The sequence below is a fragment of the Candidatus Synchoanobacter obligatus genome (genome assembly GCF_024259865.1).
Classification (GTDB): domain Bacteria; phylum Pseudomonadota; class Gammaproteobacteria; order Comchoanobacterales; family Comchoanobacteraceae; genus Synchoanobacter; species Synchoanobacter obligatus.
Map to the genome: position 1 here is coordinate 198014 of NZ_JAKUDN010000002.1, position 115082 is coordinate 313095.

General features: G+C 43.4%; 121 protein-coding genes, 1 tRNA gene and 1 pseudogene (2 of these 123 running past the window's edge). 78 read left to right on the forward strand and 45 right to left on the reverse strand.

Annotated features, from left to right (window positions below):
- Positions 1–76 precede the first annotated feature (76 nt).
- The 9 genes from rpmH to mnmG all read left to right on the forward strand — a co-directional run bounded on the left by rpmH (position 77) and on the right by mnmG (position 8993).
- Positions 77–211, forward strand: coding sequence for a 50S ribosomal protein L34 (rpmH, locus tag MKS91_RS02740; RefSeq protein ID WP_258569311.1), 135 nt, complete (start codon positions 77–79; stop codon positions 209–211).
- Between the two features lie 23 nt (positions 212–234).
- Positions 235–531 (forward strand): ribonuclease P protein component, encoded by a 297-nt coding sequence (locus tag MKS91_RS02745; RefSeq protein WP_258569312.1) that lies wholly within the window; start codon positions 235–237, stop codon positions 529–531.
- Between the two features lie 2 nt (positions 532–533).
- Positions 534–2171: a membrane protein insertase YidC gene (gene yidC, locus MKS91_RS02750; protein WP_258569313.1), complete on the forward strand. Its 1638-nt coding sequence runs from the start codon at positions 534–536 to the stop codon at positions 2169–2171.
- On the forward strand, positions 2168–3451 hold the full coding sequence (gene mnmE / locus MKS91_RS02755) for a tRNA uridine-5-carboxymethylaminomethyl(34) synthesis GTPase MnmE (RefSeq protein WP_258569314.1): 1284 nt from the start codon (positions 2168–2170) through the stop codon (positions 3449–3451). The genes yidC and mnmE overlap by 4 nt, the downstream gene beginning before the upstream one ends.
- A gap of 12 nt (positions 3452–3463) precedes the next feature.
- Positions 3464–3826, forward strand: coding sequence for a hypothetical protein (locus MKS91_RS02760; RefSeq protein WP_258569315.1), 363 nt, complete (start codon positions 3464–3466; stop codon positions 3824–3826).
- A gap of 64 nt (positions 3827–3890) precedes the next feature.
- Positions 3891–4019 carry a hypothetical protein gene (locus tag MKS91_RS02765; protein ID WP_258569316.1) on the forward strand — a complete coding sequence of 43 codons (129 nt, stop codon included), beginning with the start codon at positions 3891–3893 and terminating at the stop codon, positions 4017–4019.
- Between the two features lie 269 nt (positions 4020–4288).
- Positions 4289–5683, forward strand: a complete 1395-nt coding sequence (locus MKS91_RS02770) for a hypothetical protein (RefSeq protein ID WP_258569317.1) — start codon at positions 4289–4291, stop codon at positions 5681–5683.
- Between the two features lie 79 nt (positions 5684–5762).
- On the forward strand, positions 5763–7064 hold the full coding sequence (locus MKS91_RS02775; protein WP_258569318.1) for a hypothetical protein: 1302 nt from the start codon (positions 5763–5765) through the stop codon (positions 7062–7064).
- Positions 7065–7136: 72 nt separating this feature from the next.
- The gene (mnmG, locus tag MKS91_RS02780) at positions 7137–8993 is read left to right on the forward strand and encodes a tRNA uridine-5-carboxymethylaminomethyl(34) synthesis enzyme MnmG (RefSeq protein WP_258569319.1); all 1857 of its coding nucleotides are present in this window, start codon (positions 7137–7139) and stop codon (positions 8991–8993) included.
- On the opposite strand, the gene MKS91_RS02785 is transcribed toward mnmG, so the two are convergent.
- Entirely contained in the window at positions 8988–9242 is a 255-nt protein-coding gene (locus tag MKS91_RS02785; RefSeq protein WP_258569320.1) for a bacteriophage holin, read from the reverse strand. The genes mnmG and MKS91_RS02785 overlap by 6 nt on opposite strands.
- A 156-nt stretch (positions 9243–9398) precedes the next feature.
- Positions 9399–9920 (reverse strand): DUF4407 domain-containing protein, encoded by a 522-nt coding sequence (locus MKS91_RS02790; protein ID WP_258569321.1) that lies wholly within the window; start codon positions 9918–9920, stop codon positions 9399–9401.
- Positions 9921–10165: 245 nt separating this feature from the next.
- Between MKS91_RS02790 and MKS91_RS02795 the strand changes: the two genes are divergently transcribed.
- The 10 genes from MKS91_RS02795 (at position 10166) to pth (ending at position 17542) form a co-directional block, all read left to right on the forward strand.
- Positions 10166–10504 carry a hypothetical protein gene (locus MKS91_RS02795; RefSeq protein ID WP_258569322.1) on the forward strand — a complete coding sequence of 113 codons (339 nt, stop codon included), beginning with the start codon at positions 10166–10168 and terminating at the stop codon, positions 10502–10504.
- Positions 10494–11585, forward strand: coding sequence for a type II and III secretion system protein (locus tag MKS91_RS02800; RefSeq protein ID WP_258569323.1), 1092 nt, complete (start codon positions 10494–10496; stop codon positions 11583–11585). The genes MKS91_RS02795 and MKS91_RS02800 overlap by 11 nt, the downstream gene beginning before the upstream one ends.
- Before the next feature lies 1 nt (position 11586).
- Complete coding sequence (locus MKS91_RS02805; protein WP_258569324.1) at positions 11587–12999, forward strand: ABC transporter ATP-binding protein; 1413 nt, start codon at positions 11587–11589, stop codon at positions 12997–12999.
- Positions 13000–13053: 54 nt separating this feature from the next.
- Complete coding sequence (locus tag MKS91_RS02810) at positions 13054–13374, forward strand: hypothetical protein (RefSeq protein WP_258569325.1); 321 nt, start codon at positions 13054–13056, stop codon at positions 13372–13374.
- An 86-nt stretch (positions 13375–13460) separates the two neighbouring features.
- The gene (locus MKS91_RS02815; protein ID WP_258569326.1) at positions 13461–14381 is read left to right on the forward strand and encodes a hypothetical protein; all 921 of its coding nucleotides are present in this window, start codon (positions 13461–13463) and stop codon (positions 14379–14381) included.
- 90 nt (positions 14382–14471) lie between these two features.
- A tRNA-Gln gene (locus MKS91_RS02820) sits at positions 14472–14545 on the forward strand.
- A gap of 19 nt (positions 14546–14564) precedes the next feature.
- Positions 14565–15455, forward strand: a complete 891-nt coding sequence (locus MKS91_RS02825) for a ribose-phosphate diphosphokinase (protein WP_258569327.1) — start codon at positions 14565–14567, stop codon at positions 15453–15455.
- On the forward strand, positions 15439–16080 hold the full coding sequence (locus MKS91_RS02830) for a hypothetical protein (RefSeq protein WP_258569328.1): 642 nt from the start codon (positions 15439–15441) through the stop codon (positions 16078–16080). Before MKS91_RS02825 ends, MKS91_RS02830 begins: the two co-directional genes overlap by 17 nt.
- 27 nt (positions 16081–16107) lie before the next feature.
- Positions 16108–16761, forward strand: a complete 654-nt coding sequence (locus MKS91_RS02835; protein WP_258569329.1) for a 50S ribosomal protein L25 — start codon at positions 16108–16110, stop codon at positions 16759–16761.
- Positions 16762–16972: 211 nt separating this feature from the next.
- The gene (pth, locus tag MKS91_RS02840) at positions 16973–17542 is read left to right on the forward strand and encodes an aminoacyl-tRNA hydrolase (RefSeq protein ID WP_258569330.1); all 570 of its coding nucleotides are present in this window, start codon (positions 16973–16975) and stop codon (positions 17540–17542) included.
- Positions 17543–17606: 64 nt separating this feature from the next.
- Here the strand turns inward: pth and MKS91_RS02845 are convergent, their stop codons facing one another.
- On the reverse strand, positions 17607–19544 hold the full coding sequence (locus tag MKS91_RS02845) for a hypothetical protein (RefSeq protein ID WP_258569331.1): 1938 nt from the start codon (positions 19542–19544) through the stop codon (positions 17607–17609).
- Positions 19545–19599: 55 nt separating this feature from the next.
- Between MKS91_RS02845 and ychF the strand changes: the two genes are divergently transcribed.
- Complete coding sequence (gene ychF / locus MKS91_RS02850) at positions 19600–20667, forward strand: redox-regulated ATPase YchF (protein ID WP_258569332.1); 1068 nt, start codon at positions 19600–19602, stop codon at positions 20665–20667.
- Between the two features lie 15 nt (positions 20668–20682).
- On the opposite strand, the gene MKS91_RS02855 is transcribed toward ychF, so the two are convergent.
- Positions 20683–21732 (reverse strand): tRNA nucleotidyltransferase/poly(A) polymerase-related protein, encoded by a 1050-nt coding sequence (locus MKS91_RS02855; protein WP_258569333.1) that lies wholly within the window; start codon positions 21730–21732, stop codon positions 20683–20685.
- 453 nt (positions 21733–22185) lie between these two features.
- Between MKS91_RS02855 and MKS91_RS05310 the strand changes: the two genes are divergently transcribed.
- From MKS91_RS05310 to MKS91_RS02880, 5 genes and pseudogenes are all read left to right on the forward strand, one after another.
- Complete coding sequence (locus tag MKS91_RS05310) at positions 22186–25224, forward strand: ankyrin repeat domain-containing protein (protein ID WP_258569334.1); 3039 nt, start codon at positions 22186–22188, stop codon at positions 25222–25224.
- A gap of 491 nt (positions 25225–25715) precedes the next feature.
- Positions 25716–26429, forward strand: a pseudogene (locus MKS91_RS02865) (ankyrin repeat domain-containing RING finger protein); the annotation flags it as partial.
- Positions 26430–26739: 310 nt separating this feature from the next.
- A complete protein-coding gene (locus MKS91_RS02870) occupies positions 26740–30759 on the forward strand; it encodes an ankyrin repeat domain-containing protein (protein WP_258569335.1) in 4020 nt (1339 codons plus the stop codon).
- Between the two features lie 28 nt (positions 30760–30787).
- Positions 30788–31555, forward strand: coding sequence for a hypothetical protein (locus MKS91_RS02875; RefSeq protein ID WP_258569336.1), 768 nt, complete (start codon positions 30788–30790; stop codon positions 31553–31555).
- A gap of 114 nt (positions 31556–31669) precedes the next feature.
- Positions 31670–32023 carry a hypothetical protein gene (locus MKS91_RS02880; RefSeq protein ID WP_258569337.1) on the forward strand — a complete coding sequence of 118 codons (354 nt, stop codon included), beginning with the start codon at positions 31670–31672 and terminating at the stop codon, positions 32021–32023.
- Between the two features lie 83 nt (positions 32024–32106).
- Here MKS91_RS02880 and MKS91_RS02885 read toward each other — a convergent pair whose 3' ends face one another.
- The 3 genes from MKS91_RS02885 to MKS91_RS02895 all read right to left on the reverse strand — a co-directional run bounded on the left by MKS91_RS02885 (position 32107) and on the right by MKS91_RS02895 (position 36513).
- Entirely contained in the window at positions 32107–33846 is a 1740-nt protein-coding gene (locus MKS91_RS02885) for an ankyrin repeat domain-containing protein (RefSeq protein ID WP_258569338.1), read from the reverse strand.
- 138 nt (positions 33847–33984) lie between these two features.
- Positions 33985–35247 (reverse strand): CPBP family glutamic-type intramembrane protease, encoded by a 1263-nt coding sequence (locus MKS91_RS05315; protein ID WP_258569339.1) that lies wholly within the window; start codon positions 35245–35247, stop codon positions 33985–33987.
- A 39-nt stretch (positions 35248–35286) separates the two neighbouring features.
- Positions 35287–36513: a CPBP family intramembrane glutamic endopeptidase gene (locus tag MKS91_RS02895; protein WP_258569340.1), complete on the reverse strand. Its 1227-nt coding sequence runs from the start codon at positions 36511–36513 to the stop codon at positions 35287–35289.
- 97 nt (positions 36514–36610) lie between these two features.
- On the opposite strand from MKS91_RS02895, the gene MKS91_RS02900 reads away from it, so the two are divergent.
- Entirely contained in the window at positions 36611–37417 is an 807-nt protein-coding gene (locus MKS91_RS02900; RefSeq protein WP_258569341.1) for a phosphatidylserine decarboxylase, read from the forward strand.
- Positions 37410–38318: an ABC transporter ATP-binding protein gene (locus MKS91_RS02905; protein ID WP_258569342.1), complete on the forward strand. Its 909-nt coding sequence runs from the start codon at positions 37410–37412 to the stop codon at positions 38316–38318. The genes MKS91_RS02900 and MKS91_RS02905 overlap by 8 nt, the downstream gene beginning before the upstream one ends.
- A gap of 437 nt (positions 38319–38755) precedes the next feature.
- Here MKS91_RS02905 and MKS91_RS02910 read toward each other — a convergent pair whose 3' ends face one another.
- Positions 38756–39304, reverse strand: a complete 549-nt coding sequence (locus MKS91_RS02910; RefSeq protein WP_258569343.1) for a hypothetical protein — start codon at positions 39302–39304, stop codon at positions 38756–38758.
- 122 nt (positions 39305–39426) lie between these two features.
- Here MKS91_RS02910 and MKS91_RS02915 point away from each other — a divergent pair, with 122 nt between their 5' ends.
- The 11 genes from MKS91_RS02915 to MKS91_RS02965 all read left to right on the forward strand — a co-directional run bounded on the left by MKS91_RS02915 (position 39427) and on the right by MKS91_RS02965 (position 50393).
- Entirely contained in the window at positions 39427–40194 is a 768-nt protein-coding gene (locus MKS91_RS02915) for an ABC transporter permease (protein ID WP_258569344.1), read from the forward strand.
- A complete protein-coding gene (locus MKS91_RS02920; protein ID WP_258569345.1) occupies positions 40181–41179 on the forward strand; it encodes an SAM-dependent methyltransferase in 999 nt (332 codons plus the stop codon). The genes MKS91_RS02915 and MKS91_RS02920 overlap by 14 nt, the downstream gene beginning before the upstream one ends.
- A gap of 32 nt (positions 41180–41211) precedes the next feature.
- On the forward strand, positions 41212–41736 hold the full coding sequence (locus tag MKS91_RS02925) for a YqgE/AlgH family protein (RefSeq protein ID WP_258569346.1): 525 nt from the start codon (positions 41212–41214) through the stop codon (positions 41734–41736).
- The gene (gene ruvX / locus MKS91_RS02930) at positions 41733–42149 is read left to right on the forward strand and encodes a Holliday junction resolvase RuvX (RefSeq protein WP_258569783.1); all 417 of its coding nucleotides are present in this window, start codon (positions 41733–41735) and stop codon (positions 42147–42149) included. The genes MKS91_RS02925 and ruvX overlap by 4 nt, the downstream gene beginning before the upstream one ends.
- Before the next feature lie 136 nt (positions 42150–42285).
- Positions 42286–43608 (forward strand): chromosomal replication initiator protein DnaA, encoded by a 1323-nt coding sequence (dnaA, locus tag MKS91_RS02935; RefSeq protein WP_258569347.1) that lies wholly within the window; start codon positions 42286–42288, stop codon positions 43606–43608.
- 10 nt (positions 43609–43618) lie between these two features.
- Positions 43619–44752: a DNA polymerase III subunit beta gene (gene dnaN, locus MKS91_RS02940; RefSeq protein WP_258569348.1), complete on the forward strand. Its 1134-nt coding sequence runs from the start codon at positions 43619–43621 to the stop codon at positions 44750–44752.
- A complete protein-coding gene (recF, locus tag MKS91_RS02945) occupies positions 44752–45783 on the forward strand; it encodes a DNA replication/repair protein RecF (protein ID WP_258569349.1) in 1032 nt (343 codons plus the stop codon). The genes dnaN and recF overlap by 1 nt, the downstream gene beginning before the upstream one ends.
- 180 nt (positions 45784–45963) lie before the next feature.
- Entirely contained in the window at positions 45964–46149 is a 186-nt protein-coding gene (locus MKS91_RS02950; RefSeq protein ID WP_258569350.1) for a hypothetical protein, read from the forward strand.
- 92 nt (positions 46150–46241) lie between these two features.
- A complete protein-coding gene (gyrB, locus tag MKS91_RS02955; protein WP_258569351.1) occupies positions 46242–48668 on the forward strand; it encodes a DNA topoisomerase (ATP-hydrolyzing) subunit B in 2427 nt (808 codons plus the stop codon).
- 2 nt (positions 48669–48670) lie between these two features.
- On the forward strand, positions 48671–49414 hold the full coding sequence (locus MKS91_RS02960) for a YaaA family protein (protein ID WP_258569352.1): 744 nt from the start codon (positions 48671–48673) through the stop codon (positions 49412–49414).
- On the forward strand, positions 49359–50393 hold the full coding sequence (locus MKS91_RS02965) for a hypothetical protein (RefSeq protein ID WP_258569353.1): 1035 nt from the start codon (positions 49359–49361) through the stop codon (positions 50391–50393). Before MKS91_RS02960 ends, MKS91_RS02965 begins: the two co-directional genes overlap by 56 nt.
- Here MKS91_RS02965 and MKS91_RS02970 read toward each other — a convergent pair.
- Together MKS91_RS02970 and priA are read right to left on the reverse strand one after the other, a co-directional pair.
- The gene (locus MKS91_RS02970) at positions 50384–51172 is read right to left on the reverse strand and encodes a hypothetical protein (RefSeq protein ID WP_258569354.1); all 789 of its coding nucleotides are present in this window, start codon (positions 51170–51172) and stop codon (positions 50384–50386) included. The two genes, MKS91_RS02965 and MKS91_RS02970, sit on opposite strands and share 10 nt — an antisense overlap.
- A gap of 45 nt (positions 51173–51217) precedes the next feature.
- Positions 51218–53296 (reverse strand): replication restart helicase PriA, encoded by a 2079-nt coding sequence (gene priA, locus MKS91_RS02975; RefSeq protein WP_258569355.1) that lies wholly within the window; start codon positions 53294–53296, stop codon positions 51218–51220.
- 276 nt (positions 53297–53572) lie between these two features.
- On the opposite strand from priA, the gene MKS91_RS02980 reads away from it, so the two are divergent.
- Entirely contained in the window at positions 53573–54241 is a 669-nt protein-coding gene (locus MKS91_RS02980; protein WP_258569356.1) for a hypothetical protein, read from the forward strand.
- A gap of 8 nt (positions 54242–54249) precedes the next feature.
- On the opposite strand, the gene MKS91_RS02985 is transcribed toward MKS91_RS02980, so the two are convergent.
- Together MKS91_RS02985 and MKS91_RS02990 are read right to left on the reverse strand one after the other, a co-directional pair.
- Positions 54250–55722: an ABC transporter substrate-binding protein gene (locus MKS91_RS02985; RefSeq protein WP_258569357.1), complete on the reverse strand. Its 1473-nt coding sequence runs from the start codon at positions 55720–55722 to the stop codon at positions 54250–54252.
- Positions 55712–56929 (reverse strand): ATP-binding cassette domain-containing protein, encoded by a 1218-nt coding sequence (locus MKS91_RS02990; RefSeq protein WP_258569358.1) that lies wholly within the window; start codon positions 56927–56929, stop codon positions 55712–55714. The genes MKS91_RS02985 and MKS91_RS02990 overlap by 11 nt, the downstream gene beginning before the upstream one ends.
- Positions 56930–57145: 216 nt before the next feature.
- Between MKS91_RS02990 and MKS91_RS02995 the strand changes: the two genes are divergently transcribed.
- Positions 57146–57445, forward strand: coding sequence for a hypothetical protein (locus MKS91_RS02995; RefSeq protein WP_258569359.1), 300 nt, complete (start codon positions 57146–57148; stop codon positions 57443–57445).
- Between the two features lie 10 nt (positions 57446–57455).
- Here MKS91_RS02995 and MKS91_RS03000 read toward each other — a convergent pair whose 3' ends face one another.
- The 12 genes from MKS91_RS03000 to MKS91_RS03055 form a co-directional block, all read right to left on the reverse strand.
- Complete coding sequence (locus MKS91_RS03000; RefSeq protein WP_258569360.1) at positions 57456–58277, reverse strand: ABC transporter permease subunit; 822 nt, start codon at positions 58275–58277, stop codon at positions 57456–57458.
- Between the two features lie 113 nt (positions 58278–58390).
- Positions 58391–59275, reverse strand: a complete 885-nt coding sequence (locus MKS91_RS03005; protein WP_258569361.1) for an ABC transporter permease — start codon at positions 59273–59275, stop codon at positions 58391–58393.
- Positions 59245–60561, reverse strand: a complete 1317-nt coding sequence (locus MKS91_RS03010) for an MFS transporter (protein ID WP_258569362.1) — start codon at positions 60559–60561, stop codon at positions 59245–59247. The genes MKS91_RS03005 and MKS91_RS03010 overlap by 31 nt, the downstream gene beginning before the upstream one ends.
- Before the next feature lie 143 nt (positions 60562–60704).
- On the reverse strand, positions 60705–61451 hold the full coding sequence (locus tag MKS91_RS03015) for a hypothetical protein (protein ID WP_258569363.1): 747 nt from the start codon (positions 61449–61451) through the stop codon (positions 60705–60707).
- Between the two features lie 29 nt (positions 61452–61480).
- Positions 61481–62233: a hypothetical protein gene (locus MKS91_RS03020; RefSeq protein ID WP_258569364.1), complete on the reverse strand. Its 753-nt coding sequence runs from the start codon at positions 62231–62233 to the stop codon at positions 61481–61483.
- 118 nt (positions 62234–62351) lie between these two features.
- On the reverse strand, positions 62352–63353 hold the full coding sequence (locus tag MKS91_RS03025; protein ID WP_258569365.1) for a hypothetical protein: 1002 nt from the start codon (positions 63351–63353) through the stop codon (positions 62352–62354).
- A gap of 128 nt (positions 63354–63481) precedes the next feature.
- Positions 63482–64216 (reverse strand): hypothetical protein, encoded by a 735-nt coding sequence (locus MKS91_RS03030; protein ID WP_258569366.1) that lies wholly within the window; start codon positions 64214–64216, stop codon positions 63482–63484.
- Positions 64217–64231: 15 nt separating this feature from the next.
- A complete protein-coding gene (locus MKS91_RS03035) occupies positions 64232–64990 on the reverse strand; it encodes a hypothetical protein (RefSeq protein ID WP_258569367.1) in 759 nt (252 codons plus the stop codon).
- Positions 64991–65069: 79 nt separating this feature from the next.
- Positions 65070–66341: a transcription termination factor Rho gene (rho, locus tag MKS91_RS03040; RefSeq protein ID WP_258569784.1), complete on the reverse strand. Its 1272-nt coding sequence runs from the start codon at positions 66339–66341 to the stop codon at positions 65070–65072.
- 135 nt (positions 66342–66476) lie between these two features.
- Positions 66477–66809 carry a thioredoxin gene (gene trxA / locus MKS91_RS03045; RefSeq protein WP_258569368.1) on the reverse strand — a complete coding sequence of 111 codons (333 nt, stop codon included), beginning with the start codon at positions 66807–66809 and terminating at the stop codon, positions 66477–66479.
- Positions 66810–66889: 80 nt separating this feature from the next.
- Positions 66890–67765 (reverse strand): ParB/RepB/Spo0J family partition protein, encoded by an 876-nt coding sequence (locus MKS91_RS03050; protein ID WP_258569369.1) that lies wholly within the window; start codon positions 67763–67765, stop codon positions 66890–66892.
- Positions 67762–68535, reverse strand: coding sequence for a ParA family protein (locus tag MKS91_RS03055; RefSeq protein WP_258569370.1), 774 nt, complete (start codon positions 68533–68535; stop codon positions 67762–67764). The genes MKS91_RS03050 and MKS91_RS03055 overlap by 4 nt, the downstream gene beginning before the upstream one ends.
- Before the next feature lie 144 nt (positions 68536–68679).
- Here MKS91_RS03055 and ftsY point away from each other — a divergent pair, with 144 nt between their 5' ends.
- Genes ftsY through MKS91_RS03080 form a run of 5 tightly spaced genes read left to right on the forward strand, consistent with a single transcriptional unit; the run spans position 68680 to position 74280 of the window.
- Entirely contained in the window at positions 68680–69576 is an 897-nt protein-coding gene (ftsY, locus tag MKS91_RS03060; RefSeq protein WP_258569371.1) for a signal recognition particle-docking protein FtsY, read from the forward strand.
- Positions 69577–69626: 50 nt separating this feature from the next.
- Positions 69627–70574, forward strand: a complete 948-nt coding sequence (locus MKS91_RS03065; RefSeq protein ID WP_258569372.1) for an RNA polymerase factor sigma-32 — start codon at positions 69627–69629, stop codon at positions 70572–70574.
- 49 nt (positions 70575–70623) lie between these two features.
- On the forward strand, positions 70624–71301 hold the full coding sequence (locus MKS91_RS03070) for a thioredoxin domain-containing protein (protein ID WP_258569373.1): 678 nt from the start codon (positions 70624–70626) through the stop codon (positions 71299–71301).
- Positions 71261–72988: an ABC transporter permease gene (locus tag MKS91_RS03075; protein ID WP_258569374.1), complete on the forward strand. Its 1728-nt coding sequence runs from the start codon at positions 71261–71263 to the stop codon at positions 72986–72988. The genes MKS91_RS03070 and MKS91_RS03075 overlap by 41 nt, the downstream gene beginning before the upstream one ends.
- The gene (locus MKS91_RS03080) at positions 72988–74280 is read left to right on the forward strand and encodes an ABC transporter ATP-binding protein (RefSeq protein WP_258569375.1); all 1293 of its coding nucleotides are present in this window, start codon (positions 72988–72990) and stop codon (positions 74278–74280) included. Before MKS91_RS03075 ends, MKS91_RS03080 begins: the two co-directional genes overlap by 1 nt.
- Here MKS91_RS03080 and MKS91_RS03085 read toward each other — a convergent pair.
- Positions 74246–74887 (reverse strand): beta/alpha barrel domain-containing protein, encoded by a 642-nt coding sequence (locus MKS91_RS03085; RefSeq protein WP_258569376.1) that lies wholly within the window; start codon positions 74885–74887, stop codon positions 74246–74248. The two genes, MKS91_RS03080 and MKS91_RS03085, sit on opposite strands and share 35 nt — an antisense overlap.
- A 1-nt stretch (position 74888) precedes the next feature.
- Positions 74889–75629: a DnaJ domain-containing protein gene (locus tag MKS91_RS03090; RefSeq protein WP_258569377.1), complete on the reverse strand. Its 741-nt coding sequence runs from the start codon at positions 75627–75629 to the stop codon at positions 74889–74891.
- 125 nt (positions 75630–75754) lie between these two features.
- On the opposite strand from MKS91_RS03090, the gene MKS91_RS03095 reads away from it, so the two are divergent.
- Complete coding sequence (locus tag MKS91_RS03095; RefSeq protein WP_258569378.1) at positions 75755–75916, forward strand: rubredoxin; 162 nt, start codon at positions 75755–75757, stop codon at positions 75914–75916.
- On the opposite strand, the gene MKS91_RS03100 is transcribed toward MKS91_RS03095, so the two are convergent.
- Positions 75913–76269, reverse strand: a complete 357-nt coding sequence (locus tag MKS91_RS03100) for a response regulator (protein ID WP_258569379.1) — start codon at positions 76267–76269, stop codon at positions 75913–75915. The two genes, MKS91_RS03095 and MKS91_RS03100, sit on opposite strands and share 4 nt — an antisense overlap.
- Before the next feature lie 140 nt (positions 76270–76409).
- On the opposite strand from MKS91_RS03100, the gene metK reads away from it, so the two are divergent.
- The 6 genes from metK (at position 76410) to MKS91_RS03130 (ending at position 80444) form a co-directional block, all read left to right on the forward strand.
- Positions 76410–77540: a methionine adenosyltransferase gene (gene metK / locus MKS91_RS03105; RefSeq protein WP_258569380.1), complete on the forward strand. Its 1131-nt coding sequence runs from the start codon at positions 76410–76412 to the stop codon at positions 77538–77540.
- Complete coding sequence (locus tag MKS91_RS03110; protein WP_272880551.1) at positions 77524–77718, forward strand: YfhL family 4Fe-4S dicluster ferredoxin; 195 nt, start codon at positions 77524–77526, stop codon at positions 77716–77718. Before metK ends, MKS91_RS03110 begins: the two co-directional genes overlap by 17 nt.
- 50 nt (positions 77719–77768) lie before the next feature.
- Positions 77769–78914, forward strand: a complete 1146-nt coding sequence (locus MKS91_RS03115; RefSeq protein WP_258569381.1) for a DesA family fatty acid desaturase — start codon at positions 77769–77771, stop codon at positions 78912–78914.
- An 8-nt stretch (positions 78915–78922) separates the two neighbouring features.
- Complete coding sequence (locus MKS91_RS03120) at positions 78923–79138, forward strand: hypothetical protein (protein WP_258569382.1); 216 nt, start codon at positions 78923–78925, stop codon at positions 79136–79138.
- Positions 79131–79625 (forward strand): hypothetical protein, encoded by a 495-nt coding sequence (locus MKS91_RS03125; protein WP_258569383.1) that lies wholly within the window; start codon positions 79131–79133, stop codon positions 79623–79625. The genes MKS91_RS03120 and MKS91_RS03125 overlap by 8 nt, the downstream gene beginning before the upstream one ends.
- Positions 79626–79775: 150 nt before the next feature.
- Positions 79776–80444: an RsmE family RNA methyltransferase gene (locus MKS91_RS03130; RefSeq protein ID WP_258569384.1), complete on the forward strand. Its 669-nt coding sequence runs from the start codon at positions 79776–79778 to the stop codon at positions 80442–80444.
- On the opposite strand, the gene rpmG is transcribed toward MKS91_RS03130, so the two are convergent.
- Together rpmG and rpmB are read right to left on the reverse strand one after the other, a co-directional pair.
- A complete protein-coding gene (rpmG, locus tag MKS91_RS03135; RefSeq protein WP_258569385.1) occupies positions 80441–80635 on the reverse strand; it encodes a 50S ribosomal protein L33 in 195 nt (64 codons plus the stop codon). The genes MKS91_RS03130 and rpmG overlap by 4 nt on opposite strands.
- A gap of 20 nt (positions 80636–80655) precedes the next feature.
- Positions 80656–80895: a 50S ribosomal protein L28 gene (gene rpmB / locus MKS91_RS03140; RefSeq protein WP_258569386.1), complete on the reverse strand. Its 240-nt coding sequence runs from the start codon at positions 80893–80895 to the stop codon at positions 80656–80658.
- A 171-nt stretch (positions 80896–81066) separates the two neighbouring features.
- On the opposite strand from rpmB, the gene trpS reads away from it, so the two are divergent.
- A complete protein-coding gene (trpS, locus tag MKS91_RS03145; RefSeq protein ID WP_258569387.1) occupies positions 81067–82059 on the forward strand; it encodes a tryptophan--tRNA ligase in 993 nt (330 codons plus the stop codon).
- The gene (locus MKS91_RS03150) at positions 82056–83441 is read left to right on the forward strand and encodes an exonuclease domain-containing protein (RefSeq protein WP_258569388.1); all 1386 of its coding nucleotides are present in this window, start codon (positions 82056–82058) and stop codon (positions 83439–83441) included. Before trpS ends, MKS91_RS03150 begins: the two co-directional genes overlap by 4 nt.
- Here MKS91_RS03150 and greA read toward each other — a convergent pair.
- Positions 83438–83911 (reverse strand): transcription elongation factor GreA, encoded by a 474-nt coding sequence (gene greA, locus MKS91_RS03155; RefSeq protein ID WP_258569389.1) that lies wholly within the window; start codon positions 83909–83911, stop codon positions 83438–83440. The two genes, MKS91_RS03150 and greA, sit on opposite strands and share 4 nt — an antisense overlap.
- A gap of 135 nt (positions 83912–84046) precedes the next feature.
- Here greA and MKS91_RS03160 point away from each other — a divergent pair, with 135 nt between their 5' ends.
- From MKS91_RS03160 to MKS91_RS03190, 7 genes are all read left to right on the forward strand, one after another.
- Positions 84047–84328 (forward strand): SCP2 sterol-binding domain-containing protein, encoded by a 282-nt coding sequence (locus MKS91_RS03160; protein WP_258569390.1) that lies wholly within the window; start codon positions 84047–84049, stop codon positions 84326–84328.
- A gap of 175 nt (positions 84329–84503) precedes the next feature.
- Positions 84504–85016, forward strand: coding sequence for a hypothetical protein (locus MKS91_RS03165; protein WP_258569391.1), 513 nt, complete (start codon positions 84504–84506; stop codon positions 85014–85016).
- A 93-nt stretch (positions 85017–85109) separates the two neighbouring features.
- Complete coding sequence (locus MKS91_RS03170) at positions 85110–85547, forward strand: hypothetical protein (protein WP_258569392.1); 438 nt, start codon at positions 85110–85112, stop codon at positions 85545–85547.
- The gene (locus MKS91_RS03175) at positions 85540–85686 is read left to right on the forward strand and encodes a hypothetical protein (protein WP_258569393.1); all 147 of its coding nucleotides are present in this window, start codon (positions 85540–85542) and stop codon (positions 85684–85686) included. The genes MKS91_RS03170 and MKS91_RS03175 overlap by 8 nt, the downstream gene beginning before the upstream one ends.
- On the forward strand, positions 85686–86519 hold the full coding sequence (locus tag MKS91_RS03180; RefSeq protein ID WP_258569394.1) for an ATP-grasp domain-containing protein: 834 nt from the start codon (positions 85686–85688) through the stop codon (positions 86517–86519). Before MKS91_RS03175 ends, MKS91_RS03180 begins: the two co-directional genes overlap by 1 nt.
- A complete protein-coding gene (locus MKS91_RS03185; RefSeq protein WP_258569395.1) occupies positions 86512–87300 on the forward strand; it encodes a hypothetical protein in 789 nt (262 codons plus the stop codon). Before MKS91_RS03180 ends, MKS91_RS03185 begins: the two co-directional genes overlap by 8 nt.
- 97 nt (positions 87301–87397) lie before the next feature.
- Complete coding sequence (locus MKS91_RS03190; RefSeq protein WP_258569396.1) at positions 87398–87952, forward strand: hypothetical protein; 555 nt, start codon at positions 87398–87400, stop codon at positions 87950–87952.
- 5 nt (positions 87953–87957) lie between these two features.
- Here MKS91_RS03190 and eirA read toward each other — a convergent pair whose 3' ends face one another.
- The 6 genes from eirA to MKS91_RS03220 are packed head-to-tail and all read right to left on the reverse strand — an operon-like array spanning position 87958 to position 91442.
- Positions 87958–88503, reverse strand: a complete 546-nt coding sequence (gene eirA, locus MKS91_RS03195; protein WP_258569397.1) for a T4SS-associated protein EirA — start codon at positions 88501–88503, stop codon at positions 87958–87960.
- Positions 88504–88553: 50 nt separating this feature from the next.
- Positions 88554–89072 (reverse strand): spore maturation protein, encoded by a 519-nt coding sequence (locus MKS91_RS03200; protein WP_258569398.1) that lies wholly within the window; start codon positions 89070–89072, stop codon positions 88554–88556.
- Positions 89069–89647 (reverse strand): nucleoside recognition domain-containing protein, encoded by a 579-nt coding sequence (locus MKS91_RS03205; RefSeq protein ID WP_258569399.1) that lies wholly within the window; start codon positions 89645–89647, stop codon positions 89069–89071. The genes MKS91_RS03200 and MKS91_RS03205 overlap by 4 nt, the downstream gene beginning before the upstream one ends.
- Before the next feature lie 32 nt (positions 89648–89679).
- Positions 89680–90702, reverse strand: a complete 1023-nt coding sequence (locus tag MKS91_RS03210) for a M23 family metallopeptidase (RefSeq protein WP_258569400.1) — start codon at positions 90700–90702, stop codon at positions 89680–89682.
- Positions 90677–90853: a CDGSH iron-sulfur domain-containing protein gene (locus tag MKS91_RS03215; protein WP_258569401.1), complete on the reverse strand. Its 177-nt coding sequence runs from the start codon at positions 90851–90853 to the stop codon at positions 90677–90679. The genes MKS91_RS03210 and MKS91_RS03215 overlap by 26 nt, the downstream gene beginning before the upstream one ends.
- Positions 90840–91442, reverse strand: coding sequence for a superoxide dismutase (locus MKS91_RS03220; RefSeq protein ID WP_258569402.1), 603 nt, complete (start codon positions 91440–91442; stop codon positions 90840–90842). Before MKS91_RS03220 ends, MKS91_RS03215 begins: the two co-directional genes overlap by 14 nt.
- A gap of 123 nt (positions 91443–91565) precedes the next feature.
- On the opposite strand from MKS91_RS03220, the gene MKS91_RS03225 reads away from it, so the two are divergent.
- The 4 genes from MKS91_RS03225 (at position 91566) to MKS91_RS03240 (ending at position 95914) form a co-directional block, all read left to right on the forward strand.
- Positions 91566–92156, forward strand: a complete 591-nt coding sequence (locus tag MKS91_RS03225; protein ID WP_258569403.1) for a peroxiredoxin — start codon at positions 91566–91568, stop codon at positions 92154–92156.
- A gap of 71 nt (positions 92157–92227) precedes the next feature.
- Positions 92228–92827 carry an RlmE family RNA methyltransferase gene (locus tag MKS91_RS03230; protein WP_258569404.1) on the forward strand — a complete coding sequence of 200 codons (600 nt, stop codon included), beginning with the start codon at positions 92228–92230 and terminating at the stop codon, positions 92825–92827.
- Between the two features lie 34 nt (positions 92828–92861).
- The gene (gene ftsH, locus MKS91_RS03235; RefSeq protein WP_258569405.1) at positions 92862–94721 is read left to right on the forward strand and encodes an ATP-dependent zinc metalloprotease FtsH; all 1860 of its coding nucleotides are present in this window, start codon (positions 92862–92864) and stop codon (positions 94719–94721) included.
- Positions 94718–95914, forward strand: coding sequence for a hypothetical protein (locus MKS91_RS03240; protein ID WP_258569406.1), 1197 nt, complete (start codon positions 94718–94720; stop codon positions 95912–95914). The genes ftsH and MKS91_RS03240 overlap by 4 nt, the downstream gene beginning before the upstream one ends.
- Before the next feature lie 39 nt (positions 95915–95953).
- On the opposite strand, the gene MKS91_RS03245 is transcribed toward MKS91_RS03240, so the two are convergent.
- From MKS91_RS03245 to map, 6 genes are all read right to left on the reverse strand, one after another.
- Entirely contained in the window at positions 95954–96340 is a 387-nt protein-coding gene (locus tag MKS91_RS03245) for a helix-turn-helix transcriptional regulator (protein WP_258569407.1), read from the reverse strand.
- Positions 96341–96432: 92 nt separating this feature from the next.
- The gene (locus tag MKS91_RS03250) at positions 96433–97461 is read right to left on the reverse strand and encodes a glycoside hydrolase family 3 N-terminal domain-containing protein (RefSeq protein WP_258569408.1); all 1029 of its coding nucleotides are present in this window, start codon (positions 97459–97461) and stop codon (positions 96433–96435) included.
- On the reverse strand, positions 97452–98081 hold the full coding sequence (locus MKS91_RS03255) for a dihydrodipicolinate reductase C-terminal domain-containing protein (protein WP_258569409.1): 630 nt from the start codon (positions 98079–98081) through the stop codon (positions 97452–97454). The genes MKS91_RS03250 and MKS91_RS03255 overlap by 10 nt, the downstream gene beginning before the upstream one ends.
- A 76-nt stretch (positions 98082–98157) precedes the next feature.
- On the reverse strand, positions 98158–99102 hold the full coding sequence (locus MKS91_RS03260) for a hypothetical protein (RefSeq protein ID WP_258569410.1): 945 nt from the start codon (positions 99100–99102) through the stop codon (positions 98158–98160).
- A gap of 191 nt (positions 99103–99293) precedes the next feature.
- Positions 99294–99749, reverse strand: a complete 456-nt coding sequence (locus MKS91_RS03265) for a hypothetical protein (protein WP_258569411.1) — start codon at positions 99747–99749, stop codon at positions 99294–99296.
- An 88-nt stretch (positions 99750–99837) separates the two neighbouring features.
- The gene (gene map, locus MKS91_RS03270; RefSeq protein ID WP_258569412.1) at positions 99838–100602 is read right to left on the reverse strand and encodes a type I methionyl aminopeptidase; all 765 of its coding nucleotides are present in this window, start codon (positions 100600–100602) and stop codon (positions 99838–99840) included.
- 138 nt (positions 100603–100740) lie between these two features.
- Here map and MKS91_RS03275 point away from each other — a divergent pair, with 138 nt between their 5' ends.
- Positions 100741–100989 (forward strand): hypothetical protein, encoded by a 249-nt coding sequence (locus tag MKS91_RS03275; protein ID WP_258569413.1) that lies wholly within the window; start codon positions 100741–100743, stop codon positions 100987–100989.
- Here the strand turns inward: MKS91_RS03275 and MKS91_RS03280 are convergent.
- Positions 100966–101856 carry an electron transfer flavoprotein subunit alpha/FixB family protein gene (locus MKS91_RS03280; protein ID WP_258569414.1) on the reverse strand — a complete coding sequence of 297 codons (891 nt, stop codon included), beginning with the start codon at positions 101854–101856 and terminating at the stop codon, positions 100966–100968. The two genes, MKS91_RS03275 and MKS91_RS03280, sit on opposite strands and share 24 nt — an antisense overlap.
- Positions 101853–102581, reverse strand: a complete 729-nt coding sequence (locus MKS91_RS03285; protein WP_258569415.1) for an electron transfer flavoprotein subunit beta/FixA family protein — start codon at positions 102579–102581, stop codon at positions 101853–101855. Before MKS91_RS03285 ends, MKS91_RS03280 begins: the two co-directional genes overlap by 4 nt.
- A gap of 57 nt (positions 102582–102638) precedes the next feature.
- Here MKS91_RS03285 and MKS91_RS03290 point away from each other — a divergent pair, with 57 nt between their 5' ends.
- From MKS91_RS03290 to MKS91_RS03345, 12 genes are all read left to right on the forward strand, one after another.
- On the forward strand, positions 102639–104189 hold the full coding sequence (locus tag MKS91_RS03290; protein WP_258569416.1) for an electron transfer flavoprotein-ubiquinone oxidoreductase: 1551 nt from the start codon (positions 102639–102641) through the stop codon (positions 104187–104189).
- A 60-nt stretch (positions 104190–104249) separates the two neighbouring features.
- Positions 104250–105152: a hypothetical protein gene (locus MKS91_RS03295; protein WP_258569417.1), complete on the forward strand. Its 903-nt coding sequence runs from the start codon at positions 104250–104252 to the stop codon at positions 105150–105152.
- Between the two features lie 62 nt (positions 105153–105214).
- The gene (locus MKS91_RS03300) at positions 105215–106579 is read left to right on the forward strand and encodes a hypothetical protein (protein ID WP_258569418.1); all 1365 of its coding nucleotides are present in this window, start codon (positions 105215–105217) and stop codon (positions 106577–106579) included.
- A gap of 61 nt (positions 106580–106640) precedes the next feature.
- On the forward strand, positions 106641–107435 hold the full coding sequence (locus MKS91_RS03305) for an ABC transporter ATP-binding protein (protein ID WP_258569419.1): 795 nt from the start codon (positions 106641–106643) through the stop codon (positions 107433–107435).
- On the forward strand, positions 107428–108189 hold the full coding sequence (locus MKS91_RS03310) for an MlaE family ABC transporter permease (protein ID WP_258569420.1): 762 nt from the start codon (positions 107428–107430) through the stop codon (positions 108187–108189). Before MKS91_RS03305 ends, MKS91_RS03310 begins: the two co-directional genes overlap by 8 nt.
- Entirely contained in the window at positions 108186–108656 is a 471-nt protein-coding gene (mlaD, locus tag MKS91_RS03315) for an outer membrane lipid asymmetry maintenance protein MlaD (protein WP_258569421.1), read from the forward strand. The genes MKS91_RS03310 and mlaD overlap by 4 nt, the downstream gene beginning before the upstream one ends.
- On the forward strand, positions 108649–109260 hold the full coding sequence (locus tag MKS91_RS03320) for an MlaC/ttg2D family ABC transporter substrate-binding protein (RefSeq protein ID WP_258569422.1): 612 nt from the start codon (positions 108649–108651) through the stop codon (positions 109258–109260). The genes mlaD and MKS91_RS03320 overlap by 8 nt, the downstream gene beginning before the upstream one ends.
- On the forward strand, positions 109257–109511 hold the full coding sequence (locus MKS91_RS03325) for an STAS domain-containing protein (RefSeq protein ID WP_258569423.1): 255 nt from the start codon (positions 109257–109259) through the stop codon (positions 109509–109511). Before MKS91_RS03320 ends, MKS91_RS03325 begins: the two co-directional genes overlap by 4 nt.
- Positions 109512–109523: 12 nt before the next feature.
- Positions 109524–110759 carry a UDP-N-acetylglucosamine 1-carboxyvinyltransferase gene (locus MKS91_RS03330; protein ID WP_258569424.1) on the forward strand — a complete coding sequence of 412 codons (1236 nt, stop codon included), beginning with the start codon at positions 109524–109526 and terminating at the stop codon, positions 110757–110759.
- A gap of 125 nt (positions 110760–110884) precedes the next feature.
- Positions 110885–111874 carry a sigma-70 family RNA polymerase sigma factor gene (locus tag MKS91_RS03335; RefSeq protein WP_258569425.1) on the forward strand — a complete coding sequence of 330 codons (990 nt, stop codon included), beginning with the start codon at positions 110885–110887 and terminating at the stop codon, positions 111872–111874.
- A gap of 95 nt (positions 111875–111969) precedes the next feature.
- The gene (htpG, locus tag MKS91_RS03340; protein WP_258569426.1) at positions 111970–113823 is read left to right on the forward strand and encodes a molecular chaperone HtpG; all 1854 of its coding nucleotides are present in this window, start codon (positions 111970–111972) and stop codon (positions 113821–113823) included.
- Positions 113824–113927: 104 nt separating this feature from the next.
- Positions 113928–115082, forward strand: the 5' portion of a protein-coding gene (locus MKS91_RS03345) for an F-box protein (RefSeq protein ID WP_258569427.1). 18 nt of this gene lie beyond the right edge of the window; 1155 of the gene's 1173 nt are visible here — the first part of the coding sequence; its start codon is at positions 113928–113930; its stop codon lies beyond the right edge, outside the window.
- On the reverse strand, positions 115037–115082 hold the end of the coding sequence (locus MKS91_RS03350) for a hypothetical protein (RefSeq protein ID WP_258569428.1). 227 nt of this gene lie beyond the right edge of the window; the window shows 46 of its 273 coding nt (coding positions 228–273); its start codon lies off the right edge, out of view; the stop codon is at positions 115037–115039. The two genes, MKS91_RS03345 and MKS91_RS03350, sit on opposite strands and share 64 nt — an antisense overlap.

A 115082-nucleotide genomic window follows, 5' to 3' on the forward strand; every position in this document is an offset into this window, starting at 1 on the left:
AATGATTATTAGGGAATTAGTTGACAAGGAGAGGTTTTAGCAGTAATATTCGAATATTCTTAGTTAAGAGAGTGAGATGAAAAGAACATACCAACCTAGTAAGTTAAAGAGAAAGCGAACGCATGGCTTCAGAAAGCGTATGAAGACAGCTTCTGGAAGAGCGGTCATTAATGCTCGTAGAAGCAAAGGTAGAAAATCGCTTGCTGCATAATGCCGCTTCGAAAGGATCAGAGAATGTATGCGAAAGGTCAACCTAGTTGCACCCAGGTCCTAAAGAAAATTAAGCAGCATCCTTTAGAGATTGTCCACTACAACGCACCGCATAACTGTGGTGTATGTATTATCCCTAAAAGGACTGTCCCCTCGGCAGTCGTGCGAAATAGGCTTCGTAGGCAAATTACCAGTGCCCTTCATGTTGAGTTTAAGAAAGAACAATATGGTGGTGTGCGAGTCCGAATTGTTAGTGCGCCCAGAGACAATATTTCAGTATTTCACATAGTAAGCGAATGCTTGGAGAACTTAAGGAGTTAAAAATGGCAGATCGGTTTAAAACGTTTCTTTTACAGGCCATCGTGTTTGTGTTGTTGTTTCAAGGAGGCACACTGGCTTATGGGTATTTCTTCCCTTCGGATATTGCGCTCTCGGTCATTGAAGCGCCCTCTTCTGCCCAGGTAGGGGGTTCTCATTCTATCGGAGACAAAAAGCGCTATGTTAGAGTCGAGACCAATAAGCTATCAATGATTATTGATCGATTGGGAGGTCGAATTGTCCAAGTTAGTTTCCCTGAATATAGGTCTTATTCTAGTGATGCATCGATGCGGTTTTTAGAGGCGTCAAAAACGTCTGCACTGAATGCACAAGCTGGGATTGTCGGCGATGAAGCGATTTTGTTCAGAACGGCACAGCCCAGCTATAAAATATCAAAAGGAAGAGCTGTCGTCGCATTGCAGGCCGAGTCTTCTAGTGGCGTTCGCTTTAGCAAAGAATTTCAGTTTGATAGCGATGCATACTCGGTAGGGGTATTTGTTCGTGCAACCAATGGTTCTGAGAGAATGTTTACCGCATCGTCCTATCATGCTTTCGGAGGTGAGGCGTATAGCGATATTGAAGGCCAGACGGCCACTCCCTCCTCAAAAGACGTCTCCTTTGATGGTGAAGGCTCTGAGTTTGTAAGCGCTATTCGCGGATACAGTGGGATTTCATATACAACCAATTCGAAGCCATATGTAAGAGTTAAGTATTCTGATATGGCCTCCCGAGCCCCTGACCGAACGAAAGGCGGTTGGTTGGCCTTCCAAAAGCACCAATTCCTAGCGGCTTGGTCTCTTCAGGAAAAAGAAAGCTTTCAAGTGAAAAACTTTTGGAGAGAAGGTCTTGTTGCGGAAGACAGTGCGACATTTAAGCAGGCTTTTGCTTCTCAGGCGGTTTCAGCCAAGAAAGAACTTCGCCCAGGAGACAGTTTTTCTGAGCGCTCTACCCTTTTTGTGGGGCCTCAAAAGCATGATTTAATGGCAGAGGTTGATGGAACGCTCCGACTCACCTTTGATTACGGGTTTTTCTGGATGTTCGCAAGCTTTTTGCATAAAGCGTTAAGATTTATCCACACATTTGTTCCCAGCTGGGGATGGTCTCTTGTTGTGCTGATCGCAGCACTAAGACTGGTTTTCTTTAAGTCAACCCGAGATCAGGCATTACAAGCTGAAAAGCTGAATAAAATGAAACCTGAAAAAGACGCACTTGAAGCACGATTTGCTGGCCGCCCGCGTTTGGACCCAGAGATGAATGAAGCACGTTTGGCTCTGTATAAAAAGCACGGCATTCAAATGATGTCTCTGGCAGCCTTTTTGCCACTGCTACAGCTGCCACTTTTGCTAGCATTCTATGGGATGATTACAGCTGTTGTTGACTTTAGGGCCGAGCACTTTTTATGGTTGAATGACCTTGCGGCGCCGGATCCTTTCTATGTTCTTCCTGTGTTTGCTGCTGTTGTCATGTATTTACAAAGTGCTGAGATGAGCGTTAGTGAAGATTTTAAATTGGTTGCTCGGTATATGCCGGTGATATTCCTCTTCTTCGGTGTGAAGTTTCCAGCGGCATTACAGCTGTATATCGGGCTAAATACAGGCCTTGGTGTTTTACAAAATAAACTGTTAGCGAAAAAGAAAAAATGACGACAATTGTTGCTCCTGCAACAGCAATGGTCTCACAACCGATTGGTATTATTCGGTTGTCGGGGCCTTTGTCTTTGCAGATAATAAAAAAAATAACAAAACAAAAGCGGATCAAAGTCAGGCATGCGCACTTTGTTACTGTATATGATAAAGAGATTCTTGATCATGCTGTGGTGCTGTATTTCAAAGCGCCCTATTCTTTTACAGGAGAGGATGTTGTTGAAATCCAGATGCACGGTAATCCGTATCTGATGGAGAATGTGATCAAGCTATGTATTGGCTTGGGGGCTGAGATGGCACAGCCTGGGGCCTTTTCACACCGGGCATTTTTAAATGGAAAGATGAAGCTGGATCAAGTGGAGGCCGTTGCTGATATTATTCATGCAGGCTCTCTTCGAGCAGCAAAAAGTGCCGCATCTTCACTTGAAGGAACGTTAGGCACAAAGGTTTCGGAATTACAAGCTGAGCTTATGGCGCTGAGAGTGCTTGTTGAGGCCAGTATTGATTTCTCTGAAGAAGACATCCCTGTTATATCCCAGGCGGCTTGTAATGCCCGTTTGGCGTTGCTACATAGCCGTTTGCAGGCATTGCTGCAGACTGCAAAGACAGGGGCCTCTTTACAGAAAGGGATTCAGGTTGCTTTGGTGGGGGCGCCGAATGTTGGTAAGTCAACGCTGATGAATGCGATTTGTAAAAAACAAGTCTCTATCGTGACCTCAGAAGCAGGAACAACCCGTGATGTTTTGAGTCAAGAAGTTATCCACAAAGGGGTTCATCTAACATTTTTTGATACTGCAGGGGTTCGTTCTACCAGCAGCATTGCTGAAAAAATTGGTATTGAGAAGGCTCATGAGTTTGCAACAAAAGCAGATTTGGTCTTATTGATGGGAGACCATCAGACCAGGCCCTTGTCATTAGAGGGGTTAGAGACACCATCATGGGTTGTGTATAATAAAAAAGATTTATTCCCAGACGCTGTTGAAGATGCATTATTCATCTCCGCCCGTCATGGTGATGGCGTGGATGAGCTGTTGGATAAAATACTGGAGTATTTTAAGCTGGCTGAGCATGTTGAGGCGCCTTTTAGTGCAAGAACCAGACAGGTTGATGTTTTGAAGAGAGCCAATCAACTACTACAAGAGACCCAAGGTATTGTTGATGCAGAGATCGTTGCCCATAACCTGTGGGATGTTCAGCAAGTTTTATCAGAAATCACAGGGGAAGTATCTACGGATGATGTGTTGGGAGAATTATTTTCAGACTTTTGTATTGGAAAGTAGTCAACTGTTATTATGAAGCTTAAAAACTGGCAGAAGCAATTATTGCAGGAAGGCTACTCTTTGCCATTAAGACAGCCTCATCAGCAGTCACGGGTCTTGGCTCTTCCATATTGCTGGTGCGTGATATTGTTAAGCATGGCTCTGACCCTTTGGTATGTTTTTTGGCAACAAGAACCGACCAATCATTTTAGTGAGGCCCCCTACCCCAACAGCCTTTCTCCCGAAGGCTATATTCTTGAGCTCATCGAAGAGATTTGTCTGAATGTTCACGGCAAAAGATGCAAAGTCGTTACAATCCCTGCTGATGAAGATGCTGTTGGTAGCATGGGGGAAACCTCAGGGACAGCAAGCGCTTTCCAGCAGAGACCTCTGTAACATATTGATTTTATTGTGTTTTCGTGTTGTGGCATTATCATAAGAAGAATAAAGGGAGAAAAAAATGGGTATCTTTAATCGAATGATGTTGAGAAGCGCAGTTACAGCAACGGTTGCCTGGGAAGTGGTTCCTCATATTGCAATTACCTATGCAGCCTCTGCTGATGAGTCGTTAGTGATTACGCCAGCATAGTTAGCGTCATTATTGAAAGAATATGTCTTCAGGCCTATTTTTTTTAGGCAATACGGAAGCCACGGGTTTTAAAAATTCTTCGAAATTCTCAAAATATTTTTTTATATGACATTCATGCAGATGTCTTGCGCTACTGACATATAATTTTTAAATAAATCAAGTTGGCTGAAAAGGCATTTCTACCACCCTCCCCTACAAAGTGTTGATAATTWACGCTTTYATGGCATGCTTGTGAGAAAAAATAGAAAAAAGAGAAAAAAGAGAAAAAAATGAAAAAATTAAATCTTATTTTGTATACGAACTTTTATGGTGGGGCCGGTGATGTTGAGATGTTGACGCCATATCTAGCAACACTACTTACTCCACTCGTAGGTTCATATGACACTATTACAGTGAGGTTTTGTGGAACCGTTTCAAAGCCGCATTTGCAGAATTACGGGTTATCAGGTGAAGGTCTAGATTGGGAAATACTCATCCCCCAAGAGAAGCTGGCGTTAGCAAGTTTAGTTGGTAAGCTTAATTCTATCTGCTATAAGACAGTGGAGGCTTTAGGAGGTACAGCTCAGCATATTAAATATTTCCGAGTTAGTGTTTCAGATGAAGGGGGCATTGGGCAGGATATGGTATATACTGCCCGAAAAGAAAAGGGTTTTGAAGATGCCCACTTGGATGATAAAATTGAGAAGGTCAATAACTTGGTGGACAAGCGGCATGAAGGGGTAGACTCTATTCTACTTCATACCAACTCTAACTCTCTCTTGAAGAGACAAGCATCGTGTAGGCAATTAGGAAGTGTCAGGTGTAAACTATATCTAACAACAGAAGTGGGTTGTCCGGACTTTGTCTTGAAAAATCTTGAGGCATTGATCGCAAGAAGACATGCTCTTTCGACGTTATATCTTGCACCGTGCGAGGAGCAAATTTCTCGCCTACCCTTATATCTTCATGAGCATTCTACCCCGGTTCTGCCAGAGTATATAGCACATAATAGCGATTCTCTGCCTTGCGGGACAAAGTATTGTCAAAATCTGATGGAGACCAGCGCGAAAGAAGGCCGAGTGCAAGTGATCGCATACTTTTCTGTTGAGAGTCAAAAAACAAAACAGCTGGTGACAAATTTGATTGTTTCTCTTGCGCGTGCTGCCAAAGATTGGGGGAATCCTGTTGATTTAATTATGGCAGGAAGAGAGGCTCATCAAGAGGTATTAAGGGACGCGCTTGGTATCTTAAAATGTGAGGATCAAGCGGTGGTGTGTGGATTTGGAAACGGTCTACGCTTTCTCTACAGCTGTCAATTTACATGCAAGGCTGAGTATCTTCCAGGCCTGTCGCACTTGTTTAACTTTGCTGATATATGCATTGGGACAGGTTTAAAAAGCGCCCTTGAAGTATTAGGATCAACAGCAAAGCTTAAGCTTGTGCAGGCTGCAATGCATAATTCAGGAAAGGATCACATAAAATTTTATCAGGACTGTGTTAAAGCAAATAAATTAAGTTTGCAACGTGCATTAAGCAATCCCGAAGACTCTTACGAAACGTCTGCGCTTGAAGATATGTGGAGCGAAGCATTGGCTGCTGTGCCACCAGTCCCAGCAGAAGCTGGCGGTGGCCTGGCAGCTCCGAAGCCCCAAGATGACGGTAGCCTAGGTGGAAAAAAACCGTAATTTAGGAGGTAGCGCCTGTAAAGCGGCAAGCTTAAGGGCGCATTTCAGTAGCTAGGAGCAAGATTAAAAGGAGACTTTTATGCTTTTAATAAACTTATCAATGCTTGGTAGTGACAGAATCAAGCAGGCTTGCCAAGAGGCGCTAAGAAGAAACTATTCAGGTAGATTGGCATTTGTGCCAGTTTTTGAGTCAAAGGATCAGTTGATAAACTTTGTTAGAATACTTGACGAGGTATACCGCACACCTTGTGCAAGGCCTCCTCAGCTATTGCCTCAAGTTTTTATTGACAATCAGGCACAGCCGATTAGAATTAACACTCAAGAAACAAAAGAGATTGGTACCGTGCCTGAGAGTGAAGCATATAAAGTAGAGCAGTTTAAAGATTCTATGGTTGCTGGCTTTTCGTCTGAACATTTTTTAGCGTTGATGTCTGATGATTGCTTTAAGGGTACAAATCACGCGCTTCCGTACCTAAAGAGCAAGTTTGGCGACGGGTTTCTCGCCGATGTTCCCGAGTTAGGAGCGATACAGTCATTGGCCTGTGTTCCAGGGAGCTATCATAAGGATTTGCACTCCATGACCGCATTGGGATGGTCGGTGTATTACGGGCATCTTCAATTAATTGATGAGTTTGCCTTGCAGTCATCATTGGAACGTGAAAAAAATAAAGCCATGCTCATCCAGTGTGTTGTAATGGACCGTTTGGGCCGGCAATGTTGGCATGAGGTTTTAATCAGGTGTGCTCATATTGGTTTTGTGCCAGAAAATATTTTGCCAAGACTTTTTGATTCCAGTGTTCCTGAGATATTGTCTCGTCCTCCCAGTATAGATAAATTCAGATCGTATGCAGAAAAGAGGGAAGCTGCTTGGACGGGTCTATTGTCTATAACACCAGAGGATCACATGCACCCTGCCGTCCTCATGTCCAAAGCTTTGCTTGCTAGCGGGGAAAAGCCAACTTCTTGCTGGTTACCGTATGCTGAAAATCTGATATCAACGATTCTGCAGCAAAGACCTTTGGTGCTTAGAAATATAGCGCTAAGATTTTTGCCAAAAGAAAAAGTATCCTATGACGCTTTTTCGCTAGCTAAGCTTAAGCTGGGATCAACAGCCAAGCCCCACGATCAGCTGCTGGTTTTGGCGGAGATGTTGCCGACCAAGGAGCAGCTTGAGGCTGCGATGTTTTCGATTAGTCAGTATGCGGCCAAGAATTTTGGGTGGGAAGAACCCGGCATCGTCACTAATATTGTGAAGACAGCCTTCCTGCCAGATCTTTCTTTTGTATTAAAGGGAGGCCGGGTCTCTGTTGCATTGCCCAAAAAAGAAAAGTTAGATGATAGTGGTTTGGGAACAGATCCAAAAATCTCTGTCGTAAGATAGTGTATCTGCTTACCAATGTTGACAAAAGACAGCGCTTGATGTATTATTTTTCAAACATTTAGGTGGTTTGTTTTGTACAAGTATCCAAAAAAATTTGATGTCATTGTGATTGGTGGAGGCCATGCTGGTGTCGAAGCCGCAGGGGCTGCAGCACGAATGGGGATGCATACCCTATTGGTGACACATAATATTGACACTATCGGTGTGATGTCCTGTAATCCTGCGATTGGCGGCTTGGGAAAAACCCATTTGGTCAAAGAGGTGGATGCCTTGGATGGATATATGGGGCGTGCAGCAGATGCTGCAGCGATTCATAAACGGGTTTTAAATGCCAGCAAAGGAGCTGCGGTACAAGCCGTTCGCTATCAAGCCTGCCGTGATCATTATCGTCAAGCCATTCGTCAAATGGTTGAAAGTACCAAAGGCCTTGAGATCCTACAGTCAGAGGTTGCCGATTTAATGGTTGATGGGGACACTGTGACAGGTGTTCAAACCAAGTCGCAAATAGACATTACCGCAAAGGCAGTTGTGTTAACAACAGGAACCTTTTTAGCGGGTAAGATTCATGTGGGCTCGGTGACTCAAAGCGGGGGGCGTAGTGGCGACCCTGCATCAGAGCAGTTGGCAACATACTTGGGAAAAACTTTTGCTATTGGTCGCTTGAAAACAGGAACACCGCCAAGAATCGCACAGTCATCCATAGATTTTTCTAAGTTGGAGATTCAAGCCTCAGAGCACCATGCGCCTCAAATGTCCTATATGCATGATCAGCCACTGGACATGCCGCAACGGCATTGCTATATGGCTAAAACCAACGCTAAGACGCATGAGATTATCAAAAGGTATATGGCACACTCCCCTATTTTTCAGCAGCGAGGTGAGTTGATGGGGCCGCGTTATTGTCCGTCAATTGAACAAAAAGTGGATCGTTTCCCTGAAAAAGACAGTCATCAGATTTTTGTAGAGCCAGAGGGATTATATGCCCGAGAGATTTATCCTAATGGTATCTCGACCAGCTTGCCTTTTGAAGCACAACAGCTCTTTATTCAGAGTATGGTTGGTTTTGAAGAAGCGATCATTACTCGACCAGGTTATGCGATCTCATATGGTTATTTTGATCCACGAGGTCTTAAGCCCTCGTTAGAAACAAAGACGATTTCAGGATTGTTTTTTGCAGGCCAGATCAATGGCACGACTGGCTATGAAGAAGCAGCAGCTCAAGGGATTTTGGCAGGCATTAATGCCGCCTTAAAGGTACAAGAAGCAGATCCTTTGATTATGGGGCGTGATCAAAGCTATATAGGGGTATTGGTGGATGATTTGGTCACGAATGGTACCATTGAGCCATATAGAATGTTTACCAGTAGAGCAGAACATCGATTGAAATTACGATGTGACAATGCCCATTACCGCCTAACGGCATTAGGTGCAGAGGTCGGAGTGGTGTCTTCAGAAAGATTGGCGAAAACACAAAAGCAGGAAAGAGAATTATCAGAGGCGTTAGCGTTCTTGCAGGCCAATAGGGTCACCCATTATAAGAGCCTAAAAGCGCTCTATCCGAATGATGGCCCAAAGCTCTTGGCGGACTTGGTTAAACAGCCTCAAGTGCCGGTTTCTGACTTGATTAAGGCTGGAGTCATTCAAGAGGCTTCCCGTTTTTGTTTCCAAGAAGCAATCACTTATTTGCGCTATGAGGGTTACATTGCCAAACAAGAGGCACAAATAAAAAGACTAGACAGTGCGCATCGAACCAAAATACCGACAGGGTTTGTATATGCAGAGGTTAAGGGACTGTCTGCTGAGCTTGTTGAAAAGCTGCTACAGGTGCAACCCTTGACGCTGGGGCAAGCCTCTAGGATCTCAGGAATGACACCTGCAGCATTGTCACTGATTGCTATTTATTTGAAGCGCCATGAGGCTGTTTTATAATCTTTTAGCCAAGACATTATAAATGAAAGCGATCAGAAATCCGCCGATGAAGCCATCTAAAAAAGCCCATCCCGAACCGATTAAAATGCCAAGTGCTGTTAGCTCATAGCCTATATAGACTGTTGATAGCGCAGATACAAAAGTGACGGCATAGCCAAGATATAGCGCCAGCAGGCTCATTAGTATCACGCTGATGCTCCATGTAAGACCTAAGCTGATAGCAAAAGCAAGGGTGTGTAGTTTTTTCATCAGAAATACCTCTTTTTGTTATTGGCTTTATTATAGCACGAGAATAATAGTTGACAGTTTTATATGACAATCAGGCACTGCATGGTGCAACCATCAATTATTCTCACATGATGACACAGCCAATAAGTTTGTACGGCAATCAAACATTATGTAGGGTTAATTTTGCTTCGGCAAGGAAGGAGATGGTACCCGCTTTTTTGTTAGTAGGGTGTTCATGCGGGCTAAGTAAAAGAAGGCAGTAGCCCCGCAAAGTGGAAGGGATAGGTATGATAATGCATCACAACCAGAGTCACCAACCCCTAATAGGCGACCAGCTACAAACAAGCATATGCCACAAGGTGGTATTATCAGACAAGACGCTGCTAGAGTAAAAAGTGTGATCATTGTAAAGGCTATTTGCTTTATTCTTTTAGGCGCTTTATTTTGCCCCTCTTGTAATAGTAGCGCTAAAACGTCAATAACGAATCTGTTTATAAAAAAGAACAATAAACAGACCGTTATTGCGAGCGACAAAATGCCTATTACCCACCAAGCCGCTGGCCCGCCGCCCCTGAAGCCGTGCGCCAAGAAATAAAGGCAAAAAAATGCAGCAAAAGCTTTGGCCAAAATGGTGGCCCCAATAGCGGCATATAGAATGAATAGTGTTACCATTGGAGATGTTGTTGATTTGCTTTGCATAGAATGTTGCCTGTTTTTTTATTACTATGCCAAAAAACGGAAGAAAAAGCAATATTTCCGCCAACCCGGTCATGACATAAGGGGTGAGATGGCGTAGGGTTCGGTGATGTTGCGGAGAGGGTGGATATTATTGGTGCTGTGGGGTTTATCAAAGTTGGCAAGTAGCCAGCCAGGAGTGAATTGTTCCATATTGATTCACATACTGCAGTGTCCCAGGGTTGCGGTATTGCGAATAAAACAAAACCATGGATGCTGGGAGGTGGATGTTGTTGGGAGAGATTTGGGGCGGTGTTTTGAAGCCATGTCATATGCCTGTAAGCCACTTAAAGAAGGTCTGCGCTGTCGTATTATGGGGCGTAGGCTTGTGGCTAATGGCAAGGACGAATGGGCCAAGGAAACATTGTGATGCATTATTTGAGCAAGGATGTTTCAGTAACCATGCCGCATGGTATTGTTCATCAGGACAGGTTATAGATTGGGTGCAGGCTTTGTCAGCAAGACAGGTATATGCTGAGGGAATAAAGATTCAACAAGAGGGGCGGTACCATAAAGTTACGTGGCGTTATTGTGTTTATGATGATTAGTGGGCAGGCGACATTGTTTGGCCCTAAGTGGTTGCATATAGAGAAAGGGCAGGTTTCAGTTCAGGCTAATGGTATTGTGATATCAGGTTTGCTGAATGAGTGGTGCCAGGTGTGCGATAAGCAGTGTGTGGTGGATCATGAGATTAAAAGTAAACTGTCATTAAACATTCCTAGAATGACCTGTGAGGACTTATACATGGTTTTAACCAAAGGTGTGGAGGTGACAACATTGGCAGACACTTTGGTCTTTTCAAAGCCAGCCAAGGGAACGTGGGTGCCTTATCCGTGTTCGTTCCGTCGGCCTGAAGAGATGGCAGCCAAGTTGAAAGCGCTGCTGTCTCCTATGGGGAAATACGATCATATTTTGGCGGACAATGTCTCTGGTATGCTTTGGGTTCCTAAGGGTTTTTATGATCAGCATCAGGCAATGATTGAGGCGATTGATCAACCAAAGAAGTATTACAATGTCTATCTGTCTTGGTTTCGGGTAGATGAGAGCGCTCATTGGGAAAGCATGAATCATCCTTGGGAAGAAGTCCTTTTGAGGCTGTGGCAAGGACAGGCAGTTAACGTCTCAATAGAAGACCTAGTAAGGTGGCTACAGCGCAGTGACAGCCGAGGCAGTTATACGTTTCTATCTGATTTTTCGTCAGCAGTTGTTGAGGGAGAAGCAGTTGAGGTGGTATTAGAAGAGGTCATTCAAAGAACGAAGCGTGATAAAAAGGGTGTGCCACAGTGGGTGGATGTGCCCCAGGGGGTGATGGTTAACATGACCCTACACTCTCAACAAGACAAGGTAGCCATTCATATTGACCTGCAGGATAAGTTGTTTGACAAAAGCACTGAGGGCTATAAACAGTCAATGATCCAACTCAATACAGTTGTTGAAATGGAAGCCGGTATGAGCAAGATGCTCTCTGGGTTTTCTAGGCAGGAAGCCGTTCATAAAAAGCAGTGTACGCGTCCCCTCTCCGCTCTTCCAGTCATTGGGCGCTTGTTTTGTCATAAGACCAAAGTGACTGAAGAGCGGCAATACGCGCTGGTAATTGCCGTGCATGAAGAACCATCAATGGAGCATTAGTATGCAAATATGGCGGTCGTGTCTAAGGCAGTTTCCATTAAGAAGTGCCATACTCTTAAGTTTGGCGCTGTTGTTTTCTTGTAGCCAGGTTCTGCTGCCTGTCTTATTGGTTGGTCCTGTTTGGCAGTTGCTGTTGGCTTGGCTTGCCTTACATTTTTGCGGGCGGGTGCAAACAGTCTTATTGTTGCCTATTTGGCATCATATAAAATCAGAGATGGTCGGCATTGTGGATCAAAAAGATGATGCAGTATTGCTGTCTGAGGGTCAGCGAAGGCATTGTGCAGCAAAGATGCTTTGGCATATTGACGCGACTGTTAGATCAGTAGAAATAATGATGATGCAAATATTCCCTCAGGCTTTTGGCTTGGTGTTACGGACCGTGGTGCTTTGGCACTTTTTTCCTAAGCACCACCTTTGGGTTGTCATTGGCGGCATTGGATCTTTGCTTTGCATCGGGGTCGGTGTTTATTGTACAGACAAGCGGCGTGGGGGTTGGCAACAAGATGCTCACTCGTATGATTTGTATCATAAGGATATATTGTCTCAGCGTTTATTTTTAACGCCAAGGACGTTGAGGAAGAACCCGTATGCCTCTTTGTGTTTTAAAAATGCAATCCAAAAAGAGTGCATTAAGTCCGGAATGGGTGGCTGGATAGTAACGCTTGGGCTATTGTGGTGGATACACCCGATGGAAGGGTCTTTTCAGGGGCTGTTACTATGGCTGGGTTTGGGGGACCAAATTTGGGGGGCTTGGGGGGGCGCTGCTGAATATTTGGCACTACCAAAAGTCTCTTCTATAGCACAAGAGAAGATGACTATTGAGGCCATCTCTGCCATAAGGTGTGAAACGTTATCGATGTTTGCCAACAGCAGCCCCATTACCTTGTTGCTTCAACCGGGTGATACATTACAGCTTATCGGTGCAAATGGGAGTGGAAAAACATCCTTTTTGAGAATGCTACTGGGCGCTGTGCCATATAAGGGGGGCAAATTGACCTTGAATCATCTAGAGGCGGCACAGGTGTCTGTCAAACATCGGGTGGTTTTGGGGAGTAGTTTGTTATTGGTTTCAGGAGTCTTGGCTGATTATGTTAAGCCATCTGATCTTGAGCTGTTTGGGCTTCAAGCGGCTGTAGACGCCCTTCCGGCCCAGATAAAAACGTCGATGGCGCACATACAGGGCGCATGGTCTCAAGGCATGCTACAAAAAATTAATTTATTATACGCGCTGGCAACTGAGTCACCATTGTATTTATTAGATGAAGCGTGTAATCATCTATCGATTAAAGATGAAGTCTTATTTTATAACCGCCTCAGAGAGCACAAACCGAATGCTATCATTATCTATGTTTCCCACCAAATGGTTGCTAGCAAGCACTGTGTATGCGGCCAGAAGGAGGTGATATTTGGTTGATTTTAATGTGAAAAAACAGCATAATGCATTTAAGGTGTTAAATGCCTATAAGAAATGTACAGATATTTAAAAGATTTTATGCTTAAGAAAGACGGCCTGTGGAATCAGTATCAAATCCCAGGTGCCCCATTGCATAAAGGCAGTGGTCACTCTCTACACAAGTTGTCATTTATGTCAAATGATGTACGTGAGCGTTACCTGAAGAAAGATTATACGCAATATTGTGGCGACATCAAAGGTATCGCTATGGATTTTGTGGGTAAGGAGTCTGTTGGAGAATCAATTCGCTTATCATCAGTTGTGACCATTTTAAATTGCATGAATGCGTGGCACTGGGGAGGCGGGCGAGCTTATGAGGGGCGGAAGGATACCTAAAAGGCTCACAAGAAGAGGCGCTGATTGATAAGATTCGTGCTTATGCTGCCCTTCCGTTCTATGGAGACCAGATTAGAGAAAGACGTTTGGAAAAAGGATATTTTAGCAAGGACCAGCATGGTGTTTTTACGCAGTTTCGGGAAGACGTAGCGCGCCAGAGGCCTGAGATTCCTAGTACCGGTTATGCCAATTATCTACATATGCCAGCATCATTGTTCGGGCCTTTTTCTTGGGAGGCGCCTGAAGATGTGCATACGGGATTAAATATTGTTGCGGTGCATGCGCCAGATTTTCGTAGGAGGACCGGAAGCCAAAATATTGAATTCGCATCAACGCCTGAAGGCAATAAAGTTTTTGCTCAAATGGTTCGTTTTCAGTTGGCAGCAGCGGTAGAAAAACATTTACAGGTGATGAACAAAAAAACTGGCTTGGATAATTCGCTTGTGTTGCCAATCCTTGGATGTGGTGCTTTTCAGGGTAATGAACAATGGTATGCTGAGCAATATTATTATGTTTTAGCGCAGTATGCAGATCAACTCGAGCAGCATAAGACAAAGGTTCATTTTCCGTGGAGTCATGAGAGCCTCTTTCAGAAACAGCTACAGGCATTGGTTAACGGAACCGTGAAACCAGGTTTGACGGGCGAACTACACCCAGCTAATCGGTGCACGATGGCGTCAGCAGCCCAATCAAGCAGTATGATTTATTGGGTGCTTGCCGCTGTCGTTTTGGGCCCAGTGGCTTATGCATTTGGGGCACCATGGTGGGCTGCAGGTATCCTTGCTGTGGTGGTATTGCTGATTGGTTCAGAGGTTACGGCAGATGTTCCTGAAATACCAGCTGCGCCGACAGCCCCGCGTGTGTCTTCAGTACCTAAGACACCAGGTGAGTATATCTGCGATACGGTTTTAGAGCCTTTGGCTGCAAGGACGGAGCTGTGTTCGCCGGCTATAGATCCGCATCATAAACATGCAGATTATTTGATTAGCAGGCACGGAACGCGTTAGCAGAGATAAAGACGATTTTGGCATAAGAAAATGATAAAGTATGATAATTTGCTTGACAATTTCAGCCTTTTCGTCAAATATAGAGAAGATTGGGGCGTAGCCAAGCGGTAAGGCATTGGTTTTTGGTATCATGATCCCTGGTTCGAATCCAGGCGCCCCAGCCATCTTTATACAAGGATAGTGATGATTGCACTTATTTCAGGAACATCGCACGTCAGTTTAGCAGAGTCAATTGCAGACCATCTGGGCGTATCCCTGGAGATTTCTCAAACAATAACCTATGACGATGGAGAGATTGGTGTTCAGCTTGACGGGTCGTTTCAAGGACAAGATGTTTATATTGTACAGTCACTTGCAGTGAAGCCCAATACTTATCTTGTAGAGCTATTGTTGTTGATTGATGCCGCTAAGCGTTTGGGGGCAAAGAAGGTGACTGCGATTATTCCTTATTTGGCGTATATGCGACAAGATCGTGTCGAAAATCATCATGCCTACTCTGCTTCTGTTGTTGCTCAGGTGATTTCTCAAGCCGTTGATGCGGTTRTTTTGGTGGAGCCACATGTGCAGCAAATCAGTGGTTTTTTTACTGTTCCAGTATATGAAGTTTCTACGGCGCATTTAATAAAACAGCATATTAAGATGAGAACATTTGATTCATTGGTTCTGGTTTCTCCAGATATTGGGGGGATGAAGCGTGTGGAGCAAGTAAAGCCAGAACAAGATACGCCTATTGCAATGGTCGAAAAAGTCAGGACAGAAGACGATGTTCAAATGCTACAAATCTTGGGCGATATCGCAGGTAGAGACTGTGTGATTATTGATGACTTGGTGGCATCGGGGCATACCCTTCAGAAAGCAGCGCAGCGTTTAAAACAACAAGGTGCCAATCGTGTTGTGGCATATGTCACTCATGCGGTGCTTCCAGGGGCTGTGAGCCATATTCTGGCAACATCGGATATTGATGCACTGGTTACGTTTGACACCGTTGCAGGGATTCCAGAAACTTTTGAGAAACTTTCGGTGGGAGAGGATATAGGTCGTCTGGTTCAGGGGTTAGATGCTGGCGGTTATTAAGTGCTTTGTGAAGGGGAATAAAGGGGGATCATATGGAAGGCCTTGGTCAAAAAAAGACCATGAGCCGGCATATACGAATTCACATACACTATTAGATGAAACAGAGCACTCTCGTGCAAAGGTCCTACACGTTGAGTTGGTTCGCTTTGCGGACGAGTTGGGACGGCGTGTGGATGTCGGCGAGACGACTTATTACTTGAGATACGGTTTCAACTGTTTGCAGATGAAGCCTGGGTATTATGCCATATCAACCATTAAAAAGGCTGGGTTATTTGGCTGGTCGGTTCGACTAAGGGGGTTAAAGTATGGTCGTAAGTCAGGTGAGTTTCAGATGCCTCGCGGCGGTATCATGGTCGCAAGAAAACCGGCGGTTTGTCTTGGAACGCTTTGCTTTAGATTTAAGGGACTCCATCTTGGTGGATACAAACATACCCAAGCATCCCCAAAGTTTTTTGATGTGACCAGGCACTTTGAGATAAAATCAATGTTGTTACAAACCTTCCAACAAAAAAAACAGGCAGTTTGTTGCGTTTTCAGAGGGAGAATTCTTTCCTGTGGGCAGTACGTATCAAACAAAATAACATTTCTGGGTAAAAAAATCTGTCAACGTAAAAATACTGGCTAACATAAGCTACTTAAATGGAGGTAGTATATGAATCTTAAGGTAGAAAGTAGATCACAAGTTGGTAGTCGTCAGTGTCGTCGGTTACGACAATCCGGGCATTATCCAGCGGTTGTTTATGGGCATGGGAAGCCATCACGAAGTTTTCAGGTGAGCATGTCACATATGGATGTTTTTATGAAGTCACACCCAGTTAAATCACAGATATTTTCAATTGAGCTTGAAAAAGACACGATGGATGTTTTGGTAAGAGACATACGTCGCTCAACATCAACCAATCAAATTCAGCATATTGACTTTTTTGAGATATCTAAAAACAAAGAGTTGGTGGTTAATGTTCCGTTCTCGTTTTCACACGAAGCCGATGCAGTGGGGGTTAGGGAAGGCGGCGTCATTGACCATGTTGTGACTGAAATAGCCATTAAAGTGTTACCAAAGAATCTGCCTGAGAATATTCTGGTGGACATTGAGGCGCTTGGAATTGGCCAGTCAATTCATTTAAGTGAGTTGACATTGCCAAAGGGGTGTGTTTTAGACAAAGCCATTAGTGAAGACTATGATCCGCTCGTCGTTAGCATTCATGCACCAAAAGTTGTGGTTGAAGAGGATGTTGAGACAGCAGCGGCTGACGATAATGACTCTGAGCCTGAAGAAGCAGAACAGGCAGAGGGCGCTGATGGATAAGGTGTCTCTTAAGGCATGATTGACATGAGCATGTTTTTGGAATATAGAGGGCGCCATGATTTCTGGCGCCCTATACTTTTTGAGCGACCGCACTCAATGTCTGAATCTTTCATTAACAGTCATGTGCTATATGAATCGCCTCTGATATATAAGTCGTGATGTTTTATGAGGCTATGCTATAATTCAATGATTTATAGATTGATAGGTGGGCATGAAAATACTCTCTGGCTTAGGAAACCCTGGACGCTCTTATGAAAATGATCGACACAATGTGGGTTATTGGTTGATAGATGCGTTGATCGAGGCGCATGGTTTGACAGCAAAGGAAAAACCAAATTATTACGTTTATATTTGGCAGCATGATTATGGCAAAACATATCTGCTTAAGTCGAAGCAATATATGAACGATTCAGGACTGGCATTGCGGCAGTTGATGCAGTTTTATAAAATACCAGTAGAAGATGTTTGGGTTGCGTATGACGATATGGACTTTTATCCAGGCTGCTCTCGGGTAAAAAAACAAGGTGGTGCTGGAGGCCATAATGGCATTAAAAGTATTATCTCTCATGTTGGGCCAAGTTTTAATCGATTGCGTGTTGGTGTTGGTAGACCAAAAGATGCTGCTGAAGTGAAGCAGTATGTTCTGGCCTCCCCTTCTAGAGATGATAGAGAGAAGATTGAAGAGAATATCGATTTTGTGCTAAAGCATATTAACTTGCTGCTGCAAGGCAAGTATGCAAGTTTTACTGAGATTTTGCATTCAACCTACAAAGCTACTTAAACATGATACCCCTCAATAGCTATGCATACTCTATGCTGCTTTTTGAAGGATGCTAGTTGGATAGTTATTGTGTAGGGCCAGCAAAGGGGCTATAGGCTCTTGCATGCTCGCTTACGTAAGAAGCGGCGGCCTTAGAGGCATTGGCCAATGTCTCAGGAATAATGGGTAAAATACGTGTTTGTATTGCTTGGCATGAATAAGAGACAGGGCTTAGTAGCCAGCTCAGTCCTGCACAAGCGTATTCCCATAACATCCATAGGAAGCTCGGTGAGCTTTTTGCGTCATTGGAATTGTCGTTTTGCGTTTTTCCAGGTTCTTTTGTTGCGCCCTCAGGAGCGCTATGCTTCTCTTCTTGTTCCTGTTTTTTAGTAGACTCAATTGTGGCTTGAGCGGTTTGTCCAAATAGTTTTGTCATGCTGCTAAGCATATCATGCATGGCTTGTCGTTGTGCTTCTTGTTCCTGTTTTTTAGCAGACTCAATTGTGGCTTGAGCGGTTTGTCCAAATAGTTTTGTCATGCTGCTAAGCATGTCCTGCATCTCTTGTCGTTGCGCAGCTTTAACTGCAGCCATGGCTTTTTCTTTGTCATATACCTGGATTGCTAAGGGGTTCAGATCAGTCGGTGGTTTTTTCCATACGGGAACTTGCACCGCTGGCAGGGCCCCCTCTGCTGCTCCGGCAGAAGCCGTGTCTACAGGCTTGGCCTCCGCTGTGTCTTCGAATGATTTTACGCTTCTTCTGCTGTTAGGAGCGTTGAGATGATGTTCTAGTAGCGTTACATAGTGATCCTGGGCTGACATCTTACATTCTTTTGTCGCGGCAAAGCATCTCCATAAATTATATTCGAGGTTGTCATTGCTTGTTTTTTTGAATAGAGCTTTAGGATCAGAAAAGACAGCATTGTCAATTTCCAGAGCTTTTGCAATAACTAAAAGAGGTCGATCGCTAGCTCGCATCGTAGCTATGGACATCGCTTTTTTTAGCTGCTTGCCGGTTGGGACAAGCTCTGACCAAATTCCATGTGTGCTTGAAGCCAAGGGGCCGCCGCGTGAGAGAACCTTTGCAATAATGATGGCAAGGGTTCTTTGTGGTTGTGTGTTATCAGGAGCTGAAGAGATAAGGTCTGCAATTTCCTTAAGCTTTGTTTTGTATAGGTTGATGGTATGATAAGATGAGAATCCGGGGATAAAAGGGCTTAAAATTTTTTGCAACTCAGTCAGGATCTGTTTGGCAGCCGGCATGGGGCCGCTTTGCTCCACGATTTTGTTTAATGTGTCTAAGTCTTTTAGAGAGGACTTTAGTTTTGCCAACTGTGAGGTAAGCGCTTCAGGTAATGTTTTCTCAAAGGCTGGTGTGTTTATGGACCTCCAGGCGTTTAGTTGGCGCAGCTTTGTGTCATCTGGAGGGCTCTTTTGAGAGAAGGCCTGTTTGAGTAAAAGCTCGGTTTTGTGTGGCTCGTCCTCTGTGTTCTCGGTAAAGAGCAAAAATCCGAGGACAACATGTGCGATATGGTGCCGGTTATTGCGGTCAAAGAACGGTAGTGAGGCGATTTTGTCAGGGTGAAACTGTGTCGGCTTAGGATATCCAGAGCTCTCAATAAGCGCTGTTTGAAGCGTTTCTTGGACTTCTAATAAGAACGGAATATCTTCGGCAGCAAAAGCGCTAACGATATCAGAGATTAGCGAAGCGGTGTCATTGTTTGACAGCTGTAGCATATGGCTGATGATGACAAAGTGTCGTGAAAAGCTTTGAGTTGCAATTAAGTGCCCCCATAGTCCACTAATATCCCCCCCTTCTGTTAATGTCAGAGGCTTTTCGATCCATATATCCCAGTATGCTGTTTTCGTGTGCTGGGAAAATGTATCCATAGATTTTAGTTTGGGTGTCCTTGTTTGCATCTCTTCCTCAGGTTTTTTAGCACAATACCACGATATGGCTTTTATATCAAAATCTACTACAAGTGAAAAATGTTCGAGGGTTTGTTTTTGTCGAGATGGTTGCATTTTTTGAGATCTAGCAGTATTATAAGCATAAGTCTTTAAATAAAGAGAGAAAATTATGGCATTAAGTTGTGGTATCGTTGGGTTGCCAAATGTAGGTAAGTCTACCCTTTTCAACGCATTAACAAAGAATATGATTCCTGCAGAGAATTACCCGTTTTGTACCATTGAGCCGAATGAGGGGGTCGTGCTGGTGCCAGACAGTCGGCTTAAAGCTATCAATGCCTTGGTCCCTACTCAAAAGGTATTGCCTACAGCAATGAAGTTTGTAGATATTGCGGGGCTGGTAAAGGGAGCGTCAGAAGGTGAAGGCTTGGGGAATAAGTTTTTGGGGCATATTCGTCAGGTGAATGCCATCATTCATGTGGTCAGGTGCTTTGAAAGTGTTGATGTTGTCCATGTAGACAATCGGGTGGACCCTGTCAGCGACATTGCAACCATTGAGTTTGAGTTGTGTCTTGCGGATATTGAGATTGCAGAAAGAGCCAAAGTCAAAGCGAAAAAACAAAACTCACCTCAGATTATGCAGGCATGGGATGATATTATTCAGGCTTTAACCAGCCAAGAATTTTTGAGGCAGGATACCTTATCTGGTGATGCTTGGGATCTTTGTCAAACTCACCAACTTTTGATGGCAAAGCCAATGTTTTATTTGGCCAATTGTGATGAAAGCTTAGCGGGGACACATGTGGATACCTTGTTAGCATATGCCGAGTCAAAAGGCGCTGATGTGGTGAAAATATCCAGTAAAATTGAAGCAGAGATTGCTCAGTTGGATGCTGATGATCAGGAAATGTTTTTGGCAGAGGTTGGCCTAGATGAGCCAGGTCTCAATAAAGTGATTCGAGAAGGCTACCAGCTATTAGATTTACAAACCTACTTTACGGCTGGAGAAAAAGAGATTAGAGCGTGGACGTTTCCTAGGGGGGCTTTGGCTCCGGATGCTGCTGGTGTCATTCATACAGACTTTATCAAAGGCTTTATTCGGGCAGAAGTTGTCTCGTATGAAGATTTCATTGCTTGCGCTGGTGAAGCAGGTGCAAAAGAAGCCGGCAAGTGGCGCTTAGAAGGCAAGGCTTATGCTGTGCAAGATGGCGACATTATGCACTTTAGGGTCAATTCCTAACGATTCCTATTGTCTCTATGAGACGAGAATAGACTGTATCAGCGAGGCTCTAGCTTTTTCAATGAGATGTTGGCGGTCTTGAGGCTGGGAGTCTTTGATGACTGCTGCAATATCCATGTTGTGCAAAGCCGTGCAAAGCTTAAGGAGTAATGCTTTGTTTGGATGATCAGGCATAGATGCGATGATGGTCTTTGCCCTATCAAGTCTACGAAATGGATCTAAACGTTTTAATACGGTTAGCAGGTCGTGCGCCTCTGGCGCTTCCCGGAACAGCAATGCGTGGCGTTGGGAGTGAATGATTTTGATACAGTTGGCCATATGGGAGGGAAGAGATAATGCGAGAAAACCTTCGATGCTTTCCTGGTGCCAAATGGCGGAGAGCATGCGCTCAACACCTGTCAGGTTTGATTGTTGGACGCTTGGAATGAAGCTGGGTGATAATTGAATATCGAGAGCATCAAGTGCGCCGCATTGTTCAAGTGTTGCCCAAAAAAGATCAAATCTTTTATGATGGCCTGACTTTTCAATTTCTAGCCAGATTCTCTCGGAGGGCAGTGCTTTGATTTCATTGGCAGTAGCACATATTTTTTGCATGAATGACATTGTTTCTGGTGCAATTTTGAAATCAGGGAGGTATGCTTGAAAGCGAGCCACCCGCAAAACGCGCAGAGGGTCTTCGACAAAAGCACTTGATACGTGCTTGAGCACTTTGTTTTCAAGGTCCTGTTGCCCGCCATATGGGTCGATTATTTCCCCGGTTGTGCTTTTTGCAATAGCATTAATGGTGAGATCTCTTCTTAGCAGGTCTTCTTCTAAGGTAATAGAGGTATTGGTATCCATGTCAAAGCCATGATAGCCCTCCCCTGTTTTGCGCTCTTTTCTTGCCAAGGCATATTCTTCTTGTGTCTTGGGGTGGAGAAAAACAGGAAAGTCTTTGCCAACTTGCTTAAACCCTTTGTTGAGCATGCTCTGAGGGGTTTCACCAATCACTACAAAGTCTTTCTCAGATACCCTTTTTCCTAAAATCTCATCTCGTACTGCGCCACCAACAAGGTATGTGTTCATGTTTGCCTCATTACTATATTGAGTTAAAGGTTAAACGTTTGCTTGCGGTTTTTCAAGAATATCATGCGATAGCTGTATTTTAGGGGCCATAAAGGATTCGGTGTGAAGTGATGGGGATTGGTTCAAGAGATAACTGATACAAGCGCTCTTAAACTCATGGATGAATCATGAAAAAGAAAACGGCATCTACAGCAAACCCCCAGCACAAAGAATACACAAATATTGCAAATTAAAAAGTGATTCATATTCCTCAGAAGCAACACACTGGTCATTTTAAGACCTTTTTAATATTAGATACAGCTGATGCCTAGAAATGGCCGCTTGATTCAGTGCTCACTGAAGATACATATAAATATAACATATCCCAAAAGACAATTGGGCTCGCTAAAAATTTGACATAATTTGATATTTTTCGCATAATTTAAGTAATGAATACAACGCTGGAGCAGTAAAGTGCCAATAAATATAAAAGAAACTTCTAATTTAAACGAAAAACTATTAAAAGCAGCAGAAGCTGGCCATCTACAGGTTGTTAATGCACTTATTGCTGCCGGTGCTGAAATCAATCAGCCCTCTGTTAATGGCTCATCCCCACTATTTATTGCTGCATTTAATGGAAAGCCGGATATTGTTGTTGCGCTTTTGCAGAAAGAGGGCATTGAGGTTAATCAGGCTAATATTGATGGTGCAACCCCGCTATATGCAGCTGCACAAGAGGGACACCATGAGATTGTTGCAGCGCTGATTGCAGTGCCAGGCATTATGGTTAATCGGGGTAAAGCAGATACTGGCGAAACCCCGCTCTATATCGCTGCACAACAAGGACGCCATAAGGTAGTAGCGGTACTGATTGCAGCGCAAGGAATTATGGTTAATCAGCCTAGAACAGATCTTGGCACAACCCCGCTCTATATCGCTGCACACCAAGGACAACATGAGGCTGTGGCAGCGCTGATTGCATCGCCTGAGACTATGGTCAATCAGGCTAGTGAAAATACCGGCGAAACTCCACTTTTTGTCGCTGCACGCAAAGGACATTATACGGTTGTGGAGGCACTGATTGCAGCGCCTGACATTATGGTTAATCGTGCGACTATAGGTGTTGGCGTTACCCCTCTATATATCGCTGCACAAGAAGGGCATCATAAGGTTGTAGCAGCGCTGATTGCAGTGCCTGGCATTATGGTTAACCAGGCTAGAGCAGATACTGGTGAAACTCCACTCTATATCGCTGCACAGCAAGGACGCCATAAGATAGTGGCGGCACTGATTAAAGCATCAGGTATTATGGTTAATCAGGCTAGAACAGATATTGGTACAACCCCACTCTATATCGCTGCACACCAAGGACGCCATAAAGTAGTAGCGGCACTGATTAAAGCATCAGGTATTATGGTTAATCAGGCTAGAACAGATATTGGTACAACCCCACTCTATATCGCTGCACAAGAGGGACACCTTGAGGTTGTTGTCGCGCTTTTGCAGAAAGGAGGCATTGATGTTAATCAGGCTAGAGAAGGTACTGGCGAAACCCCGCTCTATATAGCTGCAGCCAATGGACACCTTGATGTTGCTAATGCACTTCTTACTGCAGGTGCTTCTGTTAATCAGGCTATAAGTACTGGCGCAACCCCTCTCTATGTCGCTGCACAAAACGGACACGCAGATACTGTAGAGGCACTTCTTGCTGCAGGTTTTGATATTAATCAAGCGACTACAAATAATGGCATAACCCCACTATATATGGCTGCACTACATGGTAACATAGAGGCTGTTGATGCACTAATTGCTGCAGGTGCTGATGTTAATCAAGCGACTGGAAGTGGCATAAGCCCGCTCTTTATCGCTGCAACAATGGGGCACATGGGGGTTATAGCGGCGCTGATTGAGGCAGGTGGCGATTTTACAATTCTTCTTTATCAAGATAAATCCGCTTTAGAACAAATTTTTACTGCAATAATGAGTAATACTAGATTACTAATGGCCATTATTAAGTGTATTGAATCTTCGGCATGGGATGGCCGTGCCGCCGGGGAAAGCCTTTTAGATGCAGCGGAAAAAAGAGAATTGATGCTTATTGGCGAACTAATCATTATGGCCGGCGGGGTATTTGGTCTCAATTTTAAAAAAAGGTTTATGGATGATCTTAATATAGCAATATCAGACATGCTGCCCTCACTATTTCAAGAGCTTGATTCAACTTATTCGATTTCTCCTTATGTATGGAATGTAAATTTATTGGTGGAATTTAAGTCGACGGGAAAGGGAATGCAACGGTGCCTTCTTCACCGAATATCTTTTATAAAATATGCAGCTGACAATATAAGAATCTCATTAGGATCGCTAAAGGATAGACTGCAGATAGAGATAGAAAATGCCAGCGATCCTGAGCTGATGCACAAAATAATAGCTAGCAATATCAATGATGTATGCTGTATATTTGCGCTACAAGCAAGTGTTTATCCAGCGCCAATTTTTCCACTGAGATCGCAGCTAGATATTCGCATATCTGAAGGGGGTGTGGCCACAGCAGTTGAGAGATTTCTGGCATTATATAATGAGGAAAAAGAAACACGTGAGAGAGCTCTTGTTAGAACATATTGGGATAACCGGGAATTTTATACCATTCTTTTTAAGAAATGCGTTTATATAGGGGGGTTGGAGAGGCCCACCATCAGCGTGAAAAAAGGGTTAAAGAAAACGCAGCTATCCAGAGAAGATATTCATAATTTAGCCATCAGTGTGCAAACATTGTTAAAGCAAATACCTTTATCTAGGGCCCTTGATTTCTGCTTTTATAAGGAAAGTGATCTTCGCAAATACCTAGAGAATGCCAGCAATCGAATCGATTTGTTAAAAACAATATTGAGGTACGCACAGTTTGATAAAGTTTATTTTGAGAGTCTTATAGTAAAGGCGGGGACGGGGACGACAATACGGCCAATGCTTTCAGCCGTTGCGGATAAAATACTAGCGTTTGAGCTGTATGGTAAAAGCTCAGTGAAATCATTTTCACCAAATTATCGCAATATTTTCAATTTATTATCAATGTCTCAAAGACATAATCTTCGTTTATCAGATAAAAAAACAGCAAAACTCAACACAGACCGTGATTTTGTCATGTCTGTGCTAATACATGACAGAAGTGCTTTAGGATTCCTAGAATTTGTATCTAATAAGCTTCAAGGAGATAAGGGAATTGTGATCGCTGCACTAGCGTATAGTAGCTACTCGCTTAAGTTTGCATCTAACGCACTGAGGGCTGATAAAGATGTGGTTCTGGCGGCAATTAATAATGATGGGTCTGCGCTTGAGTTTGCATCTGACTCACTGAGGGCTGATAAAGATGTGGTTATGGCGGCAATTAATAATGATGGGTCTGCACTTGAGTTTGCATCTGACTTACTGAGGGCTGATGAAGATGTGACCATGGCGGCAGCTAATAATGATGGCTCTGCGCATGGTTTTTCAAGTTATGCAGTCAGCGTTTAAATGCATCTTTTTGTATTCCCCATAATCGCTTGTTCATTAAACTATCTCAGTACTTCTGGACGTTTTTGAGAACCAAGCTGTTATTTAATAATAAGGTCTACCTACCTGAGGGTGTAGTACTCATGTATGTCTACGCTGGGTGGGGAATGAAAAAAACTGCATCGACAGCAAACCACCAGCACAAAAAACACACAAAACATTGCAAATTAAAAAGCGACCCATATTTCTCAGACGCAGCGCACGAGTCATTTCAAGACCTTTTTAACATTAGATGCAGCTGATGCCTAGAAGTGGCCGCTTGATTCAGTGCTCACTGAGGATACATATAAATATGAAATATCCCAAAAGGCAGCCTACCCCTTTAATTTTTGACATAAACAGATATTTGCCTCATAATCATATRGTTAATAGAGCGATGGAGCAGTAAAGTGCCAATAAATATAGATGAAATTTCTGATTTATGTCAAAAATTATTATAAGCAGCAGAAGTTGGCAATCTCCATGCTGTTCAGGAATGTCTTGCTGCCGGCGTTTCTGTGAAGCAAACTAATAATAATGGCGCAACCCCACTCTTTATGACCGCACAACAAGGACACCTAGAGGTTGTTAAGGTACTCATTGAGCATGGAGCAGACATTAACCATCAAGATGCAGAAGGTAGAACCCCTTTATATATTGCCTCAAAATTTGGGTTTGTTAATATTATAGAGAGCCTCTTTAGCAGCGGTGCGGATTATGAAAGTGCACGCGCTACTGCTGAAAACAAAAGAAGGTTAGCATGCGAGCTGACACTGCGGAAATCATGGCATGCCTTTATATCTAAAAGACTGGAGGCTAATCCTGCCTACAAAGATAGGTATGTAGAGATTAAAGGCCTTATGGCATACTGCCCTATATCACATGAGCCATTATATGATCCGGTGGTGTTTCACCCAAGTGGTCAATCTATTGAGGGCTCATGCTGGGAGGAGATGCAAAAACAAGGCGGTGATCAAAAATGCCCCATGACCAATGTAAAAATAGAATATTTTAGTAAAAATAATGCATTAAAAGAAGCAAATAAAAAATTATGGATGAAAATTGAAGCGCTTCATCAAGAGATGCAGTGCAGCTCATTGGTTGGTTCCTCAATGTTTCACACAAAACCAAAGCCCCGAGGAGCGGGGGGGGAAGCACCTGGGAAAATACCTAGATTAGGAGAATAATAAAGTTGGATAAAAAACATGTTGTCCTGAGCGTTGTGCTGAGAGGGTTTGCACACGAGTAGCATTGTAGTCATATAGTATTTAATTGTCTGTTTATGTTTTATTGATTGAAGTAACTTTCTTAGGCCTAATGATCCTAATTTCAGAACCTATATTGCAATGATTGGGCTTATAAGCGGTTATGAAAGATATTTATTGTTGGGAGAATCTTGATCTTTGTGTTCACTACAGCATTGATGTTGTGTTGTTTGTAAAATGGCAACAATGGTGATAAAATAAGACATAATTAATAGTATAATCGGATATCATAATGAATGATTTACTTATCGCAGTATACAGGGGCTGCACAGAGGTCGTTAATGCGCTTATAGGTGCAAAGGCTGATATTAATCAGCCCGATATTGAGGGAGCAACCCCGCTATATATCGCTGCACAAAATGGCGGCATAGGGGCTGTTAATAAGCTTATAGGTGCAAAGGCTGATATTAATCAGGCTAACAATCTTGGCGAAACGCCACTCTTTACCGCTGCAGCAAACGGACACCTTGATGTTGTTAAGACACTTCTTGCTGCAGATGCCGCTGTTAACCAGGGAACAACAGATAATGGCGCAACCCCGCTCCTTGTCTCGGCACAAAATGGACACCTAGATGCTGTTAAGGCACTTATTACTGCAGGCGCCGATGCTAATCAGGCTATGAATGATGGCAGAACCCCACTCTATATCGCTGCACACCAAGGACAACATGAGGTTGTTAATGCACTTCTTACTGCAGGTGCTTCTGTTAATCAGGCTAGTGATGATGGCACAACCCCACTCTTTATCCCTGCACAACAAGGACGCCTTGATGTTGTTAGTGCACTTCTTACTGCAGGTGCTTCTGTTAATCAGGCTGTGAATAATGGCGCAACCCCACTCTTTATCGCTGCACAAAACGGACACCTTGATGTTGTTAATGCGATTTTACAGAAAGAGGGGATTGAGGTTAATCAGGCTATGAATGATGGCAGAACCCCACTCTATATCGCTGCACACCAAGGACACCTTGAGGTTGTTAAGACACTTCTTGCTGCAGATGCCGCTGTTAATCAGGTTATAAATGATGGCAGATCCCCACTCTATATCGCTGCACAAAACGGACACCTTGATGTTGTTAATGCGATTTTACAGAAAGAGGGGATTGAGGTTAATCAGGCTATGAATGGTGATATAACCCCACTCTTTATCGCTGCACAACAAGGACACCTTGAGGTTGTTAAGACACTTCTTGCTGCAGATACCGCTGTTCATCAGGTCATGAATGATGGCAGACCCCCGCTCATGGTCGCAGCACAAAATGGACTCCTAGAGGTTGTTAAGGCACTTCTTGCTGCAGGTGCTTCTGTTAATCAGGTTATGGATGATGGCAAATCCCCACTCTTTATGGCTGCACAAAACGGACACCTTGAGGTTGTTAAGACACTTCTTTCTGCAGGTGCTGGAATTAATCAAGCTATGAATGATGGCGTAACCCCACTCCACATCGCTGCACAAAACGGACACGCAAATATCGTAGAGGCGCTTATTGCTGCAGATGCTAAAATCAATCACGCCACTACTAAGGGTGCAACCCCACTCTTTATCGCTGCACGAAATGGACACTTTGATGTTGTTAATGCGCTTTTGCAGAAAGGGGGCATTGAGGTTAATCAGGCCATGGTTGATGGCCAAACCCCACTCTATATCGCAATATGCAATGATCATGATCTTTGCGCAAAATCATTACTTCCCCAAGTGCTAAAGTCCGGCCTTAAACCGAGTGATTACAATAAAGTCTTTTCAATTGCATTTAAAAAGAACAATATAGCGATTATAAAGCGATTAATCACTGCAGGCGCTGAGCCTCATCAAGTTATTTCTGCTCTAACGGTGCTTCTTCACTCGCTTGCTAAAACTAAAGTAAATATCGACATGGATGCGGATAGTCTCAGTAGATATTTGCTTGGGAAACCAGAGTCGACATCCTTAACAACAATAAAGGATGAGATTAAATCTGCCTTTATTGAGGCGAATGATCTTGTTGCGAGTGGGCTTGAAGAGCACAGAAAATCAGCCCATATTGCCCTTCCAAATAAGCACCAAGAAATTGATCTTGTAGTAAAAAAGGCACAAAAGGATGCATCGTTAAAGCTATCATTTAAGGGTGGTGCCATTGCTTGTACAAGCAACATTAAAGAACTAATCAGTGATTTGGATAAAAAAATACTAGAAATTGAGCAGCGCCAGAAAAGACACTTGTCTCAAATTGATAAAGAAAAGAAACTCGTAATAGCTGCTCAAGTGAATAGTTATTGGCAGTCACTTGGCGCATTCTGCAAGCTTGACGAAAAGAATCAGATTTCTAAATCGGAACATTTAATTCTTCTGGGGCCATCTCAGCAAATTTCTATCCCATCGGCTATGTTTTGCAAAAGGCTTTTAGAGAAGGGTTATTTAGAAGACCAAGCTTATAATGAACCAGCGAATACAGCTGCCATTAAAGCGACTGTAGCTGAACTTGGCAAGCTTGATATAAGGGGTGATATTCAGATTGCTTCAACAAATACTCAATTACTTATCACCCGATTGTCTCAACAATATACAGAGCTAAATACTAGGAACAACCTAATACAGTTATTAGAAAAACGACTCTCCTCTTTGTTGCCGGCGGTCTCTAAAAAACAACAAAACATGAAGGATAGTGAGCAGTTGTTAAAGCTAAAAGCGTCAGCTGAGAAGGGACTGGTTGCTCTTAAAGAATTAGACAAGATGCAAACAAACATCACTTCTAGCGATACAGGGGGGCTCGTTGCAACCTATGTTGTTCAAGAAACAACGGTCTCTGAATCAAGGATCTGTGATATAATTGAGAAATGCTTAGCATTAAGCAATAAGTCAGAGTATATAGTTCAAGAGAGCCTAGTCAGATACAAACAGAAGTTAGAAGCGATAAAAAATGCGGTTATCGCTGTATATGTAGAACAGTACTCCGAGCACTTTCGATCTCTTGATAACCCTAAAGCTTGGGTTAAGAAGTTAACGCAATACCAGTCTATTAGTAAAGCCTCAGAGCTAATGGAACCCCTAAAGGCTTCGAAAACATCTGAAGAAATCAGTTTTGCACTTAATGCTATTCAAGATTGTCATATAGCATTAAATAAGGTAGAGCAGGAGGATATTAAGATAGTACTCAACTATCAAATAATATATGAATGTATCGCTTTGGTTGAAAAAACATGGGAGGCTGTAAGCATACAAAAGCGTCAAGTAGCGACACATCGTACGATAAAAGAAGCGCTAAATGCGAAAATAGCGGAGTTTGCATTTAGAGTGAAGGAGTTTTTTCCAATCAAAGCTAAAAAATGGGAAGAAGCATTTATGAAGCTTGTCTGCCCTAGCCCCAAGAAAACAACAATGTTAAAAAAAACCGACCATAAGAGAGAAGTTGGCGCTTCTGCAAGCGGTGGTGGAGCCAGTGCATTTGCAGGTGCATCACCAGTTGATAAGATGACTAATGCCCACGCATTAGCAGGTGCTAGCATATGGCCTTCTGATTCACTGATAATACGCGCTGACTACCATAACGGGGTCTTAACCCCTCTTTCAGAGTTTGCAGGAAAGCTGATTCAGCTATGTGATCAAGATCAAGTCAATCTAATTGCAGCGAAACGATCAATGATCCGTCACTATTTAGGCGTCATTCAGCTCGAAAATTATACTAATGCAAATATTAAAAAGTTGCATGGTATATTGGGTCACCAACTACAGTTCTTTCAAACAACTGATATAGCGCTATTTAACCAACTGATTGCAATAATTAGCAACCATGTTCACAGTGGTTATCAATCAATCGTCGATAATTTACTCATTGCTACAGCAGGAATCCAACAGCTTGAATCTTCTGATGAAAAGAGTTTTTTATGGACAAGCCTCCGGGGAAACAAAGGGCCAGGATCCGATGATCCAATAAACATGATTGCTCACATACTCAAGTATCTAGGTCGTCCATTTCCCAAATTAGATAGTGAGATTGAAATAGATGTTGAGAAATACGCAAGGGTTGATGCCCTCTTCACACTCAAAAAGCTCTGGGACACCAGACCAAAGGGTATGGATGAAGCACTCTTTGCGCAAATAGGCACAAGAGAACAATCTGATATAAAGGCAGAAATTGCAAGATACACAAGTAAACGAAACGCGTTTAGACATGATGATGCATTGGTCTCTAAAACTATTGGTGAGATTTATAATGTGCTGTTTCCTCATCATGCTCTTGATAATGCCCTTGCACATTTTGGTGGAGAGCGATAAAATATTAAATTACATTTAGAGCATAAAAATGGGATACGACATAACACTTCATCCAATTTCAAAAGAACAAGTCAATCACTATGTCTTGGAGCCTTTCTATAATAGAGCATTGGTAGAAAGTAGAATAAATGCATTATCAACTGACGAGGACACTATCTGTTTTCTTAAAGAAACATATGATGACGCCTATGAGAGCAGTGATTCTTCCCAGCATATTGACTGCCTGGCATTAAGCCATCTTGCTGCCTGTGTTTCATCATATATCCATTCATATTGGTATAGCCGAAATGTATGCTTTAGTTTCTTAATTAAAGATAATTTATGCCCGTCAATATTCCAGCCATTATCCACCTGTACAAATGACTCTAGGTTGATAAGACGTATGCGTCACAAAAAGTTCCATATTGTAGAGAATTACATGTGTTCGGGGTTTGCGCCAGAAGATAAGATATCTGAGCTTGCTGATAGTTTAATTCCATCTATCCAAGAGGCGGCTAAGCGTGTTGAAGGGCAGCAGCTTGATTTTGTCAAATCTCAGAGAACCGCCCTTTCCTATGTAAAGATAATGCTTGGCTCAGGTCAGGAAATAACTACGCCATTTGATGAGCCGCTTGGCAAAATCGAAGACCTTTTATCTGGTGATACACTTTGGGGTATGAAGCAGGTGCTTAATTATTGCAAAAAGCATAATCTTGGACTGATTGAGGCAAGCGATCTTGTGATTCCTGTCGTAGATAGTTCTGCGGGCAATCCAGATAACTTTAATGCAGCCTTCCTTAACACACCAGAGGAGTGAGCTAATGTTAATTGCTTCTATTAATTACGGTTTACATGCATTAAGTCTTCATGCCGATGTGTTGGGTTAACAGCATTATTCCAAAACATACTCGGATCCGATGACACAATAAACATGATTGCTCACATACTCAAGTATCTAGACAGTTCATTTTCTAGCTGTGACAGTGACACTGCCAGAGATATTGAGAAACAAGCAAGAATTGATGCCTTCTTCACACTAAAAAATCTTTTGGGCACAAGACCAACGGGCCATGGTGAAGCACTGTTTCGGAAAAAGGGCACCAGAGGACGATCTGATATAAGGTTAGAAATCACAAGATACACAAGTAAACGAAATGCGTTTAGACATGATGGTGATTTGGTGTCTAAAACTATTGGTGAGGTTTATAACGAGCTGTTTCCGCATCATGTTCTTGACCATACAGTTGCAAAAAAGTGTCAAGGGGCACCCAAACTTGGAGTATGATGATAATAACACTGGCAACTGTATCATTTCAATAGCCAAAATGCCTGCAATATTAAATGTGCCTTTTGCTGTCAGATAGTCATTTATGCGATAGATTCCATTAATAACATATCATCAATGCCCAGGTCTTTCTTTGTAAGTTGTTGACTCTCGAGTCCTTGCCCGTATTGAATATTAATAACTTTAGGATATGTTAGTGCAAAAGATACTATGGGAGACAATGTGGCACTTGAAACAGTGGCTGAATTTTCAGCTAAACCTGTGTATTTAAAAACGCCGTTGGTAAATGAAAGAGGAATAAATCCAATGATATGCAGCCATATTTCTTTTGGCAAGGGAGGAAGAGTGTTCTCTGTATTGCCTGCAGTTTTATTATGTACTAATAGCAACGTGTTTACTGATTTAAATAATGAAGGCATAAAAGGCCTGAGGATGCTTTGTAGCCGTTGCTTAAAAAAGCGATGGAGGACAGCCAGTGCCTCATTCTCGCTTTCAAAACAAGTCACATCTCCGGTTTTAACAATATCACCTGGAGCTCCAGCCAGTTTTAATATTTTTTGAATTTCAGTATGACCTTCATCAGTAGCATGCATCAATGCAGTCTTATTATCCTTATCCGTTTGATTAACTGAAGCACCTCTAGCAATTAATAATTCAACAGCCTCTGCTTCCCCTTCATGAGAAGCCCACATCAGTGCAGACTTGCCTGTATTGTCGGCGTGATCGACCTCTGCCCCTTTAGAAATCAGTAGCTCCGCAGTCTCTCTATGGCCTTGGAAGAGAGCCAGCATCAATGCAGTATTGCCGTCCTTATCCGTTTGATTGACTGAAGCACCTCTAACAATTAATAATTCAACAGCCTCTACTTCCCCTTCATGAGAAGCCCACATCAGTGCAGACTTGCCTGTGTTATCAGCGTGATGAATATCAACTCCTTTGTCAATCAATAACTCAGCAGCCCCTACGGAATGATTGCTCACAGCCTCTATTAGGGCAGTACATCCCTTATGATTGGCGTGATAAATATCAGCTCCCTTGGCAATCAAGGACTTCACACATTCAAGATTATCATCATTATCGGAATAGCGACCACCTCCAACAGCCTCTATTAGCGCAGTATTTCCCTCATTATTAGTATGGTTCACTTTAGCACCTTTAGCAATTAACAGCTCAGCTATTTCACTGTCACAAATTAAAGCAGCATTAATTAGCGGAGTTCCTCCATTACTGTCAACGTGATTAACATTAGCACCTTCTTCAATCAATAACCTAACAATCGCTATATTCCATTCACATGCAGCCAAACACAGCGCAGAGCTGCCATGATTTGTTGGCTTATCAACTTCAGCGCCTCTAGTAATTAATAGCTCAATGGTACCTATATAATCCTGCTCACCACCATCATACGGTGCATTATTCTCTTGCTTAGCAGCCCTATGCAGCGCAGTCCATCCCTCATCGTCAGCGAGATTAACATTAGCACCTTTATCAATCAATAGCTTGGCAGTCATTGTGCTTCCATAAGAAGCAGCGAACATCAACGCAGTCCATCTTAAATCATCAGCATAGTTAACATTAGCGCCTTTATCAATCAATAGCTCAGCAGTCTTTGTATTTCCATAATAAGCAGCTTTTATCAACGCAGTTTCTCCCGAATCATCAGCATAGTCAACTTCCGCACCGTTACTAATCAATAACTCAGCAGTTTCTGTATGCCCTTTTCTAGCAGCAAGGAATAAAAGATCTGAAAAAACTTTTAATATTTTTTCACGAGAAAAGCTTTTATCCTGATCCGTAACTTGCTCTGTTTGTTTTTCGTGCATAATGATCACTTGTTCTGAATTATACGGATTATGCCTCATAAATAATTAATTATCAATATCTTTAGCCTCTTGGTTATACCATTGTAAAAAGGGTCTCACGGTATCCAAAAACTTGAGGTTTTTTTTAGGGTCAATGCTTTATGGCTTTGGGGGAATAAAGGCTTTTCTTTTGGGGAGACCTCTTTTTAAGTATTGATATGTTGAGGCAAAAAAATCAAAGATGCCTATGGTCAGTTTTGAGTACCAAGCATAACTGTTGAAAAAATAAAACAACCGCTGGTCAGCATGGCTTGGAATGAGTGCGATTGAAACGTTACCAAAAGAGTGAAGTATACTGCTTGATCCAATACTTCCAGAGCACAGTGTGATCAATGAGTATAAAGCGCCAGAAAACATTAGATTGATATAAGGTGTTAAGGTTGTTGGCTCAGATAGGACAACAAAGTGCGGTATCGCAAACAACCAGCCTGAGAGAAAAGATATCGGTAATAGCGTCTCTAGGCATATGGTGCTGCCTGTTTTTAGGAGTCCCGTCTTTTGAAAGAGTTGCGTTAAGAAGTTTCTGTAGATGAGTTCTTCAGCAAATGGCTGAACAATGGAGTAAATGGTGTTTATAAAAAAGATACGGTGGCTGCTATAGGTGAGGTATTGCCCACAGGCTGTTAGGAAACTTGTTGAGATAACATCATTGGTAAGCGTTAGGAGGATCGTTGCTGTAATCATCAACGTCGAGATTTTAAAGAAGTGAACTTTTACAGCTTTTCTGAGTGACTGTCTGGTAATAAATGTCGGATGTTTTAGCCTATCTGTAGGGATAAATATGAGTTGTTTTAATGACACACCATAGGTTATGGCGATGATGGTTGGTGTCAGAATCATGGGAAGCCATAGGTCTAGGTCTTTAAGAAGAGCAAAGTTTGAGTTGAAGAGGGAATCCATCATTGCATAGTGCAGTTCTCGGGCTAAAAATGTCAGGGCAATAGTAAACATAAGGTCGCCAATAGGGCCTGTTTTTTCAATGTTGAATAAGACGTTAAAAGGACTGTGGATCAGGCTTGGGGCATAACCAACCCATAACCATAAGGCGGTATAAAAAACGCTTGGGCAGCCCCCCAGAGCGGCACAGGTTAAGAGTATCATCTGAAGTATCTGCCAGACTTTTTTCCAGAGATGAATAGGCTGTCCTGTGCTGGTCTCAAGAGATTTTTGTGACAAAAGAGTCAAAAGGATTGTGATCTTTAGGAGGATAAATAAAAATACCGTTGAGACGACACCCTCAATGAATAGGTATGATAGGGTGTCATAGGCAACCTGAAAAACACCTGCCCAGGCTATGAGTGTTCTCAGATAGTTTTCCAGCTGCTTTGTTGTATCCTTTAGGGCCATATTGTTTTTTGTCACGTTAACTGGAATTTTGCATTGCTTTTTACTATGATCCCCTTAAGCATTAAAGGCAAGAGAGGTCTCGGTCTTGTCGCATTTCAAACATTGAGATAGCTGTATGCATGTGTCTACCAGTGCTATGTATTCTGATTTTAAGAAGTGACTACTATTTGTTACATAATAATAGAGCCCAAAGTTAGCGTGTCTCGGGAGGAGTGACAAAGAGAAGTTCCAGTAAGAGTGCAGCATGCTGCTGGATCCTATGCTGCCAGAAAATAGTGTCACCAAAGAGTACACTGCTCCTGCAAGCATGAGCTCAATGTAAGGTATTAAGCTGTTAGACATGGATCGTGCTAAAAAGTGTGGCAGGGCAAAAAGCCAACCACCGAGGAGTGCTATGGGTAGCAGTGCCTCAAGGCTCAAGGTGTAATCAGTTGCCAAAAGGCCACACTGTTGGAAATATCGAACCAAGAAGTTTCTATAGATAAGCTCTTCGGCAAATGGCTGAATAATGTAATAAACGACATTTGTTGCTAAAAAGTAAAGGCTACTAGAGCATAGATAATGCGCACAGGTAGCGATGAGCCCTGCCGTGACGACGTCCGTTGCAAGGGTGAGAAGTATCGTGGCAAACAGCAGCATAGAAAATATCTGCAAAAAATGTGCTTTGAGTGCCTGCTTGGCTGATTTCAGGTTAATAAAGAATTTTTTGGTCACGTTTTTTGAGGGGATGTAGATGAGGTTCTTAAGCGGGGTTCCGTAAATAAATCCAACGGTAGCTGATACAATAATGGCAGGGGACCAACGTTTCAATCTAGCGATCAGAAGAATGGGTGAGCCTGCCAAAAATTTAGTCAGCACAAAAGATAGATTAAGTGCAGACATAGATATGATAAAGGTTAAAATAAGGTCTTTAAAAGTTCCCTCTTCCTTGATGTTAAAAATAAAGTTAAAGGGACTGTGGATGAGGCTTGGAGCATGGCTTATCCATAGGAAGGCGATTATTTGAAAAACGTCAGACAGCCCGCATAGTCCTATGCAGGTTACAATGAGCATTTGAATCAATTGCCAAAGGCGCTTCCAAAAGGGAATGGATTTTCCGGTAGAGGACTCATAGGCTCTTTGTGACAATAGCGTCAATAATGTCGTTATACCAAGGATGTCAAACAAGAAAGGCGTTGAGATGAAGCCAAATTCCAGGAGCATAAGAAAATATCCGGAACTAAAATATAAGATCAAGCCCCAGCTGATTGATGTTGCAACAATGTTTTTTAATTGTTTCATTTTTATAGCTCTTTTGGGTTAATGATACTCTTTTGTGGGTAAAAATCAATGTCTTTTTTTGTATCCCCAAGCTTGACATAAAATCCTTGCTATTTATATGGGAGAAAAATACACTGTAGGAATGAATACGCATCAAACCCCTATGCTAACCCGTGGCTTGGTCGCCAAGCTTGTAAGATTTTTGTTTTTGTGCCGAATTCCTGTGCTATCAACAGTGATTATCTTTGTTTATGCAAAAATAATGAAGGCGGATTATTATGGACATAAGATTCAAGATTTTGATTGTTTGCTGTCTTTTTTTCTGCGTAAGCGAGATTTAACGGTTAAGATGCGAGGGCAAGATTTGGTTCAAGGCTATGTCAGTCCTGCTGAGTCATCAATTGCATTTTGGGGCAAGCTTTCTCATAATGCTACCATGCCAATCAAGGGTGCTGGATTTACGATTGCAAAGCTGTTAGACCGGGAGGCGCCCTATTTTCAAACGGGGATTGTGTTTTATTTGTCGCCCGGAAACTATCATCATGTGCATGCTCCTGTTGATATGGTTGTTGAGGACTACTATGAGGTCCCTGGGAAGTTAGAGAGCGTCGCGCCACAATTAATCAAACGATTGCCCATGCTTTTTGCTGAAAACTTAAGGCAGGTTATTCTGGCAAAAGACGATGCAGGAAGGCAGCTGGCGTTGGTTTTGGTGGGGGCCAAGAATGTTGGCAGCATCCATTGCCCAAAGCTTGCCGGATTTGAGCCAGGGGTTGGGGTTCGTTTTTCAAAGGGTGAGCCTGTTGGCTTTTTCTCATTAGGATCAACAGTTGTCATGCTCATGGACCGACACATTGAGCCAGGGTTGGATGTTGGTGATACAATCGATGTCATTGATCCGCTGTTTGAGGAGCAATATGGTTAGTGCAATTGAGATTCGCGATCTTCATAAAGCTTATGCCAAGGGCACCAAGGCATTGGACGGCGTGTCACTGAACATTAAGCAGGGGGAGTTTTTTGCCTTGCTGGGGTTAAATGGTGCTGGAAAAACAACGTTAATCAGCATCCTTGTTGGTCTGGTTCGGGCAAGTTCAGGTGCTGTAAAGATTTTTGGGCATGATGTGGCAGATGACCCCTATATGGCCAAAAGGTTAATAGGGGTAGTGCCTCAAGAGCTCAACATTAATGTGTTTAATACGGTTCGTGAGGTGATGTTTAATCACGGTGGCTTTTATGGTCTCTCAAAAGTGGATATCAATCAGCGCTATGAAGTGGTTTTAGACGACCTGGGCCTGTTGCACAAACGAGACTCTATGGTTAAAGAGCTTTCTGGCGGGATGAAGCGGCGGGTTCTGCTGGCTCGTGCGCTGATGATTGAGCCCAAGGTGCTGATACTTGATGAGCCAACAGCTGGCGTGGATGTTGATCTCCGGCAGGATGTTTGGGATCTGTTAGAGAAGATTAATAAGAAGGGCACAACGATTCTTTTAACAACCCATTATATGGAAGAGGCAGAGTATCTGTGTGACAGCCTAGCCATTCTGCACGATGGGAAGATTATTGACCAAGGGCATAAAGATGATTTACTATTGTCCGACCAGTCTCGGCACTTGGTCTTGCACCTGCAATCAGAAATAGACACGCTTTACGAGCAGGACTATATTCAGGCTGTGGCAAAGGATAGCAAAACAATAGAATTAACGCTTCAGCCAGGCGCTGACCTGGCTGCGTATTTGCAAAAGATAGAAAGCTCTGGTAAGAAAATCGGCTATGTAAGCAGTCCTAAAAGCCGATTAGAGCAGTACTTCCGAAGCCAAACTACCTAGGGCTTCGGCGATAACAGCGCTACCTAACCCAACAAGGCATGGGCTGACAATGCCCGCTTACCATGTCTGAACTCACCGACCACACTCACACACAAGCCCGATACAATGCCTACCAAGGGTGGCGCATAACACAATAACTTTAGGATATAACAACGCCCACCCCCAAGCTCTTAATACACCCCGCCTTGCCTGAACACCAGTAATCCAATATGTTCCTCACACTGGGGAAGTTTCATTTCAACATCAAGCTCTGCTCGCCAAAACCAATCTTCCCGGTATTTCACCCAAATAAAAAGAGGCCCATAAGGGCCCCTTTTAACTTTGACATGACGTTCCCATTCTTAGGAGGGCACCATGCGAAGCGGAATAGAAGCCAACAAGCTTCATGCCAGTTTTCACTGAAGTTCTAGTGATGTTTGTGTGCGCAGCACTGAGCGTTATATCAGCGGCATCGGCATTTCCAGGACTTTAGACACAGTGTCTGAAAGTTTTTGGTAAGCGGCAACAGCATCAAACATTTTAAAGGTTTTTAGGGCCTCATTGCCTTTAGGGAGAGCCGCGTGTGTTGTGGGCCCCCCGCTCTCTTCTGCTGAAACCTTTTGACTGCGAGCTATCTGAGTAATGTTTGCGGCACAACTCCCCACTGAATAAATGATTGGAGAAAATGCCAAAACAGTAAGAAATGATGCCGGGGTGAGGTAAAGAGCAATGCTGCAGACTACATTCCCTAAAAGTCTTGATGAGGGCATTTCGTTTAACATCGATAACAAAAATTGAGCGGTTAAGACAACATAAAGGCCATATTGAGTTGCCGTCAGCAAGATGCTGGCTGCATTGGCAAGAATTAAGAGACCCGAAATCGCGATTAGATATTGTGTTCCTGTTATGTTGGGAAGCTTTTCTGACAGGGCGGCAGGTATTTTAAACTCAGGCAGTAAGGCATATGCGTGCTCATACAGTTCCTTTAATGATTTTGTAATAGACATAGTTTGACTCCTTTTTATTAAGTATAGCGGGAGGGGTGCCAGGATTGCAAGCATTTCAGGTTTTTTCTTGGGATATGGGCTTAAACGTGCTTATAATAAATTGATTTGAAAAGGAGGCGCATGTGGGTTATTGGCTGGTCTCAACGGGAACGTTGATGAAGAGGGAGATAAATCGAGTGATACGCTTGTGGCGGCAAACGGTCTTCCCCTCAATTGTGACAACGGTGTTATATTTCGCTATTTTCGGTTTTGTTCTAGGAGAACGGGTTGGCGCTGTAGATGGTGTGCCATATGCGGGTTTTGTCTCTCCCGGCTTGGTGATGTTGGCATTGGTTGTAAATAGTTATTCGAATACAGCGTTTTCAGTCTTTATTGAAAAGTTCCATCGGTCGTTTGACGAGCTGCTGTGCTCTCCCTTGAATGATCACCAAATCATTGCCGGATTCGTTGTTGGCGGTATTTATCGAGGGATGTTGTGTGCATTGGTGGTGTGGCTAACCACCTATTTTTTGGTTGGGTATTATCTCACCTACCCCGTCTTGTTTGTGGGAGCTTGCTTGCTTTCCTCTATTTTGTTTTCATTGCTTGGTCTTGTGAATGCCTTGCTAGCCTCGTCGTTTGATGATTTAAACATTATGACAACACTGCTGTTGAGTCCTTTAATCATGCTGGGAGGGGTGTTTTATTCGGTGAACATGCTGCCAGATTTTTGGCAAAGCGTTGCGTGGTTAAATCCGTTGTTGTACGTTGGGAATTTGTTTCGATATTGTATGATTGGTGTTGCGAACATAAGCCCGCTGTTAGTAACAGAGGTGTTGTTGGCTATGTCAATGGTAGTTTATTTATTTGCTGTTTGGTTAATGTCCAAGACAACTTATGTTAGACAGTAAGGCGCATCATATTTTGGGTCAGTCTATGGCTGTGGGAGAGCGGATAAACTTTTCCCAGTATATGTCTTTGGCCTTGTATCATCCAAATAAGGGCTACTACATGCGTCATGGCTCTGTTTTTGGGCAGCAGGGGGATTTTGTCACAGCGCCTTTGCTCTCCCCTATTTTGTCAAAAGCGATTGTTGCCTGGTTATGTGAACAAGGTGTTGATGACGTGCTTGAGTTGGGCCCAGGTAGTGGTGTTTTGGCCAATCAGATTTTAGAGCAGATGCCAGGGCTGAGGCGTTATTGCTTATGTGACATGAATCCAGGCCCTTCAAAAGACCTGGTTGGTGATCCTAGGGCTGTTTGGGTGGATCAGGTCCCACAGGGATTTTCGGGTGCCGTTATTGCCAATGAGTGGCTGGATGCTTTGCCGTTTCATCGATATTGCTGGGATATTGATCAAGGCTTGCAAGAGTTTTTGGTCAAGCGTGAGAGGGCTGGTTACCAATTGGTTTTAGAGCCTGCGGTTGTGACGCCTGAGATTAAAGCGTTGATAGAGCAGTTTTCGCCATCTTGGCCGAGTCCATATGTTTTTGAGTATGCGAGCGGCTATGGCCAGGCTCTTGGGCAGATGACAAGGTCTGAGGGGCCTTGGTTGCTGCTTGATTACGGTTATGAGCGAGAGGAGTATTATCATCCTGACCGTATGCTAGGGACGCTGTTGTGTATTGAGAACCATCAAGTTGTGCCGTTTTCATTGGCAAAGACGGGGGTTCAAGACTTAACCTGTGCGGTTGAATGGACTTTGGTTGAAGAGTGTGCAGCCAAAGCAGGATACCAGTTGGCTCAGTTTGGCACGCAGGCTGATTTTATAATGGCGCATCTTGGTAGTCTGCCATTGACAGCAAGAGACAAAAAATTATTATTGCCTTTTGAAATGGGGCAGTATATTAAAGTGGCGGCTTTTGATCCCAAATGCTCAGCGCAAACATCTACTTGAAATCGTGACGAAATAAGTGTAATATGGTCGCTATGGAAAATATATACTTATTAGAAGGCTCGTACTTGGTCGCATCACCAAGCATTACGCAAGATGGTTTGCGTGGTGCGCTGGTCTATTTGTACCAAGTTGACCGCGAAACGGTTTCAGGGGTTATTATCAATAAGCCCTGCCCTGAAGAAAAAACGGTTGGGGATTATTTGGCGTATCCTAAGTATTTGCAAAACCGTATTGTATGGCAGGGCGGGCCTAATGCGGTAGAGCGCTTAATTGCGTTTTCTCACTTAATAAATGGAGAGCTGCACATCACGGATCGTTTGTCAAAGTTGACAGAATCCCAGCTGAAGCAGTGTATGTTTATTTCTGGGCAATGCATATGGGAAGTTTCCGCACTGATGTCTCAAATTCGTTCAGGCGACTGGCTCTTGGTTGGGTCAAACTATGTTCTGCCGTCGGGCGTTCCGGCAGAAAGCCGCATTCCTTATGTTTTAAAGAACGCGGGCATTGATTTTTATCGCTTGGTGTCTCAGCCCGCAGCAGAAGTGACTTGGCAGTGATTTGTTTGGGCATTGATTTTGGGACGACATCATGGGGCTTTGGCGCTGGAGACACGATAACGATGACGACCCAAGCACTTTGTGCCGTGAAGGCCGACCAGGGCAGCCCAAGCTGGCAGGAAATTGATCGTTTGGTGTCTCAGTGGATGCCTGAAACAATTGTTCTGGGCTATCCTTTAAAGGCTGACGGTAGTCGATTTAAGCTAACGGATTTGGTGGATCGTGCTGCGCAGGAATTAAGGCAGCGCTACCCAAAAATAGCGGTTGTGTTGGCAGACGAGCGTTTAACCACGGTTGAAGCAAGAGATAACTTGTTTACAGATAAGGGCTTTAAGGGCCTTGAAAAGGGACGTATCGATGCCGAGAGTGCTCGGTTGATTTTGCACCATTGGTTTGAAGCGTCTCAGATTTAATGATCGCTGTGGGCTCTTAAGGTGATGATAAACTTGTTTAAATGATAATATAAGTTAATTGGTCGTGCCCTACTCTGGTATATTTTTTTGGTACTGCTAGAATTAATCACGGTCTTAATCAATAGTCAGCAATTTTATGGTATGTGAACAATTATGGGGTTTTTCTCAAACTTATTTTCAGTCCGTTTTGGGTGAAGATGAGTATGAAACCCATATTCGGCCTATCCAGTCTAGGGTGACGGATGAGGGCTGTTTAGAGTTGGTGTTTCCGAACCGTTATATGAAGCACTCGTTCACGACCAAGTATATTGGTATGTTAAAAGAAGAGGTGTTGGCCAATCAGCCGCAATTTCAGTCTTTGTCATTACGGTTGGTGCTGGAAGAGGATGCTGAATCCCCAGAGATTGAGGAGCCTGTTGTTCCGGCTGCTGAAACTGAAGCCAGCTCTCTAAACCCGAACTTTGTCTTTGAGTCATTGGTTGTTGGGCGTGGTAATGAGCTCGGTCATGCAGCAGCAAGGCAGGTTTCTGAAAATCCGGGAGTGGTGTATAACCCTCTGGTAATCTATGGTGATGTTGGGCTTGGAAAAACCCATTTGATGCAGGCAATTGGTCATTATATTCAGCAAGAAGATCCTCAGCAGCGGGTTTGTTATGTTCACTCTGAGCAGTTTGTCTCAGAGATGATTCGGGCCTTGCAAAAAAACACCATGGAGGCTTTTAAGAACCAGTATAGAAATTGTGTACTATTGTTGGATGACATTCAGTTTTTTGTTAAAAAGATTCGCTCTCAAGAAGAGCTGTTTCATACCATGAATAGCTTGTTAGATGCTGGGCAGCAGATCATTGCAACCAGTGATCGCTTTCCGAAAGAATTGGAAGGCTTAGAAAGTCGGTTGAAGTCACGTTTTAGCTGGGGTTTAACGGTGGGTATTGATCCACCTGAGCTGGAAACTAGGGTGGCGATTTTGTTAAGTAAGGCGAAGATGTCAGGGGTTCGGTTGCCGGAAGATGTGGCCTTTTTTATTGCAGATCGGATACAGTCGAATGTACGTGAGCTAGAGGGGGCGTTGAAGCGTTTGATTGCCAATGCTTCTTTTTTGGGGCAGCCTATTACTTTAGAGTTTACGAAGCAGGCGCTTAGAGATATGATTGATGTTGAGGAGCGCTCGGTTAATGTCGATAGTGTTTTAAAGGCGATTGCACATTATTATAAATTAAGCATTTCTGAGATAACTGGGACGAGCCGAAAGCGTACAGTTGCTAGGCCTCGGCAATTGGCAATGTATTTGGCGAAAACCTGTTCAGATTTGAGCTTAAGTCAAATTGGTAGGCTGTTCGGCGGCAGAGATCACACAACAATTATGCACGGGTGTAAAAAAATCGTGCAATTACTAAAAGAAGACCCGGTGTTAAAATCGGATTATGAAAATTTATTGAGAATTTTATTAAATCATTAGGAGTATAGTCATGCAAGAAACGTCGACAAAAGCAGTTTGTCTGATGCATATTAATGCCAGTGAGTTATTACATGCTTTAAAGCAAGTGTCTGGCGCAGTCGAGCAATCACAGGTCATGCAGATCCTGTCGCATGTTTTATTGTCCTCAAGCGGCTCCAGCCTCTCTGTGCTGGCATCTAACTCAGAAGTTGAGGTAGAGACTGAAGCAAACCTAATATCGCCAACAGAGCGCCCATTTGCGATCACGGTCTCTTGTAAGAAGCTGTTGGATATTTGTCGTGCTTTGCCAGAAAGTGCCGTCATCGAGTTTCACGAGTCTTCTGAGTGGCTCGTCGTTAAAAGCACCGATGCTCAGTTTAGAATGGCAACTTTGCCGGCAGACTCCTTCCCTCGCCTTCCCGCGTTAAAAGAAGGCTCAAGTGTGAGAATGACAGAAAAGTCCTTAAAAGAAAACATAGAATCTTCTTCTTTTTCAATGGCTTACCAGGACGCTAGGTTCTTTTTGAATGGGATGCTGTTTTCCTGTAATGAGGGCAAAGTATGTTGTGTTGCGACGGATGGTCATCGCTTGTCATGGAGTCGGGTCGAGACAGATCAAGAGCCTTTAAAGCCAATACAAGCAATCTTGCCTAGAAAAACAGTCTTGGAGTTGGCAAAGCTTTTGAGGCCATTGGATGAGCCTCTAGAGATTGTCGTCTCAGAGCAAGCGGTAGAGGTTCGGGCTGCACATTTTTCATTGAAGTCAAACTTGATTGAAGGCCAGTATCCAAAGTATCAAAAGCTGATCCCCTCCTCTATTTCAGATGTGGCGGTTGTGGACAGAAAAGCATTGAAGCATGCCTTAGATAAAGTGGCAATTTTGGCCAATGAAAAGTTTAAAGGAGCGCGCTTCTTTTTTGAGAATAACGCCCTTAAAATTGTGAGTAGCAACTTTGATCAAGAAGAGGCCGTATCCATGATACCTGTCTCATACCTAGGTAAGTCTCGCTCTGTTGCATTCAATATTAACTACGTATTAGAAGTATTAAATGTTATCCCTGAAGAGTTTTGCAAGTTCCAGTTTTCTGACACCATGCAAGGTGTTCTTGTTGAGGCGCCTGAGGGTGATTTTGCATCATATGTTATTATGCCGCTCACCCTTTAATGCTCAAAAGACTGCAGATTTCAGACTTTCGTTCTGTCAATATTGATATACGTCCATCCCCTACTTTAAACTATATTGTAGGGGGTAACGGCAGCGGTAAAAGCTCGATATTGGAAGCTCTCCACTACCTTTCTTTTGCGCGTTCTTTTCGTGCAAGCTCTGCAGACAAAATGATTAAAAAAGGGGCGTCTGGTTTTATTATACGTGCTGAAATTGAAAAAGATGGAATGCTGCATCAAATAGCAATCCAAAGAAAAAAATCCATCACTCAAGTGCTTCACCAGGGCAACAAGTCCTCTTTTTCTAAGATTGCTGCAATATTCCCATCTTTGTTTGTAGACAGCCATAGCTACCGATGCTACTTTTCCCAGCCTCAGTTTCGCCGCAGGCTTTTAGACTGGCTCGTGTTCCACGTGAAACCCTGCTATATGGCCTCTGTAAGGCGCTACATGGGTGCCTTGAGACACCGGAACGCCGGACTGAAGGTTGACGGAGGCCTGGCTCCCTGGGAGCGCCTAATGGCCTCGGAGGCAAGTGAGATTTTAATGTGCCGAAAAGCGGTCTATTCGCAGATGGATTCTTTGGGCATTGTTGCTCAATTTCCGTTTATGGCTAATGTTGGTTTGCAGTATACTGAAGGCTTCTCTTCAAGCATAGGATTCATGGCCGCTCTCGATGCCGTGCGCTATAAAGACAAAGCGCTCGGCCGAACAACCATAGGGCCTCACGTCGCTGATTGGGTATTGAAAAGCGAGGGTGAACACTTGCCGGATATTCTGTCTCAAGGTCAGCTTAAATCAGCCTATTTGTCGTTAATTATATTACACCAGATGCGCATGTTAAAATCTGGCATTCAGCCATGTGTTTTGATTGATGATTTGCTGGCAGAGCTGGACAATACCAACAGCAGAGAAATACTCAACCAGTTGCTGTTGTCTGATGGGCAATATTTTGTGAGCAGCATCAGTATGCCTGATTTTGCGGTTCTTCCAAGGGGTGAGGTGTTTCACGTGGATCGTATTATCTTATAGGGTTGGTTTTTAAGGTCTTATTTTATTCTGACTTCATGTGATTCTGTTTGTGTAATATAATTACTGAGGGTTTTTATGAAAAAAGCGATACTGTTGATGCAGGGGCTTTTATTCAGGCGTAGCGCAAGGTGATGTACATACAGTGACGCGCTTTCCGCATCCGCCCCCCTGAGTATTTGGTTGATGTTCGTAGATTACGCCAAGCTATTTTCTTGGGAGTCTGGAGTGTTGAAGCAGGCGGCCTTTAAAGGGAGTGAGTCGGTAAATTTGGCAGTGGCCAGCCCAAACTTATGCCAGGAACTGGGGCTTAGGGCGGGTTTAGGAGCGCGAGGTTTTGCGTTGACAACAAAGGCAGAGCCTTGTTAATGTATTTGTATGTGCTGGATGCAGATCTTATTTGGAGAGCCGGCGGTTTTATGGTATAGTTGTGGCTATATATACAACAAGCAGGAGATTGAATGTCAGCACATGAGGACCAAACATCACAGCAGACCTATAGTTCTGGCGACATTAAAGTATTGAGAGGGCTTGATCCTGTAAGGAAACGTCCTGGGATGTACATTGGTGACACAGACGATGAGCAGGGCTCAGGGCTGCACCATATGATTAATGAAGTGGTTCACAATGCTGTTGATGAAGCGTTGGCCGGTCACTGTTCAGAAATTTTGGTAGAGCTGTGTTCTGATGGCTCGGTGCGGGTTAAAGATGATGGTCGGGGTATTCCGATTGATATGCACTCTGAGGAAAAAGTGCCGGCTGCAGAATTGATTATGACGGTTCTTCATGCAGGGGGTAAGTTTAACAATAATGCGTATAAGGTGTCAGGGGGCCTGCATGGTGTGGGTGTCTCGGTGGTTAATGCATTGTCAGATTGGTTGGATTTGATTGTTCATCGTGATGGTGTTCGGTATCAGCAGCGTTTTGAGAATGGCGAGCCAAGCAAGCCTGAGATCACGAAGCTCACTGAAAATGTTGAGCAAACGGGCACAGAGGTGCGCTTTCATCCAAGTGCGGAGATCTTTTCTCATATTAATTTCTTCCGTTCCACGGTGGTCAAAGGTCTGAGAGAGCTGGCATTCCTGAACAAAGGGATTAATATTAAGCTTTTGGACAGTAGAGATCAGGATGATTTGTTAGAAGATGTCTATCATTACAAGGGTGGGGTAGCAGAGTTTGTAGAGTTCTTGAATGAGAGCAAAACGCCCTTGCATGAAAAGATTGTGTATGTTGAAGGAGAGAGCCAAGGGGTTGGGTTTGAGTTGTCTATGCAGTGGACAACAGCGTATCAGGAGCATATTTTTTGTTATACCAATAATATTCCTCAGCAAGATGGGGGAACGCACTTGGCGGCGCTTAAGACAGCGTTAACACGAACCATTAATAAATACCAGGTTGACCATAAAAAGAAAGCGTCTATTTTGGGCGATGATGTCCGAGAAGGTTTGACTGCTGTGTTGTCGATTAAGATGTCAGATCCGAAGTTTTCATCTCAAACAAAGGGAAAATTGGTGTCATCTGAGGTTAAGAAGGTCATTGAGGCAGAGGTTTGTGATCAGCTAATGGATTTCTTGCAAGAGAATCCAAAGATTGCTGATGCTGTTTTGCAAAAGATTCATGAGGCAGCGCGTGCGCGCGATGCTGCAAGAAAGGCTAGGGAAATGACCCGAAAGGCAGAAGGGGTCAATCTGGATGCCGCATTGTCCTCTAAGCTTGCAGGTTGTCAGTGGAAAGATCCATCGATGATTGAGGTATGTATTGTTGAGGGGGATTCTGCAGGAGGCTCAGCCAAACAGGGAAGGGATAGGCGTTTTCAAGCAATTTTGCCATTAAGGGGTAAGATCTTGAATGTTGAAAAAGCCCGTTATGACAAAATGTTAGGCTCGGAGCAGATTGCAACATTGATCACAGCGCTGGGCTGTGGTATTGGCAAAAGCGACTATAATCCAGATAAGCTAAGATACCATCGGGTGATTATCATGACCGATGCAGATGTGGATGGTGCGCATATTAGTACATTACTGCTTACCTTCTTTTATCGACAGATGCCAGAGCTTGTCGAGCGGGGGCATATTTATATTGCCAATCCACCATTGTATAAAGTCAAGAAAGGTAAGTCGGAGCTTTATTTGAAAGATGATGATGAGTTCTATGATTACTTGTTGGGCGAGATTGAAGGTTTTTGTGCACTTAAAAGTCAGCAGGGTGTGGTCTCTGAGCAGCTGCTTCGTGAGTTAATTATGGGGTATTATTCTGCTGAGAAAGCTGCAGAACATATGCGGCAAAAAGTGCCACCTATTTTTTATCAGGTATTGATGCAAACCTCCCCATTAACAGAAKTGGTGTTGCAAGATACTGCAGAACAAAAACGTTTTATGGCAAGCTTTCAGCAGCAGGCTGAGCGTTTGAAGCATCCGGTCTATTCATTTGATATCCGTCTTGAGGAGTCCGTCATAAAGGTCGACATGAAGAGTGTTAGCGGGGCTGAGAAGACGATCACACTTGATGAAGGGTTTATGCTGTCCTCAACGTATCAGAAAGCTGTTAAGGTGTCTGAAAAGGTGAGTGAGGTTTGTGAAGCTGATTTGCGGGTTATGGTTGGGGAAGAGGCGCATGATGTAGCAAATCTTGAGGCAGCTATTGCGTTATTAATGGCACAAGCCAAAAAAGGCATTGCAGTCACGCGCTTTAAAGGGCTTGGTGAAATGGATGCTGAACAGCTGTGGGAAACCACGATGGACCCAGAGGTTAGGACGTTGACTCAGGTAACGGTTGAAGACACGATTGAGGCAGATAGGCTGTTCTCTATGTTGATGGGGGATGTTGTTGAGCCACGTAAAGAGTTCATCACCTCACATGCCATGATGGCGGATAACATTGATGTTTAAGCATGATCATTATTTCTCCTGCTAAGAGGCAAAATGTTCCTGAAAAAAATAGGTCTCAGGGCCAGCCGGTCGGGCTGGCTCAGGCCAAAGATTTATTGGCTGACATCTCAGCGCTAGATCGGGAAACATTAACAAAGATATTGGCAGTTAGTCAGGATATTGGCCAAAAGTCTTGGGAAGATTTTCAAACCCTTCAGCAAAAAGGCATGCAAGCGTCCGAGGCTGTTGCAGCGATTGATTTGTATCAGGGGGATGTTTTTAAGTTCTTAGATGTATCCAGTTTAAATGATCATGATTTGCTTTTTATGCAAGAGCATTTGAGAATTGTGTCTGCTTTTTATGGGTGGTTAAAACCTTTGGATGGCATATGGCCATACCGTTTAGAAATGACCAGTCGTCTGCCTGGCTATAGAGGTTTGGCAGGATTTTGGCAGGAAGCCATCAGCCTTGAGCTATCAAAAAACAAGCCAGATTTTATATTTAACTTGGCCTCTCAGGCATATGCGCAAGCGGTTGTGAAACCGGAAGGCAGTATTTGGGTAGATGTTGTCTTTCAAGATAAAGATCGGCACGGAAAGTTTAAAGTGGTTGCGGTGAAAGCCAAGCGTATGCGCGGAAAGATACTGCGGTATATGCTGACCAATCGTATTGAACATCCTGAAGGCTTGTTGGCATATCAAGAAGACGGCTATGTATTCAATGAACACCTCTCTTCACCAAACCAGTTGGTCTATCAGGCACAATAGTACCATTCTTGCTATCGGTGTTTGCTTCCAGTTGGGGCTCATGTATGGCAACGCTATTGGGATAGCGGTAGCGCTATACGGACTGTCTCGCCATTCCCATAACCTACGTCAGCAATTTTTGGGGTTGTCATTATCAGTCACCTTGCCACTTTTATTATACTGCCCATTATATTACAGCGTTTTGGTACAAGAGCAAGGCAATGCTTTTTGGTATGTGGCAGGGCTTGGAGGAGGGTATGCTCTTGCCTGGTGTTGTTACATAGGTGGATATGTCTATTTCAGATCACGGCAAGACAACTATATGTCATGTGTTTTATGGTTGTGGTTGGCGAGTTATCTTTGGGAAGCAGCGGGGGTTGGTTTTTTTCACATAACATCAATCGTGGTTTATACCCCATGGGAGCATGTCATTGCCTTTGGAGGGGAGGCCGTTAGCATGATATTTTTATGGTTACTGCATTATGTTGGGGAAGATTGGGCACAGCGGTTTTTATGTTTGATTTCATTGTTTTTAGCGTCGGGAGCCAACAGTCAGCCACCGTCTTGGCTGCAAGATGTCACGATATACCCAGAAGGGATGGGCCATGAGGTGATTATAGGGGATGCTATTGTCAGTCGACGACTTCAAACACCCCATGGCATTTGGCATGCCAGTGTGGGGATTGGGACGGTTCAGGGGATGTCAGTCAAGCGGCACTTGTTGCCAGGGATTGAGGCAGGTTATGCACCAGCAGGTCATTCAAGGCTCATGCACGTTGGGAAACATTCAGTGTTATTGCTCATTTGTCATGATGTTTTGTTCTCAGACATTTGGGACGAAGCGTCCCAAGCTGATGCGGTTGTGGTGATTAGCCATCTGGAAGACTTATTACAAACACCGATTGCGCATTATATTGAGAAGAGAGCCTCTTATATTCACGCCTATACTCAGAAGCCCGTTGTGCATGTCGATCAACATTTTCAAAAGATTTATGCCTGAGGGTCTTCTAAGATACTGTCTAGAATGGCTTGAGCAGCACCAGGATCTTTTTTAAGGATGTCGTTAGATTGTTCGAGGTTGTCAAAACAGCCCTGTATCATTTGGGTATCCCACTCTAGCAAATAGATGTCACTCTTTGGCTGAAAGGATAACAGCATCAGTTTGGTTCCTATATCACTGCCTATGTTGGAGACAATCATGTCAAGGTGCTTTGGTGTTTTTTCAAGGTATATGAGAAACTCTGCAATAAATTCCATGTCACGATGGGAGAGCGTTTGTGGTTTGAGTATGTCTTTGGGTTTTGATGACAAATTCAGCGCCAGTGTCGTGAACATTGGGGACAATAACTCAATATTGACGGTGGCCCCTTTGTCAATGATGTGGGAGAGGATGTCTTCTATGGGGCCGGTATCAGGAGGGTACAAGAAGTCAATTAAAGCATCTGGAAAGTGTTCTTTGGTTGCTTTTAAGCAGAGTGTATCGATTTTTTTGATTAAGCTTTCAGCTTGCTCGAATGTGGAAACACCTAGAACATCTATGAAGGCATCAAAGCTGGGTTCATATTCAGGATTGAGGGCTTTTAATTTTTTGGTTCTTTCTAGCATATAGGGTGTTGCCAATAAGATGGTCCAGCGAATGGTTGTTTGAGTCCAAATATTTAAGGTGCTATAGCTTAGCTGGCTATAGTCAATTGTCTGGACGCCGGTTTCTTGAAAGACCATGTTTGCAAGTTGGTGAGTGCCTGCTCTTTTTAAGAAACTGTTTGCGATAAACTTCATGCCATCCCTAGTGTCAGATAGTTTATTATAACGAATATTTTAGGTTTAGGGGGATAAATGTGAGTCTATTTGTCCCGTCAGGGTTGCCGTTTTAGGAAGTTGTGGCGATAACGCCTTGAGAATCTGCAGGTAGCATTGCCCTCGAGCGGTACGGCATTCGCTGGATATCATGACTTTATAGCAAACATGGGTTTTCTTTTTCCCAGCAGGATAGGGAACGGGCCCGATGATTTGGCACAGGTCATATTGGGAAAGCCGCATATGGTTTAAATATTTAAGCTTGGCTTCTGGGCCATGAATAAAGATACATGCCATATATTGATAAGGTGGAAGCATAAACTCTTGTCGTTTGTGTAGCAAGTAGTCATACATGGTTTTACGGTGATTAAGGTGCTCAAACAAAGGGTGTTTTGAGTGTTGTGTTTGAATATAAGTGACTCCCGGTGTCTGACGTCGGCCGCTGCGGCCAATCACCTGGGTTAGCTCAGCATAGAGCTTCTCTTCTCCACGAAAGTCTGGCGAGAACAGCATGTGATCTGCGCTCACCACAATGACCGTATTGAGGCGCTCGATATCATGGCCTTTGGTGAGCATTTGGGTGCCAACAATGATCGTTGCAGGAGCAGTATTGAGTGACTGTAAGACATTACCAGCATCTAATTTGTTCATGGCATCGGTGTCAACCCGTAGGGTAGGGTGGTTGGGCCATAAAGCTTCAGCTATTTCAACAATTTTTTGACTTCCTGCACCATATTGGCTGAGTTCTGCCTGTTGGCATGAAGGGCAGTCCGTTATTGAGGGGTGGCTGCTATCACAGTTGTGACAATGCATGCGGCCTGTTTGATGTTTGATTAAGGGGCGTTCACAAGCAGGGCAGCAGGCTTGATAGCCACAGTGATGGCATCGTAATAGCCTTGAATAGCCCCTTTTTCCGATATAGAGCATGACATGCGTGTCATTGGCTAAGGCTTGAGTAACAATCGGTATTAATCTGTTTGCAATATATTGATCTTTTTCCACCGTGACCAGTGAAATACTAGGTTTTGATGCATTATAGCGGCACAAGAGTTCATGGAGGTGATAGCGGTTTTGTTGTGCATTGTGTAAGGTTTCTAAGCTGGGGGTAGCAGAGCCTAAGATAACAGGAATGTTGAGTATGGCGGCTTTTAAAATAGCGGCATCTCTTGCTGAGAAGAAAAATGGCGTTTCTTGTCGATAAGCATCAGAGTGTTCTTCATCAACGATAATAAGCCCTAAACGGTCAATTGGGCATAGCAGGGCGCTTCTGGTTCCAATGACAACGTGTGCATCACCATGTCTTGCTTTCATCCAATAACTGGTCCGTTTTCGGGGCGGCTGTAGTGAGTGAAGTGACACCGGATCAAGCGCCAGCCTCTGAGCTATTTTTTGGTGTATTTGCGGCGTAAGTGCAATCTCAGGTACCATGATTAAACACTGCTTATGACGTTTGAGCGCCTCTTGGATAAGGTGTATATACACTTCTGTTTTACCACTTCCGGTAATCCCCCAGAGTAGATGCGGTCCTGGAGCCTGCTGTTGAATGGCATCAAATACGCTTTTTTGCGCATCAGTCAGTGTGGGTAACTCTGTATGGGTCACCGGCTTTTTTTCTCCTTTACAAGGCATTAATGATCCTTGCTGTATCAGTGTTTGTGCCATACTTGGACGTAACACCAGCTGTAAGTCAGTAAAGGTTATCGGTGTCTCTAGGGCATTGAGTGCTTTGATTTGAGCAGCGGTTTGGCCAGGATGGTGACGGCCATAATAGATTTGGTCACACGGATATTCAGGGTCCAATAACGTGCTGGGTAGGGCCGCCAATACCAATTGGTTTAGTGACACTTTATAGTATTGACTTAGACGGGTTAAAAACTGTAGGTGCTCAAGAAGCACGAGGGGGGATTGATCTAGGGTTTTGAGGACACGCTTAATCTTATCAGCGTCTAAAGAGGTATTGGGCTCAGTTCCCACCACCAGGCCTATTTTTTCAGTCTTGCCAAAGGGGACGATGACTCGATAACCAATCAGGTTTTGTGTTGCCATATGGCTTCGATAGGTGAGTGTTTGTTGACTAAAGTTTTTAATGGCAATTTGTAAATACATGTTGAAACCATTGATTGTGTATCACCTTGTCATAAAATATGAGGCTTTGCAATAAAAGAAACATCTGCCAAAAAAAAATAAGGTGCTAATATGTTATCTGGAGCTTGTTTATTTTGGTTTTGAGCTGCAATAACACCAGGATGATTCCGTAGGTTGTGAGCAGGTTGCCGCTGTGTAGCGGGGCGAAATAGGCAAGCTTCATTGTTTTACGGCTTTTTTGACATTCAACAAGATACGTGTGACTATGAGGTTGAATAATTAGTATTAAGACAAGCCATGATCACATTAGAACAGTATGCCATTAAAAGAATCCGTGAGTTATTACATACCGGTGTTAAGTTTTTACCCCTTGCCTCAGAAGCGTTGTCAGGAGATGATAGTAGTTTGCTTTTGCAACATCTGTTGTCACTACCTATGGTAGGTATTCGGAAGTTTTATAAGAAGATGTACCAAAAGGGCATTTTGGCCCATGTCATGGTTAAAAAAATACATCTTATGCTAGAAGAGTGTCCCGAAGCTATGATTCATGCAGAGCATATTTTTAGGAGTCTGCGAATCATACAAGCGCATGGTAAGGTTTTTGCCATAGCCTATGATTTTAACAAAAACGACGTTGCAAAGGAGCTGCGTCGCGTTAAATCTATGGGGGAGGGCCTGCAGGGGTTCAAAGAAGTGGATTTTGGGGCTGATGTTTCAAGTTTTTACGGCAAAGAAGGTCACAGTGTTTCTAATATATCATCGAAAAAGAGGGTGTCTGTTTTGCCTTCCCGTTTAAGAATGTCACTAGGCAATAATAAGTACTATGAATCCAGTCAGGACCAGGGTGCGTGCCGAACGCGTCATCATGGGGTAAAGAAGACTGCCGTCATCGGAAAGAAGTCCCTTAAAAATAAAAAAAGACCATACGAAAGAAATGTTCGGGCTGTCACGCCAATACTGCCATAATACATGTATTAAGAGATGTTTTCTGAATCAAGAGGCATTGGGTCTTTCCACCAGAACAGTGGATCTGGCTCAGATGTGACATGAACATTTGGTCGTATCACTACTCGATAACTGTTTGATTGAAACAGAGGGATGAGCCATTGCTGGTGGACAAGCGTTTCTATCAAGGTTTTTTCAAGATGTAACGAAGACAAGTCGGACGCATCATGACTCATTTTCTCTAATAAATGGAGGATCGGTGTTCGGTGTGCTATTGGGTCATATTGATAGCATCCGTTAGCATAAATGACCATTGGCTCTATGATGAGGTCATATTGTTGTAAGCGTTTCTGTTTTAGGTAGATGGATTTTGAGACATGGTTTAGGACCAGCTTGGCGCCAACGGTATCCAGAGATTGCTTTAGGTGGGTTAGTGCTGCATCCCAATGGTGGTGCCACAGCGTGATTGAAAAGGTCAGTGCATGGCCATTTTTATATCGAATATGATCTGGCCCTAGATGCCATCCCGCCGCTTCAAGCCTGTGATGGGTATGAACACGATGCGTGTGGGGGCTTGGTGGGTGCTTGTTGACACGGTACTGTTGGTGATACAGCCAGTTATTTAAAAACTCCAGATCAAGTAGCTCATACAGCATTTGACGAACAGCGGGATCCTGTAAAACAACAGAGTGGTCATTTAGCCATAAGGCTTGAGTATATTGGTGCTCTGAGTGTATTAAGTTATGAGTATGTGAGGGCATGCTTTGGCAGAGCCCATGCCATCTTGTGGCAGAGGTTTCAATGTAGTAGTCAATATGGCCTTGCATATAGGCCAGATGGGCATGAAAAGTACTGGGATAGTGGTGATAAGAGATGTCTTTGAAATGATACCGCTCTTTGGCGTGAGGCAGTTCAGCGCCCCAATAAGATTGTCTATGATAGTGTATTGAGGCACTGTCATGGTGAGTGATTTGGTAAGGGCCAGACCCCATAGGGAGTAATTTGAAGCCAGGATCACTGTTTACTGGCACAATAGGCATTTTGGCCAATAAAGCCAAAGTATTTTCTAAAGAGTCTTGGTAGTGAAGTATAAAAACAGTTGTTGTTTTGGGGGTAATGGACAGGGACTGAAAGAGTGTTTGGAACTGCGGATGACTGTACTGGCTTTGATATAGCTGTAATGAATTGATGACATCAGCCGTGGTCACGGGCGCTTGGTTATGGAATCTCGCCAAAGGATTTAAGTGGATTTCAAGGTCTTTTGTTGCGGTGTCTGCGATCAGCTGCTGTGCTAACAAATGGTCATAGGCTCCTGGCATGTGTTGTGCCTGTATCAGTGTTTCATATGCCAATGACAATCCTGGGTATGGTGTGCCTTCCGGTGAGAATGGATGTAGCGATGAAGGCCTGCCAATAAATGCTTGCTTAAAGTGGTTGTGCTCTTGGGCACGTAATATCCAGCAGCTTAAGAACAGTAACAGTTTGAGCCAATTATGTTTCATTAGGAATCTGCTGTATGGTGTGGCAACATTGGTTTAGGAAATGCTGTTGATGGTCGACGATAATCATCGCAACATTTTGTTCATTGAGGAACTGGCAGCATTGTTGGCTCCAGTGCATATCACCCATAGCAAAGGGCTCATCTACCAATAGCAGCTGAGGTTCTCGGCTGAGAGCACGTATTAATGCCAAGGAGGTGAGCACAGTTCTTGGCAGTTGTTGCGGCAACATGTCCTCCCATCTTGCTGGCAGCTGAAGCTTGTGACACAATGACATCAATATTTCTATATTGACTGACGGGTCTGTTTTTGTTGAACCCAAAGTGATTTTGGGATTAAAGCTTGCAGCAACGTCTTGGAAGACCATCTGAGCTTTGGGTAAGGTATCATTTGTGATGGCTTTGCCATCAATAAGAATCTCTCCTTGGTATGGAATATGCTGCATAATGGCCATTAACAGACGGGACTTCCCACAACCATTCGCTCCCATAATACCCATTTTTTGCCGCAAGTTGAGCTGAAGGTTTATGGGGTTGGGCTCGGGGCCTCGTTGTGGTCTAAGATTTCTAATGGTTAAAAAGGCTTCTGAAGAAGGGGAGTGTTTCATTATGTTAGGCGTTAGTTGACGGTTTGGTTGTAATTTAAAGTACCACTTTCCCAGACGAGGTGTTGCATCATGGCCAAACAGCAAGACAGCCATACCATTTTTACAATGCTGTAACCATTCTGTTTGAATGATGTCTTGATGTAGAGGAGACAAAGCTTCCCAAGGGCTGTCTGCAATCAACAGTTTGGGTTTAGAGGCCAGTGCCAACAAGATGGCAGCCGATTGCGCTTGACCATGGCTCAGTATGGCACATGGCTGGTGTTGCAGTAATGGTGGAATGTTTAATCTTTCAAGTATTACCACAGTATCTTTGGGGATGGGGAGGCCTAATATATCATAGAAATGTTTGGCGATACTTCTTGTTGGGTTGAGTGTGTTCCAAGCCTGTTGGGGGATGTATGAGACATCAGGGTCTTTGTGAACTTCTCCATTATAGGATTCTATCTTATCGCTAATGATGGCTTGTGCTAACAGGGTTTTTCCGCTCTGATTCGGGCCAATAACCTGTAAACATTCGCCGGCTTCAAGGCTGCATGACAAAGCCCTGGTTTGAATGGGGTCGGTTATTGAAAATTCTTTAGCATATAGTCTTATAGCAGTCAATCAGTTTGTCCTCACTTTTAGGCAGTATAGCGTATTTTTTTTTAGGTGCAATCTTGCTTATTTTTTTAAAAAAATGTTTGGGATTTTCTCGTGTGCTCATGGGGTTGATTCAAAGCTAAAAAAGCAACGTTTTTTTAAGGAAAATAAAGGTAAAAACCTATTGCAACAAGGGCCTTGCCTTGGTAAAGTTGGATCGATTATAACTAAGGAGTCAATATGACAAATAATAGTAATGGTTCAGAGCAAAGTACGCCACAGGCTCAGATCATGCCAGAGGATGCTGCTGAGCAGCAAGGCGCCCCAGCGCAGCCAGCAAGGCCACGTCGCCATGGGCTCGCTCCAAACGACCCTGTGCGGATGGTGCTTTTCGCCTCTCTCGAAGAAACGCCTTGCAAAAAGCGCAGGCCTCAACAGCAGCATGATGCTTGTCGCCCATTGAAATTCAATAAGTTTGATAGGAATAACCCAGGTCCAGGTGGTAGTGGCTTAGGTGGTGGCAGTGGACTTGTTGCATAGCACTGGTCTACTAAGGGACAGGGATGTCCTTTTCCTTTTGACGAGAAAAATAGAGTGCAAAACAACCAACCATCCCAAATCCTATTGCACATGCCGTCATCATCCAGATCGCTTGAGGATGCATTTTGGATTGCTGAATCAAGAACCCTAAAGAGGGTAAATCGGGATACATTCTAATATCAAAATACGCCAGACTCTCTATCATGGCCAAATAGTTCATCCAGGTATAGCTTATCTGACTTCGGCAAAGCGGTGATAGATGTGGCAGTATATGCTGACAATAGCGTTGCCATAGTGGCATTTTATTATGAGACGCATCTAACATGAACGGTTGATGACAGAGCTCATAGGTTTTATTACGGCACAATTGGGCATATTTTGTCCACTGTGTACAGGTAAATAAGACCATAAATAATCCGAATGAATGTTTGGGTATTAAGATAACCAGAAAGGCAAAAGGCACACTCCGACACAGTTCTTTAAGCCACATAATGGTGATGTCTACAGAGCCTCCGTAAAGCCCTGCAACTACCCCTAGAAGACTGCCAGACCAAAGGCATAGGTATGTAAGAATTAGACTGGTGAGGGAACTTAGCACTGCTGCATGAAGGGCATAGACCAGGATGTCTTGCCCGATATCGTTGGTGCCCAACCAATGACTCTTGCTTGGACTTTCCAAATGATGCGGTGTCTTATAGTCTGGGCTGAGCCCATAAGGATAGGGTGCGTTTAATACCCAAGCCTCTTTTAAGAGGATGTTGCCTTCTGGGGATTGGTAATCCATTTTAAGTGGCACATCACCACCAAAGTCCGTTTCTAGATATTGCGTCATTAGAGGACAGAACCACTGATGATTATGGACAATAAGAAGCGGCAGGTCATTACAGACAAGGGGTAGCATGCCGTAGACAAACAAGAGTATCAAAAGGGGACGAAGGTATAAAGTCACGAACCACCTATGGTCATCTTAGGAGACAGCCATTGTGCAATGACATCACCCGTCAAGTAGCACAATGATAAACACATGCAGCTTGCCATCAAGCATCCCATGATTAAGGGGTAATCATAATGCTTCAACGCGGTAAACGTTAGCCTCCCCAGTCCAGGTATTGAAAACAATACCTCAATGGTTAAGGTCCCGGCAAACAGCACTTGAGCAAAATGTTTGGGGAGTCTGACCCAAACGGGGATGAGCGCATTCTTTAAGATATAGACCGTTGCTATTTTAATCGGAGCCACACCACGCCGCCTGGCCATGTGGATATAAGGTGCATCAATAGTGGTTGATAGACAATGACTCACCAAGTTGGCCAAAGGCGCAATACGCCTTAACGCCAGAAATCCAGCACCATACAGGTAGGTGTGAGACAAAGGTTCTCGGAATAGTTGATACTGCAGGACAAAGACCAGGGTATAGATTAAACAGCTGGGCAATGCAGCCATTGCGGTGCATAGCTGGTGGATGATCTTTGCCCAAACATGACCCCGTTGCAAAAACCAGCCCAGCACAAGCCCCAAGCCATATAATGGGACAAAGGCCATTAACGTTAGTATCAGGGTAGGTCTAAGGTGTGACAGAATCAATTGGCTGACCGGCTGTTGTAAAAAGATACTATGACCCAGATGACCCTGAAGTAGTTGCATCAGAACCGTTGCCAAAGAAGGCACACTGTAGTTAAAGGGCTGTTGGAACATCGGATCAGCAGTGCTGGCCAAGGTGGCGATCGCATCCCCAGGCATGAGCATTAAAATGCTAACGTGTACCATGGCGATGCTTGCCCAAATAACGGGTAATGAGACTAGCCGTTTGAGGAGGTAGTGTCTTTCCATACCAGTTTGCAGTTTGTTTCTTTTACGTGTCTTGCCAACCAGATGCAGAGTAATAGCATGACAGGCAGAATAATATAGGCAAAGTGATAATCTCCACCGCTATAGATCGGCAGGCCATTCTCACCAACTTGTCTAAAGTTCCCTTCCCAATGAGACTGCATCATGATACCAAATATCGGCTGAAAAATTGCCCCACCAGACATGATTAAGACACCAGCCAGCGCCTCACAGGCACCAGTGATTTTGGGGGAATTGGTTTCAAAGATCACAGGATAGCTAATAATCTGTGTGCTGGTTGTGACCCCAATGATAAAGAATATTGCAGCAAGCTCAGAGGTGCTCAGAGAGGGTCTCAAGAGCAGCATAAAGGCCAGCCCAAATGATACAATGGCTCCCAAGATCATGGGAAGGCGCCTTTTACGCAGACAGTCGGAGAGGTATCCGGCCAAAGGTGACCCGACAATCGTTCCAAAAAACAGCATGGTGGTGATACGGCTTGCAACAGTAAAGTCTAAGCCGTAGACATGGTGCAAATAGCTGCTCCCCCAAGCCGCGCCAAAAACAAAAATAAACAGGTTCATCAAGCTGGTATAAAGCCCACAAATCATGTTTTGGGGGTTTTTGAATGCTTGTTTGTAGCTGTCTAAAACCGGCTCAGTATTGAGCTCAGGTGCTTTTTTCCCGGCAGGATAGTTTTCAATGGAGAAGTACATCATCACAAATAAAACCAAGCCAAGAAGGGTGTCGATCTGAAGTGCATGGCGCCAGCCAACATACTCAATTAAATGTGCCAACGGTTCTTGCGAAAGCGCGCCCCCCAGCATGGCCATGGTCACAATGGCTCCTGTTATCTGAGCCATTTTATGACTTGGAAACCAGCGTGTAGACAGCACAATACAACTTAGAAAACAAAACGCGGTTGATGCGCCACAAATGAACCGAGCCAGAGCCGCAATCCATATGCTATGTGCCACAGAAAACAGCAAGGTCGAAAACGTACAAATGAGCATGGCGACCAGAATGACCTGTCGGGTTGGAAACCTGTCTAAGAGAGCGCCGCTAAATGGTAACATGCAGACGGTGGCAAACATGTAAGTAGAGGCCAAGTAACCAATACCAACGGCATCTAAGTGGAACGCTTGTGCCACATAAGGGTTCAGCGTATTAAACATATTGAGTTGAATAAAATCATAGAAGAAAAAGAGTCCTGCAGACAAACACACAAACCATGCTTTAAAGTCAGCAGCTGTTATTTTAGAGGGGGTTAAAACATGTTCTTGTTGCATAGCGTTTTCCGTTCATCATTAATGTAGTATGCCATACAAATTTCTAACTACTAATACAGTACTCTAATATTTTTTGGAATGATCTTTATTTCAAGGGGATAAAATAACAAAGGGGCAACGCCCCTTCGTTAGACTGAATGGGGTTACTCACCATTTCTAGACAAGCCCACCAATACTGACCAATAATAAAAAGGCACATCGACATCAAAGTTAGAGGTTTTACTATCAGCGCTTTCATCACCTTTAAAGTTCCCTAGGTTCATCTGTAGTCGGGCATTGGTTGCCAAAGCCTCAGATATTGGGTTGGTGACCATCAGATATCCCCCGCCATAAAACGTTTTATTATCCTTTAGGTCTTGAGGATAATCTGTTGTATCATCTCCAAGCGTTTGCTGGATGTTTATCCACAGATATCCTAGCTGTGCCCCTGCAGAAATGTTCGGCGTGACGTGGTATGCTGCATCCAGCGTTAGGCTGCCTTTGGTTTCTGACTTTTGGGTAAGACTGTATCGCTTATGAATATGGTCCGTATGCGATGTCTCATCCAAACTGACATCGACCAGTGTATGGGCGGTAGTTGGGAAAATCGCCGCTGTTGCACCAATAGAAATTGGTTGTGACTCAAAGTCTCGTGATACTGACGCAAAAGCCCCAAATAGATTGGTGCAAGCACCAGCCAAGCCATCGGTTTTTCCGTGATCATGACCGCCGCGCGATTGTGCGGTATCTTCAAACTCTAGCTGATCGGCTTGGTGTTGGTCTTTTTCTGTCAGTTCGCTGGGTTTTCCTAAGCACAAGGTATTGGCAGACAAGCCGCCTTGTAAATTAAAGGCTTGGCTCAATAAAGGCAAAAGCACCAAGCTACGGGTTAATAAGGGTTTGATGTTCATAATGTCTCCTAAAACTGAACGGTAATGGATTACTCACTAGGGCTCATGCCAAAACTAATGCTACCAGAAAGCTGGCTACTGTCTGTCGCGGCACCAAAAACAAGTGGCGTGATAGCGTGGTTTTGGGCGGAGCTAATGATAATGCTTTGCTCAGACTCGGTGGTATCATAGCTGTGTATCGTGTATGCCAACTTTGCTGTGACTTGCACACGCTTGAAGTCTGCTTTGGTCTCTGCAACCAAGCCATACCACCAAGAGGCGTCATCAAACTCTACTGACTCAAATTTACTAGCATCTGCACCAAGATCTGTTAAAAAGATAAACTTATCAGCATTGCGACTGAAGCGTAAGCCCAGTTGCGACGCACTATTGGTTGGCGCAAACATCACATCTAGGTGAGAGGCAAGTTTTGCTTCATTGGCAACATGAGCGCTTCTATAGTAGTCATCACCACTGGTGTGACGCATAATGGCATGCGCAAAATAACGTTTATCACTGCTACTTATTTCAACGGTCCCTGCAATAGAGACATTCCCGCGATCAAATGCCTTTAGTGGATGTTCAATCTTGAGATGAGCGGTTGGTCGGGCATAGGTGCCACAGCTCACTCTAGGCGCTAAGTTTTCAGCTGCAGCATCGTCGCCATACCCACCAATAAGGTGTTTGGTATCTGCGGTACAATCACCAAGTTCGATTGAGTGGACCCCAACACCTGCTGAGACACTGATAGCAGCGGTTAGGGGAGAAAGCAGCAATACTGCAAGACTAAGACTTTTGTTCATGTCACCGGCTCCATGTGATCAAATTAAAACCATTATAGGTGCTTTTCAAAAAGGGATCAATATTCTGAGAATAAAGAAAAGGGAGCAAATAGCTCCCTTTTCTTATGTCTGAACGCTTCTATGATCTAGAAAACGAGATAGACATATTACATACTGACATGACAGCATCTGTTGAAGCTTGGAATAGCTTCATGGTGTCAGTGTCAGAATCGGTTACTGATGATGTATCAAAACTTCTGACGTAGTAACCACCACCAAGTCTTACACCAATGTTGTCATTGATCTGTGTTTGGCTAGATGCCGTTAATCCAAACCACCATACGCCTTCGTCAAACACTTCTTTGTCTTGGTCTGCAAGGCTGCCGGATGCGGCTGTTAGCACGATCGGAGCTAGATTTGTATCATCTACAACATCGTCATTATCATCATTAGCGCCATCATCGAAGGCATCTATAGTTGCTGTTACATTAACGTCTGACTCCCCAAGAGCCTTAGTGGAAGAGTCTTCCTTAGATCCTGTGTAGGTAAACTCATCTGCAGTACGGCAAATACCCAAGCCAATTGCAGCGCCATTGTCTTCATCACCAAAGGCATATTCACCCTTAAAGGTGACCGCAAACTTCTGAGAAACATCCAGGGTGTTGGCGCCAATATTGTATGTGGCGGAGTGTAATTCTATCTCTCCAGTTATGGCAGCGTTACCGTCAACTTCATCCCCAAAGAAAAATGTCTTGATTCCCCCAAGTATCGTGTCATCACCAACCTGTTGCACCACACCTGCAACAGAACCTGTGTTTAGGCCCACTCGGTTATTTTCCACGTTAGAAGCATGAATTGTATCACCTGTTTGCATGTAGGCTTCAGCTGAGATTCTAAAGTTTCTCATGTCCATACTGGCCGAGAGACTCACAAATGGTGTTCCATAAGAAACAGCGTTTGCACCATTACTTGTTCCATCAGAAGACATAAGGGTTTTGGTGGTGTCTTTCTGATCACCCAGTGTAACATGTTTTTTTCCAACGCCAGCATCAAACTTAAACTGAGACATGTCTACGGCTGCTTGGGTTAAAGGGGCTGCTAGTAGCGCAACACTTGCAAAGAGGGTTAACGATCGTTTCATTTCACGAGCTCCATGTGATAAATACAGTCATAATAACAGACTTTAATCGCTTAAGCTACGCATTTTAATTTTTTTTTCATAAAAAAAAGAGGCACAAATAGTGCCTCTGAGGAAAACAGGTTCTCTAGCTAATCGCTGGAGTCTTTATTTGGAGAGTATTTCACCAATAAAACCACCCTTTTGAGTACAGAGTCTGTGTCTGATTTGAGCGCAAATTCTGCTTYGCTGTCTTCACCTTTCGTGGTGCCCCAGGCATAAGAGCCAGTGATCTCACCTGAGATAGAATCTGATAGCTGACCACTCACCGCAGCATCGCCCCCCAAAAACCATGAGGACTGTTCAGAACCTTGAGGATCAACAGCCGCGCCGCCACCCTCAAAGTTTGCAATCAACTCGCTGCTGACTCTGTGCGCGGTAAAACCTAGACTGGCCCCAGACATTTCTCCGCCAAGGAAGAAAGAAAAAATGTTCTTGGTCTTTTGGGTGACTTTTAATGTTTCTATGTCAGAGCCACCGCTATTTGAGGAGTGACCAAACATTTGGAAAACATCTTCTGCATCACTACCAAAAAAGGCTATTGTGACGGCCCCTTTTGCGTTAAAGCCTTTAAATGGTTTTGTAGCGTCAGCGCCAAATACAAGGGCATTGTCTGCAATGGTCGCATGACTATGATCCGCGCCATTGGTTTGGACTGTGCCATTAAATATTAAAGTTTCAGAATCAGCCGTTCCATCATGGGTCCCATATTGTATTGTATAGACACTAGCACCAACCCCACCTGAAAATTTGGCATCAGTGTCTTCATCTGCCAATGTCATTGTTGAGGCAAGTAACGCTCCTAAGAAAAGTGTTTTAAATTTCATGTTAACTCTCCGTGTTTATCCGTTGTTAGGAACATAGCTTAAGCCAATATTCCCTGTGATGTATCGCATTGGTGTGGCCGCATGGAAGATGGTTGTATTGTCGGCATCATTCTTGATCGTATCGGTGTCTCTCATGCTGTATGATACATCGACGTGGGCATGGATGGCGCTGTCACCAAGTTGTGTTCCGGCTTTAACAACGAGACCAGGAACGTAGCGATTATCATCATAGGTGAAGTCTGCTGTGGTATCTGGATCGGGGCGATTGGCGCCTCTGGCAAGACCATCGCCATCAGCACCATCATCGTAGAACATTTGGAGTTCATCTCTGATGACAGTGAATCTGATTCCTGCAGCAAAGTCGCCCATGTTATAGAGCCCGTCTATGAAGAACTTAGCCTTAGGTTCAATGCTAAATCCGATGATGTCTGTCTCTCCGTCGTTGGCGTCGGCGTCTGCAACACTTTGAGCCAGCACAACCTTGTCTGATTTGCTAACAGCAGCACCTATTCGGGCACTAAACTTGCCTTCTCCAAAAGCTTTTTCTACGGTGGCACCAATGGTTGGTAGGGTATAGGTGGCTGTTTTAACCGATCCTGTCTCGGGCTTTTTCGCTGTTCCACCTAAGATGTTGGTTTCGGATCCACCACTTTCACCAAAGCTTTGTACAAAAGTTCCTACTTGGAGTGACGCTTTGATGCCATCTGTTACGGCGGCACCTGCAAGAGGCGATAAGAGTAATATGCTTGCGCATAAGGATAATGATTTGTTCATTCACTGCTCCATGTGACATTAAATATTTACCATTATGCAGCAGTTGCTCTTTAATGTATAGTGTTCTCTTAAAAAAGTATTAAGTTTCTTTCATGGATTCAAAAAACTTCTCATTTGTTTTGGTTGCTTGTACCCGTTGAATGACCAGTTCAGTGGCTTGAGCCTCATCCATGGTTTGTAAATACTTTCTTAAGATCCAGCAATAGTTGAGATATTCAGCAGATACCAAAATCTCTTCTTTACGGGTTCCGGATTGTTTGACATCAAGGGCTGGATAGATGCGCTTCTGTGCCAAGTGTCGCATGAGGTGAATCTCATGGTTACCGGTACCTTTGAACTCTTCATAAATCACTTCATCGGCTTTTGATCCGGTATCGATCAATGCCGTTGCAATAATGCTCAAGCTACCACCATCCATTAGGTTTCTGGCAGCACCAAAGAAACGCTTAGGGCGTTGTAGGGCTGAGGCAGAAATACCGCCAGATAGAATCTTGTTGTCTGTGGCGGCAACATGGTTGTAGGCACGGGCAAGACGGGTGATGGAGTCTAGGAAGATTACAACATCATCGCCGCTCTCTGCCAAACGCTTGGCTTTGGCCAATACCATTTCAGCCACTTGAATATGACGGCTTGGTGGATTGTCAAACGGACTGGCAATGATTTCAGCATCAACAGAACGCATGTTATCAGTAACTTCCTCTGGTCGTTCATCCAGTAATAGCATGAACACCTTGCATTCAGGGTTGCTTTTTAATATCGCATTGGCAATGCTTTGAAGCATCACGGTTTTACCAGTCTTGGGCGGGGCCACGATTAAGCTTCTTTGGCCTTTACCGATGGGCGCTACAATATCAATCATCCGACCAATGGTGTCGCTTTTATGCCCAGACCCTTGCTCAAGCTGGAGCCATTCTGTTGGGAATTCTGCAGGTTTGTCACCAAATGGCACCAACAGCACTTGTTCTTGTACTGGGCGCATATTCACTTCAAATACTTCATCAACCGCAAAGTAACGCTCGCCTCTGTTGGGCGGTCTTAATGTAACTTTTGAGAAAATCACCCCTGTTTTTAAACGATACTGTTTAATGATTTGTGGTGGTACATAAATGTCATCAGGACCTGGATGGTAACTGGTTTGGGGGGATCTTAGGAAACCATAGCCGTCTTGTACAATCTCTAATACACCAGAAGATGGGCCTTCAAGGATCATTTTGGCACCTTTTTTGGATAGGAGCTTCTGAATGGCGAACAATAGCTCTTGACGAGACTGGCGGTTGTATTCTAGTCCAATGCTTTTGGCTTTGGCGTGCAAAGCCTTGATGTCCATGTTTCTAAGGTCAATAAGGTTGATAATGACTGAAGGCTTTTGTGGTGCCTGGTCTTGTTCATTTTGCGCTTGTTGTTCAGGGCGTCTTTGGCGCTGATCTTGCTTGGGGGATTGCTTATTGTTTTGCGATGGTTTGGTTGGGTTCATAGGGTTTCTGCCTTATTCTGCTGTTTCTGCGTTGGCTTGAGATAAAAATTCAAGGATCTGGTTTTTAGAGAGGGCGCCGACTTTGCGGGCAATAATTTTCCCATTATGGAAAAGCAACAGACTGGGAAGACCCTTAACATCGAAGCGCTCCATGGTCTTGGGGTTGTCGACAATGTCAATCTTGCAAATGGTGCACTCGGATTGTTCTTCAGCAATTTCAGCCAAGATGGGTGCAATGCGCTTACATGGATTGCACCAGTCAGCCCAAAAATCAACCAATATCGGTTTGGAGGATTCTAAAACATCTTGATCAAAGGTGCTGTCCGTTGTATGGATAATGGTCATGATAACGCCCTAATTAAATAAACGAGAAAAGGTTTCTTGAAAGAAATATCTGAAAATTATATAAGTACGCACGGCCGCTGTCAAGCGCTTTCTTTGTTTTGGAGGTGCTGTTGGCTTGTCAGTGCTGATAAGATCTTCTCCAAAGACTCTGGAGAGTCGTACTGTAGCGTGATGGCGCCTTTTTCATGTGAGCCTCGAATTCTTGCTTTTAAGTTCAGCTGTTTCAAGGTATTGGCAATCCAATGGTTGTCTTTAGGGGATCGCTGTGGCTTGGGCTGGTTCAGTTGCTTGATTAATTGTTCCACTTGTCGTACAGACAGTTGGCGTTTGATGATGGTGAGCGTTAGCTGAGGCTGTTTTTCATAAGGGGCGCCCAATAGGGTGCGTCCATGACCCATGTCAATTAAGCCATCTTTCAAAGCTTGTTTGGCCTCTGGGTGTAGTTTGATGAGGCGAAGTGAGTTCGAGATCGCTGATCGTGACTTGTTGACTTTTTTGGCCACATCGTCATGAGACAGCTGGTGGTTGTCAATCAAACGCGCATAAGCAAAAGCTTGGTCAATGGGATTCAGCGCTTCTCGTTGAATGTTTTCAATGATGGCAATCGATTCTGCTGCCAGTTCATCAAGGTTCTTGATAATAGTGGGTATGGTGTTGAGCCCTGCTTGAATACAAGCCCGATACCGTCGTTCTCCTGCTATGATTTCATAGCCTTCGGCTTTAGGTGTGACAATGATCGGTTGAAGAACGCCATGGGATTTCACTGATTCTGCCAGCTCACTGAGGGGCTCAGGCTTAAATGTCTTTCTCGGTTGGTTTTTGTTCGGTGAGATCTTGGCTAGGTCAATGTGTTTGATCTGTTCGTTGGGCTGAAGATCTGCTTGAGCATCAGATAATAGCGCTTGTACACCCATGTCGCTCAGTGCGCGTCCTAGTCGTCTTTTTGGTTTTTTCATGTGGTTGCTTCCAGTTGTTTTGCGCGTTTCAGCATTTCAGCCATGAGCGCTAAATAGGCCATGGCACCATGGCATCTTGGGTCATAAGAAAAAATGCTTTTGCCGTAGCTGGGTGCTTCAGCCAAGCGAATATTTCGAGGTATGACGGTGTTGAGCAAGGCGCTGCCAAAGTGCTCGGTCAATTCTGATGATACGTCGATGGCCAAACGATTTCTGCCGTCATACATGGTGCGAAGTAATAATAAGCTATGGGTTGCAAGCCCTAAGCTTCTTCGCGTGGACTCAATGGTTTGTAGTAGCTTGGTGAGGCCTTCTAGGGCATAGTATTCACATTGGATCGGGATTAATACATTGCTGGCTGCTACCAAGGCATTCATGGTGAGGATGTTTAAGCTTGGTGAGCAATCAATTAAAATCATATCATACTGTGTTGGTAGGCTTTTCAGTCCTGACAGTAGGGTTTGTTCTTTTAGGGATGATGACATGAGTGAAATTTCACTGGCGGTTAAATCATAGCTTGAGGCCAGAATGTCGAATCCTTCAGAGGTTCTTTGAATGCAGTCAGTGAAGCTTGCATGGTTGTCAAAGGCCTCTTTAATAGATCGGTCAGAGGTTTCCATACAGCCTGTTGTCGCATTGGCCTGCGGATCAAGGTCGACCAACAGGACCTTTTTCTTCATTTTGGCTGCAGCAGCTGCTAATGATATGGTCGTGGTGGTTTTTCCGACACCGCCTTTTTGGTTGATAACGGCATAAGTGTTGCGTAACATAGTCGATCCAATCCTTACCTGGTATTGATTCTATCCCGCTGTGACAATATTTGCAAGCATCTTCCATGTAGAGAAGACTTTTTTCTCTGGCTTGAGAAAGTGCTCTTAAGGCCTTATGATACAGTATAGAAACTTGAGAATATTATGCATTGGTTTACAAAAAACACAGATCGGGTTTATGCCAAAACAAAGCGTGCTATGTCACGTGTGGTGGGGATATTAAAGGGTAAAAAACGGTTAGATGAAGCCACTTTGTCATCTTTAAAAAGCGCATTAATTGATGCAGACTTGGGTTTGTCATTAACAGACGAGGCGATGGCTCACTTGCAAACAGTGTGTGCCCAAGGTGTTGATGAAGACGCCACGTTACTGGAGACATTAAAAGCCTTTTTAAGAGGGTTTTTCCAGCCGGTTAAGCCACTGTCTGAATCCCTCATGCCAGTTGTTTTGGTGGTGGGTATTAACGGGGCGGGAAAAACAACCAGTATTGCAAAGCTTGCCCGGTATTATGGTGAGCAGGGCCATAAGGTTGCGTTAGCCTCAGGAGATACCTACCGTGCTGCAGCAGATGAACAATTGAACTATTGGGCGGATGCTGTTGGAGCGGTGTTTATTAATCGGCCTGATACTCAAGATCCGGCTGCAGTGATGTATGATGCGTATGGCACAGCAAAACAAGCTGGAGCAACGCTGTTGATTGCGGACACAGCAGGAAGAATGCATGGTCAGCAAGGGTTGATGGATCAGTTGAAAAAAGTCAAACGGGTTTTGGGGAAGTTGGATGCAAAAGCGCCCCATGAGGTTTGGCTGGTGCTAGACGGTAGTCTTGGGCAAAGCAATGTGACTCAGGCACAATTGTTTCATGAAGCGCTTGGCGTTACCGGTGTGGTGCTAACCAAGATGGATGGGTCTGCCAAAGGGGGTGCATTGTTTTCAGTGGCCAAAATGGGATTGCCCATTCGGTTTTTAGGCAGTGGTGAAAGTAGTGAGGACCTTCAGTTGTTTGATCCTAAGGTCTTTGTGGATGAGGTTTTTGCCTAGACATTTTTGTATTTTTTTGATATAATGTATTAAATTACAGGTATTTATTTTTGAGTAAAGAGACATTAGAGACCATAAGCGGCGAGATTTTGCCCAGCACCAAGTCAAATAAAGCGTTGGTGCCTTTATCGACATCGTTGGTGCCTACGGCATCTTACGGTGATAGTCTTGATGCATATTTGAAACAAATAGCCAGTATCCCCTTATTAAGTCAAGAAGATGAATTGCATTATGCCAAGTTGTATCGAGAGAACCGTGATCGACAGGCGGCACAATATTTGGTGTTGTCCAATCTTCGGTTTGTGGTTTATGTGGCCAAAGGTTTTAAAGGTTATGGTTTGCCATTGGCTGATATGATCCAGGAGGGAAATCTTGGCTTGATGAAGGCGGTAGAAAAGTTTGACCCAGACCAAGGCGTGCGGTTTATTTCTTATGCGGTGTATTGGATTCGTTGTGACATTAATGAGTATATTATTAAAAATATGCGGATGGTACGTTCTGTGACCAACAAGAAACGTCGCAAGCTTTTATTTAATTTAGGCAAGCATATGCAGAGTGGTAGCACGTTCTCATTGAGTCAGCGTCAAGAATTGGCTAAAGAATATGGTGTGAGTGTTGCGGATATTGATGTGGTTGAGGCGTCATTGGCAAACCATGATGCATCCGTTGAATTTACCAGCGCCCAAGGTGTGTCGACGGTGGAGCTGTTGCCAGATGGTAAGGCCACGCCTGAGCAAGTGTTTGAAAATGAATCACGGGATGTGCAACATACGACCTTGGTTACAAAAATGTTGGCATCGTTAAATGATAGGCAGCGTGAAATCATACAGTCTCGTTGGCTGTCTGGGAAGAAGGCGTCATTGGAGTCATTGGCTGAGAAACTTGGGGTTTCCATGCAGCGTGTGAGTCAAATTGAAAAACAGGCACTAGAGAAGTGCCGTACACTAGATATTGCACCAGAGGATGTCATGTATCTAGGAGATGACGTAGAGGCATAGAAAAGTCTATGATTCTCTGCTATTCTATGATGGGGTAGCTGGAGAATAAATGATGAAACTGTTTAGAGTCTTAACGATATTGGGTGCGTCCGTTTTTGCCGCCAATATTGATGATCGTATTCAGCAATATATTTTAAAACATCCTGATGTGGTCGCGCAGGCTTTAGAACTTTATGCAAAGAACCAAATGAATGAAAAGCTAGAACAAGTTGTAGCATCGCAAGATGGAGACATTGTTTTGGCCAACCAAAAAGCACCGAATCGATTGGTTGCCTACATCGATTATCGATGCAGCGCTTGTCAAAAAAGTTATCCCTGGGTGAAAGATTTTATTCAAGCGCATCCTGATGTAGCGCTTGTGCTGAGGCCGTTGCCTGTATTGGGGGGTGAAGCAACCCGCGCGGCGTTATTGGCGTATGAGGCTGAGAAAAAAGGCGCAATAGCGCAATATAATGAAGCTTTGTTGGACAAGTCGGGTCCCGTTAATGCTGAGAGATTGTCAGAACTGGAGCAGTCGCTGGGCTTAGAAACGGTCTCAATAGAGGGTAAGCCTCATTGGGCGCTGAGTTATGTGAAGAGCCATTACAAGCAGTCAGCATTATTAGATAACCAGTCGGTACCGCTGTACTTGCTCCGTGTTGATGGTGAGGTCAAAGTACTTCAGGGGATTCATGTGTCATCATTAGATGACGCATACCAACAGTTGGTGTCTCATGCCTCTCATTAATTCTTTTAGTACTAAAGATATAAAACGTCCCTCCGTTTTTGCTATGTGGGATGTGGTGATTATGGTGTTGATCATAGGGGCTCTATTTTTAATATCATCAGCAGCATCTGATATGTTGGTGCAATATGAGCTGGGCGATCCAATTGTGATTGATTTGAGCCCGGAGCGGCTGCCTTATTATGCGTTACGAACGATTCTTAGAATGTTTATTGCATTATTTTTATCGTTATTGTGTGCGTTTGTTGTTGGGGGAATAGCCGCAAAAAATACCTTGGCAGAAAAGATTATCTTGCCTGCAATTGATGTCATGCAGTCTATTCCTGTTATTGGTTTTTTAGAGGTGTCCTTTCTTTGGATTATTGCAGCATTTAAAGGCAGCTTTTTAGGGCCAGAGCTGGTTTCAATCTTTGCGGTATTTGTCTCCCAGGTTTGGAACCTCATTTTGTGTTATTACCAAAGTTTAAAGGCTGTACCAAGAGAGCTTGACGAAGTCATGCGGATTTATCACCTAACGCCATGGCAACGTTTCTTCCGTTTGGAAGTTCCACATGCGGCTCCAGCATTAATTTGGAATGCGATGCTATCGTTGTCAGCAGGTTGGTTTTTTGTGGTTGCAGGGGAGGCTTTGACCATTGCCAATCATGATGTGGCATTACCGGGGATTGGGTCATATATTGCGGTAGCAACTGCTCAGGGAGATTTTCAAGCAGTTTACTATGCTATAGGGTGCTTATTTGCCGTGATCATGTTGTATGATCAGTTGTTGTTTCGGCCGTTAAATTATTGGTTGTTGTCTCGGGAAAATCCCGGTTCAGGGAAGGCAAATTGGGTCTATCGCTTGGTCACGGGTTCTCGGGTTTGGGGAGGCATTAAGCGACTGTTGTCTTGGTTAACCCAGGGCCGACAAGGGCAGAAAAAGTTTAAATATTACCGTAAAAAGCCTCAGTGGTTGGGTGCCGCTCTTGGTTATGGTGTTTTGCTATGGGCGAGTTATGCGGTCTTGCAGGTGCTATTGGATATGGGGTCAGTTCTGACTTGGGGAGAGGTAGAAACAGCATTAATGCTAGGTGCGTATACCGCTTTCAGGGTGTTTGTGTTGGTGTTGTTGTGTTGTATTGTTTGGGTTCCTGTTGGGATTTACTTAGGGATGCATGAGAAAGCCTCGAATATTTTTCAACCAGTGATTCAGTTTTTGGCAGCGTTTCCACCTAACATGCTTTATCCTTTGGTTGGCTCGTTGGTGATCGCAAAGGGGTATAATCCCAATATTTGGTTGTCGCCTTTAATTGTTTTAGGGACGCAATGGTATATTTTGTTTAATGTCATCTCGGGCGTGAAAGCATTGCCTCATGATTTATTAATGATGGCAAAGTCGTTGCATTTGTCACAATTCCAATTGTGTAAAAAGGTTATCTTGCCCGGTATTTTGCCGTCATTATTAACCGGTGTTATCACAGCTGCTGGGGGCGCTTGGAATACCAGTATCATTGCTGAGATGGCAGAATGGAATGGTGAGGTGGTTTATGCAGATGGTTTGGGTGCTTTCATTATGGAAGCATCGAGGAATGCACAACCAGACATGGTGTGTCTGGGAGTGGCTGTGATGTGTTTGTATGTGTTGTTGATTAACAGGGTAGTTTGGTTACCATTATACCGGATGATTGATCGACGTTATGGGGGGCGATAATGGCAGGACCAATTTTAGAAATTAAAGATGTGAAAAAATCATTTCATCGAGGATCCCAGTCAGAAATACTGGTGTTGGATGATATCTCGTTGAGTCTGAATGAAGGGGAAGTGGTTTGCTTGTTGGGTAAATCAGGGTCTGGAAAGTCAACATTGTTGCGGATCATTGCGGGTTTGATTCAGCCAAGCAATGGATTTCGGTACTATAAACAACAGCCGGCTTTTGGTGGGGTGAAAAACTTGAGTATGGTGTTTCAGCATTTTGCTTTGTTGCCATGGATGTCGGTGCTTGAAAATGTTGAATTGGGGTTAGAGTCTAGTGGGATGTCGACAACAGATCGACGTGACAAAGCGTTAAAAGCCATTGATATGGTTGGTCTGGATGGTTTTGAATCCGCTTATCCTAAAGAGCTTTCTGGAGGGATTGCACAGCGGGTTGGCTTGGCAAGGGCATTGGTTGTTGATCCTGAGATCATGTTATTGGATGAGCCGTTCTCAGCGCTGGATATTTTAACAGCTGAAAATTTACGAGGGGATTTGATCAACCTGTGGACAAGCAAAAAAACCAACTTAAAGTCAATGCTGATCGTGACACATAATATTGAAGAGGCCGTTTATATGGCTGATAGGATCTTGATCTTTGGTTCGGATCCAGGAAAGGTTAAATCAGAGATGCGCATTGATCTTGCTCATCCAAGAGATGACAAGGATGAAGAGATGGCGGAGCTGGTTGATCAGGTGTATCAAACCATTGCGGAGGTCAACTTTCAGGCAAAACGTGCTGGTATGCGCTTTAGAACCATACGTTTGGGACACATGTTGCCTTCAGTCCCGGTATCAAACATCACAGGTTTATTGGAGTTTTTGGTGTCTGGTGATGGCAGTGAGCATGCAGAGCTCTCTGAAGTGGCTGAAGAGATGCATTTGGGGCTTGATGAGATTCTACCTGTTGCAGAAGCCGTAGAGATCTTGCGTTTTGCAACGGTTTCAGGAGGACGTTTCCAATTGACCCCTACGGGTGATGGTTTTGCGAAAGCCAGCATTTTGGATCAGAAAAAACTATTTGCTCGGCAGTTGCTGGATCATGTTCCAGTTGCGGTATATGTGAGAGGAACGCTTGAGAACGTTGAGAACCATACCATGCATGAGTCAGAGCTTCTGGGCGTCCTGCAGGAAAAAATGAGTGAAGTGGCCTCAAGAAGGGTGTTAAGAACCATTGTAGACTGGGGACGCTATGCTGAGCTGTTTGCGTACAATGTCAACTCTGGTGTGTTGAGTCTTGAGGATCCCTAAGCATTTGGATCAGCTGGCGTTGTTGTGCCAGTGGTTGGTTGAACAGCCCACCTCCAATGACAACAGCGTCGGGATTGCATGCGGCAACCTGAGCAGCTGTTGATACGTTGATACCGCCATCTAGCATGGTATGTAATCCCCGTTCTTTTGCTTGTTGTATCGTTGTTAATGCTTGGGGTTGTAGTTGTTGACCACAAAACCCAGGAGAGACCGCCAAAGCCAAAATGTTCTGATAGGCCGTATGTTCTTCTTGTAATGTTTCACTGGGTAATATGGCTGCACGGATAAGTGTGTTACGCAGGATGTCTGTTGTAATAGGCTGCACTAAGGTGTCATGGTGGAGGGAAATGGCATCAACACCGATATCGATCAGTTTTTCAATTAGGGATATCGGGGTGGGGTTGGTCATTAAATGAACATCAAGTTTTATCGCAGGAAAGGCTTTTTTGATTGCTTTGCAGTGATCAAGGGACAGTCCAAAGTTGGGGGTGTAATGATAGTCGATGATGTCGATATGTAGGTAGTGGAGGTCCAATGCGATCATTGCCTCAATATCTCTTTGGAGTTTTAGAGGATGGGCGGCTAAAAGAGAGGGGAGTATTTCCATATTATGCACTTGCTTTTTGATGGTGGGCTTTGATGACGTTCCAAGCAACTTGAATCTTTTTTAGAGTTTCTTCAGCAGCCTTCTTGTCTTGTTCGTGGATCTTTCGGTCAGGGTGGTGCTTGCCAACCAAGCGACGGTAAGTTTTTTTCATGGTATTAAAATCCATGGAAGCATTGATGCCCAAGGTTTGATAAGCGTTGTTTAATGATGTTAGGGGTGGGGCATGATGGGCTTTTGAGTGGCTACGCTGGGTGTTATTAACATGAAATTTGATTTGATTTAATATGTTTATTTGTTGAATGCTTTTCGTGTGATCTGCTTGAATAATGCGTTCTTGGTACTGAAAAAAACGGTCAATTAGCTCAGGTTGGGTTTGCTGAAGGATTTTTAAAAAGAGGATTAGATTATTTAGGTCTAGGCCTTTGCTGCCTTTTTTGAACGCATTCTGAGCCATTGCTTTTTGTGAATAATTGAGGCACAGATCTTGGATGATTTGTTGGGTGATCAAGATCTCATTTTTAGAAACAACGCCATCAGCTTTGGCCAAATACCCCATTAGTGAAAAGCAATGGTAATGGAAGGAGGAGGGGGTGCCATGGCTCTTGAATGAGGAATAGGTAAAGTTTTTGCGAAAATTGTTTCGCAAATATAAGACAAGCGCAAAGATTCCTCCTAAAATGGCTGGAATTTTTAACATTGTTGCAATGGCCATGCCAATTAAAATATAGACTAATAGTGTCATGCGACCCCCCCTTTTGGGATATTATCATATTGATTCATAAAATAAAGTAATAATTGGCGAAATTTTCTTATTTGACAATCCTCGATGAGGCAACTACTGTGTGGTGAATTGAGAGAGGAGATGATGTGCGGTATTTGTGTTTGGTTTGTGGTTATATCTATGACGAAGGTGTTGGTGCACCAGCTGATGGTATTCCAGCAGGAACTGCTTGGGCTGATGTGTCAGAGACTTGGTTGTGCCCAGATTGTGGTGCTATGAAAGATGATTTTGAAATGGTGACTATTTAAGTTCGATCAAAATTATTGAATATTTCAGTGATAATTTCATGGGTTAGTGGTTTGGCATAAATACGCGAAATGCCATGTGGTGGCGGCTCACTGGGGTCTAAATGCGCTGTGATGGCTACGACGGGCGGACATTCCGGGTATTGCGCATTAATGGCTTGAACGAGCTCCACGCCACTGATATCAGGCAAGCCTAGGTCTGTTAATATGAGGTCAAATGTATTGGGCGAGAAAAGGTTTAAGGCCTCGTAACCTGTAGTGGCCATTGTGATCGTTATGTTGGGGAACAAAGAGAACATCTTTTTTCCAATCTCTTGAGCAATCTCATCGTCTTCAACGTAAAGGATTTTAAGCATTTTATGCGCCGATCTGTTATCTTTTTTATTCTACGGTATTCGGGCTTGTTTGACAACAATCTGCTGGGGGTTCAAAAAACTCTTGGATATCAATGGATACTACGGTAGGATATATTTTAAATGAATAAAGAAGGACTGTTATGCCTTATACACAACATACCTCTGAGTCGGTATCAGATGGTCATCCTGATAAAATAGCGGATCAGATTTCTGATGCGGTGTTAGATGCTGTTTTATCACAAGATCCTTTAGGTAGGGTTGCGTGCGAGGTTCTGGTTAAAGAGCGCATGGTGGTTATTTCAGGAGAAGTCTCTGCTGATGCAACAATAGATTATATGAAGATTGTCTGTCAGGTGCTAACAGGTGTATACGGTAAGCCGTGTCATCCTGAGGATATTGAGCTTATGTTGCATGTTGGGCAACAGTCCAAAGAGATTGCGCATGGTGTGGATCAGCATGAATCGCTTGGCGCAGGTGATCAAGGTATGATGTATGGGTATGCTTGTGACGAAACCCCGGCGTATATGCCGATGCCAATTTATTTGTCGCACCAACTGATGCGAGCTCATAAAAAGCTTCGTCAAACGGATCCAAGAATTTTGGCAGATGCAAAATCTCAAGTGACTGTCTCTTATGAGGGTGGCGTGCCGTCTGGTATCAAAAGTGTGGTGCTGTCTACCCAGCATCAAGCAGACATGCCATTGGAGGAGGTGCGGTCTTTTATTCAATCATCATTGATTGATTTGGTGATTCCTAAAGCATTGGTGAATAAAGATACCGTTTATTTTGTCAACCCTTCAGGGACGTTTATTCGAGGCGGTCCAAGTGCAGACTGTGGTCTAACGGGCAGAAAGCTGATGGTAGACACTTATGGTGGTTTTGCCTTGCATGGTGGCGGTGCGTTTTCAGGCAAGGACAGTACAAAAGTTGATCGAACAGCGGCTTATATGGCACGTTATGTGGCCAAGCATGTCGTTGCAGCAGGGGTTGCAAAGCAATGTGAGTTATGCTTGGCTTATGCGATTGGGGTAGAACATCCAGTAATGGTTGCACTGGATACTTTTGGAACCAATACCATTCCAGAAGATAAGATTTTACGAATGGTGAGAACAGTATTTGATTTTTCTCCAAAAGGAATGATTGACGCTTTACAGCTTCAAACCCCTAGATTTTTGCCAACAGCAGCCTTTGGCCACTTTGGTAGAGAGGGGGATGCTTTTTCCTGGGAGCGATTAGATCGATTGGATGATTTGCATGGCTTTGAAGATTGATGAAGACTGCATCAACTGTGATGTTTGTGAGGACAAGTGCCCAAATAAAGCCATCTTTCAAGGCGTCTCCATTTATGAAATTGATCCAAAGCTTTGTACGGAGTGTATTGGGCATTTTGATGAGCCCCAGTGTGTGGTTTTTTGTCCTGTAGATTGTATTGAGAAACTTGAGGAATAGCTTGGCATTTGATGGCGGGCATTTTATAATGCCACAATAGGAGGAATGTCATGATCTTTAGCATCACATGGATAGAGTGGCTAGTGATTGCCTTGGTAACAACGCATATTACAATCATTAGTGTCACCGTTTATTTACACCGTGCTCAGGCACACCGGGCGTTAGATTTGCACCCAGTGTTAAATCATTTTTTTAGGCTGTGGTTATGGTTGGCCACAGGGATGAATACCCGTGAGTGGGTGGCGGTACACCGCAAGCACCACGCACATGTGGAGACAAAAGAAGACCCACACAGCCCTAAAATCTATGGAATTTGGTCCGTGGTTTTTCGTGGGGTGGCATTATACCGTAAGGCAACTGCTTCTAAAGATATTTTGGATAGATATGGTGCTGGAACCCCAAATGATTGGTTGGAACATCATGTTTATCAGAGAAAGAATGCAGGTGTGGTTACCTTTTTGTTGGTTGATATGACGTTATTTGGTTTTGGAAAGGGCAGTTTGATGTGGGCTGTGCAAATGTTGTGGATTCCTGTACTGGCGGCCGGGGTTATTAACGGGGTAGGGCATTATATTGGCTATCGCAACTATCAGCCGGTTGATCAGTCTAGGAATATCCTCCCTTGGGGGATTTTGATTGGCGGTGAAGAGCTGCATAATAATCACCATGCTTATCCAAGGTCTGCAAGGTTCTCTGCAAGATCTTTTGAGTTCGACTTGGGTTATGTGTATATCAAGATACTCAGTTTTTTAAGGCTCGCTAAGGTCAACTACGTTATGCCAAATATTGCCAACGATAAGCTTGAAGGGGTCAAAGGTGTGTTAAATGCTAGAATGGGGATTTATCGAGAATTTCAGCGCCGGGTGTTAACTGTTGCGTGTCGAGAAAAAGCTAAGAGCATAGCGTTGCTTAATGGTAATAAGCTATTACGTCTGTTGAAGCGCCCGCCCCAGTTGTTAAAGGAGGCTGACAAAGTGGCTATTCGTCAAGCATTGTCATTAGATGAAACACTCAATAAGGTATATGACCTTCAGTTGCAATTGTACCAGATTTTTTATCATGCTAAAGGTCAGGATATGGTGGCGTTAATCCAGCAGTGGTGTATTGATGCGAAAGCCTCTCACCAAGCAACACTCTGTGAGTTTGCTGAATGGATCGAAGAGCGTTTCTTAAAAACTGTTGCAGAAGGGGCTTAACCTTGAATATGGATCATATCGATATTATGGCTTTTTTCCCTCAAAAGCTACGCCGAATACTATCAATGTTTACAATTGAGATTGAAATGGCCATGAAGCAGGTGATTCAACGTTTGGGGCTGGTGGCGAAAGAGGATTACTTGGTGCAAAAGCGTTTGTTAGAAAATGCTCAGAAAGACCTCGATGAAATGAAAAAACAGAAGGAACGGTGTGGCTGTGGCTAGCGCTTCATTCAGTCAGGTTGTTTTTTTGTGGGTTAGTGTTGTTGTTTATGCCGGCTTAGGTTTGTTGGGAGTCCATTGGTCCATTTTGTCCACAGTGGTCAATACGCTTGCAGTAAAGTCGCTGTATTCCTTGATTGGCATGGTACAGGTGGAAGTTAACCTGATGTTTCAAGTCTCTGGGTTATTGGGTGTAGCCGCTATCTGTGCGGCCATGGTGATTTCTAGTGCGCAAATAATTATGGCCTATACCATTTTGGCGGAAGCTTTATTGGTCATTCGGGCATTGGAGGCACTGCCTGTTGGTTTAATTAGCTGGTTGGTTGCGATGCTACATCCTCAGATTGCCGTGATCCCCGTAGCGATTGTAACTTACGAGCATTTATTAGCTTGTAAAGTAATGCCTTCTCTTGCGGGGGGAGTCGTTTCAGTGCCTCAGATCTTTCAAAGCTGGAGTGATTTTCATACAGCAAAATCAGGTGCTGATTAATGAGGAGGTATATGGTGCCATCGGGGTGTCTAAATAGAACTTTATTCATTGTTTTGCACATTTTTTCGTTGTGATAATTTATCGGCTAATGCCGTGGTTTAGAAGAGGCATATGTGCTAAATTTGTTGTAAGCTTTTTCTTAGGGAAGATATGAATATTTACCAACCAAATTTGGTTATGGGCCAGCAAGTGCTGTGTTCAGATGCATATAAACATGTGAAGGCGAGGCGGCTAAAAGTAGGGCATCAGTTAAGGCTCATTGATGGCTGTGGTCGGTATGCAGACGCGACTATTGTTTCGGTCGATCGCCGGCATGTGTTGTGCGAGGTTGCCTCGGTTCAGCAAGCAAAAGAGACAAGCTTGCCCCGGTTGGTCCTAGGTCTTCCCAAACTTGCAACGGCAGAGTTTATTTTACAAAAAGCCACTGAGATTGGTGTGTCCGATATTGTTTTGGTGCACTGTGAGAATACCCCGATTGCTTTTGATGCCAAGGCTTTTGCAAAAAAAGAAGCACGCTGGAATAGTATTATTATAGCCGCATGTGAGCAGTCTGAGTGTTATTTCAAGCCCTCGCTTCGTTATATGGGGTTTGATGAGTACTGCGAGGAGATGAATGGACCTATATTACTTCATCCTTACGCAGAGGACTGTCTATCCTCTGGTAGGCCACTAGAGGGTGATATTATTATCGGTCCTGAGGGTGGGTTTTCTGAGGCTGAAATAAAATGCGGCGCTCAGTTGGTTAAACTGAACACCGGCATCTTAAGGGCTGATACCGCTGCAATGGCAGCGTTATTAATCAGCAGAATGAATTCTTAAGCTTTTTCTTGAACGAAAAGCACTTTCTTACGAAGTTTTTTAGAGTACTTCATTAATGAGAGTTTGCTTTTTTGCTCTTCTTTGCGTGTTTTGTCGTTAATGGTTGTGGTATAAAATTCGCCTGTCGCTTTGTGAACAAGCTTGATTACCAAACGACCTTTTTTGGATGCTTTTGGTGAACACTTTGCCATGATAATTGCTCCTAGTTACGTTATTCTGCTTGTGCTTTTAGCAGTTGCTCTAAAAAGGCAACGCCTTTTTTATCAATGATACGAATACCTTTTGTTGAGATATCGACTCGGACGCTGGTACCATCAGATAAGGTGTATTTCTTTTTTTGAATATTAACGTTAAATACACGTTTCGTAGCATTGTTGGCGTGCGAACGGTTGTGACCAACTTGGCGAATCTTTGCAGATTTACCTTGGCCTAGAACGATACATTTACTCATTGTTATCCCCTAAATATCTAAAAATCTCGGAAATAGTAACGTATTTAGTTGGTGATTTCCAGTAAAATCTTACTTTTTTTAGCAATTTGTGGTTGGCGTTGGTGGTGGGTGAGGTTTACCCTCTTGATGGATTAGTGTACAGTATGGTTATTTAAAAAGGTAAGGTAACAGATGTCTAGAGTTTTTAGCATGATTCAGCCATCCGGTCGGCTGGGTATCGGGCATTATTTAGGTGCCATAAGGCATTGGGAAGTATTACAAGCGCAAGAGCATGATTGTTTATTTGCTATTGCAAATTTGCATGCGATAACGGTTCCTCAAGCGACTGCTGAGCTCAAGCAGCATTCATTAGACTTGGTGGCGTTTTATCTTGCTTGTGGTATTGATCCTGAACAGACCACCATTTTTATGCAATCAGATGTGAAGCATCATGCTGAATTGGCATGGATACTTAGCTGTATCACTTCTTTGGGTGAGCTCAATCGTATGACCCAGTTCAAGGACAAGTCTCAAAACACCAAAAGGGAGCGTATTGGTGCAGGGCTGCTGTTTTACCCAGCATTAATGGCTGCTGATATTTTGCTGTATCAAACGAATTTGGTGCCGGTAGGGTCTGATCAAAAACAGCATATTGAAATGACTCGGGATCTTGCTATTCGTTTCAATCAGACCTTTGGGGAAACTTTTGTGGTTCCAGAGCCCTATATTGCAGATACAGGGTCACGGATTATGGCATTGGGTGATCCTATGAAGAAAATGTCTAAGTCAGATCAGGACTCAAATAACTATATAGCTCTTGAGGACTCAGGACGTTTGATTCAGAAAAAAATTATGCGGGCAGTAACGGATTCGCTGAATAGCTTTTGTTACAACCCTGAGCAGCAAAAAGGGCTGGCAAACTTAATTGATTTATACGCAGCCTGTAGCCATGAGGATGTTGAAAGTATTGTGGCACGTTATTCTGGCGGGGGCTATGGTCAGTTCAAAAAAGATTTGGCGCAAATGGTTTCAGGTCGGGTAGAAGAAATATATGCCAATTATGAGCGATATCGGCGTGATACTGCGTATTTGAAAGAAGTATTGGCACAGGGTGCGATTAATGCCAATGGTATTGCAGATCAAACCTTGGCAGTGGTTCATGAGCGTGTTGGGTTGCTATTATGAGCTCATTGCTGATTTATGATCTGGAAACCAGTGGTCTAATGATTCTAGATCAGGTGCTACAATTTGCAGCCATTCGTTTAGACCGTCATACGCTAGAAGAAATTGAACGATATAACGTTGAGGTTGCTTGGCGTCGAGATATGGTTCCTTCAGTAGACGCATATTTGGTCCATCAGTTAGGGGTTGATCGTCCAGGGATTGTCGCAGAGTCTGTCGCTGTGGTGGAGATGCATCAAGCACTGAATCAGCCAGGAACGATGAGCGGGGGGTATAACACCCTGGGCTTCGATGATGAAATGTTGCGTTTTGCATTTTACCGAACACTTTTACCACCATATACCCACCAGTATCAGAACCAATGTGGTCGTTTTGATTTGTTGCCAATGGTGGTCTTCTATTACTTATATGCTCCCGATACGCTGATATGGCCGAAAAAAGACAATGGCTTGCCAAGCTTTAAGTTGGAGGATTTCAATCGTGAGAACCAATGGGTTGAGGGCCGATCTCATGATGCGATGAATGATGTAGAGGCAACCGTTGCGATGTTGCGGCATCTTCGGTTGAATAAGCCTATGTGGGACTATTTGTTAGGGTATTTTGATAAGCAAACAGATCAAAAGCGGGTCAATGATTTAATGGCTCAAGAGGGACGTTATGCCGGGGTAGGGATGATGATTCATTTACGCTTTGGACAGGGTCGCCATTATCAAGCGCCAGTGCTTCATTTGGGCCCACACCATGTTTATAAAAACCAGTTGGTTTTTTTGAGGCTTGATGAACCATTGGGGGATTTATCTGATGACACTATTATGCCGCTAATGGTCAAAAAGAAGCTGGGCGAACCAGGCTTTGTATTGCCATATGTTGACCGTTATACAAAAAATTTGCCTCACGACACAAAAATGATTGTTGATGCCAACTTAGAGATGTTGGCCAATGCTGATATTTCTGAGTTTGTGCAGCATTGCCGGCATCAGATGTATGATTCAATAGAGGGCGTTGATTTGGATGCCATGCTTTATCAACAAAGCTTTTTGTCAAAGGATGAAACGGATTGGTGTACGAGTTTTCATCTTGCACAGAATAAAGGCGCACTACTTGAGCAGCACAGTAACCCCGTTTTGCAAGAACAGGCTTTGCGGTATTTATGGCGGTTTTTTCCTGAGCAAATCCCTGGGGCATTACAAAGCGCGGCAGAAGTATCCATTAAGAGCTTTGTGCATCAAGGACTGGACTTCAAAGGACAAGTCAAGCAAACACCACAACAGGCATTATCTCGTATCGATGCGGTTGCTGTTGAGGCGGATAAAGGTTTGCAAGAAGGCATGATGCAGTTAAAAAATCATGCCCAAACAATCCTTGAGGAGATTGAAGCGCCTTAACTATACCGAATATCCATGATTTCATACTCAATTTGGCCACTGGGTGTGTCAACCGAAACAGTATCGCCCACTTCTTGACCAATACAGGCTTGTGCCACAGGAGAGCGGTAAGAGATTTTGTTTTGTTCCATATCGGTTTCTGCCTCGCCAACAAACTGATAAGTTGATTTGTCTTCAGTTTCAATATTTTCAAGTGTGACGATAGCGCCAAAGACAGCTTTATCGGTATTGAGTTTTGAGGTGTCAATCACTGTACATGATTGAAGTTGAGATTCAATATAGCTAATTTTCGCCTCAAGCAAGCCTTGTTCTTCTTTGGCAGCGTGGTATTCTGCGTTTTCTTTAAGGTCGCCATGGGCTCGAGCTTCTTCTAATACATGACGGAGTCTTTGTCGCTCAGATGTTTTTAGGGTTTGAAGCTGGCCTCTAAGTAGCGCTTCCCCTGTTGATGTTAATGGTGACTTTTGCATGTTATACCAAATTTTAAAGAAGATATTTTAGCACCTTATCTGTGAAGGCTCAAGATGTTGTTGGATATCTCTGTAACTTTTCTGTCTTTTTTATAGAATGTGCTATAATAAAGCATAACAATGAGGAAAATTGAGATGAAAGAGATTGAACAATTATTAAATAAGTTACCGTTGGCTCAATTGCAATCAAACATTTGCTTGGATTGTGATGGGGCGCAGTTGTATGTTGATGGAACCAATGGTTCTTTGTCAACGGTTGAGGTTCGTGATGTTGACGCTGTGATTCATGTTTCTCAAGAGCATTTGTTGGCGATTTTGCATGGTGATGAAAGTGCAGTGGGGTTGTTTACTTCAGGGCAGATTACGATTGATGGTGATGTGTCAATTGCTTTTCGATTAAAAGATATTTTAGGCTAGTCTGATATTCATTTAGGGATAAACATGTTAAATGTTGATAGCAATTCTAAGCGCCTGACCATTTTATATTTGGCATTGCTATTAATAGGTATTTTATCTTTTGTAACGATTGCTAGTCAAATAAGGTTGCCTTTTTAGACCGACTTTATTATCATCGGATCAATAAAAAATTAGGATGATGATGGTTGTTTTAAGAATACCGAGGGCTCCTGCCCATCATGTTAGCAGGGATGGGCAAAGAGAGGAGGCACTTAAGCAGGCAGTGGCGCGTGTTTTTGTGTTTGGGGCTGGCTTCTTATTTTGCCGATTTTTAACTCCTGGAGCCTTAAGATTTATGGATACCCTGCTGCTGTCTAGATTATTGGATCGTTTAGAAGGAAGCACTGTGACACAAAGACATTTAGGCGCGTTAGTACTGGCGGCAGGGCATTCAGCTTTCTTGTATTTTCAGGAAGAGCCTTCACAAAGAGGGTTAAGGGCTGTCACTACTCAGTTTGTTGCCACCTACCTTGTCGCAAATGGATTGGTGGGACATCCCTTGTTAAGGTTTCAACGTGTGTTGTTCAGAGCAAGCATTAACCTTTTGAACCAGCAGCCTAAAGCTTGTGCTACTGTTTTTGCTGGAGTCTGGTTGCTCGAATATGAGCAGAATATTCAACGAGGGCCATTTGAGGCTATGGATTCTTGATTAATCGTTGGTTGTTATGAATGAGGTGGAAAACGGTATTGGTGGGAGGCATTTAGTTTGCTATTTTGCTGTTAGTTTATATGGAGAGTGCTATTGAATAATCCGCGTTGGATAATGCCGGTTTTGGGTGTGTGTGTCTTTTTGTCAACGGCGCATTCAGGGCAAACATATTATGGTGGTATTTCGCTGGAAAACACAACCATTGAGTCTCCCGTTAAAGTTTATGGCTTTGCCTGTTTTAAAGGAGTTGCTTTTGATAAGGAGGTTGATGTCTATGGGTCATTAACGGCATCTGGCAGTCATTTTTATGACGATGTCAAAGTGGTGGGGTCATCCGTTGAGTTTTCGTCCAATATCATTGAGGGTAACGTGACGATTATTAATTATTTAAAACGGCCAAGGTTGGTGTTAAAAAATACTGAGATTCATGGAAAAGTTATTTTTCGAGGCTTGAAAAAAGGTATTGTTGAAAAGGACGCTTCAAGCCATCTAGGCCAGGGGGTAGAAAATGGGGATGTATGTGATGCTTAATAAGTTTGCCAGAATAGAACTAAACCAAGAGTTGCTTCAGGCCTCTAGAGGAGATAAGCAGTCGAGTAAAGACGGTAAAGATGGCAAGGAGGGTAAGGATGATATTAGTGCCGCGCCCGATACTGGAGGTTGGGTCTAATGGCTTCATTGCTGGTGGGTGTGGCTTCAGATCCAGTGCTACAACATTTTTATCAACAGCGTTATGTGCGGCAAGATAAGAGGATACTATTTATCAACACCAATAGAATCAATCAAGATATTCAGCTTTCAGAGAGTGGCTGGCAGTTTCCTTGTGGCGGGCAGCTGTTGCATGAGGATGTAACTGCAGTTTACAATCGCATGTTATCGTATCATGAAGACAATATGATGATCTGTTATTTAAATTGGTTAATGGATGAATATTATCCTAATGTTATTAATCGACCTAAAGATACGTTGACAAATTTCTCAAAGTTATGGCAGTTGCAGAAGGCAAAAGACTTAGGGTTTACTGTTCCACAAACTCAAGTTTATGCTAACCATAGTATTAAAAGCATCAGAGGTTGTGACTACATCTACAAATCCATTAGCTCTTTGCGTTCGATTGTGGATCATGTCGATGGTAATAGGCAGCATCAGGTTCATGAGCCTGTTGTTTTTCAGAAAGACCAGGGACGGTGTAATATTCGTGTTCATGTGTTGGGTGGGGCATGTTTTGCTCAGGAGATTGTTTCAGATAGCGTGGATTATCGTTATGATCTAAACGTAAGGCCTGCAACGAGGTTCAATTTGCCGTCTTATTTATTGAGGCTGTGTCAAAGGTTGGCTCAGGAAATGAACTTATATTTTTCTGGGATTGATTTTGTGTTGATGAAAGGTGAGTATTACTTCTTAGAAATTAATCCGTCCCCAGGTTATTCTTATTATGAGAAGCAGATGGTCGGGTCGCCTATTAGTCAAATGTTGTATAGGTATTTGTGTCAAGATGGATAAGTGGGTTATTTTACATGCGGGGTCGCGTTTTTCAATGATCTTAGGGAAGGTTTTGGGGAAGTCTGTTTATATGGTTGATATAGACACCCTCGTGAATGAAACTCAGGTTCATGTTAGTTTGGGGGCGCAGGATCAGCATGCTTGGTCGGTTAATGGGCATATCATTAGTAATTTTTGTGAGCGGATATTATTTCAAGAGGTTTTTTATCGTTTTGATAAATCCTTAAGGCATTATGAGCGTCAAGATAAAATGTATGTCCAATTTTGTTGGCAGGCATATTTGCTGAGTTTGTTTTCTCAGACGCGATTGGTGTTGAATCCTGTGACGCCGCAAACACTGACGGTGTCTCAATACCAGTTTCCTAGACTGCTAGCTATTGCGGAATCAAAAGGGCTTCGAGTGCCTCGCTACGAAATTGGCAGGAAAGATAAAAATGGTTATCTGCCTGTAGACTCATTGTGGTTTCATCCTTACCGTAAGTGTACAGCGCCAAGCATCATGAATGTGTCTTTAGATGGAGCTGTTTGGGAAATTATTCGCTTTGTGCGCTATGATGCTGGTTTTTTGGTCACATGGCCTGCATTGCCAGGAGAGGTTCATGAGCAGCTTCTTCAGGTTTGTAATGATTTAGGTATTTACTTGGGAGAAGCATATTTTCGTGTTGATATTGAGTGGACGTTTTATGGGCTCTGCCCTCAGCTTCAAGCCAGTGATGTCGATGATGATGTGTTGACTGAAATTGCGCACTGTATTAGAGATTTAGGAAATGGAGTATTATAGTGCCTAGGCGGTGTTATATTAAAAGAAATAAACGGCCATAATTTTTGTCAAATAAATATATGGCGTTAAAACTAGAAGAATTAAAAAAGAGAAAAAAATGCAAAATGATGATGATATGAATGTGCCGCGAGAAATTCCCGTACCCAAAGAGCCTGTAGAGGGTTTGGAGGATACTTCTAAGGAGGCGGGAGCAGACATTGCAGAAGGTCCTGAAGCACCGTTACAAATGGAGCTTCAAGATCTCAGTGTCCTTTCTGTTTATAAGCTGATAAAAGACCTTGACTTTCAGAAGCAACAGGCACTATTTGATGAATTATCGGCATTAGAGGCGCATGACGGTTTGTCTCGAGCTGATTTGAGCTTGATCTACCGTTTTAAATCGATGCTTTGTTTGGGTCTTGGAGATAGCATTGGTTGTGTGGTTGGCGTATCTAGGTCGATGGTCAAAGGGGTGGCAGCATTTTTTACTTATGACCAAAGTATATCTAGAGAGATAACAGGTCCTATTGGGCGTAGCGTTACTGGTTTAAAGAAAGAGGTAGTGGATGAGGGCCTCAGGGCGAATCAATCTATAGAAGAGGTTGAAGCAATACGAAGTACCAAAGACATGTTTGATGTTAAAGATGATGACATTCATTTGCCCAAACCTTGACGGGACTACTGTTTCTCTATGTCTAAAATGTGACCTTTTGAGCTAACTTCTTCATCGTCAATATAGTATGAGAATTGGCAATCACAGGGGTCGCTGTGAGGGCTGAGACAGTTGAGAATTGATCGACTGGGTACGTCTTCCCAATAAGCAGTAGTTGGCTGTGATATTAATGGTGAGATGGTAAGTTGAACAGGGAACTCTGTGGGGTCTGACGGTTGATATATGCAATAGATACGGCCAACACCAATACCTTTCCATTGTGCGCCTTTAAAGTGGCTTATGCCTTCAGAAAAAGACTCTTGGAAGCTTTGCCAGCCGCTATCGGTTTTCCATTTCATGCCAGACCGATACAGCTCCTTGGCAGAGGGGCAGGTATAGCGATTGGTTTGTTCTTGTTGTTTTTTGGGTAAGCAAGTAGGCGGGGGGCCGGGCCGAATAGTCACAATATCTTCGGAGACTTTTTTCTTAGGAGGAGGGGACGAGAATAAATCCCATGCAAAAGCTGAGGAGGATAAACCAATAAGTATGCCAATATGGAGAAAACGTCGCATGGTAAATTCCGATATGTTTGAAAAATTATATCGTATTTTATGAAGTGATGCTAGTAGCTGCCAAACATATACCCGCAGATTAGGATAGAGGCGATAAAGCCAGCAAGGTCTGCGATTAGTCCGACGGTTATAGCGTGGCGATAGTGTTTGACTTTGATGGCACCAAAGTATACGGCAATGACATAGAATGTGGTTTCAGTACTGCCAAGGATGGTTGCTGCAGTGCGTGCGCCAAGAGAGTCAGGACCATATTTATCAATAATATCGATGAGTACGGCAATGGTTCCTGAGCCAGTTATTGGTCGGATAAGGGCCAGTGGAATGATTTCAGGGGGGTAGTCATGGAATGGGAGGATGTCTTGTAGAATGGTAAAAAAACCTGATGCTTGAAGCATCTCAATAGCAAGAAACATTCCAATGATGAAAGGCATGATATTGATGATAATATTAAACCCCTGCTTGCCGCCGGTAATAAAGCTTTCAAATATGGGCACTCTCTTGATAAGCCCTATAAGCGGGATACCAAGGATAATGCTTAAAAGCGCAATATTGGATATAAGTTGAATCATGATGGTTTATTGCGAAATTTAAAGGACAAAAATATGGCTACCGCTGTTGAGATGCTGGTTGCGGCTAAAGTGCTTAATATGATGACAGTTGGTGCTGAGCTACCAGCTGCAGCCAATAAACCAATAGCGGTGGCAGGGATGAGCTGGATCGATGAGGTGTTGATGGCCAGTAACATACACATGTCATCACTGGCAACTGAGGGAGTCTTGTTTAATGACTCCAGCTCTTCCATGGCTTTTATTCCAAAAGGAGTGGCGGCATTGTTGAGTCCGAGAATGTTTGCTGAGAGGTTGAGGGCAATGGCTCCTAGTGCAGGATGATCCTTGGGTATGTCGGGGAACAGTCGGTATAGAACGGGTCGACATAACCGCCCCAAACTTTGAACAAGGCCGGCATCTTGTGCGATATTCATGAAGCCAAGCCATAAAATCATGACCCCTGAGAGATTTAATGCTGTTGAAAAGGCCTTTTGAGAACTTAGGGTGACTTGAGCAGCGACTTGGTCAAGAGTGCCGTTTAAAGCACCTGTGATCACAGATAGAAGCATTAATGTAAACCAAATAATGTTAAGCATGGCGTCGGCCGGTTAATATGGCGGTAATTCTATCAAAAGTAGTAGTTTTTTTCAAGATGGTTGGCGGTTTGTTGGTTGGGTGTTGGAATTTCCGTGGTTAAGGGGTCAAGTGGGGTATCATTAATGCGAAGCTCAAAGTGAAGATGTGGTCCGGTTGAGTGTCCGGTTGAGCCGACATAGCCAATGGTTTCATAAGCTTGAACTTTATGCCCAACTTGGAGGTTTTTATGAAATTTGTTTAGGTGGGCATAATAGGTTTTGATGTTATTGTCATGAGCAATAATCAATAGGTTGCCATAACCCGTGTCACTACTTTTGTGTATGACCGTTCCTTGTGCGGCAGCCCATACAGGGGTGTTGATCGGTGCGGCTAAGTCAACGCCTTTATGAGGTAGGGTCTTTTTACTAATCGGGTGTATGCGCTTGGGGTTGAACGGCGAGGAGATGCGTTTGTACTGGGTGGGGGTTCGTGAGAATCCATGACCAATAAATTGATTATGGTTATCATAGTATTCAGTGATCCCAGAAGGATTTGGGGCTAAAAAAGCATACTGTGTTTGCGTTTGTGAGGTGAGTTTCAACGAAATAATCTGACCGCTTTTAATGGCTGCAGTGATAGAGCCACCTTGTTCTGGGAATAGCACAGCCGTAAGCCTCTGAATACGGATTTTGTCAGGTTGTTGGGTGGTTTCATTGGTGGGCGAGTTCACAATACTCACGGTATCATCTTGAGCCAAAGGATGGATTTGGTAGTGGTGGTTGTTATCACTTAAAATATAAGGTTGGTTTTTGTTGTAAATAATGGCGCTGGTTAACTGTTGTGAAGGGCCATGAGTTGTGAGCTCAATCGTGTCATAGGGGTTGAGTCGGGATAAGAGTGGTAGTTGTTTGGCTTGTGCATTAATTTGATCAATGGATTGGCTGGCAATGCCATTTTTTCGAAGAATGGTGTTAAAGGTATCGCCAGGCTGTACGGTTACATGAATAACACTGGCCTGAGTCCAGGCCATTAGCGTTAGAAGCAGTAGGCTATTGGTCAGATTTTGCTTCAACAATGATCGGTCCTTGTGTTGTGTTAAGTTTACGGTGTGAGCCATCACAAAGGGGGAAACGTTTTGATTGCCAGCACCGACATAAGGCGACTTTATCGCCGGGTTTTAGGGATAAATGGTCTTTAATCCAGGGATCAAGCTTAGGTGTTTCCATATTGCTCCAGGTGTTTTTGGTATTGTTCGGAGACAAATGCCCAGTTCACGATAGCCCAAAAGTTTTTGAGATACTCTGGTCGACTGTTTTGCGTGTCTAGGTAGTAGGCATGTTCCCAGACATCACAGGTTAATAATGCGGTATGGTCAGTTGTTAACGGCGTTTGGGCATTTTGAGTATTGACAATAGATAGCTTGTGGTCCTTTGAGATAACAAGCCAACACCACCCTGAACCAAAAAGGCCTATCGCGCTATTGCTAAAGGTATTGGTGAATTCTTCAATGGAGCCAAAATCTCTTGTGATGGCCTTTTGCAATTCAGTGCTGGGTTTTTGGTTTGAGGGTTTTGCCAAGCAGTTCCAATAGAAGGTATGATTCCATACTTGTGCGGCGTTGTTGAATATGGCCCCATCACTGTGGCGGATAATGTTTTCTAACGAAGTCGAAGCGTACTCAGTCTTTTCAATCAACCCATTCAGTTTATCAACATAAGTTTTATGGTGCTTGCCGTAATGGAAGCTTAGCGTTTTTTCTGAGATAAAGGGCTCAAGATCTTTCGAAGAAAATGGCAGTTCGGGCAATTGAATCACATGGTTTTCCGTTTAACGTCATAAATAGTTTACTGTGCAAGCAAGATCGAGTCAATCATTGATGTGCTTGAATAAAATGCCATCTAATGTTAAGGTGTCTTTGTAGAATAAAGAGGTAATCATATGAGTCATTTAGTTGGTCAAAAAGCACCAGAGTTCACTGTTCAAGGCGTTTCAGCTTCCGGTGATATAAAAAGTTACTCTCTGGCTGAGTTCAAAGGAAAGCATGTGGTATTGTTCTTTTATCCGTTAGACTTCACTTTTGTGTGTCCTCTTGAGTTATTTGAAATGAGCAAATTGGCGGGTGAGTTTGAGCAAGAAAATGCTGTTGTTTTGGGGGTTTCTATAGACTCAGAGCATACCCATGCCGCTTGGCGTAATACCGCTGTGAGTGACGGTGGTGTTGGTGCTTTGAATTTCCCATTATTGGCAGACATTGATCGACATATGATGACCGCATACGGCGTCGCAAATACGTCACCCAATGTTGCGTTGAGAGCGACAATCATTATTGATCCTGAAGGTATGGTAAGGATTCAGCAGCTGAATGATCTTCCAGTAGGGAGAAATCCAAGTGAAATTTTAAGGTTGGTGAAAAGTCTTGCTTTTCATGATGAGCATGGTGATGTGTGTCCTCCAAGTTGGGAGCCTGGCGCAAAATCATTGAGCCCAACGAAAGAAAGCTTATTGGCCTATCAAGCGGAAGCGCATTAGGCTGTAAAATTTTTACTTGAGTTTTGAGCAGTAAGCCTTAGGTTATAAGAGTGTTCAATTTGGAATAAGCTTTGACAAAGAAGTGGTACTCAAAACATGTAAAGGATCCTTTTGTTAAGAAAGCGCAGCGTGAGGGTGCGAGATCTAGAGCAGCGTATAAGCTTGAGGGGATTCAAAACAAGTTTTCATTAATCAATCGGGGTCACTCGGTGCTAGATTTGGGCAGTGCTCCAGGAGCGTGGTCAGCATTGTTGGTCAAACTGGTTGGGCCATTGGGTACAGTTGTTGCTTGTGACCTGCTGGAGATGAAGCCTATTTCTGGCGTGCGGTTTGTTCAAGGAGATTTCTTGGAGCAGCAAACAGTTGATGCGATTTGTAAAGACGGTCAAAAGTTTGATGTTATCGTCTCAGATATGGCGCCGAATATTACCGGAATGGCGGTGGTTGATCAGGCCAATATGTTGTCCTTGATTGAACAGGCCATTGCCATGACAGCAAACCATTTGGCTGTGGGTGGTGCATTGGTGATGAAGTCATTTTCTGGTTCCGGGCTTGATGAGTCCAAGAGGTTGTTTAATAGTTCTTTTTCCTCTGTTAAGGTGTATAAGCCAGAGGCGTCAAGGCAGGCATCGAAAGAGATCTATTTAATTGGGATAGGATTTAAGGTATAGTAATAATACAGGTTAATCGTTTGGGGATGTCGCAGTGAATGATCGTTCAAAAAATTTTATGATGTGGGTAGTTATCATTGGTATATTTTTTATGCTAATGCAGAACTATAATCCAGCACAAGTAATGCGGCAGCAAATGACATATACAGAGTTTGTGAATGCCGTGGATACTGGTCTTGTAGATACTGTTGTGATCTCTGATGATAAAAACATTATTGGGCAAACCAAGAGTGGTGGGATTGTTTCAACGTATCTGCCATTGATGGATCCTCAATTATTACCCATGCTGTTGGCTAAAAATGTGAGTGTGACAGGCAAACCAATTGAGACACCAGGATTCTTGGCGCAGGCATTGATTAGCTATTTGCCATTGTTTATTGTGATTGGCGTTTGGATTTGGTTTTCCCGACAAGCTCAAGGGGGTGGTCTAGGTGGTAAAGGTGGGCCGTTTTCTTTTGGTAAAAGTCCTGGAAAGCTATCAAAGTCTAAGGTGCGCTTTAAAGATGTGGCAGGCATTGATGAGTGTTTGGATGACATGAAAGAATTTGTGGACTTTTTGAAGAACCCGAAGAAGTTTCAGAACCTGGGTGGAAAAATTCCTTGTGGTGCATTGTTGGTCGGATCCCCAGGTACCGGTAAAACACTGCTGGCAAAGGCCGTTGCAGGTGAGGCAGATGTACCGTTTATTACAATATCTGGTTCAGACTTTGTGGAGATGTTTGTGGGTGTTGGTGCTTCAAGAGTCCGCGATATGTTTGAGAAGGCAAAGAAGCAAGCGCCATGCATTATATTTATTGATGAGATTGATGCTGTTGGCCGACATCGTGGTGCTGGCTTGGGTGGCGGACATGATGAAAGGGAGCAAACGCTCAATCAATTATTGGTTGAAATGGATGGTTTCGAAGGGAAAGAGGGTGTCATTGTGATGGCAGCAACGAACAGACCTGATGTGTTAGACCCGGCGTTACTGCGTCCAGGACGTTTTGACCGACAAATTGTGGTGCCATTACCAGACATCAAAGGCCGAGATAAGATTCTTAAAGTTCATATGAAAAAATTGGCCTTGGATAAAACCGTTGATGCCATGTTGATTGCTCGTGGTACGCCTGGATTCTCAGGGGCGGATTTGGCGAACTTGGCTAATGAAGCAGCGTTGTTTGCGGCTAAGGAAAACAAACGTCGCATTACCATGCGTCATTTTGACAGTGCTAAAGATAAAATCTTAATGGGTGCTGAACGAAACATGGCCATGAGTGAAGATGAGAAAAAGCTAACGGCTTATCATGAAGCTGGCCATGCCATTGTCGGTCGATTGGTGCCAGAACACGATCCAGTTTATAAAGTGAGCATTATCCCGAGAGGACGTGCACTTGGTGTCACCATGTTTTTGCCAGAGAAAGATGCTTACAGTGTGTCAGTTCGAAAGTTAGAAAGTCAGCTGTCAGGGTTGTTTGGTGGTCGGGTTGCGGAAGCGTTGATCTTTGGTGAAGACGCGGTAACAACCGGTGCGTCAAATGATATTGAGAAAGCCACCAATATCGCTAGGAATATTGTCACGACCTGGGGGCTGTCCTCTAAAATGGGTCCGATCAACTATTCAGCAGATGAAGGTGAGGTGTTCTTAGGTAAGTCTGTGACCAAGCATCGTGAAATGTCAGATGCTACAGCAGAGTCTATTGATGCTGAGATTCACACTATCGTTGATAGAAATTATGAGCGTGCGGTTAAAATTCTAACAGAGAATGTGAAGCTGTTGCATTTGATGGCAGATTCATTAATGAAATATGAAACCATTGAAGTGGCGCAAATTGATCAAATTATGGAAGGCAAGGCGCCTTTTCCTCCGGAAGGTTGGGTTGAGCCTACCAAAAAAGACAGCACCGATTCTGAATGAATCATGAGGGCGCACGAGGAAAGTTTGGCGGATCAATCATTAATCCGCTGAGCTTTTTTCGTTTACCCGGTGCCTTAAAAGAAGTCTTTGGATGTCAGCGTATCGCTTTAGCACATGATGCTAGGCCAAGCTCTCCTGAACTATACGACGCACTCATGCGTGGCGCTGTTGCCGCCGGGTTAGACGTATACGATTGTGGTTTGTTACCAACGCCTATTTTTGCAAAATGGCTGTATGATGTGGGCCGCATGGGCTTAATGGTCACAGCGTCTCATAACCCAGTTGAGGACAATGGGGTTAAAATATTGTCACAACAAGCGCTCACACCGAAGCAAGTCAATCAAATAACACAACACCTTGAGCACGAGATTGTACCTTCCGGTATCAAAGGTCAGGTTCAGAATACATCAGCTGAGGTCAAACAGCATTACGTGTCTGCGTTACAACCCTATTTTATTCAAGAAAAGATCAAAGTCTTGGTAGATACAGCACATGGCGCTTGGTCGGATCATTTGGATATTATGGCGGAATGTGGTTTTTCTGTTGATGCTTTTAGGCCCATTGAGAACCATTTGGTGAATACAACCGGTGCCTTGCATGTCCAGCGTCTGCAAGAATCTTATAAGGCCTCTACATGGGACTATGTGTTGGCTGTTGATGGTGATGGTGATCGATTACAGTTGCTTGATCGAGAGGCAGTATTTGACGGTGATGATATTCTTTTTCATTTGGCAAAAGCGGGCAAAGCGCCTGTTGTGGGTACAGTGATGAGTAACGAACGATTGGCTCTGTGTTTGGCTCAAGAGAGTATTGGGTTTGCAAGGACCAGCGTTGGGGATTTTTATGTTAGGAACGCTTTAGCGCGTTTAAACGGTGTGCTTGGTGCTGAGCCATGCGGACATATCATTGATCTGTCTTGGATGCCCTGGTCAGACCCCTTGTATACGTTTTTACAGATATTGCATCAAGGGCCTATAGTACCGTTACCGCACAAATTTTATCAACGACAAATGACGTTATCAAACCGTCTTGATATTGAGCAAGTCAAACAGCATTTTACCCATCCAAACGTACGGTCAGTGATTCGTTTTTCTGCCACAGAACCGGTTATACGGGTATTATTAGAAGGGGATTCTGAAACGGTAGATGGTTTGTTTGATGGGGTGATAGAAATACAGTCTTCTTGGTCATAGGGCGCTCTATTCGCATATTTTTTTGTCACTATCCATAGGTTAGTCGTTGAATTCATTATGTAGTGATGCCATAAAGTCTGTGTAGAACGGGGTATTTGCAATATGGTGTAGCAGTTGCTTCTTATTGGGCTGTTGAAAGCGCTCTTTAATACGTTTTAGGTAAAACTCTACCGTTCTTGGTGATAATAGCAGCTCATAGGCTGTTTCTTTAATGGTGAGCCCCAGTATCATATGATAAATACAATCTGCTTCACGTTGGGTTAGATAGTGGTTGCCTTCTATGCTGAAAGAATAAGAACGTCTTTGTTTTTTCTCAGAGGTTTCTGGTGTGTCTGCAGGGTAGAAGCGCAGGTTGGTATATGCGAACTCATAGTCCTTCGCATACCGGTTGTAGAATTCATTTCGAATTGCCTGCCAATATAGCATAAGGTCCCCAGTCATTAGTTACTGCATTATTGCACGCATCCCAAACGGTACAATACAGATATTTCTGAGTTATGACGGAGAAATGGCGCGCTTTATGGTTCAATTTTGCGGATATTGCGTTCTTTCATGATAAATTGGTATTGTGTTAAATATTCATATAGCTGGTCTTGGCGGTGCATACAAATAACAAAGTCAGAACCTGCAGCATACGTATTTTCTAAACGTTCTTCAAAAGATAAGTGGTTAAACGCCCCTTGCATGCTGACATCATCTGAAATAATTTTGAGAGTTTTATGATGGCGTTTTATTCGTTCTATCCAATATCTTGATTGGCTGGCTGGTTGTGAATCAATCTGATCAAAGATGCCATGAGAGGTCATGATCATACTATTGGTACAATCAATCAGTCGCTCAAACGGTTGTAGCGACTGCGAGATGTCAGCGAATGCTCTAGGATCATGGCCAGTATGTGTATGGGTATCAACCATGGCATGACCCAGGCCAGGGTAGTGCTTGAGGGTGGTTTGAATGCCATGAGATTGTACAGCTTGGATATAAGCCTGCGCCATCTGATAAATGATTTCAGGATCCTGACTAATTGCTCGATAAGCCAATGGATGCTGATCAATGTCTTGATCAACCACGGGTCCCAACAAGCAATCAATATCTAATAGTTTTAGTATCTGGCCCACCGTATGGCCTAGCTGTTTGGCATGAGCAAGGTTGTCGCTGATCAAATCATACTTGGGCTTTAGTATCGGAATGTTTGGTAGTATCGGATCGGATATTCGTTGAATCCGTCCACCTTCATAATCAATCATGACCAAGAGTTCTTGCCGAATAGATTTTATTTGGGAGACAAGTGTCTTGACGGATTTCAAACTAGGATATGGACTGCCACCAATATGGGGTTGCCCATAGGTTTTTGAATGGTTTAGTATGATTCCAGCAACAGCAGGATGTTGCAGCATCTCTATTTCTTGAGCGGACAGTTCAAGCCCTTTGAGATCAAAGATAATCCACGGTTGCTGAAAGTATTTTTTCGGTAGTGGTTGGTAAAAGAAATATATGAGGATAAGGCTCAGAGTCATTATCCCTACAAGTCTTTTCCCTAAAGCCATATTTGTCCACCATTGAGGTGCTCTAAGGTTTTAATGCTTTTGAGCACTCCGGGTATAAATGCTTGATGTGATGACAATTGGTGGCTAATGGATATGGTGTCATGTCCTGAGGAAAAGATGATGTCATGTTGGGCCGTATAAGTTGAGATCCGCTTGGATATGATGGGTGGGTTATTTAACGCTTTGGCAATATATAGGCTTGTGGCAGAAGGCTGATCAACTTTTGACTGATGATGGGTTTCAATGATTTGACATGATGGAAACTGTTTATTTAATATGATGGCTTGATTGAGAAAGGCATGAAAGCTTAGTGAGAAGTTGGGAACAATCAATAACGGAAACGTAGCCATTTTGGTGTGTTGCATGGCTTCATCAGGGCTTAATCCACTGGCTCCAATTAATGTGGGTATTTGATGTTGGTGGTAGACACGCATATGTTGATGAATGCATTGAGCACTGCTCACATCAATAATCAAGCAGGGCTTGGTCTCATGAATCAGTGTATTTAGGGTATCCTGCCGTCGGTGTCCTATAATATGATATGTTGATGCCAGTCTCTGATGAATCACAGAGCCCAGTTTTCCTTGAATGCCACTAATAAGAATCGTCTTGATGTCCATGGGCGTAGTATATCGAGTTGGATAGATGTGCGCAAGGCACTAAAAAAAGGCCCTATAAGGGCCTTTATTCGTTTATTTATAAGAAGGTGAAGCCATCAGATTCCTGATTGGTTGGATCATACTTTTTGTATGTAACCTTTTCCCCATTAACTGTGTGGTACTTTTTAGGCAGTAACAGATCTGCTGGAAGCTTTAGTACTTTACCGGTTAATATCATACTGTTCATAAATAGTCCAGTAGCAGGTTTGGTTATCAGGTCGTGGCCAATGATGTTTAAGATTTCGCTAACAATATTGTATGGGAGTTTTAATATTTCTAACACCACATTGCCAGGTAATTTCAGAGTCAAAAAGATGATACGTGCTGGTAGTTGAAATAAGACCGCATGAAATAGATTGCTGGCACTGAATGTTTGCATATACTGTTTTTTCAATAGGTCTTGGCCAACCATGTTTAATGAGGACTTGAGGATATTGTATGGCAGTTTCACAACATTCAAAATAATATGGCCAATGAGTTTCATACAAGCCCAAATAGGGTTAAACGTTACAGCAGAAATAGCAATAAACAATATATTTGAGATTTCTTTATGACCAATATATAGCAATACCATAGCGATAATAACAATATGTGGATTGGCGATCAAGAACGGTACAACCGTATCTAATAAGAAAGTAGGAATCATTTGAATATACGGTGCTGCTGTGGCACAAGCCATCTCATAGACTTGAATTAGGTGTGCAGGAGACAGTCCCAATGCTTGTTGGTAAAAGGCATACAAGCCGTTAACGATATTGCTTGCAAAGAGCGTGATATCAGCAACGGTTAATTGCAAAGCTTGTGAAAATAGTCCACAAATAGTAGTCCAGCCTGATTCTAGTAATGCCGCTAATGTGGTATTAGCAATACTTATTTCCAAAGCTTGTGAATAGAGCCCGCTGATGGCAGTCCAGCTTGATTCTAGTAATGTTGCTAAATATGTTTGTAGGTCTAACAAAGCTTTAATATTTACATTGTTCATATACTGCTCCTTTTTTTAGATTATTCTACCATATTTTGCGTTGAAAATCAACCAAATAAAAAGCCCCGCGACTGCAGGGCTTTGGTGGTATTATCTATTGGTGCTGCTTTAGAAAGCAATATGTTTGTACTATTGAAAATAAAAAGCCCCGCGACTGCAGGGCTTTGGTGGTATTATGTATAGGCTATGCTTTAGATTCTGTAATCTTGCTCAAAACCATTGACGCATAAATCATAGGCATCATATAAATTCTCTTGAGTATGGTTAATACCAACAACGGCTCTATCTCTAAGAGAGGCAGCACATGTGCAGCTAAGCGCATAGCTATCTTTAGCTGGCTTGATAATTAATCCACCAATGAGTATGTTTACAGTTGTGGTTACCATGTTAATAACCGCAGCCCCAAGAATTTTAGTCGATTCTTGAATGGCTCTTCCAAAGGTTTGAATAATGGTTTTTCCGACATATATGGATGTATCAAGGATCCAGTTACGGAACTTTGGTGATACATAGATTGCAGCAGCAATGATGGCAAATAGTAACGGATTTGCAATGATAACAGGAACAATATTGGATAAAGTAAAATACAATGCAAAATCTATAAGCTTTGCTGCAGCGGATAACACAAAGTAAATAGAGTTAATCATTATTTGGGCTAAGTTAGCGTGGGTGATCATTTTTTTTCTCTCTTTTTTATTAATTATGATATGGTATTTGTTGACAAAAGTCAAGGGTTTATTTTTGTGTCAGGATTTCAACCCCAGATTCAGTTACCAATAGGGTATGTTCCCATTGTGCCGATAAGGTTTTGTCTTTGGTGATGACTGTCCAGCCATCTTTTAAAATCTTAATATCGCATTTGCCAATATTGATCATGGGTTCGATGGTGAATGTCAGCCCGGGTTCTAAAATAAGGGCTTTTTGTTCAGGGGCATCATAGTGTAAGACTTGGAAGCCTGGTTCATGAAAGACTTTACCAATCCCATGACCACAAAAGTCTTTAACGGAGCTGTAATGGTTCTTTTTGGCGTATTGTTCAATGGCCACACCTATATCGTATAAAGATTGTCCAGGTTTCACCATATCAATACCAACATACAAACATTCACGAGCAATGTCACACAGCCTTTTGGCATGAGGTTTTACGTTACCGATAAGGAACATACGACTGGTGTCACCATGGTAACCATCTAAAATAACAGTGACATCGATGTTTAGGATGTCGCCATCTTTAAGGACCTTGTCATCAGGAATGCCATGACAAACGACATGGTTCACTGAAGTGCAGATGGATTTTGGGAATCCTCTGTAATTTAGAGGCGCAGGGATGGCTTTGAGGGTTTCCGTAATATATTGATGGCAACGTTGATTGAGTTCATTGGTGCTGACACCCTTTTGAACAAAAGGGGTGATATAATCCAGTACGCTTGCAGCAGCCTGCCCAGCACGGCGCATGTGTATAATTTCTTCAGGATTTTTGATATATTGTGATAAATTCATAATGCAAGTATTACGAATTTTTTGCTAAAAGTCGAGTAAAATCTGTTTGTTCAAGAAAAGGAGGACTGATGTTAAGTGACCTACAAGATATTTTACAATGGAGTCTGTTCCTGGGAATAGTAGGACCAAGTGAATGTGATGAAACGTTTGTGCTATTGGAACCATTTGCCTTTAGGGAAACAGGGTTTATTTCTTGGCCAGCTCTATGTGGCCGAGTTGTGCTTTAAAAAGCTACCAGTCCCTCTACGCTATCCAGTGACAACAATACTGGTTTTGGATGCTTCGATTGATGTTTATGAAGCCCTGTCAGGGCGAAAAATTTCTGAGAACCCAATCCATCGATTGCCTGCATCGGCCATATTACTAGCTGATGTGTTTGTTCTTTAAAGCGCTGATGGCATCAAATAAGTCACCCACATACCCGTAATCAGCAATGTTGAAGATGGGTGCATCAGGGTCTTTATCAATAGCAATAATCACTTGACTGTTTTTCATGCCAGCAAGGTGTTGCACAGCACCAGAGATACCAAAAGAAAAATAATATTTTGGGGCAATTTGTTTTCCGGTTTGGCCAACTTGATGGTCATTGCCGATATACCCAGCATCTACAGCCGCTCTAGAGGCGCCAACAGCCGCATTAAAATGACTGGCAAGATCATACAAAGCATCAAAGGATTCTTTTGAACCAAACCCTCTGCCTCCTGATACCACAATATAAGCAGAACCAAGGTCTGGGCGGGTATCATTCAATACGGGTGCTTGACTCAGGGTGATTCTATCACTTGTCTCCCAGTTTTCTTGATGAATCGTGGGCTGTCCTTGATGGTGTTGGGTGAAGTAAATACCTCTAACCGTCAACGCTTTAACAGGATTTGATGATTGAACGGTTTCGACCACATCCCCTGCATACATCAGGCGTTCAAAGGTATCGGGTTGGTTGATTTTACAAACGTCACTGATCATGGGTAGGCCCTTGCGCCCACAAAAATAGGGTAAATACTCTTTGCCTGCTGTATCAGCGTGGCAAAGAATATGGCTGTAACCTTGGTCATGTTGACAGATGATATCCGCGATATCAATGCTAGATGGATGTTCCAAATCAGCATAGTGCCAAATGTTATTTAAGGCCAAGTTGTCAGGCATTGGGCCAATAATAATCGCATCCACATGGTCAGTTATTTGATGGGCACAATCAATGACAGCCTGTAATGCTTGGCTAGATTGGGGATGGCTATGGACCACAAGACATTTCATGAGAGTATCCCTCCATCGGTTAATTGTTGAATAAAGGTATCCAAATCATCGGTTGGTGGGTTGCCTTCCCGTTGTTTGGGTGGGGTCATACTGATTCTTTGATGGGGGTTTTCAGGAATTGATGCTGGTGCTACCAAATTGATGGGAGATTTCTTGGCTTGTAATAGTTTGGGTAAAGCAATAAAACGGGGGGTATTTAACCGTAAGTCACATGAAACAACACAAGGCAGCTGGGTGCTCAGCGTTGCAATACCCTGGTCGGTTTCTTTTTTGACCTCAAGGACTTTATCATAGGTGATATCTGAGGCATTGGAAATAATCGGCCAATCGAGAATGCCTGCAAGCATCGGTGGTATTTGTGAATGGTCGCCATCAATACCCAGTTTTCCCATGAGTATCATGTCATATTGTTGCTGTTTGATGTGTTCTGCTAATAGTAACGCCTTTTGGTAAGGATCCTGACATTGTACAGGGATTTGAAAAGCTTCTTGTATGCCCATGGCTAAGGCTTGGCGTAACACGGTATCATCTTCATCAATGGTGATGACATGTGATGTGGCGATGATGTTTTGTTCTTGAAGTTGTACACAGGCTTCAACGGCAATGGCATCAAATGGGTTCATGGACATCTGGACCCCATCTGTTTCAACACCACTAAAGTCGCTTTTAATCACCACTTTGACTTGGTAGTCTATGGCGGATTTTGTTGTAACAAGTACTTTCATTTTGTTCTCTCCTTCAGGTATGATTATAGCACGGATTTATCAATTGGCAGGAAAAGGATGTCAGAATCATTGGATACAGATGTATTGATTGTAGGTGGAGGCCCAGCCGGCTTGGCAATGGCCATTAAGTTACGTCAACAAACCCAACACAGTGTGTATGTGTTGGAAAAAGCACAGTCAGCCGGCAATCATAATATCTCCGGTGCAGTGATGGACCCCAGTGCACTTGATGAACTCTTGCCTGAGTGGCGCCAAGAGTTTACGCATTATGAGGACGTGCAATCAGCAAGTTTGTACTATTTAACGGCCTCAAGTCATTGGGGCTTGCCGCATTTGCCTCATGCAGGACATCAGGGTGGGGTGGTATTATCATTATCCAAGTTGGTGCGGTACTTGGCCCAAAAAGCTCAAGATCTGGGGGTAGACATATTATGTGGCTATACGGGTAAAGAGATCATGACCGAACAGGGCCGGGTTGTGGGTGTGAAAACCGGTGACTTTGGTCTTGATAAGCCAGGCAAGCAGGCTGAAGGTTACCAAGAAGGGATGGCTATTTATGCAAAGCATGTTGTCTTGGCAGAAGGTGCCTATGGTTATTTATCGGAACAAGTCATTCAACAGTTTCAGCTCCGCTCTACACCCATGACCTATGGTCTGGGTGTGAAAGAGGTTTGGCGGGTGGATAAAAAGCACCACCAACCAGGTCGGGTTATTCATACACTAGGATGGCCCGTTCCGTCAGACACTTATGGTGGTGGATTTGTGTATCATGGGCCAGATCAAAAAGTCTTTTTGGGCATGATTATAGGTCTTGATGCACCCAATGCCACCATGAACCCCTTTAAAACCCTACAACAGTATAAACACCATCCATTATTAAAACCGATGTTAGAACATGGTGAGCCGATTGCTTATGGCGCAAGGGTGATCAATGAGGGAGGCTACCAATCGGTACCTAAGTTAGACTTTCCAGGAGGCGTCCTCATTGGTTGTGCAGCAGGTTTTGTGAATATTGTTCGTATCAAGGGTATTCATGCTGCCATGTATTCAGGCATGGCTGCGGCAGATGCGTGGCTGGCACACACGTCTTTTGATGATGACTTTAGGAAGCATCGGGTGATGAAAGATCTCTATCGAGCCCGAAATGTTAGACCTTCCTTTCGTTATGGGATTTTTGCAGGAGTCATGTTGACAGGTATTGATCAGTATGTCTTTAGGGGCAGTGCACCATGGACGCTGTCTCATCAACCCGATTATTGTGCTGTTAGGCCATATCCTAAAGTCATCAATTATCCCGCTCCTGATGGTAAGGTGAGTTTTGATTTATTATCGATGGTACGGCTATCACATACCAATCACCGAGAAGATCAACCCCCTCATTTAAAACTAAAAGACCCTTCTCATCCTATTGCCATTAACCAAGCAATTTATCACTCTCCTGAAACTCACTATTGTCCAGCCAATGTGTATGAAGTTGTACAAGATCAGTTTGTGATCAATGCCAGTAACTGTCTTCATTGTAAAGCATGTGCCATTCGTGATCCCAGGTTGAATATTCAATGGGCGCTTCCAGAAGGAGGCGGTGGGCCAAATTACTCTGAAACATAACCATTGTGCTTTGTCTTAAAAAGTGATAACAAGTAATAAGTTAACATTTTAGAGATTATAATGAATGATAGGATTATGAAGATACAAGCATGGGATTGTGTGCAATCACATATCGCGTTTCCAGACCAAGCTGCCTATTTTCAGTTTAAGTCCGATTGGTTTAACAGTCTTCGTTTGAACAAAGCAGGATATGCAGAAGTTTCGGTAGTCGATTTACTTCGATTCATTGGTTGCTTGGCTTCTATCGAAACGAACAAACAACGGCAACTGGCGGCACTGTTGATTTTGGCTGAGATTGAACAAAATGTTCAAGGGTTACCAGAGGATGACTTATTACTGATCACCGTTGAAGACACCATTGATCAATGCCGCGATCTTATTCAACGGCTATCATTTGATCCAGTATTAAAAGCTTTTGTTGATGAATCATCTCAAGATCTCTCTTTGGTACAATGTATCCATTTGCGACAAGACTCTAATGGTCAGGAATACTTTATTGGTATGGTCTATAATGGTCAAGATATGGAAAAATCGGTTAGAGCATTACATAAAGCAGGAATCAAAGACTTTGTAATCAATACCTATCATTGCAATCCATCAAAACGTGTGAATTATGAAGCAGCAGCACTAAAATGTTTTATCGAGTTTATCGAATTTCAAGATATTGACGCAACAATCACTTTGGTTGGGGAATTCCACCATCCTATTGTGTTATCTCATTATGGTGCACAGGTGTATTATGGTTTACTGTCAGTATGCCAACAAGGCCCTGAGAAACTATCCACGCTATTTCCTGAGAATGGCCAGAAAGTTTTCCAAGCTTTTGTCTCGGGTCAAGTCTCGATTAAAGATCAAACATTATCCATTGATGGCTTAGAGATTACATTCCCTCCAGAGGCTTTACAAAAAGTCTATGAGTCAATCGCTTCAGAAACTGCCCCAGAATCAGCCCCAAGGCAATAAAATTCTGCCAAGATAAAATAAATGGCTATAACAGAGATCCATAGGAAACATGAGGAGCTGTTATGTCAGCCCAACAAGAAGGGGGGAATAATTCTGAGGCCCCGCAGGAGGAGCGTTCATCGCTGAATGCTAATACGCAGCTTAATACATTTATTAATGCTCAAATTGCTGAATCGGCAGCATTGATGAAGCAGGTCGATGGTGCTGATAAGGCTGCAGTTGATCTCCTTGCAGATATTGCACGTGGGGCGCAATCTGAAGTGAGCGCTGAGCAAAAAACTCAAATATCGGCTCTTAAGAATGACGGTTTGGACGCCAGGTGCAAATGGCTATTTGATATGGCGCATGCAAAAAATACAGATGTAGAAGCTTTCAATTCAGTTTTCAATTTAGGTAAGGATCAAGGGTTTGTCTATTACTTTAAAGATGATGGTACAGCGTCGTACCGTTGTTTCAGCAAAGATGGTATGAAAAACGCTGTTGCAGAGATCCTACAAACCAGCAGTGGCGTTGATATTGATTTACATGGTAAAGGGTTTTTTAATGAAGAGTCCAGTAAGCTCATTATGGGCGCCTTAGAGGCAGGTTTTGATAAGGCAGATATTTCCTATACAGAAGATATTGCAGCAACAGTATCAGCAGTATCAGCCCGAGGTGCTATAGCAAACGCCACCTATGGCGCCACCGGTGCAGAGGTGTCGACCGAAGGCAGAGATGGTATGTCTGGCGCAGAAGGCGAGATTGCACCAGCTAGCGAGCCAAAATCAGCAACATTTACATTTAAGGGTGCTAACGGTAAAGATATTTCCGGTACTGCCAAAGAGCTACAAGGATTTTATCAATTACACAAAGCCAATGTTGAGGGTAATTTAGCTGAAGTTCTCCAAGATAAATTCGGTGTAGAAAAAAAACAATGTAAGGGGATTCAGGAACAGTTTTCGAAGGGGAATTTTACTATTGAAAAGGGAGTCATAAAGGTCGGGGAAAGTGAGTTAAAGCTTAATGAACCTGCTCCACAATCAGCACAAAGTACAGCACCTGCTCCTGAGGAAGGGGCAGGCGGGTTTGAAGCGGATGATTGGGGTGAATTGTATGCTGCTCTGGATACTGAAGCGGGGGATGATGGTTTATATGTGGAAATGACTTCTCCGTCTGCAGCAAATACAGGGCCTCCTCCACGTCCTCCAATGAAGCCCGAATTTATGGCTGCAGTCGCCGAGCTACAGGGTGGTGCTGCAACTGTAACCACAGATCCAGCCTTTACTGCTGGTGCATATGCAGCAATGAACACTGAGGGGAGCAGAGGGGAAGCAGCGAAAGAGCGTGCTGAAGCTCAAATAGCGACTGCAGGAAAGGCGGCACATGAACCCAACTATGTCACTACTGCTTCTAGTCCTGCTCTTGGTGGTGGTTCTACTCCTAATTAGGCCTACTTGACTCTTGGGGGGAAACATAGGACAATAGAATTGTTTTGGTTCAAGGAATAGAGTGGATCTGGTTAATTTTGAGCAGGTGGGTCTTACCATCAATGGCAGGAAGCTGTTGTCGGATATTGAGTTTTCAATGTCTAAGGGAGAGCATGTTGGGGTTATTGGTCCCAGTGGTGCGGGTAAATCGACGTTTTTGAACTTACTGTTAGGATTTTTGTCGCCGACTGAAGGTCGGGTGTCTTTGTTTGAAGAGGACTTGTCTCAGGTTGAAGTGGCGAGTTTAGAAGATCTTCGGATGAATATGGGGATGTTGTTTCAGACCAATGCTTTGTTTGCGGAGTGGTCTGTTTATGAGAATATTGCGTTTCCGATTCGGTATCATTATGGGTTGTCAGAAGAGATTATCAGTAATATGGTGGCGATGAAGTTGGATTCTGTTGGGTTAAGAGGGGCGGAGAAGTTGATGCCTTCTGAGTTATCAGGGGGGATGGCGAGACGGGTTTCTTTGGCTAGAGCAGTGGCGTTGGATCCGAAGTTTTTGGTATATGATGAGCCGTTTACGGGGCAGGATCCTGTGACTAAGTCTAACTTAAAAGAATTGATGATGAAGTTGCATCGGCAGTATCATGTGAGTTCGTTGATTGTGTCACATGATATTCAGGATCTTAGTGAGATTGTGGATAGAATGATTGTGATTTGGAGTGGTAGGATTGTTGCAGCAGGTACGGTGAGTGAGGTGATGAATAGTTCGGATAAGAAGGTTCAGGACTTTATTCAAGGGAAGCTGGAGATGGAACAGGTTCAGGAGAAAGGGGATCTGTTGACAGATTTAATAGGAGGACCACATGTCTAGTGGGATCTTGGCCACGTGTTCACGTTTGGGGCAATCATTTTGGTTTGTGTTAAGGACATTAAAGGCTTTTCCACGGCGTCGGGAGCATGTAAAAGCGATTTTACAGCAGATTTATGCCTTGGGTAATCAAAGTATGTTGATTGTTTTTGTGGCGGGATGTTTTATTGGTATGGTCGTGACCTTGCAGGGTTATATGTCGTTGGAGCATTATGGTGCCTCTTCGGAAGTTGGGGGATTGACGGCGTATTCTATTTATCGAGAGCTGGGGCCTGTGGTCACTGGATTGTTGTTTGCAGGTAGGGTTGGTTCATTGTTGGCGTCTGAAATAGGGTTGATGCAAATCAATCAGCAGTTTGTGTGTTTGGAGATGTTGTCTATTAATGCCAGTCGGTTGGTATTGTTTCCTCGGTTTTTTGCCGTGTTGGTGTCAGTGCCAGCATTAAACATCTTGTTTTGTTTGAGTGCTGTAATGAGCAGTTATTTGATTTGTACATCAGCGTTGGGTGTGTCAGATGGGGTGTTTTGGAACTCGTTAGAATATCGGTCATTGTTTTTTAGAGATGTCATGCATGGGGTGACAAAAAGTTTTATTTTTGGTGGTGTGATCGCATGGGTTGCATTATATCAGGGGATGTATACTGAAAAAACCCGGTTGGGATTGGCTAAGGCTACAACAGCAGCAGTTGTGTCATCATCGTTATATATTTTGGCGATTGATTATATCTTCACTGCGTTATCAAGGAGTTTTTTATGAGAGAAAATAGGATTGTAAATGCCGGTGTTGGGGCTTTTTTGTTGTTGGCAGCTGTGAGTACTTTGTTTTTAGCATTCTATGCTTCAACGCCTGATTGGAAAGAGTATCAAGGCTATACGCTTTATGCGAACTTTAGTGAAGCTGCAGGTTTAAGGGCTAGGGCTCCAGTGAGAATTGCTGGGGTACAAGTGGGCGAGGTGGATTCTGTGACGTTAACGGATATGTATCAAGCTCGGGTAAAAATTAATATTCATTCGTCGGATTTGAAGTTGTCACAAGACAGCTCTGCGCATATCTTTACTGAGGGTTTATTGGGGGTGCGTTATATATCATTGTTTCCTGGTTATGATGAGGCTTTGTTAGAGAATAAGTCTGAAATTGAGAATACCAGTTCAGGATTTGTGTTAGAAAACCTGATAGGACAGTTTGTGGTAAGTGCAGGTTTGGCAGGTGATGAGGGTGAATAAGAAGCTCTTAATATTGGGGGCATTGTGTCTTCATGGGAGTGTCTTTGCTGATGGGTTGGCTTGTGCCAATCCGGTTACTTCAATCGAAGAAACAGTGATGGGTATGACCAATGAGCTTAGGCAGGTGTGTCGGGCTGGTGCCAGTCAAGAAGAGGTTGTGGGTGTTGTGGAGACGTTGTTTATTCCTCAGGTGGATGTGGAGCTGATTACCAAACAAGTGTTAGGGCGGCAGTTTTGGCATGAGTCAACCAGTGAGGACAGAGATCAGTTGCACCAGTTGTTAAAACGTTTGTTGGCACGTCAGTATGCATCAGCATTTGATTGTGGGTATGTAGAGAATCAAATGACGTTTCATCCGTTGAGAGGGGATGTGAAGCGTTATACCAAGGTAGAAGCCAGTGTGCCGATTGCAGATAAGAAATCCGTGTTGTTAAGGTACGCCATGCGTTGTGATGATACGGAATGGAAAGTGTATGATATTGTGGTTGATGGTTTGAGTATTGCACAAACGTATCGGTCGCAGTTTAATAGAATATTGCATAAAGGTGGTGTTTCGTCATTGATTGCCTATTTGGACAAGCAGTTGAATAAGGATGATGCATGAAATATTCGGTGAGTGTAGAGGCGTTAAATTTAAAAACGGTCAAGGCTGTTCATGAAGAGGTCATGTTGAACTTGGCGTTGGCAAAAGACATTCATATTGATTTATCTAGGGTTGATGCGATTGATACTGCGGGTATTGCCAGTATGTTGTGTTGGATCAAGTATGCAAGAGAAAAAAATATTGTGTGTGATTTTGAGTTAAGTGATGCCATTCAGTCGGTATTAAGCAGCTACCAGTTTTCGCTACCTTAGTGGAGAATAGATATGGATCATAAAGAGTTAAAGCCTGTTGGTCGTGTATCTGGTGTTGTTGAGATTTCTGGGGCAAAGAATTCCGCTTTATTGTTGCTAGCAGCAACGGTTCTTTTGAAAAAGCCTGTTTTGTTCTATCGTATGCCTGATATATCAGATGTCAGAAATATGTGTGATTTATTGGCATTGTTGAACGTTAAGGTTCGTTGGTTGGCGCGTGATTCATTGTATGTAGACCCTACCCATGTCCGTTATCAAGAGTTGTGTACAGAATCTTGTGGTGAAATTAGAACCTCGGTTTTGTTTTTAGGGGTTTTGTTGGGTAAGTATCGACAGGCATGTTTAAAAACCCCAGGGGGATGTCATTTAGGGCCAAGACCGATTGATTTCCATGTTGGGGCTATGAGAGACTTTGGTGCTCAGGTTGTCCTGGAAGGAACGATATTGAGAGCCTGTCTTGAAGCGGTTCAGGACACGGATATTATTTTTAAGCGGTCCAGTGTTACAGCAACGGTGAATGCCATGTTATGTGGTGTGTCCTTGCCGACTACGACAAGAATTCATCAAGCGGCTAAAGAACCTGAGATTGATGACCTGATTCAGTTCTTACAATTGGCAGGTGGGGATGTTCAGAGAGAGGCTGGTGATATTGTGATACGAGGGGGGCAGGATCTTCAGTTGGAGCAATATAAAGTCATGCCGGATCGTATTGAGGCTGGAACATTTTTAATTGCTGCTACGATATTACAAGGGTCTGTGACAGTGACTGAGGTTGTGCCCCAGCATATGACGGCATTGTTGTCTGCGTTGAGGCAGGCAGGGGCAAGTGTTGAGATTGGTGACAAAACCATTACGTTAATGATGAATAGAAGGCCGTTGCCTGTTGATATAGAGGCAAAGGAGTATCCTGAGTTCCCCACAGACCTTCAGCCCCAATGGTGTGTTTTAGCCTGTTTGGCGAATGGATCAAGCCGTATCACGGATCATATCTTCTCAGAACGTTTTGACCATATGGATGAATTGGCTAAAAAAGGTGCAAAGTTTACCTATAAGGCAAACGGTGTGGAAATTAATGGTGTGGACTTTTTAGAAGGAAGTGAGGTCTATGCTAAGAACTTGAGAAGTGCTGCGGCACTGGTTCTGAGTGGTCTTGTTGCAAGAGGAAAATCAAAAATTATTAAAATTTCGGTACTTAACAGGGGCTACCCGGGCTTCTTTTTGAAAATTAACAACATTTTATCTAATTGAAAAACAACAAGTTTTTTAACTAATTTCATTAATGTTTAATAAAGTGTTGCTTTTGTTATCTTTTTTGATATAATTATTTTGTATAGCCAAGGATGGTGATACGCAACAAACATGGAGGGCCAAGGATGGCGCACAATATGAACCCTGGTAGTCAGGAAAGTTTAGGTTATATGTTTGATCAAGCAGAAGATCGTAATCATGATCATGCGCTTGATATTGCATTGGTGACTGAGTTTCAGAAGCATCTTGGAGACAGTACTCAGGATCGGCAAGCGCGTGAGATGGTTTTTCAGCGTATGCTGCCACTTCATGCAGCAAGAATCCATGCACATGTTAAGCGCCATTCAGGCAAGCATCTTAGTGAAAAAGATATTGAGGAAATGAGACAAGAAGCGTCAATTGCCTTAATGCATGCAATGGGTAAGTATGATGCTGAGCATGAGAAAGGTGCAAAGTTTACCACTTATGCGTGGCCTTGGATTAAGCAGGCAGTGGATCGCTATATCCGTAAAAGTGTTGGCAGTGTTAAGTTACCAGACAGACGTTATTACGATGTCGCAAAGGCATTGCATATGATGAATAATGGTTATACGTTTGAGGAAACAGCTGAAGCGCTGGGAGTAAAAGAATCTCTTCTGATTAGTATGTTAGAGTCTCGAAGAGACAAGTTGTCTTTAGATGGTCAGTTGGTTGATGACAGTGAGATGAGTTTGGGAGAGGTGGTCTCAAGTGAACACGATTTATCACCTGAGGCAAATGCTATCTCTGAGGAAGAAAAGATCTTTTTGAGGGAGTTGGCGGATCAACTGGATGATGGTCAAGAAAAAATTATTCAATTGCGTTATGATCAAGACCGTACGTATGATGATATTGCAAAGATTGTAGCCGCATCAAGAGGTCAGGTTGTGAATAAAGAGGGGGTTCGTCAAGAAGAGCTGAAAGCTTTAGAAAAGCTACGTTACTTGTACCGTCGTAAAGAGGCGGATCGTCGTGGGAAAGTGCATGATAATGTGTCTTCCGTATCGATGTTTACAAACCAGAAGCCTGTTGAAAAGTCTCCTGAGTCAGGTAACCAGCAGGATCCTTTTGAGTCTGGGCCTGGCATTCAAGTATAGGTATCAAAGGGTGGTGCTGATAAAATAGTACTGCCCTCTTGAGAAATGGTTTTTTGGGCCTATCATTAAATTATCAATAGATGTTAGGAGATGGTATGGCGACAAAAACAGCAACGTTTAAAGCTGAAATAAAAGAGTTGATGAACTTAATTGCTCATTCAATGTACAGTGATCAAGACGTTTTTCTACGAGAGTTAATTTCTAATGGTGCAGATGCCTTAGAAAAAATGCGGTTAAAGGCTTTAGATGATGCGTCACTTTATGGTGATGAGCAAGATTTATCCATTTATGTCGATATGAATAAAGAAGCGAGAACCATTACCATTCGTGATACAGGTATTGGGATGAGCCAAGCTGAAGTCGTAGAGCATTTGGGAACGGTGGCAAAGTCAGGCACCAAGGCGTTACTAAACGAGTTAAAGAGCGCGAATAATGAAGAGCAGTCCTCATTAATTGGTCAGTTTGGTGTTGGTTTTTATTCTGCGTTTGTGGTTGCAGATCGGGTCACGGTTAAAACCAAAAAAGCTGGTGAAGACACGGCGACGCAATGGGAATCTGATGGGGTTGAAAAGTACCAAACGGAAACGATTGAGAAAACATCTCGTGGAACGGAAGTGATCTTACATCTTCGAGAGGAAGAGTCTGTTAATAAATTTTTAGAAGACTGGCAGGTTCGGCAGATTATTACCAACTGGTCAAATCACTTGGCAGCGCCTGTGATGATGGCCAAAACGGGTGATGATGAAGAGGGCTATGAGCAGGTTAATGATGCGCAAGCATTATGGACGATGAGGCCGAAAGATATCAGTGACGAAGATTATCAAAAGTTTTATCAAATGATCTCACATGATTTTAATGATGCATTGGTATATGATCATAAACATATGCAAAGTGTGAATACGGAATTTACGTCATTGTTGTTTGTTCCGAAGAAAGCACCGATGGACATGTACTTTAGAGATTATAGTAAAAAAGGTTTGAAGTTGTATGTTCAGCGTGTGTTTATCATGGATGAAGCTGATCAATTTTTGCCATCATACCTACGGTTTGTGAAGGGTGTGATTGATTGTGAAGATTTGCCGTTGAATGTGTCTCGAGAGATTTTACAGACCAATCCTAAGACGAAGGCCATTAAAGCGAGTATCACAAAAAATATCTTGAAGATGCTTGCCAAGCTGGCAGATAAACAGCCTGAAGATTATCGGTCCTTTTGGTCAGAGTTTGGTCCTGTAATGAAAGAGGGAGCTGCTCAAGATTTGGCAAATAAAGATGTATTGATGCCATTGTTGCGTTTTATTGATCAAAATGACGCACAGTTGTCATTGAGTGATTATGTGGCACAGATGAAGAGTGGGCAAGAGAAGATTTACTATCTGGTTTCAGACAATCCTCAGGCAGCAAAGCATTCTCCGCATATTGAACGTTATGCGTCAAAAGGCTATCAGGTATTGATTTTAACGGATCGAGTGGATCCGTTCTTGATGAACACCATGAAAGAGTTTGAGGGTAAACCATTCCATAATGTGGCAGAGAAAGATGAGGCCATGACGGATGAAACCTTGGAGAAGGAAACTGAAAAAGCGCAAGAGGAGCACAAGTCTGATATTGAGCGAGTGAAAAGTGTTTTAGATACTCAAGTTTCTGAAGTACGGTTTACGTCTCGATTGGTCAATGCGCCATCGTCTATTGTTGCTGGAAAAGATGCATTAACGCCTCATATGCATCGGTTGATGAAGGAAGCAGGTCAGCCTGTGCCAAGCTTCCAGCCGATTCTTGAGTTGAATCCACAGCATGCGTTGGTTAAGCGTTTGTTGGCGGAAACGGCAGATGTGAAGTTTGAGATGATTGCTCAAGTGTTGTTTGATCAAGCAATGATGTCGGATGGTGGACAGGTGTCTGATCCGAATGTCTTTATTCAGTCAATGAATGAATTGATGGCATCCCAATAAGGGCGAGATAAGAAAGGGGCTTCGGCCCCTTTTTTATTTAGGGTTTGTCTTTATTTTCTAGCTTGTTATGATAAAAGGGCTAAAAAAGTAAGGATGAAGAATATATGTTAATTGACATGCTGCCAGAGGATTTGTTGTATCATGCGGTTCATTTTCTACAAAGTCAGCTTGATGAGAGGTCCTATTTTCAGTTGTTGTCGAGACTGAGTTGTGTGTGTCAGCGGCTGACGGTATTGTTGCGAGACAACCGGTACTGGCAAGGCTTTTTTCGGCCAATCGTATGTGAGGTTAAGCGAGTTAAAGTGCCCCCCAGTGATATGTGGGCTCAGTTGCTCTCCTTGCCTGCTAACCCATCATTGAAATCAATTGTTCAACATTTAGGGGCGCTGGATCACCAAATTTCACATATTGGCTGGTCTATTGTCAAGGTTACAGATGGTGTGATCCAGATTAACTGTCGTATGGCAAGACAGCCATTAATGCACATTACTTGTCATCATAATGTGAACCATCTCTTGGCGAGTTTCTTATGTGCGCAAATGGGTGGGCGGTTTTATCGTCATCTATCAGAAAGGTTGAAAAAAATGTGGTTGGTGTGTCGCTCGGCATCGGCCCGTTATTATGCAAGAGATCCCTCATTGTTAAAGTATATTCCGATGGATGTAAGTTTGACGGTTTCACAATGGCTTGCGCTGATTGGGAAGGATCCCAAGTCAATTAAGGCGATATCAAAGCGGAAGGACTTAATCACTAACAGACAGTTTGTGATAACACTCTTTTCTCGGAACCGATGTGTGACAGCGCCGGTTTCCTGGGGAAGGTACTATAAAGATGATGTAGCGGTGCTTTACTGTGGTTTGTTGAATCACTGGTTAACGTTACGAGCGATTGGAAAAAAACTTTTTGGGCATACTCAGCTGTATGCGACCTGTTTGGCCAGCTCCTGTCACCATATAGAACAACTGTCGTCAAGGGTGCCGAATGCGGAGCATATTTTTAGTTTTGGGATGTTTTGTTGCTGGCAGAAAAAAGGTTTTCATGCAGTATGCTTTAAAGCAGGACTTCGGCAGCTGCAGCCAATTGCATTGCATCGGAAGGTGACAGCAATACAAGATATTTTGTGCGTATTTCCCCAAGTCTATCCTTCAATGAGTCAAATTATTGATATGGATACTGACTTGTCAAACAAGTGGGGGGAGGCGTTTGATCTTGCTTATAGTGGCTTGTTGAGTATAAACTCACAAAGTGTCTGTTTAAAT

Bases quoted from the DNA above. Each gene is read 5' to 3' on its own strand.
- rpmH (WP_258569311.1), top strand. From the start codon at position 77: ATGAAAAGAACATACCAACCTAGTAAGTTAAAGAGAAAGCGAACGCAT.
- MKS91_RS02745 (WP_258569312.1), top strand. From the start codon at position 235: ATGTATGCGAAAGGTCAACCTAGTTGCACCCAGGTCCTAAAGAAAATT.
- yidC (WP_258569313.1), top strand. From the start codon at position 534: ATGGCAGATCGGTTTAAAACGTTTCTTTTACAGGCCATCGTGTTTGTG.
- mnmE (WP_258569314.1), top strand. From the start codon at position 2,168: ATGACGACAATTGTTGCTCCTGCAACAGCAATGGTCTCACAACCGATT.
- MKS91_RS02760 (WP_258569315.1), top strand. From the start codon at position 3,464: ATGAAGCTTAAAAACTGGCAGAAGCAATTATTGCAGGAAGGCTACTCT.
- MKS91_RS02765 (WP_258569316.1), top strand. From the start codon at position 3,891: ATGGGTATCTTTAATCGAATGATGTTGAGAAGCGCAGTTACAGCAACG.
- MKS91_RS02770 (WP_258569317.1), top strand. From the start codon at position 4,289: ATGAAAAAATTAAATCTTATTTTGTATACGAACTTTTATGGTGGGGCC.
- MKS91_RS02775 (WP_258569318.1), top strand. From the start codon at position 5,763: ATGCTTTTAATAAACTTATCAATGCTTGGTAGTGACAGAATCAAGCAG.
- MKS91_RS02785 (WP_258569320.1), bottom strand. From the start codon at position 9,242: ATGAAAAAACTACACACCCTTGCTTTTGCTATCAGCTTAGGTCTTACA.
- MKS91_RS02790 (WP_258569321.1), bottom strand. From the start codon at position 9,920: ATGCAAAGCAAATCAACAACATCTCCAATGGTAACACTATTCATTCTA.
- MKS91_RS02795 (WP_258569322.1), top strand. From the start codon at position 10,166: ATGGATGCTGGGAGGTGGATGTTGTTGGGAGAGATTTGGGGCGGTGTT.
- MKS91_RS02800 (WP_258569323.1), top strand. From the start codon at position 10,494: ATGATGATTAGTGGGCAGGCGACATTGTTTGGCCCTAAGTGGTTGCAT.
- MKS91_RS02805 (WP_258569324.1), top strand. From the start codon at position 11,587: ATGCAAATATGGCGGTCGTGTCTAAGGCAGTTTCCATTAAGAAGTGCC.
- MKS91_RS02810 (WP_258569325.1), top strand. From the start codon at position 13,054: ATGTACAGATATTTAAAAGATTTTATGCTTAAGAAAGACGGCCTGTGG.
- MKS91_RS02830 (WP_258569328.1), top strand. From the start codon at position 15,439: ATGCTGGCGGTTATTAAGTGCTTTGTGAAGGGGAATAAAGGGGGATCA.
- MKS91_RS02835 (WP_258569329.1), top strand. From the start codon at position 16,108: ATGAATCTTAAGGTAGAAAGTAGATCACAAGTTGGTAGTCGTCAGTGT.
- pth (WP_258569330.1), top strand. From the start codon at position 16,973: ATGAAAATACTCTCTGGCTTAGGAAACCCTGGACGCTCTTATGAAAAT.
- MKS91_RS02845 (WP_258569331.1), bottom strand. From the start codon at position 19,544: ATGCAACCATCTCGACAAAAACAAACCCTCGAACATTTTTCACTTGTA.
- ychF (WP_258569332.1), top strand. From the start codon at position 19,600: ATGGCATTAAGTTGTGGTATCGTTGGGTTGCCAAATGTAGGTAAGTCT.
- MKS91_RS02855 (WP_258569333.1), bottom strand. From the start codon at position 21,732: ATGAACACATACCTTGTTGGTGGCGCAGTACGAGATGAGATTTTAGGA.
- MKS91_RS02870 (WP_258569335.1), top strand. From the start codon at position 26,740: ATGAATGATTTACTTATCGCAGTATACAGGGGCTGCACAGAGGTCGTT.
- MKS91_RS02875 (WP_258569336.1), top strand. From the start codon at position 30,788: ATGGGATACGACATAACACTTCATCCAATTTCAAAAGAACAAGTCAAT.
- MKS91_RS02880 (WP_258569337.1), top strand. From the start codon at position 31,670: ATGATTGCTCACATACTCAAGTATCTAGACAGTTCATTTTCTAGCTGT.
- MKS91_RS02885 (WP_258569338.1), bottom strand. From the start codon at position 33,846: ATGCACGAAAAACAAACAGAGCAAGTTACGGATCAGGATAAAAGCTTT.
- MKS91_RS02895 (WP_258569340.1), bottom strand. From the start codon at position 36,513: ATGAAACAATTAAAAAACATTGTTGCAACATCAATCAGCTGGGGCTTG.
- MKS91_RS02900 (WP_258569341.1), top strand. From the start codon at position 36,611: ATGGGAGAAAAATACACTGTAGGAATGAATACGCATCAAACCCCTATG.
- MKS91_RS02905 (WP_258569342.1), top strand. From the start codon at position 37,410: ATGGTTAGTGCAATTGAGATTCGCGATCTTCATAAAGCTTATGCCAAG.
- MKS91_RS02910 (WP_258569343.1), bottom strand. From the start codon at position 39,304: ATGTCTATTACAAAATCATTAAAGGAACTGTATGAGCACGCATATGCC.
- MKS91_RS02920 (WP_258569345.1), top strand. From the start codon at position 40,181: ATGTTAGACAGTAAGGCGCATCATATTTTGGGTCAGTCTATGGCTGTG.
- MKS91_RS02925 (WP_258569346.1), top strand. From the start codon at position 41,212: ATGGAAAATATATACTTATTAGAAGGCTCGTACTTGGTCGCATCACCA.
- dnaA (WP_258569347.1), top strand. From the start codon at position 42,286: ATGGTATGTGAACAATTATGGGGTTTTTCTCAAACTTATTTTCAGTCC.
- dnaN (WP_258569348.1), top strand. From the start codon at position 43,619: ATGCAAGAAACGTCGACAAAAGCAGTTTGTCTGATGCATATTAATGCC.
- recF (WP_258569349.1), top strand. From the start codon at position 44,752: ATGCTCAAAAGACTGCAGATTTCAGACTTTCGTTCTGTCAATATTGAT.
- MKS91_RS02960 (WP_258569352.1), top strand. From the start codon at position 48,671: ATGATCATTATTTCTCCTGCTAAGAGGCAAAATGTTCCTGAAAAAAAT.
- MKS91_RS02965 (WP_258569353.1), top strand. From the start codon at position 49,359: ATGTATTCAATGAACACCTCTCTTCACCAAACCAGTTGGTCTATCAGG.
- MKS91_RS02970 (WP_258569354.1), bottom strand. From the start codon at position 51,172: ATGAAGTTTATCGCAAACAGTTTCTTAAAAAGAGCAGGCACTCACCAA.
- priA (WP_258569355.1), bottom strand. From the start codon at position 53,296: ATGTATTTACAAATTGCCATTAAAAACTTTAGTCAACAAACACTCACC.
- MKS91_RS02980 (WP_258569356.1), top strand. From the start codon at position 53,573: ATGATCACATTAGAACAGTATGCCATTAAAAGAATCCGTGAGTTATTA.
- MKS91_RS02985 (WP_258569357.1), bottom strand. From the start codon at position 55,722: ATGAAACATAATTGGCTCAAACTGTTACTGTTCTTAAGCTGCTGGATA.
- MKS91_RS02995 (WP_258569359.1), top strand. From the start codon at position 57,146: ATGACAAATAATAGTAATGGTTCAGAGCAAAGTACGCCACAGGCTCAG.
- MKS91_RS03000 (WP_258569360.1), bottom strand. From the start codon at position 58,277: ATGACGCAATATCTAGAAACGGACTTTGGTGGTGATGTGCCACTTAAA.
- MKS91_RS03005 (WP_258569361.1), bottom strand. From the start codon at position 59,275: ATGGAAAGACACTACCTCCTCAAACGGCTAGTCTCATTACCCGTTATT.
- MKS91_RS03010 (WP_258569362.1), bottom strand. From the start codon at position 60,561: ATGCAACAAGAACATGTTTTAACCCCCTCTAAAATAACAGCTGCTGAC.
- MKS91_RS03015 (WP_258569363.1), bottom strand. From the start codon at position 61,451: ATGAACATCAAACCCTTATTAACCCGTAGCTTGGTGCTTTTGCCTTTA.
- MKS91_RS03020 (WP_258569364.1), bottom strand. From the start codon at position 62,233: ATGAACAAAAGTCTTAGTCTTGCAGTATTGCTGCTTTCTCCCCTAACC.
- MKS91_RS03025 (WP_258569365.1), bottom strand. From the start codon at position 63,353: ATGAAACGATCGTTAACCCTCTTTGCAAGTGTTGCGCTACTAGCAGCC.
- MKS91_RS03035 (WP_258569367.1), bottom strand. From the start codon at position 64,990: ATGAACAAATCATTATCCTTATGCGCAAGCATATTACTCTTATCGCCT.
- trxA (WP_258569368.1), bottom strand. From the start codon at position 66,809: ATGACCATTATCCATACAACGGACAGCACCTTTGATCAAGATGTTTTA.
- MKS91_RS03050 (WP_258569369.1), bottom strand. From the start codon at position 67,765: ATGAAAAAACCAAAAAGACGACTAGGACGCGCACTGAGCGACATGGGT.
- MKS91_RS03055 (WP_258569370.1), bottom strand. From the start codon at position 68,535: ATGTTACGCAACACTTATGCCGTTATCAACCAAAAAGGCGGTGTCGGA.
- ftsY (WP_258569371.1), top strand. From the start codon at position 68,680: ATGCATTGGTTTACAAAAAACACAGATCGGGTTTATGCCAAAACAAAG.
- MKS91_RS03070 (WP_258569373.1), top strand. From the start codon at position 70,624: ATGATGAAACTGTTTAGAGTCTTAACGATATTGGGTGCGTCCGTTTTT.
- MKS91_RS03075 (WP_258569374.1), top strand. From the start codon at position 71,261: ATGACGCATACCAACAGTTGGTGTCTCATGCCTCTCATTAATTCTTTT.
- MKS91_RS03080 (WP_258569375.1), top strand. From the start codon at position 72,988: ATGGCAGGACCAATTTTAGAAATTAAAGATGTGAAAAAATCATTTCAT.
- MKS91_RS03085 (WP_258569376.1), bottom strand. From the start codon at position 74,887: ATGGAAATACTCCCCTCTCTTTTAGCCGCCCATCCTCTAAAACTCCAA.
- MKS91_RS03090 (WP_258569377.1), bottom strand. From the start codon at position 75,629: ATGACACTATTAGTCTATATTTTAATTGGCATGGCCATTGCAACAATG.
- MKS91_RS03100 (WP_258569379.1), bottom strand. From the start codon at position 76,269: ATGCTTAAAATCCTTTACGTTGAAGACGATGAGATTGCTCAAGAGATT.
- metK (WP_258569380.1), top strand. From the start codon at position 76,410: ATGCCTTATACACAACATACCTCTGAGTCGGTATCAGATGGTCATCCT.
- MKS91_RS03110 (WP_272880551.1), top strand. From the start codon at position 77,524: ATGGCTTTGAAGATTGATGAAGACTGCATCAACTGTGATGTTTGTGAG.
- MKS91_RS03115 (WP_258569381.1), top strand. From the start codon at position 77,769: ATGATCTTTAGCATCACATGGATAGAGTGGCTAGTGATTGCCTTGGTA.
- MKS91_RS03120 (WP_258569382.1), top strand. From the start codon at position 78,923: ATGGATCATATCGATATTATGGCTTTTTTCCCTCAAAAGCTACGCCGA.
- MKS91_RS03130 (WP_258569384.1), top strand. From the start codon at position 79,776: ATGAATATTTACCAACCAAATTTGGTTATGGGCCAGCAAGTGCTGTGT.
- rpmG (WP_258569385.1), bottom strand. From the start codon at position 80,635: ATGGCAAAGTGTTCACCAAAAGCATCCAAAAAAGGTCGTTTGGTAATC.
- rpmB (WP_258569386.1), bottom strand. From the start codon at position 80,895: ATGAGTAAATGTATCGTTCTAGGCCAAGGTAAATCTGCAAAGATTCGC.
- trpS (WP_258569387.1), top strand. From the start codon at position 81,067: ATGTCTAGAGTTTTTAGCATGATTCAGCCATCCGGTCGGCTGGGTATC.
- MKS91_RS03150 (WP_258569388.1), top strand. From the start codon at position 82,056: ATGAGCTCATTGCTGATTTATGATCTGGAAACCAGTGGTCTAATGATT.
- greA (WP_258569389.1), bottom strand. From the start codon at position 83,911: ATGCAAAAGTCACCATTAACATCAACAGGGGAAGCGCTACTTAGAGGC.
- MKS91_RS03160 (WP_258569390.1), top strand. From the start codon at position 84,047: ATGAAAGAGATTGAACAATTATTAAATAAGTTACCGTTGGCTCAATTG.
- MKS91_RS03165 (WP_258569391.1), top strand. From the start codon at position 84,504: ATGATGATGGTTGTTTTAAGAATACCGAGGGCTCCTGCCCATCATGTT.
- MKS91_RS03175 (WP_258569393.1), top strand. From the start codon at position 85,540: ATGCTTAATAAGTTTGCCAGAATAGAACTAAACCAAGAGTTGCTTCAG.
- MKS91_RS03180 (WP_258569394.1), top strand. From the start codon at position 85,686: ATGGCTTCATTGCTGGTGGGTGTGGCTTCAGATCCAGTGCTACAACAT.
- MKS91_RS03185 (WP_258569395.1), top strand. From the start codon at position 86,512: ATGGATAAGTGGGTTATTTTACATGCGGGGTCGCGTTTTTCAATGATC.
- MKS91_RS03190 (WP_258569396.1), top strand. From the start codon at position 87,398: ATGCAAAATGATGATGATATGAATGTGCCGCGAGAAATTCCCGTACCC.
- eirA (WP_258569397.1), bottom strand. From the start codon at position 88,503: ATGCGACGTTTTCTCCATATTGGCATACTTATTGGTTTATCCTCCTCA.
- MKS91_RS03200 (WP_258569398.1), bottom strand. From the start codon at position 89,072: ATGATTCAACTTATATCCAATATTGCGCTTTTAAGCATTATCCTTGGT.
- MKS91_RS03205 (WP_258569399.1), bottom strand. From the start codon at position 89,647: ATGCTTAACATTATTTGGTTTACATTAATGCTTCTATCTGTGATCACA.
- MKS91_RS03215 (WP_258569401.1), bottom strand. From the start codon at position 90,853: ATGGAAACACCTAAGCTTGATCCCTGGATTAAAGACCATTTATCCCTA.
- MKS91_RS03225 (WP_258569403.1), top strand. From the start codon at position 91,566: ATGAGTCATTTAGTTGGTCAAAAAGCACCAGAGTTCACTGTTCAAGGC.
- MKS91_RS03240 (WP_258569406.1), top strand. From the start codon at position 94,718: ATGAATCATGAGGGCGCACGAGGAAAGTTTGGCGGATCAATCATTAAT.
- MKS91_RS03245 (WP_258569407.1), bottom strand. From the start codon at position 96,340: ATGCTATATTGGCAGGCAATTCGAAATGAATTCTACAACCGGTATGCG.
- MKS91_RS03250 (WP_258569408.1), bottom strand. From the start codon at position 97,461: ATGGCTTTAGGGAAAAGACTTGTAGGGATAATGACTCTGAGCCTTATC.
- MKS91_RS03255 (WP_258569409.1), bottom strand. From the start codon at position 98,081: ATGGACATCAAGACGATTCTTATTAGTGGCATTCAAGGAAAACTGGGC.
- MKS91_RS03260 (WP_258569410.1), bottom strand. From the start codon at position 99,102: ATGAACAATGTAAATATTAAAGCTTTGTTAGACCTACAAACATATTTA.
- MKS91_RS03265 (WP_258569411.1), bottom strand. From the start codon at position 99,749: ATGATTAACTCTATTTACTTTGTGTTATCCGCTGCAGCAAAGCTTATA.
- map (WP_258569412.1), bottom strand. From the start codon at position 100,602: ATGAATTTATCACAATATATCAAAAATCCTGAAGAAATTATACACATG.
- MKS91_RS03275 (WP_258569413.1), top strand. From the start codon at position 100,741: ATGAAACGTTTGTGCTATTGGAACCATTTGCCTTTAGGGAAACAGGGT.
- MKS91_RS03280 (WP_258569414.1), bottom strand. From the start codon at position 101,856: ATGAAATGTCTTGTGGTCCATAGCCATCCCCAATCTAGCCAAGCATTA.
- MKS91_RS03285 (WP_258569415.1), bottom strand. From the start codon at position 102,581: ATGAAAGTACTTGTTACAACAAAATCCGCCATAGACTACCAAGTCAAA.
- MKS91_RS03290 (WP_258569416.1), top strand. From the start codon at position 102,639: ATGTCAGAATCATTGGATACAGATGTATTGATTGTAGGTGGAGGCCCA.
- MKS91_RS03295 (WP_258569417.1), top strand. From the start codon at position 104,250: ATGAATGATAGGATTATGAAGATACAAGCATGGGATTGTGTGCAATCA.
- MKS91_RS03300 (WP_258569418.1), top strand. From the start codon at position 105,215: ATGTCAGCCCAACAAGAAGGGGGGAATAATTCTGAGGCCCCGCAGGAG.
- MKS91_RS03310 (WP_258569420.1), top strand. From the start codon at position 107,428: ATGTCTAGTGGGATCTTGGCCACGTGTTCACGTTTGGGGCAATCATTT.
- mlaD (WP_258569421.1), top strand. From the start codon at position 108,186: ATGAGAGAAAATAGGATTGTAAATGCCGGTGTTGGGGCTTTTTTGTTG.
- MKS91_RS03325 (WP_258569423.1), top strand. From the start codon at position 109,257: ATGAAATATTCGGTGAGTGTAGAGGCGTTAAATTTAAAAACGGTCAAG.
- MKS91_RS03330 (WP_258569424.1), top strand. From the start codon at position 109,524: ATGGATCATAAAGAGTTAAAGCCTGTTGGTCGTGTATCTGGTGTTGTT.
- MKS91_RS03335 (WP_258569425.1), top strand. From the start codon at position 110,885: ATGGCGCACAATATGAACCCTGGTAGTCAGGAAAGTTTAGGTTATATG.
- htpG (WP_258569426.1), top strand. From the start codon at position 111,970: ATGGCGACAAAAACAGCAACGTTTAAAGCTGAAATAAAAGAGTTGATG.